The sequence below is a fragment of the Paraconexibacter sp. AEG42_29 genome (genome assembly GCF_040581415.1).
In the GTDB taxonomy this organism is placed as follows: Bacteria; Actinomycetota; Thermoleophilia; order Solirubrobacterales; family Solirubrobacteraceae; genus Paraconexibacter.
The window spans coordinates 4,984,305-5,099,647 of the sequence record NZ_CP114014.1; the positions used below are offsets into that span (position 1 = coordinate 4,984,305).

General features: G+C 73.3%; 95 protein-coding genes and 1 tRNA gene (2 of these 96 cut by a window edge). 53 read left to right on the forward strand and 43 right to left on the reverse strand.

Annotated elements, in window-relative coordinates:
- A protein-coding gene (locus DSM112329_RS23900; RefSeq protein ID WP_354699070.1) for a cyclic-phosphate processing receiver domain-containing protein crosses the window boundary here: on the forward strand, positions 1–27 show its 3' end. Its footprint begins 360 nt before the window's first position; the window shows 27 of its 387 coding nt (coding positions 361–387); its start codon lies beyond the left edge, outside the window; the stop codon is at positions 25–27.
- Positions 28–61: 34 nt separating this feature from the next.
- On the opposite strand, the gene DSM112329_RS23905 is transcribed toward DSM112329_RS23900, so the two are convergent.
- Entirely contained in the window at positions 62–1,177 is a 1,116-nt protein-coding gene (locus DSM112329_RS23905) for a DUF3293 domain-containing protein (RefSeq protein WP_354699071.1), read from the reverse strand.
- 117 nt (positions 1,178–1,294) lie between these two features.
- Between DSM112329_RS23905 and DSM112329_RS23910 the strand changes: the two genes are divergently transcribed.
- The 3 genes from DSM112329_RS23910 (at position 1,295) to DSM112329_RS23920 (ending at position 3,715) form a co-directional block, all read left to right on the forward strand.
- Positions 1,295–1,861 carry an HAD domain-containing protein gene (locus tag DSM112329_RS23910; RefSeq protein ID WP_354699072.1) on the forward strand — a complete coding sequence of 189 codons (567 nt, stop codon included), beginning with the start codon at positions 1,295–1,297 and terminating at the stop codon, positions 1,859–1,861.
- 82 nt (positions 1,862–1,943) lie between these two features.
- Entirely contained in the window at positions 1,944–2,483 is a 540-nt protein-coding gene (locus DSM112329_RS23915; protein WP_354699073.1) for a hypothetical protein, read from the forward strand.
- Positions 2,484–2,596: 113 nt separating this feature from the next.
- On the forward strand, positions 2,597–3,715 hold the full coding sequence (locus DSM112329_RS23920) for a hypothetical protein (RefSeq protein ID WP_354699074.1): 1,119 nt from the start codon (positions 2,597–2,599) through the stop codon (positions 3,713–3,715).
- Positions 3,716–3,859: 144 nt separating this feature from the next.
- Here the strand turns inward: DSM112329_RS23920 and DSM112329_RS23925 are convergent, their stop codons facing one another.
- On the reverse strand, positions 3,860–4,447 hold the full coding sequence (locus DSM112329_RS23925; protein WP_354699075.1) for a hypothetical protein: 588 nt from the start codon (positions 4,445–4,447) through the stop codon (positions 3,860–3,862).
- 112 nt (positions 4,448–4,559) lie between these two features.
- On the opposite strand from DSM112329_RS23925, the gene DSM112329_RS23930 reads away from it, so the two are divergent.
- From DSM112329_RS23930 to DSM112329_RS23965, 8 genes are all read left to right on the forward strand, one after another.
- The gene (locus tag DSM112329_RS23930) at positions 4,560–5,549 is read left to right on the forward strand and encodes a DUF6569 family protein (protein WP_354699076.1); all 990 of its coding nucleotides are present in this window, start codon (positions 4,560–4,562) and stop codon (positions 5,547–5,549) included.
- A gap of 126 nt (positions 5,550–5,675) precedes the next feature.
- Positions 5,676–6,749, forward strand: a complete 1,074-nt coding sequence (locus tag DSM112329_RS23935; protein WP_354699077.1) for a M20/M25/M40 family metallo-hydrolase — start codon at positions 5,676–5,678, stop codon at positions 6,747–6,749.
- 182 nt (positions 6,750–6,931) lie between these two features.
- The gene (locus DSM112329_RS23940) at positions 6,932–7,522 is read left to right on the forward strand and encodes a cyclic-phosphate processing receiver domain-containing protein (RefSeq protein ID WP_354699078.1); all 591 of its coding nucleotides are present in this window, start codon (positions 6,932–6,934) and stop codon (positions 7,520–7,522) included.
- On the forward strand, positions 7,468–8,022 hold the full coding sequence (locus DSM112329_RS23945; protein WP_354699079.1) for an HAD domain-containing protein: 555 nt from the start codon (positions 7,468–7,470) through the stop codon (positions 8,020–8,022). Before DSM112329_RS23940 ends, DSM112329_RS23945 begins: the two co-directional genes overlap by 55 nt.
- Before the next feature lie 65 nt (positions 8,023–8,087).
- Positions 8,088–8,627 (forward strand): hypothetical protein, encoded by a 540-nt coding sequence (locus tag DSM112329_RS23950; protein WP_354699080.1) that lies wholly within the window; start codon positions 8,088–8,090, stop codon positions 8,625–8,627.
- Between the two features lie 18 nt (positions 8,628–8,645).
- Complete coding sequence (locus DSM112329_RS23955; RefSeq protein ID WP_354699081.1) at positions 8,646–9,884, forward strand: VWA domain-containing protein; 1,239 nt, start codon at positions 8,646–8,648, stop codon at positions 9,882–9,884.
- Between the two features lie 3 nt (positions 9,885–9,887).
- Positions 9,888–10,430: a hypothetical protein gene (locus DSM112329_RS23960; protein ID WP_354699082.1), complete on the forward strand. Its 543-nt coding sequence runs from the start codon at positions 9,888–9,890 to the stop codon at positions 10,428–10,430.
- A 93-nt stretch (positions 10,431–10,523) separates the two neighbouring features.
- Positions 10,524–11,222 (forward strand): hypothetical protein, encoded by a 699-nt coding sequence (locus tag DSM112329_RS23965; RefSeq protein WP_354699083.1) that lies wholly within the window; start codon positions 10,524–10,526, stop codon positions 11,220–11,222.
- Between the two features lie 152 nt (positions 11,223–11,374).
- On the opposite strand, the gene DSM112329_RS23970 is transcribed toward DSM112329_RS23965, so the two are convergent.
- Positions 11,375–14,062 carry a hypothetical protein gene (locus DSM112329_RS23970; protein ID WP_354699084.1) on the reverse strand — a complete coding sequence of 896 codons (2,688 nt, stop codon included), beginning with the start codon at positions 14,060–14,062 and terminating at the stop codon, positions 11,375–11,377.
- Between the two features lie 400 nt (positions 14,063–14,462).
- Here DSM112329_RS23970 and DSM112329_RS23975 point away from each other — a divergent pair, with 400 nt between their 5' ends.
- Together DSM112329_RS23975 and DSM112329_RS23980 are read left to right on the forward strand one after the other, a co-directional pair.
- Positions 14,463–14,867, forward strand: a complete 405-nt coding sequence (locus DSM112329_RS23975; protein WP_354699085.1) for a nuclear transport factor 2 family protein — start codon at positions 14,463–14,465, stop codon at positions 14,865–14,867.
- 136 nt (positions 14,868–15,003) lie between these two features.
- Complete coding sequence (locus tag DSM112329_RS23980; protein ID WP_354699086.1) at positions 15,004–15,771, forward strand: SDR family oxidoreductase; 768 nt, start codon at positions 15,004–15,006, stop codon at positions 15,769–15,771.
- Positions 15,772–15,897: 126 nt separating this feature from the next.
- Here the strand turns inward: DSM112329_RS23980 and DSM112329_RS23985 are convergent.
- Positions 15,898–15,970 (reverse strand) — tRNA-Thr (locus DSM112329_RS23985).
- Positions 15,971–16,182: 212 nt separating this feature from the next.
- Here DSM112329_RS23985 and DSM112329_RS23990 point away from each other — a divergent pair.
- The 11 genes from DSM112329_RS23990 to DSM112329_RS24040 all read left to right on the forward strand — a co-directional run bounded on the left by DSM112329_RS23990 (position 16,183) and on the right by DSM112329_RS24040 (position 27,320).
- A complete protein-coding gene (locus DSM112329_RS23990) occupies positions 16,183–16,842 on the forward strand; it encodes an HAD-IA family hydrolase (RefSeq protein WP_354699087.1) in 660 nt (219 codons plus the stop codon).
- Between the two features lie 189 nt (positions 16,843–17,031).
- Positions 17,032–18,258 (forward strand): sedoheptulose 7-phosphate cyclase, encoded by a 1,227-nt coding sequence (locus DSM112329_RS23995; protein ID WP_354699088.1) that lies wholly within the window; start codon positions 17,032–17,034, stop codon positions 18,256–18,258.
- Between the two features lie 11 nt (positions 18,259–18,269).
- On the forward strand, positions 18,270–19,061 hold the full coding sequence (locus DSM112329_RS24000; protein ID WP_354699089.1) for a class I SAM-dependent methyltransferase: 792 nt from the start codon (positions 18,270–18,272) through the stop codon (positions 19,059–19,061).
- A gap of 3 nt (positions 19,062–19,064) precedes the next feature.
- Positions 19,065–20,366, forward strand: a complete 1,302-nt coding sequence (locus DSM112329_RS24005; protein ID WP_354699090.1) for an ATP-grasp enzyme — start codon at positions 19,065–19,067, stop codon at positions 20,364–20,366.
- 3 nt (positions 20,367–20,369) lie between these two features.
- Positions 20,370–21,389, forward strand: a complete 1,020-nt coding sequence (locus tag DSM112329_RS24010; RefSeq protein WP_354699091.1) for a D-alanine--D-alanine ligase — start codon at positions 20,370–20,372, stop codon at positions 21,387–21,389.
- A gap of 5 nt (positions 21,390–21,394) precedes the next feature.
- Positions 21,395–22,183 (forward strand): TauD/TfdA family dioxygenase, encoded by a 789-nt coding sequence (locus DSM112329_RS24015; RefSeq protein ID WP_354699092.1) that lies wholly within the window; start codon positions 21,395–21,397, stop codon positions 22,181–22,183.
- A gap of 10 nt (positions 22,184–22,193) precedes the next feature.
- Positions 22,194–22,520: a hypothetical protein gene (locus tag DSM112329_RS24020; protein ID WP_354699093.1), complete on the forward strand. Its 327-nt coding sequence runs from the start codon at positions 22,194–22,196 to the stop codon at positions 22,518–22,520.
- Between the two features lie 121 nt (positions 22,521–22,641).
- Complete coding sequence (locus DSM112329_RS24025) at positions 22,642–23,256, forward strand: GNAT family N-acetyltransferase (RefSeq protein ID WP_354699094.1); 615 nt, start codon at positions 22,642–22,644, stop codon at positions 23,254–23,256.
- A 153-nt stretch (positions 23,257–23,409) separates the two neighbouring features.
- Positions 23,410–24,573, forward strand: coding sequence for a crosslink repair DNA glycosylase YcaQ family protein (locus DSM112329_RS24030; RefSeq protein WP_354699095.1), 1,164 nt, complete (start codon positions 23,410–23,412; stop codon positions 24,571–24,573).
- 249 nt (positions 24,574–24,822) lie between these two features.
- Positions 24,823–25,878, forward strand: a complete 1,056-nt coding sequence (locus DSM112329_RS24035; RefSeq protein WP_354699096.1) for a HEAT repeat domain-containing protein — start codon at positions 24,823–24,825, stop codon at positions 25,876–25,878.
- Positions 25,878–27,320, forward strand: a complete 1,443-nt coding sequence (locus DSM112329_RS24040; RefSeq protein WP_354699097.1) for a glycosyltransferase family 2 protein — start codon at positions 25,878–25,880, stop codon at positions 27,318–27,320. Before DSM112329_RS24035 ends, DSM112329_RS24040 begins: the two co-directional genes overlap by 1 nt.
- On the opposite strand, the gene DSM112329_RS24045 is transcribed toward DSM112329_RS24040, so the two are convergent.
- Together DSM112329_RS24045 and DSM112329_RS24050 are read right to left on the reverse strand one after the other, a co-directional pair.
- Positions 27,299–27,655, reverse strand: coding sequence for an MmcQ/YjbR family DNA-binding protein (locus tag DSM112329_RS24045; RefSeq protein ID WP_354699098.1), 357 nt, complete (start codon positions 27,653–27,655; stop codon positions 27,299–27,301). The two genes, DSM112329_RS24040 and DSM112329_RS24045, sit on opposite strands and share 22 nt — an antisense overlap.
- On the reverse strand, positions 27,652–28,233 hold the full coding sequence (locus DSM112329_RS24050; RefSeq protein WP_354699099.1) for a TetR/AcrR family transcriptional regulator: 582 nt from the start codon (positions 28,231–28,233) through the stop codon (positions 27,652–27,654). The genes DSM112329_RS24045 and DSM112329_RS24050 overlap by 4 nt, the downstream gene beginning before the upstream one ends.
- 69 nt (positions 28,234–28,302) lie before the next feature.
- Between DSM112329_RS24050 and DSM112329_RS24055 the strand changes: the two genes are divergently transcribed.
- Entirely contained in the window at positions 28,303–28,728 is a 426-nt protein-coding gene (locus tag DSM112329_RS24055; protein ID WP_354699100.1) for an SRPBCC family protein, read from the forward strand.
- Here the strand turns inward: DSM112329_RS24055 and DSM112329_RS24060 are convergent.
- On the reverse strand, positions 28,679–30,913 hold the full coding sequence (locus DSM112329_RS24060) for a hypothetical protein (RefSeq protein ID WP_354699101.1): 2,235 nt from the start codon (positions 30,911–30,913) through the stop codon (positions 28,679–28,681). The two genes, DSM112329_RS24055 and DSM112329_RS24060, sit on opposite strands and share 50 nt — an antisense overlap.
- Before the next feature lie 98 nt (positions 30,914–31,011).
- Between DSM112329_RS24060 and DSM112329_RS24065 the strand changes: the two genes are divergently transcribed.
- Positions 31,012–33,204: an MMPL family transporter gene (locus DSM112329_RS24065; RefSeq protein WP_354699102.1), complete on the forward strand. Its 2,193-nt coding sequence runs from the start codon at positions 31,012–31,014 to the stop codon at positions 33,202–33,204.
- 355 nt (positions 33,205–33,559) lie between these two features.
- Here DSM112329_RS24065 and DSM112329_RS24070 read toward each other — a convergent pair whose 3' ends face one another.
- The 5 genes from DSM112329_RS24070 to DSM112329_RS24090 all read right to left on the reverse strand — a co-directional run bounded on the left by DSM112329_RS24070 (position 33,560) and on the right by DSM112329_RS24090 (position 41,010).
- Positions 33,560–34,600, reverse strand: a complete 1,041-nt coding sequence (locus DSM112329_RS24070; RefSeq protein WP_354699103.1) for a TIGR03857 family LLM class F420-dependent oxidoreductase — start codon at positions 34,598–34,600, stop codon at positions 33,560–33,562.
- A gap of 4 nt (positions 34,601–34,604) precedes the next feature.
- A complete protein-coding gene (locus DSM112329_RS24075) occupies positions 34,605–35,546 on the reverse strand; it encodes a hypothetical protein (protein ID WP_354699104.1) in 942 nt (313 codons plus the stop codon).
- Between the two features lies 1 nt (position 35,547).
- A complete protein-coding gene (locus DSM112329_RS24080; protein ID WP_354699105.1) occupies positions 35,548–37,866 on the reverse strand; it encodes a PEP-utilizing enzyme in 2,319 nt (772 codons plus the stop codon).
- A 156-nt stretch (positions 37,867–38,022) separates the two neighbouring features.
- On the reverse strand, positions 38,023–39,381 hold the full coding sequence (locus DSM112329_RS24085; RefSeq protein WP_354699106.1) for a helix-turn-helix domain-containing protein: 1,359 nt from the start codon (positions 39,379–39,381) through the stop codon (positions 38,023–38,025).
- Between the two features lie 135 nt (positions 39,382–39,516).
- Positions 39,517–41,010 carry an aldehyde dehydrogenase family protein gene (locus tag DSM112329_RS24090; protein WP_354699107.1) on the reverse strand — a complete coding sequence of 498 codons (1,494 nt, stop codon included), beginning with the start codon at positions 41,008–41,010 and terminating at the stop codon, positions 39,517–39,519.
- 161 nt (positions 41,011–41,171) lie between these two features.
- Between DSM112329_RS24090 and DSM112329_RS24095 the strand changes: the two genes are divergently transcribed.
- Entirely contained in the window at positions 41,172–42,689 is a 1,518-nt protein-coding gene (locus tag DSM112329_RS24095) for a GAF domain-containing protein (protein ID WP_354699108.1), read from the forward strand.
- A gap of 41 nt (positions 42,690–42,730) precedes the next feature.
- Here the strand turns inward: DSM112329_RS24095 and DSM112329_RS24100 are convergent, their stop codons facing one another.
- The 4 genes from DSM112329_RS24100 to DSM112329_RS24115 all read right to left on the reverse strand — a co-directional run bounded on the left by DSM112329_RS24100 (position 42,731) and on the right by DSM112329_RS24115 (position 46,514).
- Positions 42,731–43,288 carry a DUF1697 domain-containing protein gene (locus tag DSM112329_RS24100; RefSeq protein WP_354699109.1) on the reverse strand — a complete coding sequence of 186 codons (558 nt, stop codon included), beginning with the start codon at positions 43,286–43,288 and terminating at the stop codon, positions 42,731–42,733.
- On the reverse strand, positions 43,279–44,547 hold the full coding sequence (locus DSM112329_RS24105) for a lipase (protein WP_354699110.1): 1,269 nt from the start codon (positions 44,545–44,547) through the stop codon (positions 43,279–43,281). Before DSM112329_RS24105 ends, DSM112329_RS24100 begins: the two co-directional genes overlap by 10 nt.
- Positions 44,548–44,589: 42 nt before the next feature.
- On the reverse strand, positions 44,590–45,792 hold the full coding sequence (locus DSM112329_RS24110) for a hypothetical protein (RefSeq protein ID WP_354699111.1): 1,203 nt from the start codon (positions 45,790–45,792) through the stop codon (positions 44,590–44,592).
- An 89-nt stretch (positions 45,793–45,881) separates the two neighbouring features.
- Positions 45,882–46,514 (reverse strand): hypothetical protein, encoded by a 633-nt coding sequence (locus DSM112329_RS24115; protein ID WP_354699112.1) that lies wholly within the window; start codon positions 46,512–46,514, stop codon positions 45,882–45,884.
- Positions 46,515–46,626: 112 nt separating this feature from the next.
- On the opposite strand from DSM112329_RS24115, the gene DSM112329_RS24120 reads away from it, so the two are divergent.
- Both DSM112329_RS24120 and DSM112329_RS24125 read left to right on the forward strand, forming a co-directional pair.
- Positions 46,627–47,445: a hypothetical protein gene (locus DSM112329_RS24120; protein ID WP_354699113.1), complete on the forward strand. Its 819-nt coding sequence runs from the start codon at positions 46,627–46,629 to the stop codon at positions 47,443–47,445.
- 77 nt (positions 47,446–47,522) lie between these two features.
- Positions 47,523–48,707 carry an acyl-CoA dehydrogenase family protein gene (locus DSM112329_RS24125; protein ID WP_354699114.1) on the forward strand — a complete coding sequence of 395 codons (1,185 nt, stop codon included), beginning with the start codon at positions 47,523–47,525 and terminating at the stop codon, positions 48,705–48,707.
- A 20-nt stretch (positions 48,708–48,727) separates the two neighbouring features.
- Here DSM112329_RS24125 and DSM112329_RS24130 read toward each other — a convergent pair whose 3' ends face one another.
- From DSM112329_RS24130 to DSM112329_RS24140, 3 genes are read right to left on the reverse strand one after another with little or no spacing between them, the layout of a single operon-like run.
- Positions 48,728–50,302: a DHA2 family efflux MFS transporter permease subunit gene (locus DSM112329_RS24130; RefSeq protein WP_354699115.1), complete on the reverse strand. Its 1,575-nt coding sequence runs from the start codon at positions 50,300–50,302 to the stop codon at positions 48,728–48,730.
- A gap of 5 nt (positions 50,303–50,307) precedes the next feature.
- Positions 50,308–51,786, reverse strand: a complete 1,479-nt coding sequence (locus tag DSM112329_RS24135; protein WP_354699116.1) for an MFS transporter — start codon at positions 51,784–51,786, stop codon at positions 50,308–50,310.
- Positions 51,783–52,289 carry a MarR family transcriptional regulator gene (locus tag DSM112329_RS24140; RefSeq protein WP_354699117.1) on the reverse strand — a complete coding sequence of 169 codons (507 nt, stop codon included), beginning with the start codon at positions 52,287–52,289 and terminating at the stop codon, positions 51,783–51,785. Before DSM112329_RS24140 ends, DSM112329_RS24135 begins: the two co-directional genes overlap by 4 nt.
- A gap of 98 nt (positions 52,290–52,387) precedes the next feature.
- Between DSM112329_RS24140 and DSM112329_RS24145 the strand changes: the two genes are divergently transcribed.
- From DSM112329_RS24145 to DSM112329_RS24155, 3 genes are all read left to right on the forward strand, one after another.
- Entirely contained in the window at positions 52,388–52,780 is a 393-nt protein-coding gene (locus DSM112329_RS24145) for a hypothetical protein (RefSeq protein WP_354699118.1), read from the forward strand.
- The gene (locus DSM112329_RS24150) at positions 52,777–53,643 is read left to right on the forward strand and encodes a PHP domain-containing protein (RefSeq protein ID WP_354699119.1); all 867 of its coding nucleotides are present in this window, start codon (positions 52,777–52,779) and stop codon (positions 53,641–53,643) included. The genes DSM112329_RS24145 and DSM112329_RS24150 overlap by 4 nt, the downstream gene beginning before the upstream one ends.
- A gap of 68 nt (positions 53,644–53,711) precedes the next feature.
- On the forward strand, positions 53,712–54,536 hold the full coding sequence (locus DSM112329_RS24155; protein ID WP_354699120.1) for an undecaprenyl-diphosphate phosphatase: 825 nt from the start codon (positions 53,712–53,714) through the stop codon (positions 54,534–54,536).
- Here the strand turns inward: DSM112329_RS24155 and DSM112329_RS24160 are convergent, their stop codons facing one another.
- Positions 54,537–55,661 (reverse strand): hypothetical protein, encoded by a 1,125-nt coding sequence (locus DSM112329_RS24160; protein WP_354699121.1) that lies wholly within the window; start codon positions 55,659–55,661, stop codon positions 54,537–54,539.
- A 115-nt stretch (positions 55,662–55,776) separates the two neighbouring features.
- Between DSM112329_RS24160 and tmk the strand changes: the two genes are divergently transcribed.
- Positions 55,777–56,409, forward strand: coding sequence for a dTMP kinase (tmk, locus tag DSM112329_RS24165; protein WP_354699122.1), 633 nt, complete (start codon positions 55,777–55,779; stop codon positions 56,407–56,409).
- A gap of 126 nt (positions 56,410–56,535) precedes the next feature.
- A complete protein-coding gene (locus DSM112329_RS24170) occupies positions 56,536–66,243 on the forward strand; it encodes a hypothetical protein (RefSeq protein WP_354699123.1) in 9,708 nt (3,235 codons plus the stop codon).
- A gap of 57 nt (positions 66,244–66,300) precedes the next feature.
- Here DSM112329_RS24170 and DSM112329_RS24175 read toward each other — a convergent pair whose 3' ends face one another.
- Positions 66,301–68,715: an O-antigen ligase family protein gene (locus tag DSM112329_RS24175; protein ID WP_354699124.1), complete on the reverse strand. Its 2,415-nt coding sequence runs from the start codon at positions 68,713–68,715 to the stop codon at positions 66,301–66,303.
- 64 nt (positions 68,716–68,779) lie between these two features.
- Between DSM112329_RS24175 and DSM112329_RS24180 the strand changes: the two genes are divergently transcribed.
- The 3 genes from DSM112329_RS24180 to DSM112329_RS24190 all read left to right on the forward strand — a co-directional run bounded on the left by DSM112329_RS24180 (position 68,780) and on the right by DSM112329_RS24190 (position 74,029).
- Entirely contained in the window at positions 68,780–69,502 is a 723-nt protein-coding gene (locus DSM112329_RS24180; RefSeq protein ID WP_354699125.1) for a hypothetical protein, read from the forward strand.
- Positions 69,499–70,962 carry a DHA2 family efflux MFS transporter permease subunit gene (locus DSM112329_RS24185; RefSeq protein ID WP_354699126.1) on the forward strand — a complete coding sequence of 488 codons (1,464 nt, stop codon included), beginning with the start codon at positions 69,499–69,501 and terminating at the stop codon, positions 70,960–70,962. Before DSM112329_RS24180 ends, DSM112329_RS24185 begins: the two co-directional genes overlap by 4 nt.
- Before the next feature lie 187 nt (positions 70,963–71,149).
- Positions 71,150–74,029, forward strand: coding sequence for a vitamin B12-dependent ribonucleotide reductase (locus DSM112329_RS24190; protein ID WP_354699127.1), 2,880 nt, complete (start codon positions 71,150–71,152; stop codon positions 74,027–74,029).
- 174 nt (positions 74,030–74,203) lie between these two features.
- Here DSM112329_RS24190 and DSM112329_RS24195 read toward each other — a convergent pair whose 3' ends face one another.
- A complete protein-coding gene (locus DSM112329_RS24195; RefSeq protein ID WP_354699128.1) occupies positions 74,204–76,714 on the reverse strand; it encodes an EAL domain-containing protein in 2,511 nt (836 codons plus the stop codon).
- A 127-nt stretch (positions 76,715–76,841) separates the two neighbouring features.
- Between DSM112329_RS24195 and DSM112329_RS24200 the strand changes: the two genes are divergently transcribed.
- Both DSM112329_RS24200 and DSM112329_RS24205 read left to right on the forward strand, forming a co-directional pair.
- Positions 76,842–77,378: a hypothetical protein gene (locus DSM112329_RS24200; RefSeq protein WP_354699129.1), complete on the forward strand. Its 537-nt coding sequence runs from the start codon at positions 76,842–76,844 to the stop codon at positions 77,376–77,378.
- Positions 77,379–77,476: 98 nt separating this feature from the next.
- Complete coding sequence (locus DSM112329_RS24205) at positions 77,477–78,412, forward strand: class I SAM-dependent methyltransferase (protein ID WP_354699130.1); 936 nt, start codon at positions 77,477–77,479, stop codon at positions 78,410–78,412.
- Here the strand turns inward: DSM112329_RS24205 and DSM112329_RS24210 are convergent.
- On the reverse strand, positions 78,357–79,358 hold the full coding sequence (locus tag DSM112329_RS24210) for a hypothetical protein (RefSeq protein ID WP_354699131.1): 1,002 nt from the start codon (positions 79,356–79,358) through the stop codon (positions 78,357–78,359). The genes DSM112329_RS24205 and DSM112329_RS24210 overlap by 56 nt on opposite strands.
- Before the next feature lie 297 nt (positions 79,359–79,655).
- Here DSM112329_RS24210 and DSM112329_RS24215 point away from each other — a divergent pair, with 297 nt between their 5' ends.
- Positions 79,656–80,909 (forward strand): hypothetical protein, encoded by a 1,254-nt coding sequence (locus tag DSM112329_RS24215; protein ID WP_354699132.1) that lies wholly within the window; start codon positions 79,656–79,658, stop codon positions 80,907–80,909.
- Between the two features lie 69 nt (positions 80,910–80,978).
- Positions 80,979–82,376 carry a class II 3-deoxy-7-phosphoheptulonate synthase gene (locus DSM112329_RS24220; RefSeq protein WP_354699133.1) on the forward strand — a complete coding sequence of 466 codons (1,398 nt, stop codon included), beginning with the start codon at positions 80,979–80,981 and terminating at the stop codon, positions 82,374–82,376.
- 13 nt (positions 82,377–82,389) lie between these two features.
- On the opposite strand, the gene DSM112329_RS24225 is transcribed toward DSM112329_RS24220, so the two are convergent.
- From DSM112329_RS24225 to DSM112329_RS24270, 10 genes are all read right to left on the reverse strand, one after another.
- Entirely contained in the window at positions 82,390–83,472 is a 1,083-nt protein-coding gene (locus tag DSM112329_RS24225; protein ID WP_354699134.1) for an NADP-dependent oxidoreductase, read from the reverse strand.
- A 153-nt stretch (positions 83,473–83,625) separates the two neighbouring features.
- Entirely contained in the window at positions 83,626–84,363 is a 738-nt protein-coding gene (locus tag DSM112329_RS24230) for a hypothetical protein (protein WP_354699135.1), read from the reverse strand.
- On the reverse strand, positions 84,363–85,928 hold the full coding sequence (locus DSM112329_RS24235) for an AMP-binding protein (protein ID WP_354699136.1): 1,566 nt from the start codon (positions 85,926–85,928) through the stop codon (positions 84,363–84,365). Before DSM112329_RS24235 ends, DSM112329_RS24230 begins: the two co-directional genes overlap by 1 nt.
- A 23-nt stretch (positions 85,929–85,951) precedes the next feature.
- Positions 85,952–88,114: a hydantoinase B/oxoprolinase family protein gene (locus DSM112329_RS24240; protein ID WP_354699137.1), complete on the reverse strand. Its 2,163-nt coding sequence runs from the start codon at positions 88,112–88,114 to the stop codon at positions 85,952–85,954.
- Positions 88,111–90,240, reverse strand: a complete 2,130-nt coding sequence (locus DSM112329_RS24245; RefSeq protein WP_354699138.1) for a hydantoinase/oxoprolinase family protein — start codon at positions 90,238–90,240, stop codon at positions 88,111–88,113. Before DSM112329_RS24245 ends, DSM112329_RS24240 begins: the two co-directional genes overlap by 4 nt.
- Position 90,241: 1 nt before the next feature.
- Positions 90,242–90,613, reverse strand: a complete 372-nt coding sequence (locus DSM112329_RS24250; RefSeq protein ID WP_354699139.1) for an acetone carboxylase subunit gamma — start codon at positions 90,611–90,613, stop codon at positions 90,242–90,244.
- 1 nt (position 90,614) lies between these two features.
- Positions 90,615–92,465, reverse strand: coding sequence for a hydantoinase/oxoprolinase family protein (locus DSM112329_RS24255; protein ID WP_354699140.1), 1,851 nt, complete (start codon positions 92,463–92,465; stop codon positions 90,615–90,617).
- A 114-nt stretch (positions 92,466–92,579) separates the two neighbouring features.
- Positions 92,580–93,833: a helix-turn-helix domain-containing protein gene (locus tag DSM112329_RS24260; RefSeq protein ID WP_354699141.1), complete on the reverse strand. Its 1,254-nt coding sequence runs from the start codon at positions 93,831–93,833 to the stop codon at positions 92,580–92,582.
- Between the two features lie 59 nt (positions 93,834–93,892).
- Positions 93,893–94,294: a YccF domain-containing protein gene (locus tag DSM112329_RS24265; RefSeq protein WP_354699142.1), complete on the reverse strand. Its 402-nt coding sequence runs from the start codon at positions 94,292–94,294 to the stop codon at positions 93,893–93,895.
- Positions 94,295–94,339: 45 nt separating this feature from the next.
- Positions 94,340–95,503, reverse strand: a complete 1,164-nt coding sequence (locus DSM112329_RS24270) for an acyl-CoA dehydrogenase family protein (RefSeq protein WP_354702526.1) — start codon at positions 95,501–95,503, stop codon at positions 94,340–94,342.
- Positions 95,504–95,702: 199 nt separating this feature from the next.
- On the opposite strand from DSM112329_RS24270, the gene DSM112329_RS24275 reads away from it, so the two are divergent.
- The 3 genes from DSM112329_RS24275 (at position 95,703) to DSM112329_RS24285 (ending at position 98,741) form a co-directional block, all read left to right on the forward strand.
- The gene (locus DSM112329_RS24275; RefSeq protein WP_354699143.1) at positions 95,703–97,127 is read left to right on the forward strand and encodes an MFS transporter; all 1,425 of its coding nucleotides are present in this window, start codon (positions 95,703–95,705) and stop codon (positions 97,125–97,127) included.
- Entirely contained in the window at positions 97,127–97,594 is a 468-nt protein-coding gene (locus DSM112329_RS24280) for a MerR family transcriptional regulator (RefSeq protein WP_354699144.1), read from the forward strand. Before DSM112329_RS24275 ends, DSM112329_RS24280 begins: the two co-directional genes overlap by 1 nt.
- A gap of 88 nt (positions 97,595–97,682) precedes the next feature.
- Positions 97,683–98,741: an LLM class flavin-dependent oxidoreductase gene (locus DSM112329_RS24285; protein ID WP_354699145.1), complete on the forward strand. Its 1,059-nt coding sequence runs from the start codon at positions 97,683–97,685 to the stop codon at positions 98,739–98,741.
- A gap of 108 nt (positions 98,742–98,849) precedes the next feature.
- Here the strand turns inward: DSM112329_RS24285 and DSM112329_RS24290 are convergent, their stop codons facing one another.
- Positions 98,850–100,328, reverse strand: coding sequence for an amidase (locus DSM112329_RS24290; protein ID WP_354699146.1), 1,479 nt, complete (start codon positions 100,326–100,328; stop codon positions 98,850–98,852).
- 9 nt (positions 100,329–100,337) lie between these two features.
- Positions 100,338–101,582: a cytochrome P450 gene (locus tag DSM112329_RS24295; RefSeq protein WP_354699147.1), complete on the reverse strand. Its 1,245-nt coding sequence runs from the start codon at positions 101,580–101,582 to the stop codon at positions 100,338–100,340.
- Between the two features lie 69 nt (positions 101,583–101,651).
- On the opposite strand from DSM112329_RS24295, the gene DSM112329_RS24300 reads away from it, so the two are divergent.
- A complete protein-coding gene (locus DSM112329_RS24300; RefSeq protein ID WP_354699148.1) occupies positions 101,652–102,515 on the forward strand; it encodes a short-chain dehydrogenase/reductase in 864 nt (287 codons plus the stop codon).
- 99 nt (positions 102,516–102,614) lie between these two features.
- Here DSM112329_RS24300 and DSM112329_RS24305 read toward each other — a convergent pair whose 3' ends face one another.
- The 4 genes from DSM112329_RS24305 to DSM112329_RS24320 all read right to left on the reverse strand — a co-directional run bounded on the left by DSM112329_RS24305 (position 102,615) and on the right by DSM112329_RS24320 (position 105,444).
- Positions 102,615–102,824 (reverse strand): hypothetical protein, encoded by a 210-nt coding sequence (locus DSM112329_RS24305; protein ID WP_354699149.1) that lies wholly within the window; start codon positions 102,822–102,824, stop codon positions 102,615–102,617.
- Between the two features lie 11 nt (positions 102,825–102,835).
- Positions 102,836–103,324, reverse strand: a complete 489-nt coding sequence (locus DSM112329_RS24310; RefSeq protein WP_354699150.1) for an NUDIX domain-containing protein — start codon at positions 103,322–103,324, stop codon at positions 102,836–102,838.
- 100 nt (positions 103,325–103,424) lie between these two features.
- On the reverse strand, positions 103,425–103,892 hold the full coding sequence (locus DSM112329_RS24315; RefSeq protein ID WP_354699151.1) for a PIN domain-containing protein: 468 nt from the start codon (positions 103,890–103,892) through the stop codon (positions 103,425–103,427).
- A gap of 211 nt (positions 103,893–104,103) precedes the next feature.
- Positions 104,104–105,444, reverse strand: coding sequence for an NAD(P)/FAD-dependent oxidoreductase (locus tag DSM112329_RS24320; protein ID WP_354699152.1), 1,341 nt, complete (start codon positions 105,442–105,444; stop codon positions 104,104–104,106).
- A gap of 153 nt (positions 105,445–105,597) precedes the next feature.
- Between DSM112329_RS24320 and DSM112329_RS24325 the strand changes: the two genes are divergently transcribed.
- Positions 105,598–106,287 (forward strand): Crp/Fnr family transcriptional regulator, encoded by a 690-nt coding sequence (locus tag DSM112329_RS24325; RefSeq protein WP_354699153.1) that lies wholly within the window; start codon positions 105,598–105,600, stop codon positions 106,285–106,287.
- 4 nt (positions 106,288–106,291) lie between these two features.
- Here DSM112329_RS24325 and DSM112329_RS24330 read toward each other — a convergent pair whose 3' ends face one another.
- On the reverse strand, positions 106,292–106,951 hold the full coding sequence (locus DSM112329_RS24330; RefSeq protein ID WP_354699154.1) for a hypothetical protein: 660 nt from the start codon (positions 106,949–106,951) through the stop codon (positions 106,292–106,294).
- A gap of 205 nt (positions 106,952–107,156) precedes the next feature.
- Between DSM112329_RS24330 and DSM112329_RS24335 the strand changes: the two genes are divergently transcribed.
- From DSM112329_RS24335 to DSM112329_RS24355, 5 genes are all read left to right on the forward strand, one after another.
- Entirely contained in the window at positions 107,157–108,299 is a 1,143-nt protein-coding gene (locus tag DSM112329_RS24335) for a trypsin-like peptidase domain-containing protein (protein WP_354699155.1), read from the forward strand.
- Between the two features lie 275 nt (positions 108,300–108,574).
- Positions 108,575–109,801, forward strand: a complete 1,227-nt coding sequence (locus tag DSM112329_RS24340) for a glycosyltransferase (RefSeq protein ID WP_354699156.1) — start codon at positions 108,575–108,577, stop codon at positions 109,799–109,801.
- A 6-nt stretch (positions 109,802–109,807) separates the two neighbouring features.
- The gene (locus DSM112329_RS24345; protein ID WP_354699157.1) at positions 109,808–110,374 is read left to right on the forward strand and encodes a hypothetical protein; all 567 of its coding nucleotides are present in this window, start codon (positions 109,808–109,810) and stop codon (positions 110,372–110,374) included.
- Positions 110,375–110,443: 69 nt separating this feature from the next.
- Entirely contained in the window at positions 110,444–111,151 is a 708-nt protein-coding gene (locus DSM112329_RS24350) for a response regulator transcription factor (RefSeq protein WP_354699158.1), read from the forward strand.
- A complete protein-coding gene (locus DSM112329_RS24355; RefSeq protein ID WP_354699159.1) occupies positions 111,151–112,620 on the forward strand; it encodes a HAMP domain-containing sensor histidine kinase in 1,470 nt (489 codons plus the stop codon). Before DSM112329_RS24350 ends, DSM112329_RS24355 begins: the two co-directional genes overlap by 1 nt.
- A 122-nt stretch (positions 112,621–112,742) precedes the next feature.
- On the opposite strand, the gene DSM112329_RS24360 is transcribed toward DSM112329_RS24355, so the two are convergent.
- Positions 112,743–113,420: an enoyl-CoA hydratase-related protein gene (locus DSM112329_RS24360; protein WP_354699160.1), complete on the reverse strand. Its 678-nt coding sequence runs from the start codon at positions 113,418–113,420 to the stop codon at positions 112,743–112,745.
- 173 nt (positions 113,421–113,593) lie between these two features.
- Between DSM112329_RS24360 and DSM112329_RS24365 the strand changes: the two genes are divergently transcribed.
- Complete coding sequence (locus tag DSM112329_RS24365) at positions 113,594–113,866, forward strand: hypothetical protein (protein WP_354699161.1); 273 nt, start codon at positions 113,594–113,596, stop codon at positions 113,864–113,866.
- 106 nt (positions 113,867–113,972) lie between these two features.
- Here the strand turns inward: DSM112329_RS24365 and DSM112329_RS24370 are convergent, their stop codons facing one another.
- Positions 113,973–115,217, reverse strand: coding sequence for an alpha/beta hydrolase (locus tag DSM112329_RS24370; RefSeq protein WP_354699162.1), 1,245 nt, complete (start codon positions 115,215–115,217; stop codon positions 113,973–113,975).
- 12 nt (positions 115,218–115,229) lie between these two features.
- Positions 115,230–115,343: the end of a hypothetical protein gene (locus DSM112329_RS24375; RefSeq protein WP_354699163.1), read on the reverse strand. It continues 1,776 nt past the right edge of the window; 114 of the gene's 1,890 nt are visible here — the last part of the coding sequence; its start codon lies beyond the right edge, outside the window; the stop codon is at positions 115,230–115,232.

Here is a 115,343-nt window from a genome sequence, read left to right on the forward strand (position 1 = left end):
TTCCGCTTCGAACCGCGTCCGCAGTGACCGAAGCCGGTTCTCTCAGCAGAGCCCCGTGACGTCAGCCGCGCTTGAGCTTTTCGAGGAGCGCCGTCTCGAGCCGCTCGTCCTCGACGGCGAAGATCCCGTCGCGCGTCGCGAGCGCGTTGGAGATCACCTGACCCAGACGTTGATCGGGGTCGCGCTGCCACACCTGTTGAAGCAGCGCGATGACTCGCGGGATTCGGTCCGGATCGCGCGGGAGCCCCCACAGCGAGGGCGGGAGCAGGCGCACCTCCCGGGCGTCGGCCGCGAGCGCCAACAGCCACGGTGGCACGTCCCCGCCACCAAGCGCCGCTACCAGCGATGCGTGCGCGGCCTCGGCCTCGGGTCCCTTCAACATGGGGTCGGCGCGGAGGCAGTTCCAGGCGCTCGTCGCGGCCGCGTACCGCTCCCTCGTCGGCGCGAGGAACGCGAGGTCGACGACCACGTCATCACCCTGGAAGGCGACCACCTCAGCGTCGAGGATCTCGCAGCCGCACTCGTCGATGCGGAACACCGCGACCTGGCCAAAATCCCGGGCCAGGCCGAGCGCGTCGACGTCGTCGAGCGCACGGATCGCCACGCCGACCTCGGGCGTGTGGTCACCCTCGGTGGGCCGCCCGACAGCGGGGGTGAACGACCACCCGCGCCGTTCGACGGCGGCTCGCAGCTCGGCGTCCGCCGCGGCATTCTGCTCGGCAGACCACTCCACCCCGGCTGGGTTATGCGCCGTGATGACGTGAAGGGAACCACCCTGCAGCGCCGCCGCGGGGACCGGGGCGCCCGGCGTGAGCGCCGGAATCCCGTCGATGTCGATGGTCGTCCGCTGGTATGCGAGCCGCGCCGGCGGCGGGGCCGCCCGCCGCCAGATCGGACCACCTCCCGGGCGGTCGGGTGGAACGGCCTTGGGATTCGAAGGGGCAGTCGATGACCCGCGTCCTATTGTTGGACGACCGGGACGCGTCTGGATCGACTCGATCGGCCAGCACCGCGCCACTTCGCACCCGCTGCGCACTTCCCGGCTCAGGTCGTCGGGGACCGAGAGCAGGTGCGGCACGCGGTGACGCATCGCTGCGAGCACGGCGTCAACGCTGTCGAACACCTCCCAACCGGCGGGGTGTTCGTCGCTTTCGGAACCCAGCCAGTAGCGCCTCACGGGCAGAGCTTCGCAGCGCGCAGGGGTGGGAAGTCGGAACCGCACCGGCGAGCTGTCACGGGTTGACCGCGCTCCGCGGGCGTCAGACTCCGATCGGTAACGCCGACCCGCGTCCTCATGAGCCCCACACCCCCACTGGTCCACTTCCCCGACGGCACCGTCCGCCCGCTCATCGCCGGCGCCACATCGGTGACGACCCCACTCCCCGCTGGTGACCGACCGCTGCTGCTGCTCGACCTCGACGGAGTGGTGCTGCCGTTCGCCGCGCGCGCTGAAGATGTCGAGCACCGCCTGCGCGGTGAGCTCTCGGTCCGCTTCCGTCCAGACGTCCCCCAGCTGCTGCGCGAACTCGCCAGCGACTTCGACCTCGTGTGGGCGACGATGTGGGAGCACCGTGCGAACGCCGTCGTCGCCCCGCTCCTGGGACTGCCCGCGCTCCCGGTCATCAGCTTCGACGACCGCGTCACCGCCGGCCGCACGCTCAAGCTGCCGGCCGTGCAGCGGCAGGTCGGTGACCGTCCGCTGGCCTGGGTGGACGACAGCCTTGGTCCGGATGCGCACGCCTGGGCGGCGGCGCGCGCCGCCCCTACCCTCCTGCTGGACATCGATCCGTCCACCGGCTTGCACGTCGACCACGCGCGTCAGCTGCACGCGTTCGCGACAGCTGTGAGCGCGACTCGGTAGGCCGTTCGCGTCTACTGCGGGGGCCGCGAGAGGCGCCCGCACGCTTTGTCAGGTCCCCGGCCGTCCCCTCGACTCGAACGACATGCAGCCTGAGTTCCGCGTCACCATCCGCCGCGACGGCATCGTCCGTCTCGTGACCTGGCACGACGGCCTGGTCGTGTGGGGTCCGCAGGCCAACCGCCTCGGCGAGCGCTCGCGTGCCGGCGTCGCCATCGCGGACCTGACCGTCGAGCGCGACGACCTGTTCGAGGAGGACTGGCTCACCCCGGTCACCGAGCTGATCGTCGACCCGGTGACGGCGTGGCCTGATGCGGCCGATGCGGCGCTGTGCGAGTGGGCGGCGCTGATCGGCTACAGCCGCGTGTGGCTCCCCGGATCGGTCCGCGACCTCGCGGCGACGTCCGGCGGGCAGGTGACCACGGTGTGCACCGGCTGCCGGAGCCGGCAGTCCGACGGGCATCCCGAGTTCTGGTCGATGGTCCGTCGCCGCGGGTGCTTTCCGTCGGTGTGCTGCGTCTGCGGTTCCGACGTCCCGCAGTGGACGCGTGTGCCGTCTTCTGTCGCGGTCCCGCCCGCGCCGACCTACCACCCGTCGCGGTTCCCGGCGCACGACCGCGCCTGACCCGTCAGCGCACAGGGCCATCGAGTTGCAGGGCGCAGTCGAACTCCGCAACGATCGTTCACAGCCCGGCGCCTGCAGCCCGCGGCGCCGAATCCGAGGAGCGAGGTCCGACGATGACTGATGTGCGTACAGCTGTGCTCGGGGCGATGCGCCGCCCTCGGGACGAGACGCAGCTCACCCGAACGATTGCCGCGCTCACCGGGCTCGACGAGTCGGTCGGGCCGGCGCTCGTCCGGTCGCTCCTGGAGACCGCTGCCGACGGCGGGGGCCAGCGTGCCCGCACGGCTCTCCAGCACGCGCCGTCATCGGTGACCCTGGTGTCGGAGGGCAGCCTCGGCCAGGTACGGGGACGCTGGATCCGCAAGGGCGGTCGGCTCGACTGGTACTTCGAGGACGGCGAGTCGTTTCGGCTCGTCGTCGAGGTCAAGGTCGAGGCGCGTTCCGAGCGGGACCAACTCGAGCGTTACCTGGCGACGACGAGCTGGGACAAGTCCCACGGTGGGCTACTGCTCCTGTCCCGGCGAACCGCGGAGCTCCCTGGATCCGTGACCTCGAATCCACGCTGGCTGGGACAGATCCGCTGGGACCAGCTGCTCCCCCACCTTCGAGCCATCGAACCCACGCGGCCCGACGTGGCGGAGGAATGGCGGCGCCTCATCGACGTCGTGCGTGCGCCGGGCGACCTCGCCGATCCCCCGGTCAGCTGGCAGCTCGCGGGCCGGACGGCAGGTCGCCGGAACGCGCACATCCTGGAAGGCGTCAAGGACCGCGTCGTCTCGACGCTCGCCACCGGGCTGGCCGCGCGACACGAACTCCTCGGGACCTCAGACGGACTGGTCACCGCCAAGGAAGGGAAGGGCCTGCGCAGCGTCACCTCGTCCCGAGACGTCGCCACGATGACCCTCTTCATCCCAGCCAAGAACGGCGCCGCCGGCGTCGAGATCAAGCTGGCAGGAACCCGCGCGCCGCTCAAGCTCACGACGTCGGTCGCACCACCTCGGACCCGCGTGCCGGGGGTGCGGATCCCTAAGCACGACGAGTCCGCGCCACGGCTCGGTCCCACCTTCACCACCGCTGCTGACGGCTGGCTCGTGGCACTCGACAAGGTGGAGAAGGACGGTGACACCGAGCCGACCGACGCCGTCTGGCGGCAGCTGGAGGCGCGACTCCGAGCGATCGTGGAATCGGGGGCACTCGACTCCCGGATGCCACGGCGAGCGCGGCGGCGATGACAACCTCCTTCGCGGGAGCTACTCGACAGCTCATGCAGACGAGCCGCACCCAACCCACTCATGGCCATTGCCTGCGCACTGTCGCCACCGGGCCGGACCGTCGGCCTTGGCCGCTCGTCAGCCCCGACCGCTCGCCGCGAGTCGCTACTGCTCCAGCTCGGCGTGCGGTTCGACGCCGACGATGCCCGTCGCCGTGTAGGTGAAGTGCTCGAGGTTCAGCGGTGGTGCCGCCAGCATCGCGCGGAGGGTCAGCTGATCTAGGCGCACCGGACGGAGCGCGACGAGCCGGAAGGCGCGCACCTCCTGCCCGGACTCGGCTCTGGCGCGCGCCTTCTCGGTCTCTTTCGCAAGCCGTGCGCGGGTGAACTTGAGCAGGTCGTCGGCGAAGACCCGCGCTGCCTCGCTTGCGACCGCCGTCTCGTCGTAGGGCAGCAGCAGGTGAACGTCAGTCTGATCGACGCCCGCGAGGATGCCGCGCAACGGATGGATGTGTGGATAGGCGGGGTCGCCGGCGAAGCGCTTCCTGGCGAGGGTCGCCCTGAGCGCGGCGCCGATGGTCGCCTCGAAGTCGTTGGGCCACGGCGCCCGGGTGCTGCGTCGGCCAAGCCATGCCGCGAAGGTGCGCTGCCGCTCGGGCGTCATGAGCAGCTGCACCGCCTCCCTGTCGGGGATCAGGCTCTTCTCGAACTGCAGCCGGTGTGTCTGCAGGCGATCCCCCTCCAGGCCGATCAAGATCCCTCGAGCCCGTGTCGTCCGGTCGGCCGGCCCTCGCTGAGCCCGTGTCAGACCTCGCCGCCGGCCTTCGACTCCCTCGGCAATCAGCCCGCCCCCGAGGAGCCCCCGAATGCCCGCAGTCATCGCCCCGACCGACCTGAAGGTCGGCACCCCCCAGATCAGCGGACCGCTGACCGTCCACCCCCTCTTCCGCGGTGACGCGCCGGGGCTCGAGTACCGCTCGTTCGCCCAGGCCGCCGCCGAGGGGTTCGTGGTGCACGAGGTCGAGCACGGCGGGGCGGTCAACGACCTGGTCGTCACGAACCCGCTCGACGTCGCGGTCATGCTCTACGACGGCGAGGAGGTCATGGGGGCGCAGCAGAACCGCACGCTCGACACGACCGTCCTGGTTCCGGCGCACGCACAGCTCACGGTCCCCGTCAGCTGCGTCGAGCAGGGCCGGTGGGAGGGCGAGCGGAACGCGGAGGGGTTCGTCCCCGCGCCGCAGGCGGCGTACCCGTCGCTGCGCCGGATGAAGAGCGCGCAGGCGACCGCGGCCGCCGCGCGGGGCGGCCTGCGCCGGGCCGACCAGGGCGCCGTCTGGGCCGAGGTCGGCGCGATGGCCGAGCGGCGCGACGCGCCGACGGCGACCGGCGCGATGCACGACGTCTACGAGCACGACCGGGCGTCGCTCGCCGAGATCGCGAACGGCATCGAGCGCGCCGACGGACAGGTCGGGGCCGTGGCGGTGATCGGCGGCCGCGTCGCGGTCCTGGACTACGTCAGCCGCTCGGACGTCTGGGCCGCCCTGCACGGGCCGCTCGTCCAGGGCTACGCCCTCGACGCCCTCGACAACAACAGCCGCGGGGTGCCGCTGCACCCCGGCGAACTCGTCGACCAGGCCTGGGTGCAGGGCTGGGCGAGCACGATGTTCGGCATCCGGGACGTGCTGCTGCGCCCGACGGTCGGCCTCGGCCGGTCGATCGCCATCGACGCCTGCGGCACCGCGGCGACGGGCTGCGTGCACGACGGGGAGCTCGTGCAGATGACGGCGTTCCCCGGCTACGACGAGCCCGTCGCGGACGCCACGCGCATCCGCCGCCCCTCGCGCCGCCGGTGAGCACCGCCGTCTGCGGGTCCGGTCGCGCCCCGACCCGGAGCCGAGCGCGCCACGACGACGGGCCCCTCGACGGGCCCGTTCACCGCGCCCGACGGCACGGCGATCATGCTGACGGAGCCTAAGTTGATGGAGCCGCTGCACCTTCTCGTGGAGTCGCTCGTCGCCATCGACTCGGTGAACCCCTCGCTGGTGCCCGGTGGCGCCGGCGAGGCGGGCATCGCCGCGTTCGTGGCGCAGTGGCTGCGCGCGGCGGGACTCGAGGTCCGCGTGGACGAGGTCGCCCCCGGCCGCCCGAACGTCGTCGGCGTCCGCCGGGGAACGGGCGGCGGGCGGACCCTGCTGCTGCTCGCGCACACGGACACGGTCGGGGGTGCGCTGCAGATCCGCATCGCGGGCGGCCGGCTCCACGGCCGCGGCGCCTACGACATGAAGGCCGGCCTAGCCGCCGCGATGTCGGCCGCGGCGGGTCTCGACGGCCTCGCGGGGGACGTCGTCGTCGCTGCGGTCTGCGACGAGGAGGCCGGCGGATTGGGGACGCGCGCGCTGCTGCGCGGGGACCTGCCCTTCGACGCGGCTGTCGTTCCCGAGCCCACGGACGAGACTGTCGCCATTGCCCACAAGGGCTTCGCGGGCTTCGAGATCGAGACCCGCGGCGTGGCGGCGCACGGCTCGCGGCCGGACCTCGGCGTGGACGGCATCGCCGCGATGGGCCCGGTCCTTGTCGACCTCGCGGCCCTCGACGCGCGGCTGCGCGCGGGTCCCGCCCACCCGCTGCTGGGGACCGGCAGCGTCCACGCGTCCCTGATCGCGGGCGGCCAGGAGGCGTCGACCTACCCGGCGCGCTGCGTCCTGACGGGCGAGTGGCGGACCGTCCCCGGCGAGGACCCGACGGCCGCGCTCGAAGCACTCGCCGCGAGCCACCGCGCGGAGCTGCGGATGACCCACACCGGCCTCCCGTTCGCGGTCGACCCCGACGCGGACATCGTGACGACCGTCGTCCGCCACGCCCGTACGGGCCCGCCGGCCGGTGCCGCGTTCTGGGCCGACTCCGCGCTGCTCGCCGCGGCCGGCGTCCCGACCGTCCTCTACGGACCGGCCGGTGGCGGCGCCCACGCCGCCGACGAATGGGTCGACCTGGCGTCCGTCACCCGTGTCCGCGACACCCTTCAAGCCGTCGCCCGGGAGTTCTGCGGGTCATGAGATCTGCGAGTGTCAGATCGTGGCCGGCCACAGCGACCCCAAGGGCGTGGGGAGATACGACGCCGCTTCGCCGCGGCGCGTGAGGGCGGCGATGCCGCCACGATGCGCCGGTGATCAAGCGCGACCGTGGCTTCGGCGCACGTGACGTCGACGCTGATGGCCTTCGCCGCCGAGGTGGCGGGATGACTGACGAGCTCCGAGTCTGGCTCGACGACGACCCCGTCGACTTCTCTGCACCGGCCGGCTGGACCCACGCCATCACCGCGTGGGAAGCGATCGAGCTGCTCGACACCGGGACGGTCGTCGCGCTTCCGCTGGATCACGACCTCGGTGACGACGACCGCTGCGGCACCGGTAACGGGTCGTCAACTGGCTCGCGGAACAGCAGAACGTGCACGACCGCGTCTTGTGGCCGCGCGACGGCATCACGCTCCACACCGCCAACGCCCCCGGACGGGGGCGTGTGGCCGCCGGCATCAGGCACGAGGCCGGACGAACCGTCGGCGTCAAGTAGACGCGCACGCCAGGCGGCAAGCCGGTGTTCCGGTTCGCGGAGCACGCGGCGTGACCGTGGACGGTGTCGCAGGCACTTGGACCAGTGGCGTGACCATGCTCGACCACCGGCCCAGACCGTCCCAACAGCAACGGCGGGCACGGGCGACGGTCCCCTCTGGCGCGGACCTGTCAGCTCGAGGAGCCGACGGACGACGTCTACCTCATGTCTACGACTCCCCCGCTCGTCCACTTCCCCGACGGCACAGTCAGGCCGTTGATCGCCGGCCCGACCTCGCTGCCGGCGCCGCTCCCTGCCGGCGACCGTCCGCTGCTCCTGCTCGACCTCGACGGCGTGCTGCTGCCGTTCGCCGCGCGACCGGATGACATCGAGCACCGTCTGCGCGGTGAGCTGTCGCTGCGCTTCCGTCCGGACACTCCAAGGCTGCTTCGCGAGCTCGGCCGGGACTTCGACCTCGTCTGGGCGACGATGTGGGAGCACCGCGCGAACACCGTGGTCGCGCCGTTGCTCGGCCTGCCGCCGCTGCCGGTCATCAGCTTCGACGACCGCGTCCCGGCTCACCGCACGCTGAAGCTCCCGGCCGTCCGCCGACAGGTGGGCGACCGGGCGCTGGCGTGGATCGACGACAGCCTCGGCGCGGACGCGCACGCTTGGCCGTCCATCGTGCGGCGCCCACATTGCTGCTCGACATCGAGCCGACCGACGGCTTCCTCGAGAGTCACGCCGCGCAGCTCCAGGCGTTCGCCCGCTGCGTCGTGACGCACTCAGGGGCCGCTTGACGAGGGAGGTGTCAGGAGCGGGATGCAGCACACGACCTACCAGGCATGCAGCCCGAGTTCCGAGTCACCATCCGCCGCGACGGCATCGTGCGCCTCGTCCCCTGGCACGACAGCCTCGTCGTCTGGGGACCCGAAGCTACGCGACTCGGTGAGCGCTCGCGTGCCGGCGTCGCCATTGCGGACCTGACCGTCGAACGCGACGACCTGTTCGAGGAGGACTGGCTCGCGCCCGTCACCGAACTGATCGTCGACCCGGTGACGGCCTGGCCTGAGACCGCCGACGCCGCGCTCTGCGAGTGGGCGTCCTTGATCGGCTACGCCCGCGTGTGGCTTCCGGGCGAGGTCCGCGACCTGACGGCAACGTCGGGCGGGCAGGTCACCACAGTCTGCACCGGCTGCCGCAGCCGCCAGTCCGACGGCCATCCGGAGTTCTGGTCGATGGTCCGCCGGTGCGGGCGGTTCCCGTCGGTGTGCTGCGTCTGCGGCTGCGATGTCCCGCAGTGGACCCGCGTGCCCTCATCCGTCGCCGTCCCGCCGTCTCCCACCCCCCACCCGTCCCGCTTCCCGGCGCACGACCGCGCTTAGTCCAGAGGAGAACCCGCCATGCACCTGAACACCCATCTCGACGTCGACCTCGTCGCCATCGAAGCCGACGACGAGGTCACCGCGCTGATCGAGTTCACCGCGCCTGAGCTGAACAGCAAGGAGCCGCGTCCCGACGCGACGGTGCAGGTGGTCCTGGACCGCAGCGGCTCGATGCACGGCGAGCGCCTCGAGGCCGCACGCCTCGCGCTGATCGCCCTGGTCGACCGGCTCGCGCCGACGGACCGCTTCGGCCTCGTCGCGTTCGACGACACGGTCGAGGTCGTCGTCCCGGCCGGGCCGCTGACGAACAAGACTGCGGTCAAGGACGCCATCCGGTCGGTCCATTCGGGCGGGATGACGAACCTCTCTGCCGGCCTGCTGCGCGGGCTGCAGGAGGCGCGCCGCGTCGCCGGCCCCACGGGCGCGACGGTGCTCCTCGTGAGCGACGGCCACGCGAACGCGGGCATCGTCGACCACGACCAGCTGTCCGGCGTCGCCGCGTCCGCGCACACCCACGGCGTCACGACGTCGACCATCGGCATCGGGCTGGACTACGACGAGCGCCTACTCGCGTCGGTCGCCGGCGGCGGCCAGGGCGGGCACGCGTTCGCCGAGGACGGGGACGCCGCCGGCGCCGCCGTCGCGGGTGAGGTCGCCGGGCTGCTGTCCAAGACGGTGCAGGCCGCAAGTCTGATCATCCGGCCCGAGGCGTCCGTCGACTCGGTGACCATCTGGCACGACCTGCCGACCAACCCCATCGACGGCGGGATCATGGTCGAGCTCGGTGACCTGTGGGCCGGTGAGCACCGCAAGCTCGTCATCGGGCTGAAGGTGCCGGCGAAGGTCGCGCTCGGGCTCGCGCGCATCGCGGCCGTGGAGCTGCGCTACGTCGCGGTCCCGGAGCTGACCGAGCACACGCTCACGACCGAGCTGCACGTGAACGTCGTCCCCGGCGATCAGGCTGCGGGCCGGATCCCGAACCCGGTCGTCCAGCAGGAGCTGCTCTACCAGCAGACACAAGATGCCAAGCGCCGCGCGGCCGACGCGCTCGCCGACGGTGACGTCGCGGGGGCGCAGGCGACGCTCGACATCGCCGGCGCTGCCCTCGCGGCGGCACCCGCCTGCAGCGTCGAGCTCGACGACGAGGCGCAGATCCTGCGATCCCTTCGCGAGCAGACCGCTTTCGCTCCCGGGACGGCGGCCAAGACGATGTGGATGGAGCACTCGCGCAAGAACCGCAAGCGCGGACGGGACTGACGCATGATGGGCATCGACCTCGACCAGCGGCCGGCCACGTACTGGCCGGCCGACAGGGCGCCGTGGGACGGCGCGCCGACCGACGCGCAGCGTGCGGAGATGAAGGAGCTCGGCAAGCAGCACCCGGCGTTCATGGGCGGGGCGTACCTCCCGGCGGGCCCGGCCGGGTCCGTCGAGATCGCGCGCCTCGACGCCCGGACGACGACCGCCGACGTGATGAGCCTGCGCGCCGAGCGTGCCGGCGACCGGATCACGTTCGCGCTCACCGACGAGTACGAGATGACCTGGGACCTCCCGGTCGCGTCGGCGCCGGGCCCGCTCAGCCTGCGGGAGGTGCTGGAGCTGCTGGAGGGCGCGCAGCTCCGCGACGAGCCCGACTACCGCGGGGTGACCGTCGCCTGGCGGCAGCGCAACTTCATGGAGGGCGACGGCCGGGAGGACGCGCTCGAGCTCGTCGACTTCCTCACGATCAGCTCGGCGTTCTACCCCGCGATCGGCGCGGAGGACCGCCGGCGGGCGCTGGCCTGGGCCGAATCGATCCGGTAGGCCCCCTGACACGGCACCGGGCTGAACCCGCTTCGGACGGACGTTCGACTCACGAGCAGCACATCGATCACCGATGGAGCAACCATGGCAAGGATGGACTGGAACCGAGCAAGTGGCCGAGCGCTCGTGCAGACGCGCGGCGCGGACCGGGTCGATCCAGAGTTCGCCGACCTGCGCGATCACGAGCGGGGACGGCGAGAGAAAGACCGCGAGGTCGCCGCCGCTGCTGCCGCGCGTAGGGCGCGCGCCGCGAAGGTTCAGCGCCAGCTCGACAAGCTGTACTGGGACATCATGCACCTGCCTGACCAGGAGCGGCTCGACGGGGCAGAGTGGGTCCGGCGGCAAGTGAAGGCGCTGGTGCCGGCCGGTGCGGACTTCACGAAGGCGTGGAACAAGGGCTTCGCAAACGCGACACGATTGTCGGCCACTGCGTGGCGGGAATCAGCAGCTAAGCCACCCGGCCTCGGCGCCCGGAGAGACCCGAAACCGGCCGCACCGAGCCGTGCGAGCGTCGCCGCCGCTCCGCGGCGCAACACCGGCCGGCATCGGCCGGACGCCGCTCCGGCGATCATCGAACTCGTCGCCGCGTTTTCGAGGGAGCTGACCGCGGTGACCGTCGCGCGCGTGCTCGTTGGGATGGACGACGACGCCGTGCCGCACAAGCTGCGCACTTCGCAGTGGTGGGGTGCTTCGCGGCCGCGGTCGAAGTCAGCCCTACTTGGTGATATCACCGACCTCGTCCGGGCGGGTGAGCTCGTGCAGGCTCCGGGGCGCAAGCTGACAGTGAAGTAGCCGCGAGAGTTCCTGCGGGCGCCGCACGCCCTTTCTACGCCCCCGACCACTCGGCCGGAAACCACCGTCGGGACTCGAGGAGCGGCCGCGAGGACGCCGACCGCGACCAGCGCGTCGACCCGTCGAGCACAGTGTCGCGCAGCGTCCCGGACCTACGAGGGCTTCTTCGTCGCCGCCTTCTTCTTCGCGACGACCTTCTTCGTCACCGCCGGCTTGACCCGCGCACCGGCCGTGGCGCCGGTGCCCCGTCGGCCCGTCGCGCTCACGCCGCGGATCGTCGCCACGGCGCGCACGCCGGACCGAGCGCCCGGGATGATCAGGCTGCGCTTGCTCTTCCCCGGGAGGTAGAGCAGCTTGCGCCCGTCGGAGAGCGCGATGCGGACCTCATAAGAGGACGCGCGGAGCGCAGGGCCCCAGGCGACGACGAACGACTTGCCGCGCACGAGGACGCGCGCCCCTCGCGGCTTCACCGGACGCCGCGGCGCGGGGGCCGTGTACGACGCGATCACGACGGCGGACCGCGCCACCCCGTCCTGCTGGACGACCGCGACGATGTCGCGGCGCCCGGGCCGGCCGTCCGGGACCGCGAACTTCACGATGCCGCGCGGGCTGGTCTTCGTCGCGAGGCGACGGCGGGTGTCACGGCCTTGCTCGTAGAACACGACCGAGCGACCCTTGACCGCCTGGTAGGTGTACTTGAACGCGCGCCGGTACCCGCGGCCCGTGATGGTGGCCCGGACCCTGGGCGCGAGCAGCGGCTTGGCCGAGCGGAACGCGGTCGCCGGCGACGAGCCGGGCTTGAGGGCGAGCCGGTAGACCCCGGCCGCCGGCTTCGAGACCGCGATGTAGGTCGTCTTGTCGGCCGCGTTCTGGAACAGCAGCACGCGGCCGTCGTCGACCGCTCCCTCCGGCTCGTCCGGCGTCACCGCGATGTCCTTGCCGGACGGGTCCGTCAGGACGACCTTCGGCGGCGCCTCATTCGAGACGACGGAGAAGACCGCGGCGGACTGGCCCCTTCCGACGCCGACCGACTGGAACGTCGGCCCCCCGGCCTGGCGGGCCGAGCGCGAGTTGCGGGCGACGGTCCAGTCGCCCATGTCGCAGCTGCTTCCGAAGATCTTGTACTTGCCGTTCCAGCCGTACCCGAAGCCGACGTCGGGCAGCAGCGTCCCGCGGCGGCAGACGGAGACCCCTTTGGAGGAGACCACGGCCTCGCCGCCGTAGTTCAGCGGGCCGAGCTTGACGGCGCCCTCGCCCGCGAAGTTGAACGCCTTCTGACCGTCGATCCACCCGGCGACGGAGCCTTCGTAGCCGACCCCGAACCGCACCTGATCCATCTTGGCCGAGTAGTCGAAGCGGCCGTCGGTCTGGAACCGCGCCTTCGCCGAGGACATGGGGATGTCCACGACCTTCGACGCGCCGGTGACGGTGTAGGCGTCCGGGGTGGTGTTCTCGTACTTGAAGTCACCGTCCAGGGACACCGCCGCCTTCTTGAGGATCGTGGGACCGGCGGTGAGGGTCATGCCGCCGCCCAGCGAGAACGGCGAGGCCTGGATCGAGAAGCGGATCTTCTGGAGGAAGATGCCGTACCCGAGGTGCTTGTTGATGTTCGAGACCTCGCCGCCGGCCTTGAAGTAGCTGTCCCCGATGCCGAACCCGAGGAAGGCGCTGAAGGTCGGGGCGGTCGGCGACGGGAGCACGAGCGTCCCCGACCCGTCGAAGTGCTTGGCGCCGTCGACGCGGTTGTACGCGAGCGTCAGGTCCTTGATCTCGAGCCGGCCGATCTTGGCACTGCCGACCGCCACCTTGACGTTGTTGACCTTGACGCCGTTCTCGCTCGCCACGAACTTCGTCTCGCCGGTGACCCCGCCGAGCGTCTCGGGCAGCTGGACGGTCAGCCCGACCGTGACGGCCTTCCCCGGCCGGTCGATGGTGAACGACGCCAGGCCGGTCAGCGGCAGGCCGCGAAGCTTGGTGCCCGGCTCGACCCCGAAGGTGAAGGTGTTGTCGAGCTTCCATGTGAACTCGCGCTTGAGGAGCGTGAAGCGCCCGGCCTTCACCAGCACCGTGCCCTTCGTGCTGAGCGTCAGCGCGACGGGGTCGAGGCGCACCTCGGAGGCCGTCACGTCGAGGCCCCCTACGCGGACGGTCCCGGTCGCGACGAAGGCGTTGCCGTCCTTGGCGAAGCAGCCGCCGACCGCCTTCAGGCCGGCGACCGTGACCTCGGAGACGCCCGTGCAGGTGGAGAGGCGCGCCGGTGCGTCGACCGGGATCTCCGGGTCGTCCTCGTCGGGCGGCGCGAACGGGGGCGGTGCCGTCGGCGTGGTCGGGGTGGTCGGCGTCGTGGGAGTGGTCGGCGTCGTCGGGGTGGTCGGCGTGGTCGGCGTGGTGGGGGTGGTCGTCGGTGGCGGCGGAGGCGGCAGCTGGCCGTTGCAGTTCGCCTGGTTGTCGGACGGGCACAGGCGCATCGACGTCACGCGCTCGTCGAAGTTGTCGAGCTCCCACGTGGGCGAGTTCGGCGGCGTGCAGTAGATCGTCGACGAGGCGCCGCCGTAGTTCACCGCGTTGAACAGCCGGACGCAGCGGTTCGGCCCAAGGACGAGCGACGAGACCTTCTTGTCCATGTTGACGTTCTGGCCGGTGAGGCTGTCGCGGAACTGGCCGAAGTCCGGGCGGTCGCCCTCGCTTCCGTCGTAGCCCACGATGACCGACTTACCGCCGCACTTGTGGTCCACCCAGAGCTGGATCTTGGCGTTGGGGTTCGCCGCCCCGCAGGCGGCCTGCGCGCTGGCAGCCCCCATGCCGCCGACGGCGAGGGTGGTGCCCGTGAGAGCGGTCAACAGCGTCAGACGGTGGAGCAACGACACTTGGCCTCCCAGCCACGACTTCGGTCGCATGCGGACCTGCCCTTCGTGCCCGGTGACGAAACGCGACGGGCTGGCGTGGTTGCCGCGGATCTGGCGCCGTAGCCAAGAGCGCCAAAAGTCCCGCATATGCGGTGCTTTCGTGATGGCGGACGAGCCGAGTCGAGCCGCTGCCCCTCCATTGCCTCCTGGTGATGCATGCAGCCGTGCCGGGCGGACCACCCGGTGCTCGACCAACCCTCGGCGTCGACGCTGCCGTCCATCGGGCCTTCCTCCGCGATGTCGCGACGGGCGCCCAGCGTTGCCGCCTGACCCATCCGGGGGAATGACCGCCGCAGCGGCCCAAGCGGCTGCCCCGTGGACGGACGATGAGCGCATGCCCACGCTCGACGCATTCATACAGGCCCTCCACGACCGCGACCCCGGTGCGCTCGCTGCCGTCCTCGCCGACGACATCCAGTTGCACAGCCCGTTGCTGGACGACCCGATCGTCGGACGCGAGCAGGTGGTCGCCGTGCTCGACCTGCTGTTCGAGAAGCTCGACACGCTGGAGTACGGCGCCGAGCTCGACGGCGGGGAGGTTCGCGGCGTCCGGCTCAGCGCATCGGTCAACGGCGTGTCGATGGAAGGCGTCGAGCTCGTGCACTTCGACGCTGACGGTCGCGTCGACGAGGTTCGCGTCCAGCTGCGCCCGCTCAGCGGTCTGATCGCGCTCCAGAACGTCGTAGCCCCGGCGATAGGAGCACCGGTCCTGCAGCTCACCCCCATATCCGCGACGTGAGCGTGAGTGCCGGCCACCGAGCGCCCTGGCGTGCTCGCGGCGCTTGAGCCGCAGATCTCGGAGAGGCCAAACCGCAGCTGGCTCCGCGGAGCGTCCGCCGTGTTCCCGATCCCATGTCATCAATCGAGGAGTCCCCATGCCCGCCTTCACCAACCACGTTGCCATCGTCACCGGATCCGCGAAAGGCATCGGCCTGGGCGTCGCACGCCATCTCGCCGCACAGGGGGCCCGGGTGGTCGTCTCCGACATCGACGCAGCCGCTGCGGAAGCTGCCGCCGCCTCCCTGGAGAATGCCGTGAGCATCGCCTGCGACGTGCGCGACGAGGAGCAGGTCAAGCACCTCGTCAACACCACGGTCGACCGCCTGGGTCGCCTCGACCTCATGGTGGCCAACGCGGGAGTCGGGGTCGTGGGCCCCATGCTCGAGACGGACCTCGCGGCTTGGCGCACGGTCACGTCGGTCAACCTCGACGGCACGTTCCTGTCCATGCGACACGCCGCGCCGGCGATCATCGCTTCCGGTGGCGGCAGCATCGTGACCATCGCCTCGGTGACCGGAACCACCGGCATGCCGCTCATCGGCCCGTACGCGGCCACCAAGGCCGCGATCATCAACCTCTCCAAGACGATGGCCACCGAACTGCGTGAGCACGGCGTGCGCGTCAACTCAGTGCTGCCGGGCTTCCTGGCCACCGACCTCGTGATGGACGTCGCCGAAGTGTTCGAGGGCTATCTCGGTCTCGAGGCGGGTCAGTTCAGCTCGTTCGTCGAGCAGACCCAGGGTGGCTTCGTCACGGTCGACGAAGTGGCCCGCACCGTGGCCTACCTGGCTGACCCGGCACAGGTGTCAATGACGGGGGCGACCGTCACCCTGGATGGTGGCCTCAGCGCCAAGCTGATGTGAGGGCCGCCTGCGTCGACCGCCGTCGTCGTCGTCAGCTGGGGGCGGACACTTCCGTGCCCGACCGACTTCGGCGAGCCAAACATGCCTCAGAAACGCAAGAACGCTTATTCGGTGGGCGTTCCTGAGAGCCGACGAGCGGATTCGAACCGCTGACCCCTTCATTACGAGTGAAGTGCTCTACCAGCTGAGCTACGTCGGCACGAGGCACCGCGCATCGTATCGAGCCTCGCGCGGTGGCGGCACGTGGGTGGGCTGCGGGCGATTCCGCGGAATCGCCCGGCAGCGTCGCCGACCGGGTTGCGGGCGAACACCGCGCCACCCCGGGAAAGCCGCGGCGGCGCCCGGTCCGTAGAGGTGGGACCGCCGGCGGCCTAGCGTCGGCCGCTTCCGTCCTACGCCCGAAAGGCCCCCATGTCCACTCTTCTCTTCGGCTCGATCGGCACTCTCGCCGACACGTCCGAGCTCCAGCGCCAGGCGTTCAACGACGCGTTCAAGACGCACGACCTACCGTGGCAGTGGGATCGCGAGGAGTACCAGACTCTGCTGGCAAGCAGCGGCGGGGCAGATCGGATCAGCGAGTACGCGAAGTCCACCGGCACCGACGGCGTCGACGCCACGGCGGTCCACCAGACGAAGTCCGAGCGCTTCCGCGAGCTGCTCGCCGAGGCCCCGCCCGCCCTCCGCGACGGCGTCGCCGACACCATCAAGGCCGGCCGCACCGGCGGCCACAAGCTCGCCCTCGTCACGACGACCTCGCCCGAGAACGTCGACGCGATCCTGACGGCCCTCGCGCCGGCGGTGAGTAGGGACGACTTCGACCTCATCGTCGACACCACCCAGGTCGACCAGCCCAAGCCCGACCCAGCCGCGTACCGCTTCGCGCTCGAGCAGCTGAACAGCGACGCCGCGGACGCCGTCGCCATCGAGGACAACGTCGGCGGCGTGCAGGCCGCGCGCGCCGCGGACCTGCGGTGCTTCGGCTTCCCCGGCTCGAACAACGCCGCGCACGACTTCAGCGCGGCGACCAAGACCGTCGAGCGCCTGGACCTCGACGAGCTCACCGCCGCCTGAGGCGAGCCGCCGGCCGCGGCACACGCCCGCGACACCGCACGCGCGCCAGGCCCGGCCGGCAGCGCGTGCGGACGCGCACAGCTCGTGGTCATCGCGGCTCCCGGCGGCGTACCCGGGGCCATGAGCAGCGTCCGACCGGCGACCCCGCCGCGAACGGCCGCGACACACCGCGAGAACCCAGGAGCACCAGTGAGCGAGATCCAGGCCACCTTCACCGCGACGGAGTCGGCGTTCCACGTCGAGGGCTACGAGCGCATCGACTTCAGCCTCCTCTACGTCGACGGCGCCTTCGCGCCCGAGAACGAGGAGATCGCGACGAGCTACCGGCCCTTCGGCCGCTGCCTGATGGTGGTCGACGAGACGGTCCTGCGCCTCTACGGCGAGCAGATCAACGCGTATTTCAAGCACCACGAGATCGAGCTCTCGGTCGTCCCGGTGCAGATCGCCGAGACCGAGAAGGCGCTCACCACGCTCGAGCGGATCGTCGACGCGTTCGACGAGTTCGGCCTCGTCCGCAAGGAGCCCGTCCTCGTTGTCGGCGGCGGCCTGACCACCGACGTCGCGGGCTTCGCATGCGCGAGCTACCGCCGCGGCACGAACTACATCCGCATCCCGACCACGCTCATCGGGCTGGTCGACGCGAGCGTCGCCATCAAGGTCGCCGTCAACCACGGCCACATGAAGAACCGCCTCGGCGCCTACCACGCTTCGCAGAAGGTCATCCTCGACTTCTCCTTCCTGCGCACCCTGCCGACCGACCAGGTCCGCAACGGGATGGCCGAGCTCATCAAGATCGCCGTCGTCGCCGGCGAGGGGATCTTCGACGCGCTGGAGGAGCACGGCGAGGACCTGCTGCACACGCGCTTCGGCCACCTCGACGGGACGCCCGAGCTGCGCGACGTCGCCCACCGCGTGACGTACGACGCGATCGACACGATGCTGCGCCTCGAAGTCCCGAACCTGCACGAGCTCGACCTCGACCGCGCGATCGCGTACGGCCACACCTGGAGCCCGACGCTCGAGCTCGCGCCCGAGACCCCGATGCTGCACGGCCACAGCGTCACGATCGACATGGCCCTCTCCGCGACGCTCGCCGCCCGGCGCGGCTACATCACGGACTCGGACCGCGACCGCATCCTGGGCCTGATGAGCCGCCTCGGCCTCGCGATCGACAGCCCCTACCTCACGCCGGAGCTGCTGCGCAAGGCGACCGAGTCGATCGTCCAGACCCGGGACGGCCTGCTGCGCGCCGCCGTCCCGCGCCCGATCGGCACCTGCCACTACGTCAACGACCTGCCGGCCGAGGAGCTCGACGCGACGCTCGAGCAGCACCGCGAGCTGTCCGGCGGCTACCCGCGCGAGGGCGCCGGCGAGGACATGTTCATCAACGCCGCCACGCCGGAGCCGGTCCACTGACGGTGACCGCGGTGCCGCGCCCGGTGACGCCGGTCGGCCTCCTCGCGCAGGCGCTGGACGAGGCGCAGGCGGCGGCCAAGGCGGGGACGGACGACAGCACGGCCGTCGCGGCCGTGCTGCAGCACGCCCATGCCCTCGCCGCCGGCCTGGACCCCTACGTCGCCGCCTGCACGACCCCGGAGTCGCCTGCGCTCAAACGCCTCGCCGAGCGCACGCAGGCCTACGACTGGCCCAGCCACGACGGCGCGCCGCTCGAGCAGGAGATGCTCTCGGGCCACGTCGAGGGCCAGCTGCTGAAGCTGCTCGTCCGCCTGACGCGCGCAACGCGCGTGCTGGAGATCGGGATGTTCACCGGCTACTCGGCGCTCGCGATGGCCGAAGCCCTGCCGGCGGACGGCGTCCTGATCGCCTGCGAGGTCGACGCGGCGGTCGCGCGCCTGGCGCAGGAGTGCTTCGACGACTCGCCGGGCGGGGAGCGGATCGACGTCCGCGTCGGTCCCGCAGCGGCGACCCTCGACACCCTGGCCGACGACGAGCAGCAGTTCGACTTCGTCTTCCTGGACGCCGACAAGCCGGGCTACACGGACTACTTCCGCGCGCTGCTGGACCGCGACCTGCTCGCCCCCGGCGGACTGCTCTGCGCGGACAACACCCTGATGCAGGGGGAGCCGTACCTCGGCGCCGAGCCGACCGCCAACGGCGCCGCGATCGCCGCGTTCAACGACGTGGTCGCGCGGGACGAGCGTGTCGAGCAGGTCCTGCTGCCACTCCGCGACGGCCTCACCCTCATCCGCCGCCTCTGACCGTTGCGCAAGACCGTCGCCACCCTCGCGCTGCTGACGCTCGCGCTCCCGCTGAACCTCGCCGCCACGCTTGCGGCCCTGCTGCGCTCGCTCCTCACCAACACGCCCGACCCGGCCCGAGCAACCGACGCGAAGACCGTCCTCATCAGCGGCGGCAAGATGACGAAGGCGCTGCAGCTCGCACGCTCCTTCCACGCTGCCGGCCACCGCGTCGTCCTCGTCGAGACGCACAAGTACCGCTTCACCGGCCACCGCTTCTCGCGCGCAGTCGACCGCTTCCGCGTCGTCCCCTCCCCCGGCACCACCGGCTACGCGGAAGCACTAGTGCGCATCGTCGGGGAGGAGGGCGTCGACGTCTACGTCCCCGTCTGCAGCCCCGCCGCGAGCCTGCACGACGCCGACGCCAAAGCCGCAATCGAGGCCGCCGGCTGCGAGGTCCTGCACGTCGGCCCGGACGCCGTCCGCACGCTCGACGACAAGCACGCGTTCGCCGCCAGCGCGGCGGCCCTCGGCCTGCCCGTCCCCGACACGCACCGCATCACCGACCCGCAGCAGGTCGTCGACTTCGACTTCAGCGGCCGCGAGCACAGCTACATCCTCAAGAGCATCGCCTACGACCCGGTCCGCCGGCTGGACCTCACCGAGCTGCCGCGGCCGACCGCGCAGGAGACCGCCGCCTTCGCGCGCAGCCTCCCCATCTCCGAGGACAACCCGTGGATCCTGCAGGCGTTCATCCGCGGCCAGGAGTTCTGCACCCACGCGACGGTCCGCGACGGCGAGCTCCGCGTCCACTGCTGCTGCGAGTCGTCCGCCTTCCAGCTGAACTACGCCATGGTCGACAAGCCCGCGATCGAGGACTGGGTGCGCCGCTTCGTCGCCGGCCTGAACCTCACCGGCCAGGTGTCCCTCGACTTCATCGAGGCGCCGGACGGCCGCCTGTACGCCATCGAGTGCAACCCGCGTACGCACTCGGCCATCACGATGTTCTACGACCACCCGGGACTCGCCGCGGCCTACCTGGACGACGACGGCGCCGCGGTCCGCCCGCTCGCGACCAGCCGCCCCACATACTGGCTCTACTACGAGCTCTGGCGGCTGCTGCGCCACCCGCGGACGGCACCCACGCGTCTTCGGACCATCGCGCGCGGCAAGGACGCGATCTTCGACCCGCGCGATCCGCTGCCGTTCCTGCTGGTGCACCACCTCCAGATCCCGCGGCTGCTGGCCGGCAACCTGCGCCGCCGCAAGGACTGGATCCGCGTGGACTTCAACATCGGCAAGCTCGTCGAGGCGGCGGGGGACTGACCGGTGCCGCTGCGCGTCCTGCACCTGGTCGGCTCGCCCGTCGACGCCTTCCACGCGGACCTCTCGCGCCTGTACGCCGCCGACTGCCTGACGGCGATCGCGGACCCCGCGCGGTACGCGACGCACATCGCGTACGTCGCGCCCGACGGGCGCTGGCGCTTCCCGGAGAGCCTGGACGCCCAGGCCCTCGCCGACGCCCCGTCACTCCCGCTCGCAGCGGCGATCGAGCGGCTACGGCAGCTGCGGCTCGACGTGATGGTCCCGCAGATGTTCTGCCGGCCGGGGATGACGGACTACCGCGCGCTGTTCGACCTGATCGGCGTCCCGTACCTGGGCAACCCCCCGGCCGCGATGGCGCTGACGGCGACCAAGGCCCGCGCGAAGGCCGTGGTCGCCGCGGCCGGGGTCAGCGTCCCGGCCGGCGAGCTGCTCCGCGAGGGGGACGTCCCGACGCTGACCCCGCCGGTCGTCGTCAAGCCCGCGAGCGCGGACAACTCCGCGGGCGTCACGCTCGTCACCGACCCCGACGACTACGCGGCCGCGCTCGGCGACGCGTTCGCCCACGACGACGAGGTCCTCGTCGAGGCCTACGTCCCGCCCGGCCGCGAGGTGCGCTGCGCCGTCCTGGAGCGAGGCGGTGAGCTGGTCCCGCTGCCGCTCGAGGAGTACCGCGTGAGCGACATCCGCAGGCCCGCGGACAAGCTCGCGCGCGGGGACGACGGCGACCTGCGGCTCGTCGCCAAGGACACGCCGGACGCGTGGATCGTCGATCCGGACGACCCGGTGACCGAGCGTGTGCAGGCAGCCGCCATACGCTGCCACGTCGCCCTCGGCTGCCGGCACTACGGCCTGTTCGACTTCCGCATCGACGCTGCCGGCGAGCCATGGTTCCTGGAGGCCGGCCTCTACTGCTCGTTCGCCCGCAAGAGCGTCATCAGCGTCATGGCGCAGGCCGCCGGGATCGCGGTCGACGAGCTGTTCCAGATGGTCCTGGACGAATGCCTACAGCCCCAGAGGAGGTGAGGTCGATGGAGCACGTGACCCACGACCCGCTCGGCGTCACCGTCGACGACCTGAGGACCGGCGACCTGGACGCGGACGGCGTCGCGCGGCTGCGGGCGCTGCTGGCCGAGCACGGCGTCCTCGTCCTGCGCCGGCAGCATCTGGACGACGCGGCGTTCGTGGCGTTCCTGCGCGCCTTCGGCCCGCTGACCTTCACCACCGGCGAGGCCGCCGCGGACGGCTTCCCGGACCTGAACGTCGTCAGCAACGTCGGCCGCACGACCCCACCCCGCAGCACCTGGCACGTGGACACGAGCTACGTCGCGCGCCCGCCCGCGTACACCGCGCTGCGTGCGGTCCTGCTCCCGGCGCACGGCGGCGAGACGCTCTTCACGAGCCAGTACCGCGCGGCCGACTCGCTCCCGGCCGACCTGCGCGCGCTCGTCGACGGGCGCACGATCCGGCACGTCGTCACGGGCGTGCAGCTCGGGGAAGGGGACGAGTCCGCCGCCGAGCACCCGATCCTGCGTCCCCACCCGCTGACCGGCCAGCCCGCGCTCTACCTCACGACGCCGGCTCGCTGCGCTGCGGTCAGCGGCCTGCCCCAGGACGAGGCGGACGCGCTGGTCGCGTCGCTGTTCGCGCACTCCACGCGCGAGGACAACGTCTTCCGCCACGCGTGGGCGCCGGGCGACGTCGTCATGTGGGACAACGCGTGCGTGCTGCACCGGGCCGACCACTCGGGTGTGGTCGGCGACCGCGTGATGCACCGCGGCATGGTCGCGGACCACGTGCCGACGGGCGCGGTTTCGTAAGACTGGCGGGATGCGCGACTTCGCACGGCGACTCAACGGCGCGGCCAAGACGACGCTCATCGTCGGGGTCATCGGGTTCTTCATCCACATGACGTTCCGCTCGAGCTCGTCGACCAACGGCGTCGAGACGAGCTGCAGCTACTTCGACGCCGGCCAGTTCCTGGTGGCGCTCATCGGCGTGATCGCGGCGGGGGCGGCGCTGTCGGCGCGCAGCAACGTCCACGAGTCCCGCCGCGGGGCGCTCAAGGCGGCGGCGCTGCTCGGCTTCGCGCTCGCGGCGGCGCACGCGGCGTGGGGGATCACCGGCGCGGTCGGGATCACCGGTCCCTGCTCGTAGCCTCCTGACGCGGCGGCGTCCGGGTGGGGCGATTCCGCGGTATCGCGCAGGCGCTCCGCCGTCCGCGTGACGCCTCTGCGCCTTCGCCAGGGAACACCCGCGGGGTGCGTAGGCTTCGTGCATGCACGAAGGAGCGGACGCGGGGAAGCGGACGGACGACGAGGTCCGGATGGCCACAGTCTCCGACCGGGACACCATTGCCGCGACGCTGATCGACGCGTTCGCCGAGGACCCCGTCCTCAGCTGGGTGATGCCCGATCGTGCGCGCCGGATGCGGTACGGCCGGCAGTTCTTCACGCAGCTCGGACGGCGGCTGATCCCGGACGGGCTGACGTTCACGGTCGACGGGGGTGCCGCGGTGTGGGCATCGCCGGGGCACTGGCGCGAGTCGCCCGCGGACGTCGTCCGGCTCGGCCTGGCCTGCCTGCCGGGGCTGTGGCCGCGCCCGCTGAGCACGACGCTCGGGCTGGCCGGGGTCGAGGCCGCGCATCCCAAGGAACGGCACCTGTACCTGGCCACGGTCGGCGTCCGCCGCGACAGGCAGGGGCAGGGCCTCGGGACGCGGCTGATGGCGCCCGGCCTGGAGCAGGCCGACGCGCGCGGGCTGCCCTGCTACCTCGAGTCCTCGAACCCGCTGAACGTCCCGCTGTACGAGCGGCATGGCTTCCGCGTCACGGCCGAGCATCAGCTGCCGGGCGGTCCGCCGATCTGGCTCATGTGGCGGCCGGCGAGCTGAGCCCTCGGTCAGGGTCGTCCGCGGCGGCAGCCGGCCGCTCGATGTGCCACCACGTGCGCCGGCGGTACGTGGTGGCACATCGACCGCCGGGGATGCCACGCCGTGCCTCCGTCCCGGAAGCCCCGGCAGGCCAGGTCGCTAGCCTCGGCCGTCGTGGATGTCGACGCAGCACAGGTCCTCGCCTTCCGCCTCGCCGCGCACGGCCTGACCCACGGCCGCGGGGACGACCCGGATCCCCTGGCGCCGCTCGCAGGCTGGGGCGTCCAGGACTCACCCCCGGGCGCCGCGACCGGCGCCCTCCTCACCCGTGCGCACGCGAAGCACCCGCTCGCCGTCGACGCCCTGACCGACGCGATCGCAGACCGCTCGGTCGTCGCCCTCTACAACGCGCGCACCGCCACCGCCGTCGTCGGGGCCGCCGACGTGGCCGCCTTCGCGACGGCGCTGCGCCCGACCGACGACGACACCGAGCTGAAGGCGCTGGTCGGGTCGACCCTGCCGGAGTCGTCCGGCGACCACGCGGGCCCCGTGGCGACGGCGGTGGACGCGATCAGCGACGTGCTCGACGGGACGACGCTCAGTCGTGACGACCTGCACGAGGCGCTGCGCGGCCGGCTCCCGAAGGCGCTGCTCCCGTGGTGCGCCGGCTGCAAGAGCCACCACGCCCGGCGCGGGCTGCTCGTGATGGCCGCGCTGAACGGCCGGCTGTGCCTGGAGGGACGGGCGGGCCGTCAGCCGCGCTTCGCCCGCACCGACCAGACGGTCGCCTGGAGGCCGCCGGCGGACGAGGACGACGCGCGCGCCGAGCTGGTCCGCCGCTACCTGCGCCTGTACGGCCCGTCGACGCGGCAGGACTTTGCGGCGTGGGCCGGCGTCGGCACCGCTCAGGGCAAGCGACTGTGGACGCTGGTGGACGACGAGTCCCGCGACGACGTCACGGTGTCGGGCGTCGCCCGCGGCGGCGGCCGCCGCATCCTCGAGGCCGACACGCGGCGCCTGGCGCAGCCGCGGGACGCAAGCGGCGTCCACCTCCTCACGCCCGGCGACCCGCTCCTGCTGGCGCGCGACCGCGACGTCCTGCTGGACGACCGCGACGCGGCCAAGCGGGTCTGGAAGGCGATCGGCGGCGCCGGCCTGGTGCTCGTCGACGGCCGCGTCGCCGCGCTCTGGCGCGGGCGCAAGCAGGGCAGGCGACTGGACGTCACCGTGGACCCGCTGCCGCGCGCCGGACGGCTGCCGCTGACCAAGCTCGCTGCCGTCGCGGACGCCCTCGCCCCGCACCGCGGCTGCGACGGCGCCGCCGTCACCGTCAGCTGACGCCGCAGCGCAGGTCCTCGCAGGTCTCGGAACCGCCCTGTTCGGACCAGGACGCGGTCGACGGCCGGGGTGGCAGTACGCCGTCGCGGGAGGCGGGACCTGGCACTGCCGCCCCGACCGGGGGGACAGGCGCCGGCAGGGCCACATCGCGGAGAGCGGCATCTCGCACCGCCGCGCTGAGCAGCTCGTGCTCCACTCGGCAGCGCCGTGGCCGATGACGTCGGGGGTGGAGCGGCACGACGACACCCGATGACCGTCTCACCCTGGTGGTCGGCGATCTTCACCGTTCCGCTGGTCGGGCTGCTGGTCGCCGTCGTCGTCCGCAAGGCGCTGCGCGACCGCGCCGAGCCCCGCCGGGCCCGCCGGCGCGCGATGCTGGACGACGCGCTGCGTCGTCACGACGTGACGCCCCTGGCTCGTGCGGCGACGGGCGGGCTGTGGCAGCAGGCCGACGTGCTGGCAGCGCTCGAGCACGGCGCCCCGGCTGACGTCGCTGCCGTCCATACGGCCCTCGCCGAGACCTCCGCCGGCGCCCACGTCGAGGTGTTCCTCCGCGCCGAGCTGCGCTCGCGGAGCCCGAGCCGCCGCGGCCGCGCCGTCCTGCTCGCCGGGACCCTCCGGCTGCGCGCGCTGCAGCACGGCGTCGCGCGCCTTCACGCGGACCCGCACCCGGACGTCCGCCTGGCCGCCTGCACCGCCCTGGAGCGCTACGCCACGTCGGACTCGGCGCGACACCTGGTCACCGCGCTGGCCGCGGGCCGCATCGGGCCTTCGCGCATCGTCGAGCGCCTCGCCCACCCGTGGGCCGTCGGGCCCCTGCTGGCGCTGCTGCCGACGATCGCCGACGGTCGCGTCCGCGCGCAGCTGCACCGCGCCCTGGGCCTCGCCGGCGACCCGCTCGCGCTCCCCGCGCTGCGCCTGGCCGCTCTCGGCGGAACGGACGAGGAGCGCATCTGCGCCGTCCGTGCCCTCGGCCAACTCGGCGACCCGGCCGCGCAGGCCGAGGTCCTCACCTCCCTCACCGACCCGGTCTGGGAGGTGCGCGCGCAGGCCGCGACGGCCGCGCCGGCCGTCGCCGGGGCGGCGGCGGTCGGCACCCTCCGCGTCGCCATGGGCGATCACGCCTGGTGGGTGCGGGCCAACGCAGCGGACGCCCTCGCCCGCCTTGGACCGGTCGGGCGAGCCGCGCTCCAGGCGGTGGCGAGCGGCCCGGACCGCTACGCCGCCGAACGCGCCCAGGAGGCGCTGTGGACCACGCAGGCCGCGGACGCGTCGCCCCCTGCCCGGCGCGACGAGGCGGCCTGATGCACACCACGCTCCAGGTGGCAGACGTCCTGCTGCTCGTGTACTTCGTGGTGCTCGACCTGGTCTACGGCAGCATGGCCGTCATCGGCTGGACCGCCGTCAACGGCTACGTGAAGCGCCGGCCGCTGCGCGACTACAGCCGCGTCGCACGCTCGAGCCTGAGCCCTGCCATCACAATCCTCGTCCCCGCCCACGGCGAGGAGCTGACCATCGCGGGATCGGTCCGCGGACTGCTCCTGTCGCACTACCCGGCGCTGGAGATCGTCGTCGTCAACGACGGCTCGACCGACGGGACGCTCGCCGCGCTGCAGGCAGAGTTCCACCTGCATCCGATCAAGCGGGTCCCGAGCGCCGCCGTGGAGTGCGCGCCGATCCGCGGTCTCTACGCGAGCGCGAGCACCCCGAATTTGACCGTGATCGACAAGGAGAACGGCGGCAAGGCGGACGCGCTGAACGCCGGGCTGCGGTACTGCCGCACGCCGCTGTTCTGCACGATCGACGCCGACACGATCCTCGACGCGAACGCGCTCTCCCGGATCGTGTGGGAGTTCGAGGTCAACCCGGACACGGTCGCGGCCGGCGGCATCGTCCGCGTGCTGAACGGCTCGACGGTGTGCGGCGGCCAGGTGCAGGACGTCGTCACCTCGCGCAACTACCTGGCCAACCTCCAGATCCTGGAGTACCTGAGGGCGTTCCTCGGCGGCCGCATCGCCTGGTCGCGCCTGGGGATGCTGCTGATCATCTCGGGGGCCTTCGGGCTGTTCGATCGCCGCGCGGTCGTGGAGGCCGGCGGCTACGACACCGGCACCGTCGGTGAGGACGCGGAGCTGGTCCTGCGCCTGCACCGCCACCGGCGCGAGCAGGGCCGCGACTGCCACATCGTCTTCTTCCCCGACCCGATCTGCTGGACGGAGGCGCCGACGACGCTGCGGGTCCTGCGCCGCCAGCGCGACCGCTGGCAGCGCGGCCTGCTCGAGATGCTGTGGAAGCACCGCGGCATGATCCTGCGGCCGCGGTACGGCGCGGTGGGGACGGTCGCGATGCCGTACTTCATCGTCTTCGAGGCGTTCGGCCCGTTGATCGAGGTCAGCGGCTACGTGCTCTTCGGTGTCTCTGTCGGGGTCGGCGCGGTCAGCTGGTCGACCGCGCTCTTCTTCCTGATGCTGGCCGTCGCGTTCGGCTTCGCCCTGTCCTACATGACGCTGCTGATCGAGGAGCGCGCGTTCCAGCGTTACCCGAGCTGGCGCTGCTTGGGCCGGCTGATCCTGACCTCGCTGCTGGAGAACCTCGGCTACCGGCAGTGGCTCGCGCTGGTGCGCACCCGGGCGTGGTGGACGCAGCTGCGCGGCGGTGCCGGGTGGGGGGAGATGCAGCGCCGCGGCCTCACGGCCGAGACGCTCCCGCGCGGCCCCGCGCCCGATCAGCCCGCCGCCTCCGGCTGACCGCGTCCCCGCCGGCGCTTCGGACGGACCAGGTCGTGGCTGTCCTCCAGCAGCCCGCGGACCAACTCGTCCTCCGCGTCGCCCCCGAACGTCACCGTCACCCAGTGCTTCTTGTTCAGGTGGTAGGCCAGCCCAACCGAGTCATAGGACCCGCGCAGCTGCTCGCCGAGGACGGGGTCGATCTTCAGGCTCACGCCCAACGGCTCCGCCTCCAGCCGACTGATGGCGAAGATCTTGCCGCCGACCTTGAAGACGGATGTCTCGGGCCCGAACGGGAACTCCTCCCCCGCCTCCAGCAGCGACAGGCAGAACTCGCGAAGCTCGTCGGCGGTCATGCCAGGCGTGATTCCCCGGAGTAGCGGGCGATGAAGCGCTTCATCGCCGCGTCGACGCCACGGCGGTCGCCGGTCGCGAGCAGATCGAGGAGGAGCCCGCGGGTGACCGCGAGGCCGAGCCGCGCCTCCGCCCGGGCCTGCGCCCGCGTCAGGCCGAGCTGCATCAGCTGCTTGGCCGCCGGCTCGATCCACGCGGTGACGACGCCGTCGAGAAACGGCTCGGCCCCGGGGTCGCCCCGGAGCGCACGCGCGTAGAGCTCGTAGAAGAGGCGCTCGTGCGGCCACAGCGCCGGGTCGGCGAGCCGTCGCCAGAACTCCCACATGGTCTTCACGGGGTCGGCGTTCGGCTCGGCCTGCAGCGCCGCGAGCGCGTCGCGCTGCTGCTGTTCCACGTGCCGGCTGATCGCGACGAGGACCCCGTCCCGCGACCCGAAGTGGTAGCTGAGCATGCGGTGGCTCGAGCCCACGGCAGCCGCCAGCCCGCGCAGGCTCGTGTCGGCCAGGCCGTGTGCCGCCAGGTGCTCGACCAGGTCGCCCAGCAGCCGCTCGCGCGGGGAGAGGTCCGGAGAGGACGACATCGTCGCCGGCACTGTACCGGTCGGTACATGTACCATGTGGAACACCCAACCAGAGGAGCGGCAGCGCCGATGCAGGAGATCGACATCACCAAGACCACCGACGCCGCGCCGGAGGCCGTCTGGGCACTACTGGCCGACAGCGCGGCCTGGCCGTCGTGGACACCGGTCGACTCGCACAGCGAGGAACATCCCGGCGGCGCGGACGGCACCGGGGAGGTCCGCATCTTCAAGACCGGGCGTTACACCGTCCGGGAGGAGATCGTCGAGAAGCAGGCACCCGAGCGTCTGTCCTACGTCCTGCTGTCAGGCCTTCCGCTGAAGAACTATCGCGCGGAGATCGACGTGCGGCCGGCTCCCGGCGGGGGCAGCGAGATCCGCTGGCACACGGTGTTCGCGCCGAAGGTGCCGGGGACCGGCGGGATCTTCCGACGCTCCCTGCAGAAGATCACCGGGCAGTTCGTCGACGGGCTGGCGACCCGCGCCGCCCAGGGGTAGTCGCAGGCCCGGCCGCCGCACCGATCGCCAGCTCGCGCCGGAACGGCTCCCAGCCGGCCTTGCGCCGCTCGTGGGTCGGGACGGCGGACCAGTCCTCCCAGTCGTAGCCGGCGGTGCGAAGCGGCGGCTCGGCCCCCGCCTGCACGCTGACGGAGAGACGTCCGGTGCGGCGCGTGACGAGCGTGCCGTCCGGCTTGCCGCGCAGGACGGCGTGGCTGGACGGGTCGCCGTAGCCCAGCAGGCTCCACGGCAGCCGCAGCTCGAGGACCCGGCCGTGGCCGACGACGAGCCGGCGGCTGTCGAAATCCGGGTCGGACGGGTCACCCGTCCCCCAGCCCAGCGTTGAGCGGTCGACGAACTCGGCGGGGCGGCGACCGTGACCCGGCACCGTCAGCGGCCGGTTCAGGATCTGGCGCGGCCGGTTCCAGGCGCCGCTTCCGGTCCGCATCGCCGCCGCGTCGAACGCGACGTAGTCATGCGTGATGCCGTAAAGCCACGGCAGCGGGTCGAGCCATGCGGCCTGCAGCAGCGTGGCCCGGTCGCCGGGCCCGACGGTCACCGCATGGTCGGCCAGCGGGTCGGCGCCGCCGGTGCCCGGCAGGCCGCGGTTGCCCTTGCCCGAGATTCCGAGGCCGATCCGGACCGGCGCGTCCTTCCAGGCGTCCTCGTCTCGCAGCCGGATCCGCAGCCACAGGTACTCGGCGTCGTGGGCGGCGCGGACCTCGGCGACCGGCCCGCGCGACTCGGCGATCGACTGGCTGGTGGATGCCGTCCAGTCCGCATCGTCGCCGTCCAGGATCCTGGACGGCTCGAGCCCCGGCTCGACGGCGACCAGGCCGAAGTGCTCCTCGTTCGTCAGCGCGTTGCGCCACAGGGCCCGCCGCTCGGCGGGCTGTTCGAGGTCCAGCGTGTTCCAGGTGAACTTGAACCACTCGTCCGCCCACTCGAACAGGATCCCGCCGGCGTACCGCTCCTCGCGGATGCGCCGCAGCAGCATCGCGTCCTGGCGTCCGGCCTCCTGCTCGGACAGCCCGCCCTGGTCACGACCGAGCGGGCCGCGGTGGGCCGAGCCGAGGCTGCTCGGGACGCCGAACTCCGTGATCATCATCGGCGTGCCGCGATGATGCGCGCGCAGCCGGCGCAGGTAGCCCGCGTAGGGATCGTCGGTGCCGTCCGCTGCCTTGTCACCGCGGTGCTCGTACCGCAGGAAGTCCGGGTAGTACGGGTACGCGTGATAGCTCGCGAACGTCCCGCCGGGCCAGCGCCGGGTCGCGCGGATGTGCATCGCGTCGACCGACACCCGGTCCTCCTTGGCCAGCGGTTCGGACGGGTGGCGTAGGGGGTCGGTGGTGAGCCAGTTCGTGAAGGTCAGCGGACGGCTCCAGCCGCGGCGCGCCTCCAGTCGCGCGACGTGGTCCATCCCGGCCGCGACGAAGCTCTCCATCGGCGTCGCGTCCCGGGTGGCGCGCACGAACCGCCCGCGGAAGGGGCGTCGTCCCGCGTGCCTGCGGTTCGTCCCGGCGACGGCGGCCGGGTCCCATTCGACGCCCAGCGACCAGCCCATGACCCAGCGGCTGATGTCCGCCCGGTAGCGCCCGGAGGCGTGGCCGCGGCGGCGCGGCAGGTCCGCGTCGCCATGCACGACGTCGACGGCGTCCCGCAGCTCCCGCTTCCAGGCCGGCAGGACGGCGAACGCGTCCTGCCCGGCGACGAACTCGTCCTCCGGGATCCACACGCCGTGGAGCAGGTAGATCGGCGCGGCGGCGTGGCGCCGGTCGTAGTCGGCGATCGCCTCGTAGAACCGCGGCGGCAGGATCGTGTAGACGCGGAGCACCCGCACCCCGAGCTCCCCCATGCCCGCGAGCCAGCGGTCGTAGTCCGCGCGGGAAGGCGCGAGCTGCCCCGGGAACGTCCCGGGCAGCGTGGCGCCGAGGTTCACGCCGCCCCAGAAGCGCGCGGCGAACCCCCCGTCGACCGCCAGGGCGATGTCCTCGCCCTGGACCCGCGCGGGAAGCTTCAGGCCGCGGACGAGCTGCGGCGTCCCGGCGTAGCTCGGTCCTGCCGGCAGCGGCGCAGCGCGCCGGGGCCCTGACGGGTCGGCGCTGCCGCAGCCGGTGACGCAGAGGACCAGCGCCACGGCGAGGAGGCGCGAGCAGCGCGAGATGGTCTTGACGGGCGCTGTCACGGGGTCGGCCTTCCCCGAACTGATCGACCGGGGACGAGCCGGCTGAAGGAGACCGTCTACCAGACACACTGTTCAGCCACGGGATAGGGTCCCGCTTCATGGCGCGGGAGAAGAGGGACGGCAACCCGTCGGCGTTGTATCGCTGGGCGCTGTGGAGCGCCGCGCGCCGGCGGTGGGTGATCGTCGGGTGGCTGCTGCTGGTGATCGCGCTCGGGGCGTTCGTCCCGCGGTTCCTCGACGTGGTGCAGAGCGTCACCTACGGCATCCCGGGCTCGGAGTCGGCGCAGACCCAGGAGGCGTTCGGCGAGCACGCCGGCTTCGAGGAGCGGGACCTGCTCGTCGTGTCCGTCCGCGAGGGCCGCGCCGACCAGGCCCGCGACGCCCTGACGAAGATCGGCGGGGTGGTCGCGACCGAGGACGGCGTCGCCGGGGTCTCCCCGGACGTGGGCACCGGATCCAGCACGGGCGGCATCTCGGCGGACGGGAGGACCGCGTTCACCACGGTGCTGCTCGCGACCGGCGTCGAGGACCGGCAGAAGCTCGTCGAGCACCTGCAGGAGGTGATCGAGCGCGAGGCGCCGCCGGGGGTGAGCGCGGCGCTGACCGGCACCTCGCCCGTCCTGGCGGACATGATCCACGTCGAGGAGACCGACCTGGCGAAGGGCGAGATGCTCGGCATCCCGGTCGCGATCATCGTCCTCTTCTTCGCGTGCGGCTCGCTGGTGTCCGCGTTCATCCCGGTGATCATCGCGACGCTCGGCCTGGTCGCCTGCATCGGCATCCTGGGCCTGACGAGCTACTTCACCGACTGGGGCGCGTTCATCGAGTCGGTGGTGGCGATGCTCGGGCTCGGCCTGGGGATCGACTACACGCTGCTGATCGTCAAGCGCTTCCGCGAGGAACGCGGGCGACCCGGCGTCACCCCCGAGGTCGCCATGGCGCGGACCGTGGACACCGCCGGCCGCACTGTCGCCTTCTCCGGCCTGACCGTCATGGTCAGCCTGCCGTCGTTCTTCCTGCTGCGCGAGCCGCTGTTCTCGCAGATGGCGATCGCCGGGATGATCGTCGTCGCGCTCATGATCGTGCTGGCGATCGGGCTGGTGCCGTCGGTCCTGCTCGGGCTGGGCGACAAGCTGGACAAGGTCCCGTCCCGCGCGACGCGGCGCCGTGCGGCGACTACGGCCGCGGGGACGCCGGCCGCGCCCGAGACCTCCCGCTGGGGGACGTGGGCCCGCAGCGTCATGGGTCGGCCGTGGGCGTTCCTCGTGCTCGCGCTCGTGGTCCTGGGCGCCGCCGCGTCGCCCTCGCTGAGCGCCAAGCTCGGCGTCGACTACGGCGTGCGCGCGCTCCAGGACGAGCCGTCCGGCCGTGCCCTCACGCAGCTGCAGAACGCGTTCCCCGACGCGACGCTCGCGCCGGTCGACGTGGCAATCACGGGCGGGACCGCGGCGAGCCGCACCGACGCGGCGCTGAAGGCGCGCGCCCTGCTGCTGGGCGACCCGCGGATCGACGTCGTCGACACGGTCGCCGTCCCGGACGGCGAGGCGAGCCTGCTTGTCGCCGCGGCGAACCTCGCGGTGGACGACGCCCGGTCCCCGGCGCTGGTCGACGACCTGCGCGAGCGGCTCGGCGCGGTCGGCACCGGCGGTACGCAGGTCCGCGTCGGCGGGACCGCGGCCGAGGCCCGCGACTACTCGCAGCGCATGAGCGACTCCGCGCCGAAGGTCATCGCCTGCACGCTGCTGCTGTCGTTCCTGCTGCTGGTGTGGGTGTTCCGCAGCCTCGTCATCCCGCTGAAGGCGCTGCTCTGCAACCTGCTCAGCGTCGGCGCCGCCTACGGCCTGCTGGTGCTGGTGTTCCAGGAGGGCCACGGCGAGGCGCTGCTGGGCTTCGACTCCCCCGGCTACCTGCAGTCGTGGCTGCCGCTGACGCTGTTCGTCTTCATCTTCGGGCTGTCGATGGACTACGAGGTCTTCCTCGTCACGCGCATGCGCGAGGAGTGGCTCGCGACCGGGGACAACGTCACCGCGGTCGCGCACGGCCTGGACCGGACGGGCAGCGTCGTCAGCTCGGCGGCGACGATCATGGTCGCCGTGTTCGCGGCGTTCATGGTCACCGCGACGGTGCCGGAGATCAAGCAGTTCGCGTTCGGCCTGGGCGCCGCGGTGCTGATCGACGCGACGATCGTCCGCGGCATGCTCGTCCCGGCGGCGATGCGCCTGGCGGGCCGCTGGAACTGGTGGCTGCCGGCGCGGCTGGACCGCCTGCTGCCGGGAACGCCCTCGCACTGAGATCGGCTGCCTCCCGGCGCCGCACCCCATCGGTCTGACGTCCAATTTTGGCCGTCAGGACGACCAGAATTGGTCGTCAGACGGATGGGGCCGGCGCGAGCGCAGCCGGAGGCCCGCGAAGCGCGGCGGGGAGGCAGCTGCCGGGGCCGCCGCCACCGCACATCGATGCAGTGGCGGCGTCCCCCCTCCCCGGCAGTCGTGCGCACTCAGCGCACGGCAGCAGCGTGTCGCAGTTCCGCCGCAGCGACATCGGGGAGGTACCCCTGGACTTTGGCCGACGGCCGCGCGGGCGGCGGTCTACCGCGACACGGCGTCATCAGGACATTCGCCACCGCCTGGGTGGCGGAACCCTGGTTCAGCTCGTGGTGAAGGCCTGCACCAGCGACTGCACCTGCGCCGGCGCCGAGCCGTGCAGGACCACCCGGTCCGCCCCCGCGTCCAGCAGCCGCTGCGCCATCGCCGCGCACTCCGCCGCCGAGCCGATCGCCGCCCCGTCTCGCAGCCACTCGTCCGGGTAGATGTCGCGGATCTGCAGCAGCTCGTCGGTCGTGAATGCGGTCACGTCCGCCATCCGGCCGTCCAGCAGGGGATGCGTGCGGAGCCGGTCCAGCACCGCGAGGTCCCAGCCGTTGGCGTCGACGATCAGCTCGCCGTAGCCCGGCCACTGCATGTAGGTCGTCATGCGCCGGACGACCTTCTGCAGGACGACCTCCTCCGGCACCTCGCAGGCGGTGACGAGCATCGCCCACACCCGCACCGAGGCGGGATCGCGCCCCGCCTCCTCCGCCGCGCGCCGCACCCGCTCGACGCTGCGGCGCGTGCCCTCGGGCGTCCAGTGCGAGTGCATGAGCAGGTCGTCGTAGACGCGGCCGGCGAGCGCCTGCGTCTTCGGCCCCAGCGCGCCCAGCGCCAGACGCGGCTGGTGCGGGAGCTCGACGCCCAGGGACAGCGTGCCCGGAAAGCGACCGAGCGGCCCGTCGTGGTCGACGACCGACTCGCCCGTCCAGAGGCGGCGGAGCACCGACGCCACGTCCTCGAGCATCGCCATCCCGGGACGCGGCATGCCCCACGTGTCCCAGTTGTGGTTCACGCCGCGGCCGATGCCGAGCGTGAAGCCGCCCTCCGCGAGGTGGGCCATCGTGCCGCCGTACGCGGCGAGGTCCATCGGGTGGCGCGTGTGCGGGAACGTCAGGCCGGCGACGACCTCCATGTCGGGACCGGCCAGCGCCGCGGCGTACCCGCACAGCGCTGCGCTCTCCTTGACGTTCAGCCGCTCGGACAGCAGCACCGCGCCCAGGCCGAGCGCCGCCCCGTCGGACACCTCGGCCCGCAGCGGCGCCGCGCTCTCGACGTGCCCGGGCAGCGCGTAGAACGCCAACTGGGACGCGTCGGCCATCGCGCTACACCGCCTCGGGATCGAGGTAGTCGTCGATGTAGGACTGCGGCCAGCCGAGCTCGACGTGGACCACGGCCTTCTGGCCGTCGAGCGTCCCCGACATCGCCGCCTCGTTCAGGTACAGGTGCCGGATCGGCATCTGCCACATCGCGGCCCGCTGCGCCTCCAGCGTGACCACGCCGCCGTCGGCGTCGGTCAGGACGGCAGTGACGGTCTCGTGCAGCATGCGGTCGTCCAGCTGCGCCTTCGCCTGCACGTCGACCAGCGGGGTGACGACACCGCCCCGGTTGATGTAGCCGTTGATCTGGTTGTCCCCGAGCGCGTACGACGTCCAGGCGTGGATCGAGAGGTCGTCGCCGGCGGCGGCGTTGATCCACTTCCAGTGCTGCAGCGCGCGCCAGTCGCGGGTGCCCCACGAGTGGTCGCGGTGGCCGTGCCCGTCGATGACGACCTCGCGGTCGCCCAGCTTCAGGCGCCCGGTGACGCGGCAGGACTGCTCGTAGCGGTCGGTCGCCGCCCACGCCGCGCACCCGTCCTCGTTCTCGTGCCAGCTGAACGGGAAGTGCAGGCCGGTGAACGTCGCCTCGTATTCGACGTTCTCGGAGGCGAACGCGAGCTGCGCGGTCTGCAGCGGGGCGGGCTGGCGGATGCGCAGCCCGCCGATCGTGCAGTCGTCGAAGTCGTCGCCTTCGAGGTCGACGTCGTCGATCGCCTCGAGGACGAGCGGCTTGCCGCCGTTGTCCCCGGCGACCGCGACGAAGCGACCGAACTTCCCGGTTGCCGCCGTCTTCCACGCGTAGGCGAAGACCAGCAGGCCCTCGTCCGGGAGCGGCGCGGTCCAGAGCAGGCTCTCGCGGCCGAACGGCGCGCCCGAGAGGTCGTGCATCAGGTCGTCCGCGGCGGTGAACCACGGGGCCTTTGTCGAGGCGGAGGCCGAGCCAGACATCTCAGTAGCTCCCTTCCTGCTCGCGGGTGATGCCCTGGGTGACCAGCAGGTCCTCGTGCAGCTCCATCCAGATCGTGTGGACCGAGTCCTTCGACGGGCTGAGGACCATGTCGTGGTCGCCCCCGACGGCCGCCTCGCACGCAGCGGTCAGCCGTTCCCCATAGGGCGCGAACCGCGGCAGGACGTCCGCCGTGCGCCGGATCGCCGGCTTGATGCGGTCGACGAGGTCCTCCAGCTGGCCCAGCAGCTCGAAGCGCGCGTCCGCGTCCGCCGACTGCCAGGCGGAGCAAAGCCCCTTGAACGGCCCGTTCGCCGCGAGGAACCGCTCGTACGCGGCGTCCAGGGCACCGTCCGCGAGGCCCGCCCGCTCGTCGGCCAGCAGCGCGGCGTGGCCGGCGGTCCCGGCCTCGGTGAGCAGGTAGCCGCCGGGGGTGGACGCGACCAGGTCCGCGGCCTCCAGGGCCGCCGTGTCCCCCGGCAGCTCGGTCGCGACCCCGCGCAGCGCCAGCACGTGCAGCGCCGGGAAGTGCGCCGCGTCCGGCTTCGGGGCGGCAGCGGGAAGCGGCGGGAAGCCCGCGCCGGTGAGGAACAGGCGTGGGATCATCTCCGCCGCGCGCCCGTCGCCGACCAGGTCGTAGTAGGCCTGCGAGGTCACGGGGTCCAGCTCGAAGAAGTCGAACTCCGCCACGATGCGGTCCCACAGCCCGGCGCCGCGCGCGAACGGCAGCAGGAAGTCGGCGTAGTAGACCTTCAGCCCGGCCATGATCTTCTCGCGCCGGGACATCGCGGCGATGTGCGGGTACAGGCGCCCGGACCCCGCGTCGCAGCGCTGCTGGATCGTGCGCAGCTCCGCGTCGTCCAGCAGGCGGATGTCCCCGATCGGCGTGTCCCACGTATCCCGCGCGTAGACCGCGGCACCGGTCAGGTACTTGAGGTAGTTGGCCGGCTCGGTGAACAGCGTGCCGATGTCGACCAGCTGCAGCTCCAGTGGCGCGTCCGGCTTGAAGAACATCGCCTGCGTGACGGCGAACGGCAGCTCGTCGCCGGCGACGTGGCCCCACTGGTACACGTCGTTGTCGGTGAGGAAGTGGTCGCGGACGATCATGAAGCCACCGTCCGCGGTCGGGTACGGCCCGCTGTCCGACAGCCCCGAACGGTTGTCGAAGTGCAGCAGGAACCCGAGCATCTCGGTGCTCGCGCTGAACAGCTGGAAGAGGCGGCGCTGATCCGGGTCGGACAGGTCCGTCTTCTCGTCCTGGAAGCGCGTCAGCCACTCGTCGCCCAGCAGCGGCGCGCGGTACTCGCGCATCGAGGTGAACATCGGCCCGTCGCCCCAGGCGCCCTTGTACAGGCGGCGCTGGAACTCGTACGCGGTGCGCAGGTCCTCCGGACGGTCGGCGGTGGCGCCGAGCTCCAGGGCGACCCCGCGGCCGAACGCGACGCCGAAGCCGAGCGCCCAGGCGTGGAGCAGGTTGGCCTTCGTGCCGATCTCCCGCCGGGCCGCGGCGCCCAAGTCGACGACGCCGTCCGCCCCGATCTCGCCTGAGATGAAGCGCAGGATCTCCGGGTAGCGCTGCCAGATCTGGACGAACGAGATCGACTCGTACTCCTGCCGGGGGATCAGGCCGGACTCGCCCTCGGTCGCGCGGGCGGCGAGGCAGTCCCACATGTTCCAGCCGGCGTACTTCGAGAGGTCGTCGACCTCGGCGTCGGTCATGGCGCGCTGCACCGACGCGTCCGTCAGGTCCAGGACGTCGGTCGTGATCCGGGCGGCGCGGAACTCCTTGTCCCCCGCGGAGCCGTGGGGCACCTCGCCGCCGAACTTCTCCAGCAGGAGCTGGATCTGCGCCATCGTCTCCGCGTCCATCGCGGGGGCGGCCGTCGGCGCGTCGGCGCCGGCCTCAGGGGCGCCCGGCTCGATCAGGACGTGCCCCTGCGGCGCGGACGACACGTCCAGGCGGATGCGCGCGCCGTCGGCCGGGATGATCTCCCCACGGGCGCTGCGCATGCCGCGCTCGAAGGTGACGCCCATGATGCACGGGATGCCGTACTCGCGGGACAGGATCCCGAGGTGGGACGACGGCGCGCCCTGCAGCGTCAGGACGCCCTTGACGCCCGCGGTGAGCGCCGGCGTGAGGAACGTCGTCGTCCCTCCGCGGACCAGGACGATCGTGTCCTTCACCGCGCCTGAGCGGACGAAGTCCATCACCGCCTGCGGCGAATCGAGCCACTGCAGCGGACCCTCGATCGGTTCGTCGACGGTGAAGACGGTCTGCCCGGTGCCGACCGGGACGAAGTCGGTGGAGTCGATCGTGCTCATGCTCCGATGCTGCCCAGGATCCGCGCGCCGTTGCTACCGCGGGGGCGGCCAAAGTCGCGGAGGCGCGTGTGTCGTCGGAGGGTGCGGCCAGTGGTCCTCGGGCCCAACGCCCCCGACCGATTATCCAGAGGGGACAGGACCCATGAGCCGCAGGGGCTAAGAGCCGTGCAGCGTGAGGTGGATCCGCAGCGCCGCATCGAGCTCGGCGGTGTCGCCCGCGAGCCGCCGGCCGAGTAGCTGCTCGACCCGCGTGAGCCGATAGGCGACGGTCTTCTGGTGCACGTGCAGCATCGCCGCCGTCCGCTTCTTGCTGCCGCCCGACGCCAGGTACGCGCGCAGCGTCTCCCGCAGGCGCGCGGTCGCGTCGTCGTCCTGGCTCAGGACCCCGAGGCGCCCGGCCGCCAGCCGCTCGGCGCGGGCCCGGTCGTGGCACAGCAGGCCGGCGAGCTCGACCTCCTCGTGGCGGACGACCCCGGCGCGGGGCTGCCGCGCCAGGCGCGCGATGCGCTCGGCGTCCAGCGCCTGCTCGTGCGAGCGGCGGAACCCGTCCCGCCCCCGGCCCGGCTGCCCGAGGGCGGCGACGATGCCGTCGGTGGCGCAGGCGGCGAGCGCGTCGCGGACGGCGGCGGGCGGCGCGTCCGGCCACCACCCGACCCACGCCCACCACGCGCCGTCGCCGGCCGGTCGGGTAAGCACGCGCGGCGCCGCGGGCGCGGCGGGCCCGGCCGCGGCGCGACCGTTCACGGCTGCGTGCGCCGCGGCAGCCGTCGTGGCCGCCGCGACGAGCGCGTCGAGGGCGGCACGGGCGTCGGCCTCGGCGGTGATGGGGCGCAGGACGATCGCGGTGTGGTGGCCGGCGATGTCGTAGCCCAGGCGCACGCGCGCGGCTTCCAGGTCGACCGCCTCGTCGCCCAGCAGCGCGTCGATCAGTTCGCTGCGGGAGGCGCCGGCGCCGGCCCCCTCCGGCCCGGTCAGCCGCGCCTCGGCGAACTCGCGGCGGTACTCGTCGACGAGCCGCTCGCAGCTGCGGTCGATGAACGCGAAGAAGTGCGTGGAGGACGTACGCAGAACCGCGTGCAGCAGCTCGGGGTCGGCGACGTTCGCGACCGCGTGATCGGACCACAGCTGCCACAGGCGCTCGTGCCCGACCCGGTAGGCGTGCAGGACCATCGTCGCGTCCCCGCCCGCGGCGACCGCCTGGCGCAGCAGCTTCTGCGTCCCCAGGGGCGGCTCGATCGCGCTGGGCGGGACGCCGAACGCGAGCGTCGCCAGCATGGCGCCGATGTTCTGATCGGTCGACTCGCGCGTGACGGCGACGCCGTCGGCCGCCGCGTCGGGCGCCAGGTCGGGGATGACCTCCAGCACGCGCTCGGTGACCGCGGCGGCGACCAGGTCGGAGTGCGGCAGCAGCTCCAGGGCCAGGCGCTGCGTCTCGGCCGTCGCGCGGGCGTCGGCGGCAGGGTCCGGCTTCGGCCCGCCGACTCCGGCCAGCCGGTGCTCCTCGTGTACGGCCACCGCCCGACGCTACGCCCATACGCGGTGTCCGGTCAACTGCGAAGGTGCGACGGAGCGGCCTGCACGCCACTCCGTCGCCCTTCGGTGACAGGTTCCGGGGCGCAGGGCCGCCGAACCTGCCAGCGATGCCATCCGCTACAGCTGGACGACCACCGACTTGGTCTCCTGGTAGGCCGAGAGCACTTCCTCGCCCATCTCGCGTCCCCAGCCACTCTGCTTGTAGCCGCCGAAGGGCAGCGCCGCGTCGTAGATGTGGTACGTGTTGATGTGCACGGTGCCCGCCTTGATGCGCGCCGCGAGCTTGTGCGCCTTGGAGAGGTCCTTGGTCCAGATGCCGGCTGCCAGGCCGTACACCGAGTCGTTGGCCTTGGCCGCGAGATCGTCGACGTCGGCGAACGGCATCGCCGCCACGACCGGGCCGAAGATCTCCTCCTGGATGATGCGCTGGTCGTTCGTCGCGTCGACGAAGACCGTCGGCTGCACGAAGTAGCCGGGACCGTCGATCGCGGCACCGCCGGTGGTCGCACGGGCACCCTGCTCCGGGCCGACCTTCAGGTAGTTCGTCACGCGGTCGAACTGCTCGGAGGAGACGAGCGGGCCCATCTCCGTGTCGGGGTCCAGGCCGTGGCCGACCTTGATCGCCTCGGCGGCGCGGGACACGCCCTCGACCACCTCGTCGAACAGGTTCTGATGGATGTAGAGGCGGGACGCGGCCGTGCAGACCTCGCCCTGGTTGAAGAAGATCCCCTGCGCGGAGCCGGCGATCGCGGCGGCCACGTCGGCGTCGTCCAGGACGATGTTCGGCGACTTGCCGCCGAGCTCGAGCGACACGCGCTTGAGGTTCGTCCGGCCGGCGGCCTGGGCGATCAGCTTGCCGACCTCGGTCGAGCCCGTGAACGCGACCTTGTCGACGTCCGGGTGCTCGGCCAGCGCGGCACCGGCGTCGCCGTAGCCGGTGATGACGTTCAGGACGCCCGGCGGGATGCCCGCCTCGAGGGCCAGCTCACCGAGGCGGATCGCCGACAGCGGCGTCTGCTCGGCGGGCTTCAGGACGATCGTGCAGCCGGTCGCCAGGGCGGGGCCGACCTTCCACGCGGCCATCAGCAGCGGGAAGTTCCACGGGATGATCTGCGCGACGACGCCGACCGGCTCCTTCACCGTGTAGGCGTGGAACTCGCCGCCGGGGATGTAGGGCAACGACGGGCGGACGGTGGAGCCCTTGAGCTTCGTGGCCCAGCCGGCCATGTACCAGAAGAGGTCGGCGGCGAGGGGGACGTCGGCTGCGGCGGCGACGGTCTTCGCCTTGCCGTTGTCGAGCGAGTCGATCTCGGCGAGCTCGTCGAGGTTCTCCGCGATCAGGTCGCCGAGCTTGTGGATGACGCGGCCGCGCTCGGACGGGGTCATCGTCTTCCACGGGCCGTCGAGGGCGCGGCGCGCGGCCTTGACGGCGCGGTCGACGTCCTCGGCCTTGCCGTGGGCAGCGGTGGTGAGGACCTGGCCGGTGCCGGGGTCGATCGTCTCGAAGGTGCCGCCGTCGGCGGCGTCGACCATCTCGCCGTCGATGAGGAGCTGGCGGGGCTGGGAGGTGTAGCGGCTGGTCTGCTCTGAGGTGGGGACGGCGATGGCCATGCGGGGTCTCCTCGTTCGTGGGGTCGGTCGGCCCGGTTTCGGGACATGGGCGACCGTGGGGGTGGTGACGCTGCCATCAGGGTGCACGCGGGGCGGTTGCAACCAGGTTGCATTCCTTACCTGGGGGCAACATTGCGGACTACAGTTGGAGGCCGGACCTGATGACGACGCTCCAGCCTGCGAATCCGTGGCTTGCTGTCCAGCCGGTTGGTGACCGACTGGCCCAGGCGCGCGCGCTGCGGCGCATCCACGAGGAGTTCCACGCCGGGGCCGACGTGGGCGGCCGTGTGCGCGCTGTCGTCGCCCAGTCGTGGGCGCGGTCGGGGGACGCGGGCCTGGACCCCGTCCGCCACCTGCCGTCGATCCTCATGGACGACCGCGAGATCGAGGAGCGCTGGTCGCGCCACCCGCTGTACCCGGTCCTGCCGATGCTCCGCGACCTGCTCAGCAGCGCGACGAGCCAGTCCGGGCACATGCTCGTCATCTCCGACGCGCGCGGCGTGCTGATGTGGATCGAGGGCCACCACAAGGTCATCGAGGCCACGCACGACATGCACCTGGTCTGCGGCGCCGACTGGAGCGAGACCGGCGCCGGGACGAACGCGATGGGGACGGCGATCGCAGTCGACCACCCCGTCCAGATCTTCAGCGCCGAGCACTTCAACCGCATCGTCCACCCGTGGCAGTGCTCGGGCGCGCCGATCCACGATCCGGCGACCGGGGAGATCCTGGGCGTCGTCGACCTGACCGGACACCTGCGCACCGCGCACCCGCACACGCTCTCCCTGGTGACGGCCGCCGCCGGCATGGCCGAGGCGTACCTGCGCCACGACCAGGCCCGCAAGGACGAGCAGCTGCGCGACGCGTTCCTCGAGCGCGTCGCCGGATCCACGCAGGCGACGGCGCTGGTTCGGCCGTCCGGCCACGTGATGATGGCGCTGCCGCACGGCTGGCTGCCGACCCGGATCGACGCGATCACCGACGGCGGGGAGGTCACGCTGCCGCGCCGCACGGGCGTCGCGGACGCCGAGCCGCTGCCCGGCCTGGACGGCTACGTGCTGTGGCGGCGGGCGACGGGCCGCGCCTCGGCCGCCCGCGTCCCGGCGGCCCGCCTGGAGGTCATGGGCCGGCGCCCGCGCCTGGTCCTGCCGCGCGGCCCGGTCGAGCTGTCCGGCCGCCACGCGGAGATCCTCGCGGTCCTGCTGCTGGCCGGCCGCGGCCTGACCTCCGAGGAGCTGACGCTCGAGGTCTACGGCGAGGAGGGCAAGCCGGTGACGCTGCGCGCGGAGATGAGCCGCCTGCGCCGCACGCTCGGCGCGACGCTGTCCACCCGTCCCTACGCCTTCGCCATCCCGGCGGGGAGCGACCTGCAGGAGGCCGAGCAGCTGCTGGACCGCGGCTGCCTGACCGAGGCACTCGCGCTGACCCAGGACGGCGTCCTGCCCGGGTCGCAGGCGCCGCGCATCGTCGAGGCGCGCGAGCGCCTGGAGCACGGGCTGCGCACCGCGATCCTGCGCGACGGCGACCCGGACCTGCTGCAGGCGTGGTGCCGCAGCGCACCGGGTCAGGAGGACGAGCCGGCGGCGCGGGCGCTGCTGGCGCTGCTGCCGGCGGGGGACGCGCGGCTGCCGGCGGCGCAGGCGCACCTCGCGCGCCTCGAGCGCACCTTCGGCCCGTAGTTCTGGCGCCGAGTCCCGGATGTCATCACCCGGTCTGATGCTTATCGGCTCTCGGCACCGCCGGTGAGCTTCAGCAGCTTCTGGACGGTGTTCCAGTTGCGGACGGTGACGACCGTCCCGAGCTTGGCCCGGCTCAGCTCCTTGGCCATCGGGCTGCGGGCCTGGCCATCCGGGTACCAGAGGTGCAGCTCGCGCCCGGCGGCGACGATGCGCTCGGGGCCGAAGTCGATCGCAGTCACCGCCGCGAGGGCATCCGCGTCCGGCCTGCCGTCCAGGAAGGCGACCACCCGGCGGGACCCGTCGTGCGCCGCTCCGTCGAACGGGTCCTGCGCTGCGACGGCGGCGAGCTCTTCGGCCGTCCGGACGACGACAGCGACATCGAAGCCGAAGCGCTCTGCGATCAGCCGCTCGGCGTCGCGGGCGACTGCCTCAGGCGTCTGACCCTCAAGAGCGCTCAGGACGACGTTGCCGCTCCGCAGCAGCGTCGCGGCGTCGGCGTACCCTGCGCCCGCGAGCAGCGACCGCAGCTCGGGCATGGGCACACTGGTGGACGTGCTGACGTTGATCCCGCGCAGCAGGAGGACGAGCGTCAGCGGCACGGCCGGTACGTCCGGGTCTCGGTGAGGAGCCTGCCTCCGGCGCGGCTGCGGCCGGTGATCTTCAGCGTCACCCGCGCCGGGCCACGGCCGCGCAGGTCGACGCGCGCCGACTGCCGGCCCCGGACCCCGGTCACGCCCAGCGACCGCCCGTTCAGGCGCACGCGCACGGCGAAGCGGAAGCGCTTGGGAACGTGCACCACGAACCGCCGCTTGGAGACGCACGCGGCAGCGGCCGGCGCGCAGGACCCCGTCACGTAGCAGGCGAGGGGCGGCTCGGCGGCGAGCTGCTTCGGCTCGAAGGAGCTGAAGGACTGCAGCGCCATGACCGCCGAGACCGGCCCGGTCACCGGGTTGATGCCCGGGTGCAGCGCCTGCGCGCAGGTCGTGACCGGCACGCGCGAGGGGGCTGCCGGGCCGTCGTTGTTCAGCGCGTCGACGGCCAGCGCGTAGGCGACCGGGTCGACCAGCCCGACCAGGAGGTGCTCGTAGACCGCGGCCGGGCAGACGTCCTGCGTGGCGACGTTCGTGATCCGGCCGTCCCCCGTCCGCAGCGACGAGCTGCCCGTCAGCGCGTCCTGGTTGGGCTGGACGGTCTCGTCCGTCCGCGTGTAGACGTTCGTGTAGGAGATGCCCGCGAACGTCTCCTGCCGCGAGTTCAGCGCCTTCATGAAGCTGGACTCGTCGGACTGCTGCCAGCCCGCCGCCGAGCAGCCTCCCTGGCACCGGGCCATGACCGTGCCGTGGTTCGACGGCGCGAAGCCGATGACGTCGTCGACCATCGCGCGGGTGTCGGGCCAGAACCGCAGCGCCCAGCGCGGGACCATGCCGCCCTGGCTGTGACCGATGATCGCGATGCGGCGCCCCGCGCGCCGGTGCATCGTGCGGATGGCGTGGACGACGTACTCGCCGGCGACCTGGACGTCGGAGGTCGCGTTGTCGGGCAGGTCGATCGTGCACCACGCGATGCCCAGCTTGTCCAGCGCGGGCTGGTAGGTCCACGACCAGTTGTCCTTCGCCGTCGCGCCGGTGCCCTGGACGAGCAGGACGGGCGCACGGCCGGCACCGTCGAGGCCGGGTGAGCACTGCAGCCGGCTGTCGAGCTGCGCCGCCGGGACGCTCAGCGCCGGACCGGGCCGGTCGACGGGGGCGAAGACGGGTTCGGCCGCGCCCGCCGTCGCGACGGGACCGGTGACCGCCCCCGCCGCTCCGACGGCCAGGCCGACGAGCGCGGAACGACAACGGACTGAAAGCCGGAACATCGGGCGAGTGTACGGGCGCCGCGGGACCCGCGCGCCTGCTGGCTACTCGTAGACGATGAGGTCGGGACGGGGCGTCATGGCCATGACGCTCCCGGGCTTCATCAGCCCGGTGTCCTCCTCGTAGAACAGCTTGAAGCCGTGGCGGTAGCCCGGCTTGCCCGCGGCGAGCGACGTGTACTTGGCGACCTTCGCCGCACGCCCGCCGACGCCGTCGACGTTGAAGACCGTGGCCAGTCCCGGCCGCTTGATGAGCAGCCCGGGGTCGCGGACCATGCCCTCCGTGAACTGGTGCACCACGAACAGCTTCTCGGGCAGCTTGTACTGCCGGACGATGGCGGCCAGGTCGGCGCTGGTCGCATTGACCTCCTGCGCGCTGACCGACCCGATGACCTGCCCGGGCAGCTGACCGGGCTCGACGCGCCACTCGGGGTCGATCGCGAGGCCGACGTCCGGCTCCTTCAGCCACGGACGCAGGCGGTTCAGCTCGCGCGGGAAGTCGACGAGGCCCGGCTGCACGTCGAGCAGCAGCAGCGCGCCGGCCTTGCGCGCGAGGCGCAGGTAGCGGTCGATGGTCTCCGCGTCCGCGCGGATCACGTGGTCGCCCTTGGCCCCGGGCGAGGCCGTCGCGATCGAGGTGATCAGCTCGAGCGCCGGCAGGACGGGGCGGGTCTTGCGGGCGTACGGCTTCGCCTGCCGCTTCAGTTTGGCGAGCATCGACGACGACGTGCCGACGCCGAGCGCCCCGAGGCCGTCGTCCCGGGGGTTGCCGGCGAACGCGACCACGCGGCGGTCCGGGAACAGGCGGCGCCCGCCGCCGGGCAGCTGCGGCAGGGTCTCGGCCGCCGCACCCGCTTTCGCGGTCTTCGCGCTGGTCTGCTTGTCGTCCCCCAGGCCGGCGACCCAGACGACCACCGCGACGAGCCCGGCCACGCCGAGGCCGGCCTGCAGGCGACGGCGCTGGACCGCGGACGAGGCGGGCGCTGCGGCGGCGGCAGCGCGGCGACGGCGCGGCGGACGCGGGGCGGACGCTCCGGGCGCGGCGTCCGTGCGGGCCGGCGCGTCGGGGCGGTCAGGCGGAGTGGCCGCTGCGGCGGCCGGAGCCGGCGCCGGATTCGGCGCCTCCGGATCGTCGCCGAAGAGCTCGGTGTAGACGGGCGGCGCCGGGGTGCCCCGGCGCTGGGCACGCCGCTGCGCACGTTCCGCCGCTTCGGCGCGGCGTTGTGCGGGGGTGCGCTGCTGATCCACGGCCCGATCCTTGCCCAGGGGTGCAATCTTTCATGCGCGGGCCCGCGGGGCAAATGGACGCCCGTTCCGGCGTCCCCCGCGCCGGCCGATCAGTCCTGCTTGGGCGCGCGACGGAAGACGATGATCCGCAGATCGGTGATGGCCGAGCCGCCGAGCCGCATGGCCGTCTGGACGCCCTCGGCGCCCAGGTCGCCTGCGTCGAGGCCCTTGCGCAGCGCGTCGTGCTCCGCCCGGTTCTCATCGGCGACCTTCGTGTCCAGGAAGATCAGGTGGCGGGGGCGCTTCAGCTCGGTCGCCATGCGCAGCACGGGCTCGCGCTCCTCGGCGGCGAGCGAGTCCAGGGCGACGACCGTGGTGTCGCCGGCGGTCAGCCGGCGCTTGATGGCCGCGGTCAGCAGCTCCTCGCTTTTCTCCTCGACCAGCTCGTCCGCGACGCGGCCCTCCAGCAGCGCCCGCACCTTGTCCCGCGAGAGGACCGAGTTCTTGTCCTCGATCAGCCGGGTCACGAAGCGGTCGCGCTCGATGACCGACGCGCTGACCACCATCAGGAGGCTGCCCGGCGTGTAGCGCATGTGATCCGTCGGGGGCAGCACGCGACAGCGGACGGTGAGGTCGGCGGGACGCGGCGGGGCGCCGTCACGGCGGGGCCTGTCCGAGGACCACCCACCCCGCTCGTCGTCGGAGATCTTGACGCTGCGACTGGAGGATGGAGGGGTCGACATGCCTCCATCCTGACGTACTTGGCTCAATTAACCCTCAACCGGCGCACAAACGGGGGTGGGTGGGTCATCATCGAGGGCTGACCGCTGACCGCCGCCGCCCAGGAGTCACCGCATGTCCCGCCGCCTGATCGCCTCCCTGTCCCTCGTCGTCTGCGCCCTGCTGGCAGCGACCACGATCGCCATCGCGTCGTCCGGGGGCTCATCGTCCTCCTCGTCCACGGCCGCCGCCGCGGCGCCTGGGCCGGCCGCGGCCCCCGTCACCAGCTTCGCGGGCAAGGGCAAGGGGGCGCACGGCGGCCGCGGGTTCGGCCACGGCGGCGCCATGTTCGGGATGTTCCGCGGCATGCTGCTCAAGAGCGGCGCCGAGCGCCTGGGCGTCACGCCGGACAAGCTGAAGGCGGCCGTGACGGCCGTCGCCGAGGCGCAGTTCGCCAAAAAGACCGCCGAGGCGAAGCTGACCGCCGCCGAGCTCGCCGCCCTGAAGAGCTGCCATCGCGGGTTCGCTGCGCGCCGCGGCGCGCCGGGCAAGCAGGGCAAGGCGACGTGCGATCGCGCCGCCGTGAAGTCCGCGTTCGACAAGCTGAAGGCGCTCCCGAAGCCCGACCTCGCCGCGCTGAAGACCGAGCTGTCCGACGCCCTCGGCAAGGAGCTCGGCATCACCGGCGCGAAGGTGCTGGAGGCCGCTCGCGCCGAGCTGTCCGCCCGGCTGGACCAGGGCGTGAAGATGGGCTTCGTGACGGCGGGCGGCAAGGCCAAGGCGCTTGCGTGCTTCGACGGACCGGCGACCTGCGACGTGAAGGCGCTCAAGCGCGAGGTCTTCAAGGGCCATCGCTTCGGCGGTCACGGCAAGCAGGGGTTCCGCGGCCGCGGCCACGGCGGCCGTCGCTTCAAGTCGGCCCCCGCGACGTCCCGCTCCGGGCGCCAGGCCTGAGCACAGCGCCCGTTATGGGCGTGTAGGACCCCGTTTCGGGGTGTCGCGCCGGCCCGGACTCGACTACCGTCAAGTGCATGAGCACCATCACGCCCGGGCCCGTCCACCGTCGCGCCCTCTACGAGGATGACCACGAGGACTTCCGCGAGTCCTTCCGCCGCTTCCTGGCCAACGAGGTCGTCCCCCACTTCGAGCAGTGGGAGAAGGACGGCATCGTCCCCCGCGAGGTCTTCGCCGCCGCCGGCGCGAACGGGTTCCTGGGCATGCAGGTGCCCGAGGAGTACGGCGGCGCGGGCGTCGGTGACGACTTCCGCTTCAACGCGATCATCGGCGAGGAGTGCTGCGCCGCCGGGGTCGGCGGGTTCGGCGTCGGCATCACGCTCCACAACGACGTCTGCCTGCCGTACTTCCTGGAGTACTGCAACGAGGAGCAGAAGCAGCGCTGGCTGCCCGGCATCTGCGACGGCACGCTGATCACCGCGGTCGCGATGACCGAGCCCGGGACCGGTTCGGACCTCGCCGGCATCCGCACCAAGGCGATCAAGCAGGACGACGGCTCCTACGTGATGGACGGCGCCAAGACGTTCATCACGAACGGCATCAACGGCGACCTCATCATCACCGCCGCCAAGACCGACCCCAAGGAGCGCCACCGCGGCCTGTCGATCTTCATCGTCGAGCGCGACACCCCGGGCTTCGAGCGCGGCCGCAACCTGGAGAAGGTCGGCATGCACTCCCAGGACACGGCCGAGCTGTTCTTCGACGGCGCCCGCGTCCCGGCCGAGAACCTGCTCGGCGACGAGGGCTCCGGCTTCAAGTACCTGGTGTCCAACCTCGCGCAGGAGCGGATGTCGATCGCGCTGCTGGGCGTCGGCGTCGCCGAGGCCGCGCTGCAGGAGACCATCACCTACGTCAAGGAGCGCCAGGCGTTCGGGCAGCCGATCTCCGGCAACCAGGTCGTCCGGCACATGCTGGCCGACTGCCGCGCGGAGATCGACTGCGTCCAGGCGTTCGTCGACCAGTGCCTGACCGAGCTCGGCGAGCGGACCCTGACCCCCGAGCGCGCCGCGTCCTGCAAGCTGCTCGCGACCGAGCTGCAGGGCCGCGTGACCGACAAGTGCGTCCAGCTGCACGGCGGCTACGGCTACATGACCGAGTACGCGGTCGGCCGCATGTACGCGGACGCGCGCGTGACGCGGATCTACGGCGGGGCCAACGAGATCATGAAGGAGATCATCGCCAAGGGCCTCGGGGTCGGCTGACCCCGAGTCCCGCCGGCGTGTCAGGCGGCGGCCGCGACGCCCGACGGGTCCGCATTCGCCCGTCGCGCCTCGTCGGCGGCCGTCGCGGACGCCTGCCGACGGGCGCGTCCCTCCACCCTGGCCAGGATCAGCGCCGGGACGAAGGCCGCGAGCGTCAGGGCCAGCGCCCACCAGTAGGTGTGGGCGAAGGCGGACGCCAGCGGGTCCGCCACCCGCTCGCGTGCCGCGTCGCTCAGCGGCGCGCCGGAGAAGCCGTCGCCGCCCGTGACCCCGGCGCCGCCGTTCGCCGCCGCAAGCTCGGACGTGATCCGGTTCTGCAGCAGGACGGTCAGGAGCGCGGCGCCGAGGGACCCGCCCACCCGCTGCAGGACGTTCAGCTGCGGCGTGGCGCGCGGGACCTGCGAGCGCTCGAGCGTCGCGTAGGCCGCGGCCATCGACGGCATCATCGTCGCGCCCAGCCCGAGTCCGCGCAGGAACAGCCCGCCGCCGAGCAGCCAGTACGACGTGTCCGGCCCGACGAAGCAGAACACCACGGTCCCCGCGCTGAGGATCGTCAGGCCGCCGAGGACGACCGGGCCCGCACCGATGCGGTCGGTCAGCCGTCCGCCGACGTTCATCGCCAGCGCGGCGCCCAGACCCTGCGGGACCAGCAGCAGCCCCGCCACCAGCGCCGACTCGCCACGGGCCAGCTGGTAGTAGAGCGGCAGCAGCAGCATCGACCCGAAGAGCGCGGTGCCGACGAGGAACGTCGTCGCCGCCGCGGCGCTGAAGCCCGGGCTGCGGAACAGCCGCACGTCGACCAGCGGATGGGCGGTGCTCCACGCGCGCACCACGAACGTCACGATCGCGACGAGCCCGGCCAGCACGGGCAGCCAGGCGGTGACGGCGCCGAAGAACGTGCGCTCGGTCCCGTACTCCGCCAGGCCGAAGACGAGCAGCGCGACGCCGGGCGACAGCAGCACCAGACCGCGCCAGTCCAGCGGCGGCGGCCCGCCGTCCGTCCCCGCCGCTCCCACGTTCCCGACCGCCCGCTCGCGCGGCAGCAGGCGCGCGGCGAGGACCAGGCCGACCGCACCCACCGGCAGGTTCACGAGGAAGATCCAGCGCCAGGAGATGCTGTCCAGGATCAGGCCGCCCAGGACCGGGCCGAGGATCGGCGCGAGCAGCATCGGCACACCCACGACGCTCATCACGCGGCCCATCCGCTGCGGGCCGGCGGCCTGCGCCAGGGTGATCATCCCGACCGGCATGATCATCCCGCCGGCCGCGCCCTGCAGGACGCGGAACGCGATCAGCGACTCGACGTTCCACGCCAGGCCGCAGAGGCCGCTCGTCACCACGAACGCGCTGACGACGGTCAGCCAGACGCGGCGCGGGCCGAAGCGCTCGGCCGCCCAGCCGGTGAGCGGGATGACCGACGCGAGCGCGAGCAGGTAGCCGGTCGAGACCCACTGGATCGTCGACAGCGGGGCGTCGAGGTCGACCCGCAGCGTCTCCAGCGCGACGTTGACGATCGTGGTGTCGAGGATCGACATGATCGCCCCGACGATCACGACGATCGCGATCCGCTGCACGTCCTTCGGCAGGTCCCGCACGGCGGTCAGGCCCCGCCGGCGACCACGCGGGCCGGCGGCGGCGCACCCTGCGCGACCGCCGGGCGACGCGCGACCGCGCCGTCCCCCGAGCCGCCGCCCGGACGCGGGATCAGCCCCGTCACGGCGAGCGCGACGAACGCCGCGCCGGCGGTCAGCGCGAACGCGGACGTGTAGCCGCTCTCGGCCGGGTAGGCGCCGCCCATGATCGACTCGGACGCGAGCATCGCCGCGGAGATCTGCGCGCCGACCGCGCCGCCGATCGACCGCATGATCGTGTTGACGCCCGTCGCTACGCCCGTCGACTCCGGCGGGACGGCGGACACGACGAGGTTGCCCATCGCCGCGAACGACAGGCCGATGCCGACGCCGATCAGGATGCCGACCAGCGCGATCACGATCAGCGAGCCGTGGAACAGCGCCAGCAGCGCGTAGGCCAGGCCGGCCACGCCGGCGCCGACGGCCAACGGCAGGCGGGAGCCGAAGCGCGTCCCGAGCCAGCCGCTCATCGGCCCGGCGAACAGCATCACGACCGCGCTGGGCACCAGCAGCAGGCCGGCGGCGGTCGTCCCCAGCCCGAAGCCGTAGCCGCTGGCCTTGTCGGTCTGCGCGATCTCCGGGATCAGGATGTACGAGCCGAACATCGCGAAGCCGACGGCGACCGCCGCGAGGTTCGGGGACCAGACCGCGCGCTCGCGCATCAGGTCGATGTCGATGACCGGATCGGCGACGCGGCGCTCGTAGGCGATGAACGCGACCGTCAGCACGGCGCTGGCGGCGAACAGGCCCAGGACCCCGCCGGACGTCCAGCCCCAGGAGTTGCCCTGCGAGACGCCGAGCAGGAGTGCGGACAGCAGCAGGGAGAGCAGCACGCCTCCGCCCCAGTCGATGCTCGCCTTCACGCGGACCGGGGACTCGGGGACGTAGCGCCAGGTGGCGACCGCCGCCATCGTCGTGACGACGAGCGAGGCCCAGAAGATCGACGAGACCGAGACGTGGTCGACGAGGACACCGGCCATCACCAGGCCGACGCCGCCGCCGATGCCGAACGTCGAGGAGATCAGGCCGATCGAGGACGGGACCTTCGCGGGCGGGAACTCGTCGCGGATGATGCCGAAGGCGAGCGGGAAGATCGCGCCGCCGGCGCCCTGGACGGCGCGGCCGGCGATCAGGACCTCGATCGAGGTGCCGAGCGCGCAGATCAGCGAGCCGAGGCCGAAGACGCCGAGCGCGTAGAGCAGGATGCGCTCCTTGCCGTACATGTCGCCGAGGCGGCCGAGCAGCGGGGTCGTGACGCTCGACGTCAGCAGGAACGCGGTCAGGAGCCAGGTGACGGTCTCCTGGCCGGCCCCGTAGTCGTCCTGGATCTGGGAGAGCGCCGGGATGATCATCGTCTGCGCGAGGGCGTAGGCCATCGCGCCCATGGCGAGGATCGCGAGCGTGCGGTTCGGCGCGGCGCGCTCGACGGTGGGTGCTTCGTGGTTCATGGCTGGAGTTCCTCGATCGCGGCGGCAAGGCGGGTGAGCAGCCGGGCGGCGCCGCGCCGCTCGGTGGGGGTCAGTTGGGCGTAGACGGCAGCGCGGGCGGCCTGCACGCGCTCGTGCTTGGCGACCATCAGCTCGCGGCCGTGGGACGTCAGGGCGATCAGGACGATGCGGCGGTCGCGGTCGTGCGGGGCGCGGGTGACGATCCCCCGGCGGGACAGCCCGTCGAGCATGCGGGTCGCCGTGGGGGCGCTGACTCCGGCCGCCTCGGCGAGGTCGCCGACGCAGTGTCCGCCGCGCGCCGCGTCGTCCTGGTTGTCGTGGTCGTGGTCGTGGTCGTCCAGCAGCGGCTCCAGGAGCAGGTACTGCGGCTTGCTGAGCTCCGGGACGGTGGGGGCGCGATTGAAGCGGCCGCTGACGCGGCGCTGGGCGCGGCCGAACTCCTCCAGCGCGGCGGAGAAGGCGATGAGGTCGGAGTCGGGTGGTGCCTGTGCCTGGGACGACATGTTGAGCAGGCTAACAATTAGCGTGATAAGTGCGTTCTTATGTCGCGGTTGCGCAGATGGATGTGGATCCGGCTGGCGGCGCGGGTACGCTCGACACGATGGACGCCCACCTCAAGGCTCTCGCCGACATCTCGATGGCACTGTCGGCTGCGGAGGAGTTCCTCGACGAGTCCGCCCACCTGAACGCGCGCGACCAGCTCGATGCGGCCTCGGAGGGCCTCACGGCGCTGCGCGACCAGTGGCCGCAGATGAGCGCGGCCGAGCGCACGGTCGTGGGCCGCACGGCGGCTCCGCTGCGTGACCGCCTGGACGCCGGCCGGGCGCGGCTGCCCAAGCTGACCGCGCTGACCGAGGTCGCGCCGGAGCCCGGCGAGGGCGACGACGACGACGGCGGGCCCGTCCCGGGTGACGACGGCTCGGGGGGTGAGGTCCGGGCGTTCCGCCTCGTGGCCGCCCCCGACCGCGAGCCCGAGCCGCCCGCTGCCGCATGATCCCCTTCGATCTGCAGTCCCACTCGACCGTCAGCGACGGTGAGCTCGCTCCGCGCGACCTGGTCGCCGCGGCCGCGGCCGCCGGCGTGGAGCGTCTCGCCCTGACGGATCACGATGCGGTCGACGGCATCGACGACGCCATGGCCGCCGGCCTGCACCACGGCGTCGCCGTCGTCCCGGCGCTCGAGCTCAGCGTCCTCGACGAGCGTCGCGGCGACCTGCACCTCTGCGGCTACCTGATCGACCACCGCCACGCGGAGCTGACGCAGACCCTGCTCGCCTGCCGGGCCGACCGCGCGTCGCGCGCCGATCAGATGGCCGACGCGCTCGAGGCGTGCGGCCTGCACGTGGACCGCTCACCGCTGCACGCGCGCGGCCGGGCCGGGGCCGCGGTCGGCCGTCCGCACCTGGCGGCAGCCGTCCTGGCGCATCCGGCGAACGCCGCGCGACTGGAGGCCGAGGGCCTGTTCGACACCGGCGCCGTCCTGGAGGCGTACCTGATCCCGGGCCGCCCCGCCTTCGTGCACCGGCCGGCACCGACCATGGCCGAGGGCATCGCGCTGATCCACGAGACGGGCGGGCTGGCGGTCTGGGCGCACCCGTACTGGGACCTGGACACGGACGAGGAGGTCCGTGGCTCGATCGACCGGTTCGCCGCGATGGGGCTCGACGGGGTCGAGGCGTTCTACACGACCCACACCGAGGCCCAGACGCGGGTCGCGGTCGCGCAGTGCGAGGCGCGCGGGCTCCTGACCACCGGCTCGGCGGACTTCCACGGTCCCCACCACCCGCGGTTCCACACGTTCGGCGCGTTCTCGACGTACGACCTGGAGCCGAACCTGGGGCCGATCGCCGACGCCTGAGCGGCGCGGTGGACGTTGTGGCGGCCGGGTGGCGCAGGCAAGGCGTTCACTAACCTCCGCCGCGCACAATGGACCCCTTCCAAGCAATCCTCCTCGGGATCGTCCAGGGACTCACCGAGTTCCTGCCGATCTCCTCGACCGGCCACCTGCGCATCATCCCCGCCTTCTTCGGCTGGGAGGACCCGGGCGCGGCGTTCACCGCCGTCACCCAGCTCGGCACGGTGCTGGCGATCCTCATCTACTTCCGCCAGGACCTCTGGCGGATCGTGACGGCGACCTCGAAGTCGGTGCGCGGGGAGCGCTGGCGGTCGGCCGACCTGGACGCCAAGATCGGCTGGTACATCATCATCGGCACGATCCCGATCGGGATCTGCGGCCTCGCGTTCCGCAGCGTGATCGAGGACGGCGCCCGCTCGCTGTACGTCATCGGCATCGCCCTGATCGTCTTCTCCTTCGTGATCCTCCGGGCCGAGGCGGCGGGCAAGCAGGAGCGCAAGATCGAGGACATCACCGCCCGCGACGGCCTGATGATCGGCGTCTTCCAGGCGATCGCGCTCATCCCGGGCGTGAGCCGGTCGGGCGCGACGATCTCCGGCGGCCTGCTGCTGGGCTTCAACCGCGCCGACGCCGCGCGCTACTCGTTCCTCCTCAGCATCCCGGCGGTCGTCCTGTCCGGGCTGCTGCAGCTGAAGGATATCGGCGACGACTCCGGCGCGAACGCGGGCGTGGCGCCGACCGTCATCGCGACGGTCCTGGCGTTCGCGGTCGGCTACGCGACGATCGAGTTCATGCTGCGGTTCGTCACGCGCCACTCGATCGGCGTCTTCTGCGGCTACCGCGTGGCGATGGGCGCGCTGGTGCTGCTGCTGGTGGGGACGGGCGTCATCGCCTGATCACCGGGTGGCGACGGCCCGTTCCAGGCGGAAGGCCAAGGCCTCCACCGCGAGGTCCTCGGTCGCATTCACTTCGCGCAGGGCGAAGCGCGTCTCGTCGACGAGGTCGACCCCGGCCCGCAGGCCGTGGGCGTTGGCGAATCCCGCCGCGTCCTGCGCGACGGCGTCCGCCCGGTCGCTGTGGTGGACCAGCTCGGGGGCGCCGTCGACGGTGACGGCGACGTCGCGCAGCCACAGGCCGACCAGGCCCAGGGCCTGGTCCAGCGCCTGGATCCGCGCCCGCCGCTGGGCGCGCTTGCCGGTGTCGGTCGCCTCGCGCTTGGCCCGCGCCTGCTCCTTGACCGGCAGGAACGGCAGGTCGGCGGCGAGGCGGTCCTCGACGGCCTTCAGCGCGCCCTCGCCGTGGGCGCCGGCCCGCTCGAGCAGCGCGGTCCACGGGCGGCCGGCCAGGTCCTGCGCGATGCAGGCGCGAGCGAGTCGCTCGGCGCCGGCGCGCAGGGCGGGCCCTTCCCCCAGCGCCAGCATCAGCGCGCGCTCGCCGTCCCCCAGCGCAAGGCGCGCGCACGCCTCGGCCTGGTCCGGCGGGACGCGGGAGGCGAGGCGATCCGCGAGCTTCTGAACGGTCGGCGCCTCGAAGCGGACGGCCTGGCAGCGGCTGCGGATCGTCGGCAGGACCTCGCCGATGCGGTCCGTCAGCAGGATCAGGTGGGCGAAGGACGGCGGCTCCTCGAGCGTCTTGAGCATCCGGTTCGCGGCCGCGTCGTTCATGGTGTGCGCGCCCTCGATGACGAAGACGCGGCGGCGCGACTCGAACGGGGTGTGGGTGGACGCAGCGACGACGGCCTCGTCGATGTCCGCCTTCACCAGGACGTTGGCGCCGCTCGGGACGACCCAGGTGAGGTCCGGATGGACGCCCTCGATCGCGCGCCGCGCGGCGTTCGCGGCGTCCTGCGCGCCGTCCGCCAGTAGCGCGGCGGCGAACTGGCGGGCGGCGTCCCGCTTGCCCGCCCCGGCCGGGCCGTGGAAGAGGTACGCGTGCGACGGGTTGCCCGCCGGCGGGACGGCGGCGTCGAGGACGGCGCGGGCGTGGGGGTGGTCCTCGGTGGCGGGCAGGAGCGCGGGCACGGTCCGCGAGGGTAGTGGAGCGCGGCGCCGGATCGGCCGCGGCGCCGGTCACCGGCGCGGGCGGCGAGGCTGTGCGGTCCCCGGGGGCATCCGTCCCGTGTGGCAGGCTGCCGCGGTGACGCGCGGACGGCTCATCACCATCGAAGGCCTCGACGGCGCCGGCAAGAGCACGCTCGCGACGGGCCTGCTGGCCGCGCTGCGGGACGCCGGGGTCGACGCGGAGCTCCTGCGGGAGCCGGGCGGCGTCGTCCTCTCCGAGCGCATCCGCACGCTGGTGAAGGACCCGTCGCTCACGGTCTGCGCGCCGGCGGAGGCGCTCTTGTACGCCGCGGCCCGGGCGCAGCTGGTCAGCGAGCGGCTCGTCCCCCTGCTGGAGGCGGGCCGCTGGGTGCTGCTCGACCGCTTCGTCGACTCCTCCCTGGCCTACCAGGGCGCGGGCCGGGGCATGGGGATCCCGGCGGTCGCGGCGATCAACGCCCTGGCGACCGGAGGCCTGGAGGCCGACCGCACGCTGCTGCTGCGCCTGGATCCCGCGGTCGGCCGGGCGCGGCAGGCGGAGCGCGGCGAGGCCCCGGATCGCCTGGAGCAGGAGGCGGGCGGCTTCTTCGATCTGATCGCCGCTGCCTACGACGAGCTCGCGGCAGCCGCACCGGCGCGCTTCCGGGTCCTCGACGCGACCGGCACGCCGGAGGCGGTCCTGGCCGCTGCTGTCACGGCCGTGACCGATCTGCTCCCGGCGGCGTCCTGATCCGCTGCGGGCAGTGGCGATGCGCTCGTGCTGCGCGGCTCCGAGCCGCGGCTGAGCGCCCGCGGGTCGCCGTAAGATGCAGGCGCTGCACGCCAGGATGACCTCTTCCACGCGCAACACGAGCCGGTGAGCTCCCGCCAGCCCACCTTCGCGGTCGAGCTCTTCGAGCGCGTCGACGCGTCCCCCGGCACGGTCCTGCTGCGCCTGCAGGGCACGTGGCGGGCCCCGCAGCGCGAGCGCCTGCCGTCCCCCGTCCTGCTGCTGGACGACGGACGCCGGACGAAGCGACTGCCACCCCTCCCCGGTCCCGACGACGCGTCCCCGCTGGCCACCCCGGAGGGCACGACGTGGCGCGCGGCGTTCCGCGTCTCGGCCGACCTGCTGGGGCCGCGCGTGGCGTTCGCGCTCGACGGCGGCGACGAGGTCCTGGTCGACCTGCCGCCGCCGGAGCGTCGTGCCGCGCCCGTGCGGGGAGCGCCGGCGGCGGAGCCGGGGGCCGGTCCGGAGGCCGCGGACGTCGTCGTCGCGGGCGACGGCCCGGCGGTCGTGGAGCTGCGCCGGGCAATGGCTGCCGAGCGCCGCCGGCGGCAGGAGGCCGAGAAGGTCGCGGTCGAGCGCCGGGACGCGCTGCGCCGGCTGGAGGCGCGGCTGGCCGAGGAACGTCGTGCGCGGGCCGAGGCGGAGGCGCGCGTGGACGCGGAGCGTCGGGCGCGCGCCGACCTGGAGACCCAGGCCCAGGAGCAGGCGAGCGAGCGCGAGCAGGCGGGCGGTTACCTCGCGTCACTCGAGGCGCACGTCGCCGAGCTCATGAAGGACCAGCGGACCGCGGTGGACACGGCGCAGCGTGCCGCCAAGGAGACCGACGCCGCGCGGGCGGAGCTGGCCCAGGCCCACGCGCTCGAGCGGGACCTGAAGTCGGCCCTGCGTCAGGCGCGGATCGACCGCGAGAACGCGGTGGTCGCCACCCGGGAGGAGCTCGGGGCGAAGCTGTCGAGCTTCCGCGAGCAGGCGCGAGCGGAGGCGCAGGGACTCGTCGAGCGGGCCGCCGCGGAAGTCGACGCGGCGCGCTCCGCTGCAGCCGCCGAGGCCGACGCGGCCGCGCGGGCCGAGCTCACCGGCGCCGTGCAGGCCGCGGACGAGGCACGCGCGGTGGCGGAGGTCGCCGCGGCACGTGCCCGCGAGGACGCTGCCGCGGCGCGGGCTGCGGCCGACACCGCGCAGTCCGGGGCGCAGGAGAGCGCGCGCGCCGCCGAGGCCGCGGCGCTCGAGCAGGCAGCGGCCGAGGCGGCGGCGCAGGACGCCGCTGCCCGCAGCGCGGCCGCCGTCGCCGGCGCCGAGCAGGACCGCGAGCGCGCCGCCGCCGAGCTCGCCGCCGCACAGGCACAGGCACAAGCCGCCGAGCAGGCCGCACGGGATGCCGCCGCGCAGGCCGAGGCACGAGCCGCGTCTGCCGAAGCTGACCGCGTGCAGGCTCAGGCCGCTGCCGAGGACGCCCTGGCGGAGGCCCGGCAGGCGTCGGCGCGCGCCGCCGCTGCGGAGGCCGGCGCCGCTGCTGCGGTGGCCGCAGCGGAGGAGGCGCTGGCCCAGGGCGAAGCCGAGCGCGACGCTGCCCGTGCCGAGGCCGAAGGGGACCGCGCTGAAGCGGCGCAGGCCGCTGCTCGCGTCGCCGACGCCGAGGCCCGCGCCGCTGCTGCGGCAGCGGACGCCGCGGCGGCCCGCGACGCTGCCGAGGCGGCGCAGGCGCGAAGCACCGAGCTCGAGGGCGACGCGCTGACCGCGCTGGCCGCGCAGGCGGCGGCCGAGGACGAGGCGACCCGGACGCAGGCCGGGCTCGCGGTCGCGGTCGAGGCGCGCGAGACGGCCATGGCGGCCGCCACTGCCGCGGGCGCCGAGGCCGAGCAGGCGGTCACGGCGGCGCGGGCCGAGGCCGAGCGGGCGGTCGCCGCGGCGCAGGCTGAGGCGGAGGAGTCGGTCGCGGCGGCGCGGGTGGAATCCGAGCAGGCGGTCGCGGCGGCGCAGGCTCACGCCGAGGAGTCCATCGCGGCGGCGCGGGCCGAGGCCCAGACGCTCGCCGACTCGGTGCAGGACCGCGCGGCCGCCGCGGTCGACGAAGCCGAGCAGCGCCGAGCGGCTGCCGAAGCCGCGGCCGCTGCTGCGGTGGACGAGGCCGAGCAGAAGGGAGCCGCGGCGCAGTCCGCCGTCGACGCCGCGGTCGCTGAAGCGGAGCGTCGCGTCGCGGCCGCCGACGCTGCCGCTCGACAGGCCGCCGAGGCCGCCAAGGCGAGCGCCGAGAAGGCCGCTGCCGCCGAGGAGGAGGCCGCGACGGCGGCCCGCCGGGCGACGGCCGCCGAGGCGTGGGCCGATAAGAGCGACCGCACCGCGTCTGAGCGCGTGACGGGCGCCGAGCAGACGGCACGAGCGGCAATCGAGGCGGCGGACGCGCGCGTGCTCCGCGCGCAGGAGGACGCGCGCCGTGCGGTGGCCGACGCCGAGGCGCGGGCCGCCGAAATCGGCGAGGCGGCCGCGCGCGCGGAGCGCGATGCGCAGGCGGCGGTTGCCGCCGCAGAGGCTGCGGCCGGCGCGGCACAGGCCGATCTGACCGCCGCGGTCGAAGCGGCGCAGCGCGAGGCCGCGGCCGCGGTCGAGGCAGCGATCAGTGACTCGGCGGCCGCCATCGAGGCGGCGCGGGCCGGCTCAAGGGAAACCGTCGAGGCGGCGCGGGCGGAGGCCGCGGCAGCAGTCGCCGCGGCCCAGCGCGATGCGGCAGCCGCCGTCGACGCTGCGCACACCGAGGCCGCGGCCGCGACGGCAGCCGCCCAGCGCGACGCGGAGGCTGCGATCGCGGCGGCGCAGGCCGAGGCGTCGGAGGCACGCCGCGACGCCGAGGGCGCGTCCCTCACCATCCGCGCCGAGGCCGAGACAGCGATCGACGACGCTCGCGCGGAGGGCGCAGCAGCGGTCGACGCGTCCCGCGCTCAGGCGGCGGAGGCGCTGAACGCCGCACAGGCGGAGGCGGAGGCGGCAGTGGCCGCGGCGCGGAAGGAGGCGGACGACGCTGTCGCGGCGGTGCGGGCCGAGGCCGACGCCGCCACGGCCGCAGCGGTCGCCGCCGCCCGGGCTGAAGCCACCGCGGCCCGCGAGGTGGCTCGGGAGCGCGCCGACCGGGAGCTCGCCGACGCCCGGGCCGCCCTCGCGTCTGCACGCGACGAGGCTGCCGCGTCCGCCGAGGCCGTCGCCGCGGCCCGGACGGAGGCCGAGGGGACCGTCGCCGCAGCCCGAGCAGTCGCAGAGGCGCAGATCGCGACCGCACGTGCCGAGGCGGACGACCGCACCTCGGCCGTCGAGGCCGAGGCCCAGGCGAAGCTCGAGTCCGTCGAGGCCGCCGCCGAGGCCACGGTCCGTGCCGCCCGCGAACAGGGCGCCGAGGCGATCGACGCTGCGCGAGCAGACGCGCTCGCAGCGCGCAGCGAAGCCGACGCCGCGCAGCAGGCGGCAGCGTCGGCCATCGCCGCCGCGGAGCGTCAGCAGGCCGAGCACGAGGCCGAGCGGCGTGAGATCGCCGCGACCGTCGACCGCGCCCGGGAGGAGACCGAGGCGGCGCGGGCCGAGCTGGCCGCCGCCGAGCGCGAGGCCGCAGCTGCCGTCGATGCCGCGCAGGCAGCAGCGGACGCGGCGCGAGCTGAGGCCGCCGCCACGGCGGAGGTCGTCGAGGCCGACGCCGCCGCCTCGGTCCGCGCGGCCCTCAGCGTCGCCGCGAACAAGGTCCAGGAGGCGCGCCGCGAGGCGACCGCCGCCGTCGACGCCGCCCACGCGGATGCGGCTGCAGCAGTCGACCGTGCTCGCGCCGAGGCCGCCGGCGCCGCAGAGGCAGAGATCGAGGCAGCACGGGCGGCCGAGCGGGAGCAGGCCCAGTCCCAGCTGGACGCCGCCCTGACGGCGGAGCGCGAGCAGTCCCGGGTCAAGCTGGACACCGCGTTGAGCGCCGAGCGTGAGCAGGGCCAGGTCACGCTGGACGCCGCCCGCGCTGACGCCGACGCCGCTGTCCAGGCGGCCGAGGCCGCAGCCGCCGCCGCGAGCCAGGACCTCCAACAGGTGCAGGCGCAGGCGGCGGCCGCCCTGGAGCAGGCACGGGCGGAGAGCGCTCAGGAGCTGGCGGATGCCGCGGCCGCCGTCGAAGCAGCGCGCGCCGAGCAGGCACGCGCCGCCTCCGCCCACGAACAGCTGCGGGTCGAGCACGCCCAGGCGCAAGCGCAGACCGCTGCCGCACTCGTGGCGGCGCAGGCCGAGCACGACGAAGTCCAGGCACAGGCCGCCGCCGCACTGGAAGAGGCACGGGCCGAACACGCCCGGGCCCAGGCACAGGCCGCCGCCGCGCTGGACGAGGCACGGGCCGAGGCGGCCGCGCTCGCCGACCGCGCCCGCACCGAAGCCACCGCGGTCGAGTCGGCAGAGGCCGACGCCGCCGCAGCCCGCGCCGAGCTCGACGCCGCCCGCGCCGACGCGGCACGCGCGGCGGACGAGGCGCAGGCCGCGGTCGAGCGGGCACGGGCCGACGCCGCCACGGCAGTCGCGAGTGCGCAGGCGGAGGCGAGCGCGGCGGTCGACAGCGCGCGTGCCGAAGCGAACGCCGCGGTCGCCGGCGCCCAGGCCGAGGCCACCGCGGCTGTCGACGCCGCGAACGCCCGGACCGCATCGGTCCGGGCGGACCTTGACGCCGCCCTCGCCGACGCTGACGCGATCGCGGCGCAGGCCCGGACGGACGCCGACGCCGCCATCGAGGCGATCCGCACCGAGGCGCTCCAACAGGCCGAGCGAGCCCGCACGGACGCCGATGCTGCCATCCAAGCGGTCCGCGGCGAGGCGCGCGAACAGGCCGACCAGGCTCGCGACGCGGCCGACGCCGCCGCCGAAGCCGCCCGCACCGAGGCGCTCCAACAGGCCGAGCAGGCTCGCGTGGAAGCAGACGCGGCCATCGAGGCCGCCCGCGCCGAGGCACTCCGGCAAGCCGATCAGGCTCGCGAAGAAGCGGATGCGGCCATCGAGGCCGCCCGCGCCGAGGCACGCCGGCAGGCCGACCAGGCCCGCGCGGAGGCCGACGCCGCCGTCGAGACGGCGCAAGCTGAGAGCGCAGCCGTGCGCGCGGAGCTCGACCTGGCCCGTGACGAGGCGGCACGTTCCGCCGAGGCAGCGACGACCGCGGCCGCCGCGGCCGCCCAGCAGGCCCAGGACGACGCGGCCGCGATGGACGCCGGCCGTGAGGAGCTCGCACGGGTCCGTGCCGAAGCGGACGCGGCCATCGAGGCCGCCCGCACCGAGGCGGCCCGTGCGGTCGAGGCGGTCCACGCCGACGCAGCTACGGCCGCCGCCGCAGCGCGGGCGGCCGCCGATGAGGCGCTCGCGTCCGCGCGCAGCGAGGCCGAGGCCGAGCTCGGCGCCGCCCGCGCCGACGCGGTGCAGCGGATCGAGGCCGCCGATGCCGCCATTCGGGCCGAAGCGGCCCGGCGTCTCGACGCCGTCGAAGCCACGATTCGGGCCGACGCAGCCCAGCGCATCGACGCCGCCGAAACGGCCGCCGAAGCCGCGGTCGCTGCCGCCCGGTCGGAGGCTGCCGCCGCTGTTGCGCAGGCCGTCGCCGACGCGGAAGCAGCCGCTGCCGCAGCAGCGGCAGAGTCCGAGCAGGTCCGGTCCGAGGCGACGGCCGCACTCGAAGCGGCGCGGACCGATGCCGCCGAGGCGCAGCGCAGCGCGGCTGACGCGGCCGAGCGAGCGCAGGCCGAGGCCGCCACGGCGCTCGCGGCGGCCCGCAGCGAGGCAGAGGCCGCGGTGGAGGCCGTGCGCGCCGCAGCAGCGACCGAGCTCGACGAAGCCCGGCAGGAAGCGGCCGCTGCAGTCGCCGCCGCCGAGGAGGACGCGTCCACGCGTGTCGCCGCCGCCGAGGCCGTCGCGGCCGACCTCACCGCGCGTCTCGCCGCGACCGAGGACGACACGTCCACGCGCCTCGCCGCCGCTGAAGCCGACGCCGCCGGCCGCATCGCGGACGCCGAGGCCCGCGCGAGTGCCGCGGCGGACGCGGCCCGCGCCGCCGCCGACACCGCTGTCAGCGAGGCGCGCGCCGAGGCGCAGGACGCGCTCGTCCTGGCCGAGCAGGCCCAGCAGCACGCCGCCGTCGCCGAGGCCAGGGCGGACGCCGAGGCGGACCGCGCCGAGCAGGCCGAGGCGCAGGCCGCCGCCGCAGCCGCTGTGGCGACCGCCGCCCAGGAGGACCGCTCCGCGACGGAGGCCCGCGCGCTGACCGCGGTGGCCGCGGCCGAGGAACGGGTCGGTACCGCGGAGGCACTGGCCGCCGAGGCCCAGGCGCAGGCGGCAAAGGCCACCGACCAGGTCGCTGCCGGCGTCGCCGAGGCCGAGATGCTCCTCGAGGCGCTCGCCGCGGCCGAGCGCGGCGCCGCGGAGGCAGCGACGGCGGCTGCGGCCGAGCTCAACACGGTGCGGACGGCCGCGCGTGCCGCAGCCGACCAGGCGATCGCGGACCGCGAGGCGGCCGTCGCCGGCGTCCGCGAGCGGGCCCAGCGGGCCCTGTCCGAACGCGACGCCGCGGTGGCTGACGCCAAGCGCGAGGCCGAGTTCGCCGCCGAGCATGCCCGCGACCGCGCCCTCGCCGAAGCGAAGGCCGAACGCGACGAGCTCGTCGCCGCGCACCAGCGGCAGACCAGCCAGCGCCTCGCCGACAAGGACGCGGCCCTCGCCGCGGCGCACGCCGAGCACCTCGACGCAGCCGACTCGGCGATTGCAGCACTCGCTGCCGTTGCTGCGGAGCGCGACGCCGACCGTGCCGCGGCGGCGGACGCCGCCGCGGAAGCCGCCGCCGCCCTCGCCCGGGAGCAGCAAGCCACCGCTGAGGCCGCCGCCGCGCGGGACGCGGTCGCCGAGCAGCTCGCTGCGGCCGAGCTGCGCATCGAGCAGACCGTGGGCGCGCTCGCCGCCGCGCAGCAGTCCGCCGCCCGCGAGGCCGACGCGCGAGCGGTCGTCACCGGCGAGCGGGACGAGGCCGTCGCCACCGTGCAGGACCTGCAGGAGCGGGTCGGTGCGCTGCGGTCGCAGGTTCGCGGGCTCGAGGGCAGCGTCCAGCTGTCGAGCGGCGAAGCCGCCGCTCGCGCCGAGCTCGAGGAGCGCCTTGCGGCGGAGGGACGCCGGCGGCTCGAGCTCGAGCGCGAGGCCGCCGAGCTCCCGACGCTCCGTGCGGCGCTCCAGGAGCACGCGGGTGTCCGCCGCGCCGCCGAGGCCCGCACCGACGAGCTGGCAGCGGCACTCGCGGAGGCGCGCACCGCCCTGGCCGAGGCGGTCGGGCGCGCGGACGCGCTCGAGAACGACACGTCCGCGGCGGTCGACCAGCACCGCGCGGCGAGCGACGACGCCGAGGCGCAGATCGCCGCCCTCACCGCCGAGCTGGCCGCGGCCCGCGCGGCGGCCGAGGTCGCCGCCGCCACGGAGGCATCCCGGTCCGACGAGCTCGCCGCGCTGAGCGCCGAGCTTGCTGCGGCACGCGAAGCCGCGCAGCAGGAGGCGTCGGGGCACACCGACGCCGCCGAGCAGCGCGCGATCGCGCTCGCGGCCGCCGACGAGCGCGCCACCGAGCTGGACGCCGTGCGCGCGGAGCTCGCCGCGACGCAGGAAGAGCTCGCTGCCGCCCGGCGCGAGGCGGAGGACGCCGGCGGCCGTCATGACGACGAGGCCGCCGCGCGAACGACCGCCGAGCAGCAGGCGGCGGAGCTCGCGGAGGAGCACGCCACCACCGCCGCTCTCCTGGCCGACGCCCGCGAGGACCAGCGCGTGCTCGAGGACCAGCTCCGGGTCCTCGCCGAGGACCGCGACGCCGCGGCGGCCCGCGGCGTCGAGCTGGAGGCCGAGCTCGCCGCCCTCCGCGGCGCGGTCGAGACGTCCACGTCGGGGCGCGACGATCTCGACGCACGGGTGGCCGAGCTGCGGACCGAGCTCGACGCGACGACCGAGGCTCGCGCTGCGGCCGAGGCCGCGCTGGCCGACGAGCACGAGCAGCGGACCCAGGTCGAGGCCGCGCTGACCGTTGCGCAGGAGCAGCGGACCCGGGCCGAGGCTGCCGCCGCCGAGCACGAGCGACTGCGCACCGAGGCGGAGATCGACCACGACCTCGCCATCGACGATGCCGAACGGGCCGAACAGCAGGCCGAGCGCCTGGAAGCCGCTCGCGCCGCCGCGGTGGCCGACGCCGAGGAGGCACGCGAGCGGCTCGCGGCGGCCGAGTCCGCTGCCGAGGCCGCCGCCGCGACAGCCGCCGCCGCGGAAGCGCGCGCGGTCGCGGCCGAGGCGAGCACGCTCGAGCTCGCGGCCCGTGCCGAGGACGCCGAGGGCCGCGCCGCCGACGCCCTGCGGGCCCTCGCCGCCCACGAGGCATCGGGCCGGCAGCACAGCGCCCTCGCCCAAGACGCCCATGCAGCACGCGCTGCGGCCGAGACCGAGTCGCAGGACGCCGGCGCGGCCCGCGCAGCCGCCGAGGACGAGGCGCGCGAGGCCGACAGCGCAAGGACCGCCGCTGAGGCGGACGCGCGCACTGCCGACGCGGCGCGCGTCGCCGCCGAAGCCGAGACCGAGCAAGCCGAAGCCGCACGCCTCGCCGCCGAAACCGAGACCGAGCAAGCCGAAGCCGCACGCCTCGCCGCCGAAGCCGAGACCCAGCAAGCCGAAGCCGCACGCCTCGCCGCCGAAGCCGACGCCGAGCAGGCCGCAGAGGCACGCCTTGCCGCCGAGGCCGAGACCGAGCAGGCCGAGGCAGCGCGCCGCGCGGCGGAGGCCGAGACCGAGCAGGCCGAAGCAGCGCGCCGCGTCGCGGAGGCGGAGCTGCGCGAGGCCGACGCCGCGCGAGCCGCTGCGGAAGCCGACGCCCGTGAGGCGGACGCCGCCCGCGCGGCCGCCGAGGCCCGCGCCCGGGAGCTGACGACGGCCAGGGCCGCCGCGGACGCCCACGCCCGGGAGGCGGACGCGGCGCGGGTCGCAGCCGAGGCGGAGGCGCGCGAGGCCGACGCCGCCCGCGCCGCCGCCGAGGAGCAGGCGCTGCAGCTAGACGCGGCGGCGACGGCGGCCGAGGCGGCGCTGGCCGAGGCGCAGGCGCGCGCCCGCGCCGCGGAGTCGGTGGGTGCCCGCGCGCAGGACGACGCGGCCGTCGAGTCCGAGGCGGCCGCTCGCGCCGCCACCGAAGCTGCAGCCGCCGAGGCCCGCGCGCACGCCGCCGAGGTCGCGCTCAGCACGGCCCGAGCGAGCGCCAGCGGCGACCTCGACGCCCTCGCGGAGGTGCAGGCCGCCGCGGCCGCCGAGGCCGCCGCCGCAGAGGCGCGCGCCGCCGACGCGGAAGCCGCCCTGGCCGAGGCACTCGCGCGGAGTCAGGACCAGGTCCACGCGGCGGAGGCGGCGCTCACGGAGGCCCGGGCGCACGCGGCCGATCAGTCCCGGGCAGCGGAGGCCGCGCACGCGCGCGCCGACGACGAGGCCGCCCACGCCGCCGAGGCCTGGGCCCACGCCGAGCACCACCGCGAGGAGGCCGAGGCCTACCGGCGCGCCGCGGCCGAGGGGCTCGACCCGGACGACGTCCAGCTCGCCCCGGCGCCGGTCCGGCTGACCAAGCGCACTGCGGCGCTCGACGGCCCGCGATCGCGGAGCGCGACGGTCCCCCAGCCGGCCCCGGGCCGCGCCGTCGCCGGCCGGGCCCTCACCGAACGCCTGATCGGCGTGGCCCTGCTGCTGATGGCGATCACCGCCGGTGTCGCGCTCGTGCTCGGCCTCGTGAAGATCGCCACGGCCTGAGCTGCCCCGGCGACACGACGGGCCCGCGACACCCGCAGGGCGCTGCCCGCCGGCGGTCTAGGGAGTCGTCGGCGCGGCCGGGGCCGTCGTTCCCGGCGTCGCCTCGCCAGGCGTCGTCGTCCCCGGGGTCGTCGTCCCCGGAGTCACCCCCGGAGTCACCCCCGGAGTCGTCGTCCCCGGCGGCGGGGAACCCGTCACGCTGCCCGGCGGCGTGGACCCCGGGTCGGTGCCCGGGGCCCCGGCGATGGGGGACGCGGGGTCCGGGGTGACCGTCCCCGTCGCGGCCGCGGGCGCCGGCGTCGCCGCCGACCCGGCCGCGGCCGGGAGCGGCGTGCCCGTCGCCGTCGCGCTCTCACCCGGAGGCGTCGCGAAGGAGATTGCGCGCGCCGCGAGCGTGCGCAGGAAGGGGTTGTGCGGGTCGAGCTCGAGCGCGCGCGCGGTCGCGTCGATGAAGCCCTGCCGGTCGGCCAGTGGCAGGGCAAGGGCCGCGAGCGCGTTCCAGGCCCGCGAGCTGTCGGGCTGCCGGCCGACCGCCTCGAGCAGGTCCTCGCGCGCCTCGAGGTCGCGGCCGCGGCGCTGCGCGATCGTCGCGGACACGAGCAGCGGCTCGATGCTGACGGGATCCAGACGCGCGGCCAGGTCGGCCTTCGCCGCCGCGCTGCGCAGCTGGTCGTCGGTCACGGCGTCCTGCCCGATGGCCGCCTGGGCAGCGTCGGACTTGCTCGCCGACCACGCCGGCAGGATGGCGGACGTGGCGTAGGCGAACAGCGCGATCGTCACCGCGACCACCCCGGCGACGGTCGCCGGCCGCAGCCGCCCCTCCCGCTCGGGGTCGACGAACACGACCACCCGCGGCGGCCCCGGCGCGGCGGCGGCCCCCAGCCCCGGACCGGGACCGGGCCCGGGACCGGACCCCGGCGCATCACCCGACCGCGTCACCCCCGCGACCGCCCCGAGCAGCAGCAGCGCCGGCAGCGTCACGCCCGGGATGTCCCAGTCCCACTCGAACAGCCCGTGGACGACCCACGCGATCGCCGCCGCCAGCAGCGCGACGCCGAGCTCGCGCTCGCGGCCGTCCGGCAGTGCACGGACCCGTGCCACCGCTGCGAAGAAGAGCGCGCCCAGCCCGCCGTACGCCAGCAGCAGCCCGATCAGCCCGGTCTCGGCCAGGAACTGCAGCGGCACCGAGTGTGGCTGCGACACCGCGATCGTGTTCGGGCGGTAGAAGAGGTGCGTCGTGCGGAACGACCCGGCGCCGTAGCCCCCGAGCGGCTTGTCGGACCACGCCCCCAGCGCCTCGTTCCACCAGATCCAGCGGTTGCCGGACGTCGTGGTGGTCAGCCGCGACGGGTCGGTCTGCTTGTCCGCGGTCGGGATGGTGAAGTCGCGGACCACCTGGTGCACGTTCCCGGGTAGGCCGCGCGTGCCCGCCGTCGCCCCCAGGACGCCGAGCAGGACGACCGCGGACAGGGCGACCACGATCAGCCGTCCCACCGTGGCGGTCCGTGCGGCCGGCCACCGCAGCCGGTCCTCGTGCCGCAGCAGCGCCGCGACCACCGCGATCACGATGACCGCGACGAGCGCCGTCAGCGCGAGCAGCTGGCGCCCGTCGTGGATCCGGGTCCCGAGCGGGATGCCGCTGGTCGACAGGCCGTCCTTCGTCAGCGCGAGCGCGAGCGGACCGGCGGCGGCCAGCGCGGCGACGACCGCCGCGACGAGCGTCGCCAGCCGATCGCGTCCCAGCACCGCGAGCACGACGAGCGACACGGCCACGGCCACGATCGCCCCGCGGGAGTAGGTCATCCCGATGTCGATGATCAGGACGTAGATCGCCAGGACCGCCCCGATGCGCGCCGCACGGCCGCGGGTGACGTCACCCGCGATCCGCAGCGCGACCGGGATGCCCATCGCGAGCAGCAGCCCGAGCGCGTTCCAGTAGTCCAGCGGGGACTGCAGCCGGCTCAGGGTCCCAGCCTGGTTGAAGTCGACCCCCAGCAGGTTGACGCCCGGGATCGTCTTGATGCCGAGGCCGTAGAGCGCGACGACCACGACCAGCCCCAGGAAGCCGACAGCGAGCCGCTCGAGCGCGCGCGGCAGGTTCGCAGCGACGACGAACCCGAGCCCGGCCATCAGCGCGTACGCGACCGCGCGGTTGACCTCGGTCCACGTGCTGCTCGGGGCGACCGACCACAGCATCGTCAGCGCGCTCCAGACCGCGAAGGCCAGCAGGAGCAGCAGCCCGACGCGGGCCGAGCGCAGCCCGTCCGCCCGCAGTGCCGTCCGCCCCCCGACAGCCAGCGCGCCGACCGTCGGCAGCGCCAGCACGGCGAGCGCGAGCTGGACGCGGGTCTCGCTGGGCGTGTCGGTCGCGCCGTGCGCGAAGACGGCGTACGTCGTCGTGATCAGCAGCGCTACGAGCAGGCCGAAGGGCGCTCGCGATGCGGTGAGCCCGGCCGGCCGGTGGGGGCCCACGGACGTTGGCAGGGAACCGGAGTGAGCCATCGAACTGGGGGCGACGCTAGCATTGACCGGGCTGATGCGCCCCCACCGCAGCCTGTCCCTCGCCGTTCTCTGCACGCTCCTGGTCGCCCTCGGCGTCCCGGCGGGCGCGCAGGCGGCAAGCGTATTCGAGCAGGTGTCGACGAACCTGATCAACAAGGGCGCGATCGAGCCGTGCAAGTTCACCTCGGCGGAGCTCACCAAGGCGAAGAACTCGGTGCCGCCGAACCTCGAGCAGTACGCACCGGACTTCAAGGACGCGGTCGACGCCGCGCTGAAGCAGCGCGCACAGGGCGTCTGCGACAAGAAGGCCGCCGGCACCAAGAAGAACACGGACACCGGCGCGGCCGTCGCGCCGACGACGGGTGGCGGCACGACCGGCGCGGCGCCCGCCGGCAACACCCCGGCGCAGGGCACTGCGGCGCCCACGACGAGCACCGCCGCCCCGACGACCCAGGCCGCCGTGACGCCCACGCCGCAGCCGGCGCCGTCCGTCACCCCCGCCCCTGTCGTCGCCGACGGCGCGATCCTCGCCGCCGCCCGCAACACCAGCTCCGACAGCGACCTGCCCGCGCCGTTCGTCGCGCTCGCCCTGCTTGCCGCCCTCGCGGCCCTTGCCGCCCTCGCCGTCTTCTCCACCCGCTGGCTCGCCTTCGAGCCGCGCTGGGTCGTGCGCTCGCGCCACGCCACCGCGGAGGCCGGGTGGCGGACGTCCGCCGCCTGGGCCGAGTTCCGCGACTGGCTGCGCCTCGGCCGGTGACCTCACGCCCGGGGCGGGTCGGCCCGGGCTACCTCATCCTGGCGGTCGTCACCGCCGCACAGATTTTGTCGACGGCGACGTCGCTCGTCGTTGCGGTGGCGGTCCCGCCGATCGGACGCGACCTGGGCGCGCACGGCACCGAGCTGCAGTGGGTGATCGACGCGTTCGTCCTGGTGCTCGCGTCGCTGCTGATCGCGGGCGGCGCCGCGGGCGACCGGTTCGGCCGCAAGGACGCGTTCCTCGCCGGCCTCGGCTGCTTCGCGCTCGGGTCCCTGGCCTGTGCGGTCGCGCCGTCGATCGAGTGGCTGCTGGCCGGCCGGGTGGTGCAGGCGCTCGGACCTGTCCTCGTCCTCCCCGCCTCGCTGGCGATCGTGTCCGAGACGTTCCCGGACCCGCGCGCACGCGCCCAGGCCATCGGCCTCTGGGGCGCCGGCTCGGGGATCGGCCTTGCGTCCGGGCCGACGTTCGGCGGCGCGATCGTGGACGCGGTCGGCTGGCGCGGGGTCTTCGCCGTCAACGTGCCGATCCTCGCCGTGCTCGCGGTGGTGGGGTGGCGGACGATCCCCCGCACACGGCCCGCCCCGCCCGAGCACCCGTTCGATGCGCGCGGCGCGGCGCTGCTGACGGCGGGGCTGGCGGGACTGACGTTCGTGATCATCGAGGGCCGCCAGGCGGGCTGGACCTCCGCGGGGATCCTGATCGCCGGGACGGTGGCCGTGGGGGCCCTCGCGGCCTTCGCGGTGGTCGAGCGCCGCCACGTCGCGCCGATGGTCGACCCCGCCGTGCTGCGCAGCCGGGCGTTCGTCGTCGCGAACCTCAGCGGCGCCACGGTCTTCTTCGCGTTCACCGGCATCGTCGTGTTCATGGCGTCGTTCCTGCAGCAGGTGCAGGGCGAGGGGCCGGGGACGACGGGACTGCACCTGCTGCCGTTCGGTGCTGCCGTCGCACTGTGCGCCCCGGTCGCGGGGCGGCTGACCGGCCGGCTCGGGCCGCGCACGCCGATCCTGATCGGCCTGGGGCTCGCCTGCGCGGCGACCGTCGTGCTGCGCCTGAGGCTGGACGTCGACCTCGCCCGCGGCAGCCTCTGGTGGACGTTCGCGCTGCTCGGCGCGGGGGTCGGCCTCGCCCTGCCGCCGATGACGGTCACGGCGATCACCACGGTCGACCGCGCGCGGACGGGGATGGCGTCGGCGGTCCACAACGCGAGCCGGCAGCTCGGGCAGGCGCTCGGCGTCGCGGTCATCGGGGCGATCGTCCTGGCCCAGGCGGGCACCGCGGGCGACGGCGGCCGGCGCCTCACCGGCGCCGACGCCGCGGCGTGGACCAGCGGCCTGCACACGGCGCTGGCGGTCTGCGCCGCGCTGCTCGCAGCAGCGCTCGTGGGCGCGGCCGCGGTCCTTCCCCGCGGCCTGGCGGCGGCGCCTCCCGGTGCCCCTGCGAACGTCGCCCCGACCGGCTGAGACGCCGCCGCGGGCCCTATCCTGGATGGCACCGATCTGACGTCGCGGAAATGGGTTTCTGCCCACGTTGCGGGAACTCTGCGCCGGTCCGTCCGACCCATGACGGACACTCCTTCGTTACCGCCAGATCATCAATTTTGCCGCCGCAAATAGCGACTTTTGCGGCGTGAGAGGAGTCAGAGGGCCCGTGGAAAGCGCATCACACGCCGCACCCAGCACCACCGTTTCGACAGGGACCGCCCTGTCGATCACCCGGAAGTACACCACACCGGGGGTCCACCCCTTCGAGACCGTGGACTGGGAGCTGCGCGACGCGCGCATCGGCTTCGGCGGGAAGGTGTCCTTCGAGCAGAAGGACGTCGAGTTCCCCAAGTCCTGGTCCCAGAACGCGACGAACATCGTCTCGCAGAAGTACTTCCGCGGGTCGCTCGACTCGCCCTCGCGCGAGCGCTCGGTCAAGCAGATGATCGGCCGCGTCTCCGGCACGATCGCCGACTGGGGCCGCCAGCGCGGGTACTTCGCCAGCGCCGAGGACGGCGACGCCTTCGAGGCCGAGCTCACCTACATCCTGCTGCACCAGATGGCCGCGTTCAATTCGCCGGTCTGGTTCAACGTCGGCTTCGAGGAGAGCCCGCAGTGCTCGGCCTGCTTCATCCTGTCGGTCGACGACACCATGGACTCGATCCTGGACTGGAACACGCGCGAGGGCAAGATCTTCCGCGGCGGTTCTGGTGCCGGCATCAACCTGTCGAACATCCGCGGGTCGATGGAGCCGCTCTCCAAGGGCGGCACCGCGTCCGGGCCCGTGTCGTTCATGCGCGGCGCCGACTCCTGGGCCGGCACGATCAAGTCCGGCGGCAAGACCCGCCGCGCGGCGAAGATGGTCGTCCTGGACATCGACCACCCGGACGTGCGCGAGTTCATCTGGTGCAAGGCCAAGGAGGAGGACAAGGCCGCGGCCCTGCGCGACGCAGGCTTCGACATGTCCATCGACGGCGACGGTTTCACGTCGATCCAGTACCAGAACGCCAACAACTCGGTCCGCGTGACGGACGAGTTCATGCGCGCGGTCCGCGACGACGCGCCGTGGTACTTCAAGGCCCGCAAGACCGGCGAGCCGGTCGGCGACCCGGTCCCCGCGCGGCAGCTGCTGCAGGAGATGGCGGAGGCCGGCTGGCGCTGCGCCGACCCGGGCATCCAGTACGACACGATCATCAACCAGTGGCACACGTCGCCGAACTCGGGGCGGATCAACGCGTCCAACCCGTGCTCGGAGTACATGCACGTCGACGACTCGGCCTGCAACCTCGCGTCGCTGAACCTCATGAAGTTCCGCAAGGCGGACGGGTCGTTCGACGTCGCCCAGTTCGAGCACTGCGTGGACATCGTCTTCCTCGCGCAGGAGATCATCGTCGGCCCGTCGTCGTACCCGACGGAGGAGATCGGCGTCAACGCCCGCGCCTTCCGCCAGCTCGGCCTCGGCTACGCGAACCTCGGCGCCTACCTGATGTCGAACGGCATGCCGTACGACTCGGACCTCGGTCGCGGGACGGCTGCTGCGATCACCGCGCTGATGACGGGTCGTGCGTACCTGCAGTCGGCGAAGGTCGCTGCCGCGATCGGCCCGTACGAGCGCTACGCGGAGAACCGCGACCCGCACAACGCCGTGATGCGCATGCACCGCGACGCCGCGTACTCGGTCAACGACGAGTTCTCGACGGACGCGCCGCTGCTGGCCGCCGCCCGCACCGTGTGGGACGAGGCCGTCACCGCCGGTGAGCTGTACGGCTACCGCAACGCGCAGGCGACGGTCCTTGCGCCGACCGGCACGATCTCCTTCCTCATGGACTGCGACACGACCGGCGTGGAGCCGGACTTCTCGCTCGTCAAGTTCAAGGAGCTCGTCGGCGGCGGGCAGATGACGATCGTCAACGGCACGGTGCCGCTGGCGCTGCAGACCCTCGGCTACACGCCCGAGCAGGTCTCGCAGGTCGTCGCCCACATCGACGAGCACAACACGATCGTCGGCGCCCCGGGCCTGCTGCCGGAGCACCTCTCGGTGTTCGACGTCGCCGTCGGCACCCAGGCGATCAGCCACATGGGCCACATCAACATGATGGGCGCCGTGCAGCCGTTCATCTCGGGCGCGATCTCGAAGACGGTCAACATGCCGCACGAGGCGACCGTCGAGGACATCGCGGACGCCTACATCAAGGCGTGGGAGGGCGGCATCAAGGCGCTCGCCATCTACCGCGACGGCTCCAAGACCGCCCAGGCGCTGCGCACCGACGCGGAGCAGGGCAAGTCCGCCGAGGAGATCGCGGAGGCCGTCGAGGGCCTGTACACGCAGGAGCAGGTCGACGAGCTCGTCGCCGAGGCGACGGTCAGGGCGACGCTCGCCGAGGCCGGCGCGAAGGCGACCCGCAAGCGCATGCCGCGCGAGCGCCAGTCGATCACGCACAAGTTCTCGATCGGCGGCCACGAGGGCTACATCACCGCCGGCATGTACGACGACGGCTCGGTCGGGGAGATCTTCCTGACCGACGTCGGCAAGGAGGGCTCGACCCTCCGCGGCATGATGAACTCGTTCGCGACCGCCGTCTCGATCGCGCTGCAGTACGGGGTGCCGCTCGACACGCTGGTGAGCAAGTTCGCCTACATGCGCTTCGAGCCGGAAGGGATCACCCAGAACCCGGAGATCCCGTTCGCGAAGTCGATGCCGGACTACATCATGCGCTGGCTCGCGTCCCGCTTCCTCGACGCCGACGCGCAGGAGGACCTGGGCATCATGACCCCGGCCGTCCGCGCCCGGAAGGTCGCGGAGGACGTCTCGCTGTCGGTGACCTCGTCGGACACCAACGGCCCGGCGGCCGCGACGCCGGCCGTGTCGGTCCCGACCCCCGCGGTCGCGCCCACGACGGCGCTGACCGAGCTGCCCCCGGTCGTCCCGGTCCGCATGGTCGGCCTCGACCTGGGCCCGGCGTGCGGTCAGTGCGGCGGCATGATGCAGCGGACGGGCTCGTGCTACACGTGCTCCAGCTGCGGCAACAACACCGGCTGCGGCTGATTGATGGAGTAGGCCTGGCGGCCACACGAAAGCGATGTGAGCGACAGCCTCCCGTTCGGGAGGCTGTCGTGTTTCCGGGGCGGCGCGGCTCTCATCCGGCGACCGCCCGACCAGCGATCCCTCGCCCGGGCGCCGTTCTGGCGCCACCGTCTGCGCCGCCATGGTCGTGCTCGATCAGGTCCGCCGCAGCCCCGGCAGGCTCGGGTGACCGACCGCCGGATGTAGCCGGCCGGAGAGGTGCGGGAGGCGGTCGGCGAGCGCCGCCGGGCGGCCGAGGTGGTATCCCTGCGCCGCGTCCACGCCGAACGCGGTGAGCATCGCAACCGTCGCGTCGTCCCCGACGAACTCGGCGACGGTGCGGGCGTTCAGGCCGCGCGTGATGTCGACCACGGCACGCACGACGAGCTGGTCGCTGGGCGTGGTGCACAGGTGGCGGATGAACTCGCCGTCGATCTTCAGGTAGTCGAAGTCGAGGTGCTTGAGGTAGTAGAAGGACGCGAAGCCGGCCCCGAAGTCGTCCAGCGCGATCTGGCAGCCGAGCGTGCGCAGGTCGCGGGCCAGGGCACGGGCACGCTCGATGTTGGTGATCGCCGCGGTCTCGGTGATCTCGATGATCAGGCGCCCGGGGGTGATCGTGTACTGCTCCAGGAGGCCGGCGACGAACGCGCTGAGGCTCGGGTCGGTGATCGTCTTGCCGGAGACGTTGACCGAGAGTGCGAGGTCGACGCCGGCGGCGTGGCTGTCGGCGAGCAGGCCGACCGCCTGCGTGATGACCCATTGGTCGATGCGCGTCATGAGGCCGAAGCGCTCGGCGTTGTAGAGGAACGTGCCCGGCGGGATCAGGTCACCGTGCCCGTCCGGGAGGCGCAGGAGCAGCTCGAACGTCGGTGGCGTCGGCGCTGAGAGCGAGACGATCGGCTGGGCGTGCAGGACGAACGTGCTCTCGTCGACGGCCGTGGACAGACGCTGGTTCCAGTTCTCGCGGACGGTGATCTGCGCCTGGCGGTTCGCGGTGCGCTCGTACACGCAGTACCGATCCTTGCCGGCGTCCTTCGCGTCGTACATCGCGATGTCGGCCTCGACCACGAGCTCGTCTGCGGTCAGGTCGTCGTCGGCAGCGAACAGCGTGATGCCGATCGAGACCGACACGTGCGCGTGGCGGTCGTGGCTGACGACGACGCCCTCGCGGCGGATGCTGGACAGCAGCTTCTCCGCGACGCGGACGGCGTCCGCTTCGTCGCTGCGGGTCAGGATCAGCGCGAACTCGTCCCCGCCGACGCGGGCGAGGACATCGGTGCTCCGGACGGCGGCGGCGAACATGCTGCCCACCCGGGCGATCAGGTCGTCGCCCACCGCGTGCCCGAGGGAGTCGTTGACGAACTTGAAACCGTCGAGGTCGAGGAAGAGCACCGCACCCGGCTCCCCGTAGCGCGCGGCCTCGGCGATGCAGCGGTCGAGCTCCTCGGTGAACCGCCTGCGGTTGTAGAGGCCGGTCAGAGCGTCGTGGTCGGCGAGGTGCTGGAGCTGCCCTTCGAACGCCTTGCGCTGGGAGAGATCCATGGCGTTGACGATGATCATCCGCGGCTCGCCCTCGTGCGGCGGGACGACGGCCGCGCTGATCTGCACCCAGACGACGTGGCCGTCGCGATGCATCAGGCGGCACTCCACCTCCGCTTTGTCGCTCGTCTCCCGGTCGAGCTCCTTCACGCGCTCGGTAAGCAGCCGCTGGTCCTCGGGGTGGACCAGCACGAGCAGCGAGACACCCGCGAGCTGCGCCACGGGCTGGCCGACCAGCGCCGCCATCGCCTCGTTGGCGGAGGCGATGCGCAGTCCCCCGCTGAGGAGCGCGTCGCTCGACAACAGGCACACACCGATCGGCGCCGCCTCGAAGGCGGTGCGAAAACGCTGCTCGGCGTGGTGCAGCGCCGCCTCCATCGCCGTCTGCTGCGTGACGTCCTGGATCGTGCCGGCGACCGCGACGACCGCACCGGAGTCGTCGATCACGGGCCGTGCCCGCAGCTGCAGATGCGCCTGGCTGCCGTCGGTCCGGGTCAGTCGGTAGCGCGCCTCACCGGCGACCGCGCCGTCCCGGGCGCGGCCCACGACCGCCTGGACCGCCGCGACGTCGTCCGGATGGATCGCCGCCCACCGAGCGCTCGGGTCCTCGTCCGGAGCGAGCTCGAAGATCCGCCGGAACTCGTCCGACGTGTGCCATTCGCCCGTCGCCTCGTCACGGCGCCACGAGCCCATCTGCCCGATGGCCTGGGCCTCGTTCAGCGCCTCGTGCTCGGCGGCGATCGCCGCCTCGACGCGTGCCTGGGACATGTCGCGGAACATCGCCGGCGTCTGCAGCAGCCGGCCGAACGACGAGCGCAGGCTGAGGTACGTGATGCCGACCCCCGCACCGACGATGTCCCAGATCGCCATCTGCCAGCTGAACGCCTGGCGCATCGCCTCCCCGTGGGCGTCCGCCGCGACGAGCGGCATCAACAGGTGGGCGGCGTGCGCGCCATGATGCACCCCGCACGTGAGAAAGATCAGCGCGGTGGCGACGCCGAGCGCGTTGGTGCGGACCTGCCGGGTGCGCACGAGGCCGCCGGTGATCACCCACACGATCGCGAAGTAGCAGCCCGCGATGACCGTGTTCGCTGCGGCCGCCACCGGCCAGACCTCGATGGCGGACACGCGGATCATCCGTGCGACGCGCAGCGGGGATCGGGCGAGCTGTCCACGTCCAGGGTATATCGGCAGCCAGTGTCCACACTTGAGCGCGCCGCTCAAGGTCGGGCGCGCAGGTGCCGACAGACAGGGGATGGGCCCAGCGCTCGGCACGCTCGACGACCCACCGCCGCTCGATCCCCAGCTCGTCCTGCGGTACGTCACCGCAGCCGTCGCGGTCACGGCCGGCCTCTGGCACCTTGCCGGCGCGGCCTCGTTGCCCGCGGAGGCCAGCGCGACGATCGCGGGTGGCGTGGCCCTCGGCGCCGGCCAGCTGGCCTGGGCGGCATGGCTGTGCGCTCGCCCCTCGCGTCGCTGCCTGGCGATCGGCGCCACCGCCGGGGTCGTGCTGCTGGCGGCGGCCGGCGCGCTGATCGTCCGGACCGGCACCGGCGGGGCCACTCCCGGCGTCGTGACCGGGCTGACCGTGCAGGTCGTGCTGCTCCTCCTCGCCTCCGTCGGCCTGCAACGCCGGCCCGCAGCCGCGACGCTCCGCGCAGCGGCACGTGGCGGGGCCGTCGTGAGTGCGGTCACGCTCAGCGTCGTCGCTGCCGGGGGCTTCCACGCCCATCCGGCCGGCGCGGCCGACCAGCGCAGCACGAACCCGTCCTTCCTCTGTCACCTGGTGTGAGCGCGGGTCGCGTGTACCCGGGTCATCGGTGACACGCTCTGCGCGCCGGGTTCGGGCCGCTGACCCGAACGCGCGCTAGCGTCGACCACCTGTCCCACGTGCCATCAGCCCCGTCCTCGCCGGATGGCGACGACACCGCCGCTCGCAGCCTCGCCCACTGGAGCGAAGCCGGCCGGACGGAGATGGAGTCCTTCTACGCGTTCGCCGCGCTCGACTACACGCTGCTCGCGCGGGTCCTCGACTGGGACGCGCTCCTCGGCGACGTGCTCGCGCGCCGCCCCAACCGGGCGCAGCCACTGCGGCTCCTCGATGTCGCGTGCGGCTCGGGCAAGTTCCCGGCCGCGCTGCTGGCCGCCGACGCCCTCACCGCCGTCGCCGCCGCCGGGGTCCAGTACGACCTGCTCGACCCGAGCGCCTTCTCGATCGCCGAGGCGGCTGCGGTCCTGCGGCCGCCGCTGTCGGCCGCCGCCCGCTACGAGACGACGCTCGAGGACCTCGATCCGGGCGCCGGGCCGTGGGACGTCGTCTGGGCCACGCACGCGCTGTACGCCCTGCCCCCGGACCACCTCGACGCGGCCGCCGAGCGGTTCGTCGCCGCGATCGCCCCCGGCGGCTGCGGCTTCATGGCCCAGGGCGCGTACGCCGGCCACTACCTCGCGGTCTATCGGGCTTTCCTGGACGGGGTCCGCGGCGGGGCGGGCACGCCGTACCTCTCCGGCGAGGACGTCGCGGCTGCCCTCGCCCGGGCCGCCGAGCCGCGCGGGCTCACGTGCAGCACCCACCACCTGCGCTACGAGCACCGCGTGCCCGTCGCCGCCGAAGCGCTGCTCGAGGGCTACCTGCAGCGCTGCCTGTTCGACGACGCCCTCGGCCTCGCGGGGCTGCGCGAGGCGCCGGTGCTGGGCGACTACCTCGCCGGCTGCCGCGACGACGGCGCCGCGGCGTACCGCTTCCCGCAGGACGTCGTCTGCTTCGCCCTCACCCCGGCCGGGGCAGCGCCCGCCTGGTCGGCGCCGCAGACGCGCCCGACCTGAGGGACCGCCGCCGGTACGCCGTCGACACCACGATCACCAGGCACACCGTCGCCGCCGCCACGTCGGCCGCAAGCTCCTGCGCGGCGCCGACGGAGTCGTCGTACGGCTCGCTCCAGAAGGGCACCACGACGCCGACCAGCACCGAGCCAGCGATGAGCGCGACGGTGTGGTCGGCGGTCCAGCGCCGGCTGCGCGACCACGTGCCGAGGACCACGACCGCGAGGAGCAGGACGAAGACCCCGAAGACGAGGGCGGCCGCGTTCTCGCCGGGCAGGTAGAGCAGGTACGCCCCGAACCCGAGCCCCGCGACCACCAGGGGGCCCGGGACACGGACGTCGGTCGCGGGCCGCGGCCGCCACCGCAGAGCGGCGACCACGAGGACCGCGACCGCCGCCGCGGCCGCCGCCATCTGGACCGGTTCGGCCTGGAAGCCGTGACCCACCTCGTCCTTGACCCCGAAGTGGTTGATGACCGTGGCCAGCACGTACACGCCGGCGACCCACGATCGGCTGCGCCGGGTGAGCCACGGCTCGGAGCCCCGTCGCGACCAGCACTCGGCGACCGCGATCGGTGCGACGATGCTCGCGACGACGTGGCCGGCGACGAACGCCAGCAGGTAGTAGAGGCTGATGTCCAGGCCGTCGACGTGGACCGGGTGCTGGAAGTCGTAGCGGTCGTACGCCGGGTTGAACAGCGACTGGTCGACGAGGCCGGCCTGCAGGACGCCGAACGCGGCGCCGAGCAGCACGATCGTCGGCCAGCCCCGACCGGTCCGGCGCGCGACCTCGCGGATCAGCAGCGCCGCGCCGCCGTACAGGGGACCGACGAACAGCAGGATCACCGGGATGTCGGTGAGCGGGTACCCGCCCCACGACATCTCGGCGAACCACGGGGCCAGCACCAGGACGGCGAGCACCGGCGGCCATTTCGTCTTCTCGATCGGCATGCCGCCGACGCTAGGTGCGCGGCCCTGGCTGCGGCATCGGCCAGAGGTCTAGGCGGCGGCGACCGAAGTCTCGGCTGCCGCGTACCCCGAAGGAGCCACACCTTGCTGCGTCGTACTGCCCCTTGGCAGCCTTGCGCAGCAAGCATCGGCGGTCCGGGTGGCGCGGGCCGGACGAGCGCCGGTGCGTGGGCGGACGATCGGACGGATGTGCGATTGCTTGTCGGCGTTCGACGAGTACCGTGCGCCGCGGTAGGTCGCGTTCCGTCCTTCTTTCCCCTTCCCGTCAGGTTCCCCAGCATGATCCCCGCCCGGGCCGCCCGTGCCCTGCTCCCCGTCGCCGCCCTCGCCGCACTCGCTGCCGGCCCGGCCACCGCGGTCGCGGCCAAGAAGCCCGTCCCGCCCCGTCAGCCGGCCCAGAAGGCCCAGGTCCGGCTCGCGCCGCTCGCGGTGAGCGCGCTGTCGTTCATCGGCTCGAACCTCGCCTCCGGCGTCATCTCCAAGGTCGGCGGCGACGCCTTCGGCGCGGTGCTGTCCCAGGTCGGGTTCGCCGATCCGGCAGCGCAGCAACTGGCCGAGCTGAAGGCCGTCGGCGTCAAGCTTGACCGCATCGAGGCCTCGGTCGACAAGCTGCACGACGAGGTGCTGCGGACGTCCGTCTCGCTCCACAACGCCCGGCTGAACGCGGTCCGGCACTCGGCCAGCGAGCTTGTGGGCCGTGTCATGCACGCCGTCGACCTGCTCCAGGACCTGGCGAACGGCAAGTACACCGACCCCACGCTGCGCGCCGAGAAGCGGCAGGAGCTGCTGAACCTCATCGAGACGAAGCTCAAGGACGAGCAGAACTTCCTGAACCACGTCATCTACAGCCCGCAGGGCAACGACGACATCGTCCACATGGCCTACCGCGCCGAGCGCGTCGGGAACCGCTTCTTCACGTCGGACGACGGCCGCGCCGCCGGCCGCATCTTCGACTACTACCAGACGGCCAACTCCCTGCTGCTCATGCTGCGCGTCGAGTACGAGTACTCGAGCGTGAAGGCGGACTCGACGGACGGCTACAAGGCCGAGAAGCGTGCCGCGGTCAAGTCGCTCATCGACAAGCAGTACACCGCGCGCGCACCGGGCTACGCGAAGCTGCCGTTCCTGCTCGGCGGCGACTACGAGATCGTCGACACGAAGACCGGCATCGTCTGGGAGGCGCCGCGGCCCGGGATCTACCTCTCCGACCAGATCCAGGACTTCCTGAACGTCGGCCACCACATCCCGTCGCTCGCCGAGACGCGCAAGCTCGTGAGCGGAAGGACGACCGGACAGACCCCGACGGCCTACCTGCGCGCCCAGGGCTGGACGCTGCCGACGCACTGCGACCGCGACAACCAGGACTACCGGCAGAACTCCTACCCGGCGACCGAGACGGTCTACTGGACCACAGACCGCTCGGGCACCCGGCGCTATGCCTGGGCCATGCACGACGACGGCGCAGGCCTGCTGGCCCGGGCGTGCGTCATGTTCGTCCGCCAGCCGCGGGCGGACCACCGCTACTACTACTGACGGACCGGCCACGACCCGCGGGCGGCCACGGAGCCGCCCGCGGGCCGTTCGCCCTACGCTGTGGGTCCGATGAACTGGACCGTCGACATTCCCGCAGACGACCTTCCGTCGCTGCCCCCGCTCCCCGCCGACCTGCGGACGGCGCTCGACGAGGCGCTCGCCCGCCCGGCCGTGCAGCAGCCGAGCTGGCCCGACCCCGAGTACGTGGTCAAGGTGAGGTCGCTGCTGGAGGCCGTCCCGCCGATCACCGTCCCGGCCGAGGTCGACCGCCTGCAGACGCGCCTCGGCGCGGTCGCCCGCGGCGAGGCCTTCCTGCTCCAGGGCGGCGACTGCGCGGAGACGTTCCTCGACAACACCGAGGAGCACCTGCGCGGGACGATCCGCACGCTGCTGCAGATGGCCGTCGTCCTCACCTACGGCGCGGCCACGCCCGTCGTCAAGGTCGGCCGCATCGCCGGCCAGTACGCCAAGCCGCGCAGCTCGGACGTCGACGCACTGGGCCTGCCGTCCTACCGCGGCGACATGGTCAACGCGTTCGAGGCGGACCCCGTGGCCCGCGTGCCCGATCCGGGCCGCCTGCTGCGCGCCTACGCCAACGCCGCCGCGGCGATGAACCTGACGCGCGCCATCACCGGCGCCGGCCTCGCCGACCTGCACCACGTCCACGAGTGGAACATGGACTTCGTCTCGCAGTCCAACGCCGGCGAGCGCTACGAGCAGGTCGCCCAGGAGATCGACCGCGGCCTGCGCTTCATGTCCGCCTGCGGCGTCGACGACAGCTCGCTGCGGACCGTCGAGATGTACTGCAGCCACGAGATGCTCGTCCTCGACTACGAGCGCGCGATGCTGCGGCTCGATGGCGGCCGGATCTACGACCTGTCCGCCCACCAGCTGTGGATCGGCGACCGCACCCGTCAGCTCGACGGCGCCCACGTCGCGCTCGGCGCCCTGATCGCGAACCCGGTCGGCGTCAAGATCGGCCCGAAGACCACGCCGGAGGACGCCGTCGCCCTCGTCGAGCGCCTGGACCCGGACCGCATCGACGGCCGCGTCACGCTCGTCGCCCGCATGGGCAACGACCGCGTGCGCGAGCAGCTGCCCGCCATCGTGAACGCCGTGCGCGAGACCGGCCACCTGCCGGTCTGGCAGTGCGACCCGATGCACGGCAACACCGAGGAGTCGCCCAGCGGCTACAAGACGCGCGACTTCGAGCGGGTCGTCGACGAGGTGAAGGGCTTCTTCGAGGTCCACCACGAGCTCGGGACTCACCCCGGCGGCATCCACGTCGAGCACACTGGCGAGGACGTCACCGAGTGCGTCGGCGGCGCGCAGAACATCCTGCACGACCAGCTGAGCGCCCGCTACGAGACGGCGTGCGATCCGCGCCTGAACACGCAGCAGTCGCTCGAGCTGTCGTTCCTCGTGGCCGAGATGCTGCGCGGCGCGCCCGTCGCCCGGACCTCGTAGCCCCAGCCGGGGCCTACGCCGTCGCGGCGGCGGCCTCCGTCGTAGGGACGGGCAGCTCGGCGTCCGCGACGCGGAGCAGCAGCTTGCCCTGGTTCGTGCCGTCGAACAGGCGGTTCAGGCAGTCGCGGGCGTGCTCGATCCCGTCGACGATCGTCTCGTCCGTGTGCAGCCGGCCCTCCGCGAGCAGACCGGCGAGCGCGCCGATCGCCTCCGGGAAGCGGTCGGCGTGGTCCAGGACGACGAAGCCCTTCATCGACGCGCGGCGCATGATCAGCTGGCCGATCGAGAGCTGACCGCCCCAGGCGTTGTCGCCGCTGGAGGCCTCGTACTGGCTGATCATCCCGCACACCACGACGCGCGCCCCGAGGTTCAGGCGGTTCATGACGTGGTCCATGATCTCCCCGCCGACGTTCTCGAAGTCGACGTCGACCCCGTCCGGGACGGCGGCGTCCAGCTGCTCCCGCCAGTCCGCGTCCTTGTAGTTCACGCAGGCGTCGAAGCCGAGCGTCCCCGTGACGTGCGCGCACTTCTCGTCCGTGCCCGCCAGGCCGACAACGCGGCAGCCGCGCGCCTTCGCGATCTGGCCCGCGATCGACCCGACGGCCCCGGCCGCAGCCGACACGACCACCGTCTCCCCCGGCTGCGGCCGGCCGATGTCCTCCAGGCCGAGGTACGCGGTGATGCCCGTGTGCCCGAGCGCGCCGAGGAACATCGACAGCGGTGCGGGCAGCGGCTCCGGCAGCACCGAGTACGGCATCTCGTCCGTCGCGTCGTCGATCACGGCGTAGGCCTGGTAGCCGGTGAGCCCGGTGACGATCGCCCCCACCGCGAAGTCGTCGCGCTCGGACGCGACCACCTGCCCGATGCCGATCCCTCGCATGACGGCATCGATCGCGACCGGCGCGATGTAGGAGCGCATCTCGCTCATCCAGATGCGGTTGGTCGGGTCGACGCTCAGGTACAGCGTCCGCACGAGTGCTTGCCCGGGGCCGATCGTGGGGACGGGCTCCTCGACGTACTCGAGGTCGGCCTCGGTGACGCGGCCGACGGGCCGGCGACGCAGGCGGAAGCAGCGGTTCAGCTCGGTGGAGGACATGGCGCCGACGCTACGCCGCCCTCACGCCGCGGCGCCTGTCATCCGTGTACAACGGCGGCGCCGGCGGTGGGCGCCCGTGACCAACGACGTCCCGCCGGGTCTCCGTGAGACGCAGTGCACGTCATAGGTGTTCTGCGTCTCACGCAGACGTCGTCACAGGTCTCGGGCCGCGCGCAGCAGCTGCACGTCGACCGTGCCGGGCACCTCGGCGAGGACCACCCCGTGCGCGCCGGCGGCGGCCCGCGCGGCCTCCAGTGCGGTGGTCAGCGTCGCGACACTCCCGGCCCATGCATCCCCCGACAGCAGCGCCGGCGTCGTCGCGATCGCGACTTGGGCGTGGGCGGCACTACGGGTCAGCGGGCCGAGCGCTGCGCTGTCGCCGGCGGCGCCCCCCGGCAGCAGGATCATCGCCGCCCCGGCCTGCGCGTAGGCGGCGATCAGCCCCGTCAGCGTGTCGGCGACCAGGTCCGCCAGCTCCTCGCCGTCCGCCTCCGCGTCAAACCCGTGGGGGACGAGCAGCGGACCCAGCCGCCCGGCGATCGACCCCGGCGAGCTCAGCGACGCCGCCACCCGTCCGCCGAGGCCCGGCAGCGCGGCGAGCGTCGCGACCAGCTGCACCGCGGCCGCACACGGAGCCAGGTCGCCTAACGGCGGCGCGTCCAGCAAGCGGTCGACCCAGTCCCCGTCGCCGTCCCCCACGGCCGCGGCGAGCGCACCCGCCTCGAGCGCCGGATCCACGTGGGCGACCACCAGGTCCGGCTCGGCCAGCGCGATGGCGTCGCGCAGCACGTAGGCCCACGCGACCGGGTCCGCCAGGGCGCCGGCCACCGTCCGCCCGGACCGCGCCGCTGCCACGTCCTGCAGCGCCAGCGCCAGGCGGACCGCGGCCATCAGACCGACCGGCCCCCCGCGGCCGGCCAGTACTCCTCGCGCAGCGTCCGCTTCAGGACCTTGCCGACCGGGCTGCGCGGCAGCTCGCGGAAGATCACGGCCTTCGGCGTCTTGACCACGCCCAGCCGCTCGCGGCACGCGGCGATCACGGCCGCGGCGTCGACCGACGCGCCCTCGCGCAGCTCGACCACCGCGGTGACCGCCTCGCCCCAGCGCTCGTCCGGCAGCCCGATCACCGCACAGTCCTTGACGCCGTCCACGGTGTGGATGGTCTGCTCGATCTCGCTCGGCCAGACGTTGAAGCCGCCGGTGATGATCATGTCCCGCAGCCGGTCGATGATGTAGACGAACCCGTCCTGGTCCATCCGGCCCACGTCGCTCGTCCCGTGCCAGCCGCCGGGCCGCCGGGTGCTCGCCGTCTGCTCCGGGTCCTCGTGGTAGCCGTCCATCACGAGCGCGCCGCGGACGCAGATCTCGCCTTCCTCGCCCGGCCCCAGGACGTTCCCCTCGGGGTCCAGGATCGCGACCTTGGCCACCAGCGACGGCCGCCCGGCGCTGAACAGCCGCGCGGCCTTGCCGTCGTCCGCCACCGCCTCCGCGTGGTCACGCGGCGTCATGACCGTGGCGATCATCGGGGCCTCCGCCTGGCCGAACGTCTGCGTCATCACCGGCCCGAAGACGTCCATCGCCTCGCGCAGCTTGTCGACCGCCATCGGCGCGGCCGCGTAGATGAAGTACCGCAGCGACGAGTAGTCGTGGTCGCGCACGCCCGGGTCGGCCAGCAGCGCGTAGATGGCGGTCGGCGGCAGGAACAGGCGGGTGACCCGGTGGCGCTCGATCGAAGCGAGCACCGCCGCGGGGACGACGCCGTCGTGGACGATCACCGTTCCGCCCTGCGCGAACACCGGGAAGCAGATCGGCCCGGCGGCGTGGGTCATCGGGGCGGCCATCAGCATCACCGGCGGCTCGTCCTCCGGCAGGTGCGCGGCGAACGCCAGGTTCATCGTCTCCATCATCCGGTGGCGCATCCGCACCGCCTTGGAGCGCCCGGTGGTGCCGCCCGTCCCGAACAGCAGCGCGAGGCTGTCGGGCGCGTCGGCCGGCTCGGGGACGCGGACGCCGTCGGCCGCCATCCAGTCGCCCAGGACGGGGTCGCCGTCGCGGCCGCCGGCCCGCGTCGCGACGACCACCCGGGGCGCCGCCGGCAGCCCGTCGAGGACGTCCGTCGCCAAGTCCAGCAGCGACGGGTCGTAGAAGAGCGCGTCGCAGCCGGTCAGCGTGAGCATCGCGACGAGGTCCTTCGGCATCGCGCGCGTGTTCAGCGGGACCCAGACCGCGTTCAGCCGCAGCGCGCCGAGGATGCAGCAGAACGCGTGCGGCGCGTTCGGGGACAGGACGCCGACCCGCGCCTGCGTCCCGACCCCGGCCGCGTCCAGCGCGCCGGCGATCCGGTGCGCGAGCGCATCCGTCTCGCGGTAGGTGAGCGTCAGGCTGCCGTCCTGCATCTGCAGGCACGGCGCGTCGGGTGCCAGGCGCGCACCGCGGTCGAAGGCGTCGATGAGCATGGCTCAGTCTTCCCGAAACGCGACTACAGCTGCTCGTCCCAGTCCCAGGAGCCCAGGAACGGGACGGCGACCGGCGGCTCGTCGCGGCGCCACCGGGCGACGAACTCGTCGTACGGCAGCGACCGCGAGCGGCGGGCGGCGCGCTCGGCGTCCCGTGCGGCGGCGGTGGCATCGACGTCCACCTTCAGCCGCGCCTCGTCGTAGACCACGTGGTAGATCCGCGTCGCCGTCCCGTGGGAGATCCGCGACTCGCGCAGATCCCGCATGACGTCGGCCGGGTCGCGCTCGAGCGGGTCGCCGTACCCGCCGCCGCCACCGACCTGCAGCATCCAGAGGTCGCCCTCGTGGACGATGTCCGCCGTCGAGGAGGCGCGGAACGTCTCCCACGTCCCGGGCAGGCCGCCATCACGATGGAGCGCGTCGGCGGTGTACGGCACCTCGGCCCCGCGCGTGCGCAGCGCCTCCTTCAGGTCGTCCGGGGACGACGCGACGTACTTCGTCAGCGGCGACGACGGCCCGCCGTAGCCCCCGAAGAGCCCCGGGATCGTCGGGAACTTCGACCCCGTCGCGAGCGACCCGAGCGCGAACTCCGGCACGCCCCAGATCATGTAGATGCACTCGACCGACGAGCCGCCGCGGTGGCGGCCGTAGCCGTGGTTGTCGACCGTCAGCGACCGTCCGAGCGCAAGGATCGGCAACTCCGTCTCGCGGTCCTCCATCTCCCCGTAGTCGGCCATCGAGGCGAAGAACGGGGCGCACGAGTGCTCGCCGTCGCGGTCCGCGTGAGCCCCGCCGCCCATCGAGTTGATGTCGATCATGAGGTTCGCGACGGGCATGCCCCACTGGTTCAGGCCGCCGTAGAACATGGCCTGCGTCATGCCGTACCAGGGGGCGATGATCTCGATGTCGCCGGGCTTGTTGAACGCGAGCTTGCTCATGCACTGGTGCATCAGCGTCTGGAAGAAGCATGCTGCGACCATCGACAGCGCGTTCGGGCAGTCGGCGCCGGACTTGGCGATCGACCCGGCCTCGAACTCGAACTCGATCGCCGCGACATAGCCCGCGTTGCGCGGCAGGTCCGACCAGAAGAAGTTCATGAGGTTGTTCGAGAACAGCGCCCGGGCGAAGGTCGGGTCCATGTTCAGCGCGCGGTCCGGGATCGCGGGCCCGGTGCCGACGGTCCGGCAGATGACCTTGTCCCCGCGCTTCTCGAGCTGGACGGCCATCTTCAGCATCCGGTCCTCGAGCAGGGTCGTGTCGCAGAAGCCGACCGCGCGGAAGATGCCGTCGGGCATCTCGGCGAACCGCCGCTTGACCTCGTCCCGGGTGCGCTCGAGCGCCAGCCGCATCGTGGCCACGACCAGGTCCCCGGAGCGGTCCTTGACCACCTCCAACACGCGCTCCTCGATCCGCATGCACGCGGCGAGCTTCGCCCGCATGTCGATCAGCTGCATCAGCGGATCGCGGACGTTGTTCTGCATCAGGTTCACGATGTCGCGGCGGAACGTGTAGTTCTCGGCGACCTTCACCGGGCTGATCTTCAGGCCCTCGTCGTAGACGCTCAGCGCGCTCGGCGAGAGGCCGCCGGGCTCGGTCGCGCCGTTCTCCCCCTCGTGGATCGTGGCCCCCGCCCAGGCGACCAGGACACCGTCGATGAAGATCGGGATGAACAGCGACTGGTCGGCGTTGTGGACCCCGCCGTAGCGCGCATCGTTGTGGTAGAAGACGTCGCCCGGACGGACCCCGACCGTAGGCTCCGTGATCCAGTCCTTCACGATGTGCTTCACCGGGGCGGACGCGCAGGCGGCGAACACGACGACGCCACTGGACGAGGCGAGCGCCAGATCGCCGGCGGCCGAGTACAGCCCGCAGGTCAGGTCGCCCCACTTCGCCCCCGGCGCGGCGCCCGTCTGCTCGAGCATCTCCTTGGCGCTCTCGAGGATGACCTCGAGCCGGTTCTGCGCGACGGTCAGCTCGACCTCGTCCAGGTCGCCGGCCAGTGCGCGCTCCTCGTCGGCGCTGCGCGGCGACAGCGCGTTGGAGTCGACGATCGCCGCCGACGGCCCGTACATGACGGGCTTGTCGTTCATGAGGTCGGCGAAGAACGCGCCGGCTGCGGCTTGCCGCTCGGCGTCGGTCTGGACAGCCGCGGCGTCCGGCGACGTCAGGGTCTGGGGCGGGTTCATTTCACGTCCTCCTTCGTCAGCATGAGGAATCCGACCGCGTCCAGCTCGGCGTCCCAGCCCGGCTGCACGACGACGGTGGTGTCGCGACCTTCGAGGATCGCGGGGCCGGACAGGCGGTGCCCGGGGCCGAGCCGGTCGTAGTCGTAGACCGGTGTCGGCTCGTAGCCCGAGCTGCGCTCCCACCAGCAGTCACGCGTGGCCTTGACGCAGTCCTCGACGGCGACCGTCGCCGCCGGCAGCGCCTGGGGCTCCCACCGCTCGCGGGGGACGGACGCCCGCAACCTCACCGTCTCGATCGACGCGCCCACCTCCTCCGTCACGGCGAACTCGCCGAAGCGGTCGGCGTACTCGGTGAAATAGGCCTGCAGGATGTCGGCGAGGTCGGCCTCGGACTCGATCCGCAGGCACGGCGAGGAGATCGTCGTGACGTACAGCTGACCGCCCGAGCGCATGTCGAGCTCGAGCACGTAGCGGATCTCCTCCGGCGTGTGGCCCTCGTCCGCGAAGTCCGCGGCCGCCTCGGCCATGAACCCGTCGACGATGTCGTTGACCACCGAGTAGTCCTCGAGCTTCGTCTTGAACAGCGGGTTAAGCAGGACGACGTGCTCGGACCGCTCGTAGATGTGAAGCAGATCCAGGCCGGCCGCGCCGGACGCGCTGAAGACCGGCGAGTTCGGCGGGACGACCACCCGCGGGATCTGCAGCACCTCCGCGTACCCGCAGGCGTGCAGCGGCCCGCCACCCCCGAACGAGAAGACCGTGAAGTCGCGCGGGTCGTAGCCCTTGAGCACGATCTCCTTGAAGATCGCGTCGCCCATGTTGTTGTCGACGACGGTGCGGATCGCCCGCGCTGCCCGCGCGGTGTCCAGGCCCATCGGCCTCCCGACGCGCCGGTCGATCGCGCGCTGCGCCCGCTTGACGTCGAGGGTCAGCTCGCCGCCGTGGTACCAGTCGGGGTTCAGGTAGCCGAGGACGAGGTTCGCGTCGGTGACGGTGGGCTCGGTCCCGCCCTGGCCGTAGCACGCAGGCCCGGGCGTCGAGCCCGCCGAGCGCGGCCCGACCGCCACGCCGCGCATGACGTCGTGGGTCGCGATCGACCCGCCGCCCGCCCCCACGGCCTTGATGTCCATCATCGGCATCTGCACGAGCCAGCGATCGATGACCGGGTTGAACTCGTAGAAGCGGACCGACCCCTCGACCACGACGCCGATGTCGAACGACGTCCCGCCCATGTCGGTGGTGACGACCTTGCCGAGGTCGAACCGCTCGGCCATGTGACGGGAGCCGAAGAGGCCCGCCACCGGCCCGGCGTGGATCGTCTGCAGCGGCGTGGTCCGCGCCAGCGAGCCCATGCCGCCGCTGTTGTGGACCAGCAGCAGCGGGCCGGCGTAACCGCGGTCACGCAGCTCGTTGCGCAGGTCGCTCATGCGGTCCGCGGTAAACCGATGCAGGTACGCGTCCAGGATCGACGTCATCGACCGCACGTACTCCCCGGCCCGCCCGGAGACCTCGTGCGCGAGGATGATCGGGAAGCGCCCGAGGTACGTGTCCGGGTACTCCTCCTCGATCACGTCGCGGATCAGCTGCTCGTGCGCGGGGTTCTTGAACGACCACATGAGGCTCACGACGAAGCCGCGCACGCCCTTGTCGACCAGCTCGCCGACGGCCTCGCGAACCTCGTCGCGGTCGAGCGGCATGACGACCTTCCCGGCGTGGTCCATCCGCTCGCGCAGGCCGACGATGTGGTCGCGCGGGATCAGCGGCTCGGGCCGGCGGGCCTTGGCGAGGTTGCGGTTCTCGGTGTGGGACAGGCCCTCGCCGTAGGACCGGCAGCGGCCGATCGGGACGACGTCCTCGAAACCGCGCGTGGTCAGCAGGCCAAGGCGCGGACCGGTGCGCTCGATCAGCGCGTTCGTCCCGAGCGTCGTCGCGTAGCGGATCGCCTCGGTCCGCTGCAGCACCTCGTCGGTGGTGATGCCGAACCCGGTGGCGAGGTCGTCCACCGCCGTCATGAACCCCTGCGAGAGGTCGTGGTGGGTCGTGAGCGCCTTCGCGGTCGTGACGCGGGTGCCGTCCGTGGCGAAGCAGTCGGTGAACGTGCCACCGATGTCGACGTTGATCTCCATGTCAGTTCTCCTCGTCCGCGGCGGCAGAGCGGGCCGCCAGCTGCCGCGCCTTGAGCGCGTCGATGTCGAGCTCGATGTCGTTCGAGATCGGGTGGCCCGGCGGCAGGTACTCGACCTCGACCTGGGTCCCGCAGCCGGGGCAGCAGCACTCGACGATGCGGCACCACTCCGGGTCCGGCGCGTAGCTGTAGGCCGCGTCGATCTTCGCGTCGTAGATCTCCCGCGGGTCGCGGTCGTACAGCAGCAGGCCGCGCTTGTAGGCGTCGCGGGCCGGGCCGATCTCGTGGTCGCAGCGCCGGCAGCGCCAGGTCTCGGTCTGCAGATCGATCTCCAGGTACTCGGTGATGATCTCGCGCTCGTAGGTGGTGCTCATGTCACTGGCCTCCGTCGTCGGTGTGCGTGAGGCGCCCGATGCCGAGCGCGTCGATGCGGTACGTCCAGCCGGGCGGGACGACGTGCGTCGTGTCGTCCGCCTCCAGGACCGCGGGGCCGGCCAGCTGCGCGCCCGGGCGCAGCTCGGCCGCGCGGTGCACGTCGGTCTCCAGGGTCCCGACCCCCGGCCACGTCACCGTCCGCGTGCGGTCCGGGTCCGGCGTGTGGTCCGTCGTCTCCACGGGCTCGAGCTGCGGGTGCGAGAGCACGGCGACCGCGGTGACCTGCGTGCGGTCGACGCCGTGCCGCTGCACTGCCGCGACGCTCAGCGTCACCTGGTCGGCGCCGAAGCCCTCGCCGCGCATGTCGCGCAGCGCCTGCGTGCGCAGAGCGTCGTCGACACCGTCCCCCGGCGCCGCGTCGTATACGTGGCGCACGTCAGCCGAGGACGCGCCGAACGCGCTGAACACGGCGGCGAACGGGACGGTCAGCACCTCCCGGATCCCGAGCCGCGCGGCGACGTCGCAGGCGTGCGTCGGCCCGCCGCCGCCGTAGGCCAGCATGCTCGTCCGGGCGGGGTCCAGGCCGGCCGCCTGCAGCTCCGAACCGATGCGCGCCGCCATGTTGTCGTGCAGTCGCGCGCGGATGGACGCAGCCACCGCGACGGCGTCCGTGCCGAGCGTCTGCATCGCCCGTGTCGCCGCGTCCGCGTCGAGGGCCATGCGGCCGCCCAGGAACCGGTCCGGGGCGATCAGCCCGAGGACCACGTCCGCATCCGTCACCGTCGGCGCCGTCCCGCCGCGGGCGAAGCAGGCCGGGCCGGGGTTCGCCCCGGCCGACTGCGGCCCGACCTCGATCGTCCCGTCGTCCAGGGTGTGGGCGATCGACCCGCCCCCGCTGCCCAGCACGTGGATGTCCGGCATCGCGAAGGAGACGTCGACGTCGACGACGCGGCCGTGCTCCAGGAACGGCGCCCGGCCGCCGGAGAGGAACCCCACGTCGAGCGACGTCCCCCCGACGTCGAACGTCACGAGGTCGTCGATCGCACAGACCCGGGCGATCTCCTCCGCGCCCAGCAGCCCGGCCGTCGGGCCGGAGTTGTAGGTCCGGCCGGCGACCGTCTTGGCGACGCGCGCGCAGCCGCCGTCGTTGTGGACGATCAGCAGCGGGCGCGTGTAGCCGTTCTCGCGCAGCCAGTCCTCGGCGCGGTACAGGTACCGCGCCACGTCGTCATGGACGTACGCGTTGAAGAGCGCGGTGGCGGTGCGGCGGACGTCGTCCGGGTCGGACGCGACGTCGTGGCTGAGGGTCAGCGGGACCGTGTCCAGGCACTGGCGCGGGTAGTGGCCGCGGAACGAGGCCAGCACGCGGCGCTCGACCGCCGCACCGTCGGCGGCCGTCCCGATCGAGCAGACCAGGCCGCGGGCGCTGCGCCCCAGCAGCGCCTTCGATGCGTCGACCACTTCGGCGTCCCCCGTCCCGTTGGACGCGGCGCCGACGGCCGCCACCATCCCGGGCGCGCCGAACCGCTCGACGAGGCGCGCGCCGGGGCCGCCCTCGCCGTAGACCGCCAGCTCGTCGCCGGACACGATCAGGCCGATCTTCGGACCGGTCCGCTGGATGACCGCGTTCGTGCCGACGGTCGTCGCGTAGCGCACGCACGCGGCCTCCGACAGCAGGTCGTCGACGCTGATCCCGATCACCTCCGCGGCCCGCTCGAGCACCTGCGCGAAGCACAGCGCCAGGTCGTGCGGCGTCGTGAGCACCTTGACGGTGTGCACCTCGCCGCGGTGGACCACGAAGGCGTCGGTGAACGTCCCGCCCGTGTCGATGTCGATCGTCGTCTCCGGCATGGCCGCGACGGTACGCCGGGCTCAGACGCGGGAACTCGTCACCCGTGTCCAGTCCCCTCGCGGATGTCTGTACACGGATGACAACCCGTGAGCACCGGCGCCGAGACGGGGTCGTCAGGGCTCGATCGCGCGCAGCAGCCGCAGCGCCGCCTCGACCTCGAAGCGCCGCTCGGACAACGGGTGGCCCAGCAGCCGCTCGGCGTGCTTGGCCCGGTAGTGCACGGTGTTCTGGTGAATGCCCAGGCGCTTGGCGGTCGCCGTCCGCTGGCCGCTCTCCAGCAGCACCGCGACGGTCGCCCGGATGCGCCGGGTCGCGTCGTCGCCCGCCGCGAGCGCCCCCAGCTCGTGCGCCACGAACCGCTGGGCGCGCTCGAGGTCCGCCGCCATCAGCGAGCTCACGACGACCTTGTCGTAGTGGACCGCCCGGCCGTGGTGGCGGCCGCCGACGCGGAGCAGCTCCTTGACGTGCAGCGCCTCCTCGTGCGAGGTCACGAACCCCCGCCGGCCCTCGCCGCGCAGCCCGCACGCGGCGACCACGGAACGCGGCAGCCGGTGCGCCCCGAGCGCGGCCGCGATCTCGGTGTCCGGCGACGCAGACGCGAGGCTGCACCACACCCAAAGCGTGGTGCGGCCGTCCGGGACGAGCAGCAGCCGGCGCGGCGACAGCGGCGCGACGATCTGCCGGGCCTGCTCCTCCAGGCGCGCGACGACGTCCTCGGCGTCGTCCCCCGCCACGGCCGAAAGGACCAGCGCCAGGTGGCTCTCCCGGACGTCGTAGCCGAGGCGCGCCGCGACCACATCGAGGTCCAGCGGCTCGCCGGACAGCACCTGCACCACGGTCTCGTGACGGAGTGCCGCGGCGGTCCGCGCCCACTGCTCGCGCTGCTTGGCGTACTCCTCGGTGACCTCCTCGCTGACCGCGTCGACGTAGTCGAAGACGAACTGCATCGAGTGGTCGACCGCCTCGATGAACAGCTCCCGGTCCTCGACCCGCGCCGCGATCTCGCGCTTCCACAGGGTCCAGAACCACATCGTCCCGAGCCGGTACGCGCGCAGCAGCGTCGCGAGCGGCGTGCCCCGGTGCACCATGGTCTCCGCGTAGCGGATGGCGCCCGGGGGCGCCGTCGTCTCGCCCACCGGCCGCCCGTCTCCGAGCATGTCGAAGATCCGCTCGAGGTTGTCGTGGGCGCTCTGCTGCAGCCCCTCCGCAAGCTCCTCGTCGACGTCGAGCTCGGGCATCGAGGCCTGGACGTAGGCGACGCACTCGTCGACGAGGGTGTCGAGCGAGGGACGTAGCTCGATCGCCGTCCGGCGCCGAAAGCCGTCGTGCCAGTCCTCAGCCTGCGGGACCGCCGTGCTGGGTGTCATGGCGCGACACTACCCGCGCCGATCACGCGCGTCCGGCGCAGCCAGCGCCGCGCGCCCGCTCAGATGCGCGAGCCGAACGCCTGCGAGCCGTCGACGTTCACGATGTCGCGGCCCAGCGGGAGCAGCGACACCGGGATCAGCTTGAAGCTCGCCAGCCCGAGCGGGATCCCGATAATCGTCACGCACAGGATCACGCCGGTGATGAGGTGGCCGAGGGCCAGCCACCAGCCGCAGAGCACGAACCAGATCACGTTGCCGATCCCCGCGCCCAGGCCCGCATCCGGCCGCACCACCACCGTCTTGCCGAACGGGAACAGCGCGAACGCCGCGATCCGCAGGGATGCGATCCCGAACGGGATCGTGATGATCAGGATGAAGCAGATCAGCGCGGCGAAGGCATAGCCGAGGGCCATCCAGAAGCCGGCGAAGACGAACCAGATGATGTTCAGGACGAGGCGCACGCCTACAGTGTGACCGTCCCGCGGCCCGCCCGTGCCGCAGCCGCTTCAGCGCTTGACGTCGCCCAGCCCCATCGCGCGCCCGATGATCTCCTTCATGATCTCGGTCGTCCCCCCGTAGATCCGCAGGATGCGGGCGTCGGCGTAGTCGCGCGCGATCGGGTACTCGGTCATGTAGCCGTAGCCACCGTGCAGCTGCAGGCAGCTGTCGACCACTCGGCCCAGGGCCTCCGAGCACCAGTACTTTGCCATCGCCGCCTCGTCCGGGGTCAGCGTCCCCGCGTTCAGCGCGAGCAGGCAACGGTCGACGAACGCCTGCGCGACCTCGACCTCGGTCCGGCAGCCCGCGAGCACGAAGCGCGAGTTCTGGAACGTGCCGACGGGACGGCCGAACGCCTTGCGGTCGAGCGTGTACTCGACGGTCCGCTCGAGCGCCCCACGTGCGGACGCGATCGCGCCGACGGCGATCGACATCCGCTCCTGCGCGAGGTTGCGCCCCATCAGCTTGAAGCCCTCGCCCTCGCCGCCGAGGAGGTTGGCGACCGGGACGCGCGCGTCGGTGAAGAACAGCTCGGCGGTGTCCTGCGCGTGCTGCCCCAGCTTCTCGAGGTTGCGCCCGCGCGTGAACCCGGGCGTGTCGTTCTCGACCGCGAGCAGCGAGATGTCGGCGTACGTGCCGGTGGTCCCGGTCCGGACCGCCGTGATGATCAGGTCCGCGTTCACGCCGTTGGTGATGAACGTCTTGGAGCCGTTGACGATGAAGTGCTCGCCGTCCCGCTTGGCCGACGTGGTGATCGCGGCCAGGTCCGAGCCGGTCTGCGGCTCGGTCATCGCGATGCCCAGGAGCAGGTCGCCGGAGACGATGCCCGGCAGCCAGCGCTCGCGCTGCTCCTCGGTGCCGAGCTCGACGAAGTACGGCAGGGCGACGTCGTTCTGCATCGTGAAGCAGAGCGAGAACGCGGCCAGCCCGCGGCGGCACGCCTCCTCGTTCAGGACGCTGTTGAAGAGGAAGTCCTCCGTCCCGGCGCCGCCGTACTCCTCGGGCACGGCCATCCCGTAGAACCCGAGCTCCCCGACACGCTTCAGCACCTCGCGCGGGACATGGCCGTCGCGTTCCCACTCGTCGTAGTTGGGGACGATCTCCGCGTCGAGGAAGCGGCCGAAGCTCTCGCGCAGGGCATCGTGATCAGGCTCGAAGATCGGGCGCGGCATCGTGGGGACGGGCATGCCGTCAACGCTACGCGCGCGACCGCGCGCCCGTCCTACCCCGAGCGGAGAACCCGGACGGCCCATCGGGGGACGCCGCACGCATTTGCTAGCGTAAGCTGACGTGAACGTAAGAAAGAGATTCGGCGTGGATGCGGACCATGCGAACTACAAGTGGTGGGCCCTCTCGTGTACGAGCCTCGGGATGCTGCTCGCCACCCTGAACTCGGGCACGCTGGTCATCGCGCTGCCGGAGCTCGAGCGCGCGCTCGGGGTCGACCTTCTCACGCTCGTCTGGGTGATCCTCGCCTTCATGATCGCGTCGACGGTCCTCGTGCTCTTCTTCGGGCGGCTGTCCGACGTCTTCGGCCGCAAGCGCGCGTTCGTCGGCGGCTTCGCCGTCTTCACGGTCGCGTCGCTCGGCGCCGGCTTCGCGACCGGCGGGACCGACCTGCTGCTGTGGCGCGTCCTGCAGGGCGTGGGCGGCGCGATGCTGTTCGCCAACGCGACGGCGCTCGTGACCGACGCCTTCCCCCGCGAGGAGCTCGGCATCGCGATGGGGACCAACGTCATGATCGCGGGTGTCGGCCTCGTCCTGGGTCCGGTCCTGGGCGGCGCGCTGGTCGAGATCTCCTGGCACTGGGTCTTCTGGTTCAACGTCCCGATCGGTCTCTTCGGCACCTACTGGGCGGCGACCGTCCTGCAGGAGCTGGTCCCGCCCGAGCAAGAGCGCCGCTTCGACTGGCTCGGGACGCTGCTGTTCGTCGTCGGCCTCACCGGCCTGACGTACGGCATGTCGCGCGGCGGCATCGTCAGTTGGACCGATGCGCACACCGTCGTGTCCCTGCTCGCGGCCGCCGTCCTGCTGCCCGCGTTCATCCTGGTCGAGCGCCGGGTCGCCGAGCCGATGCTCGACCTCTCCCTGTTCGAGGACCGCGGCTTCAACGCCGCCACCGGCGCTGCGTTCCTCTCCGGCCTCTCGCGCTTCTCGCTGACCTTCGTCTTCGTCCTCTACTTCCAGGGCGCCCTGGGCGACGACCCGATCCTCGCCGGCGTCAAGCTCGCGCCGCTTGCCGCCGGCATGCTCATCAGCTCGCCGATCGCCGGCCGCTACGCCGACCGTCACGGCGCACGGTCGCTCTCGGCGATCGGGCTGATCGTCTCGGCGGCGGGCATGGCCGGGATGGCGACGCTCCAGGTCGGGACGCCGTACTGGCTGACCGCGACCTGGCTGCTGATCGCGGGCATCGGGTCCGGCATGTTCAACTCGCCGAACACCGCGGCGATGATGGGCGCCGTCCCCGCCCACCGCCGCGGCATCGCCGGCGGGACGCGGATGATGCTCCAGAACACCGGGTCGGTCCTGTCGATCGCGCTGCTGCTGGCGATCGTGACGAACGGCATCCCGACCGAGACGCTGCTGTCGATCTTCTCGGGCGTGACGACCGGGCTGTCCGCCGACGCGCTGGACCCGTTCATCCACAACCTGCACATCGCGATGTGGGTGCTGACCGCGACCTCGCTGGCCGGCGCCGCCGTTGCGCTGATGCGGCGGAAGACGGCCCCCGGGGGCACGGGCGCCGGCACCGCCCCCGCGGTGCCCACCCCGTCCGCGCGGGTCCCGGCCTGATGGACGAGCAGCGCGACATGCGCATCGGCGAGCTGGCCCGGCTCACCGGGACGACGGTGCGCACGATCCGTTACTACGAGGAGATCGGGCTGCTCCCCGGACCGGACGAGCGCGCGTCCGGCTCGCACCGGACCTACAGCCCGCAAGACGCCGAGCGGCTGCAGACCGTCCTGCGGCTGAAGGACCTGCTCGGCGTCTCGCTCGAGGAGCTGCGGGAGCTGATCGCCGCCGAGGACGCCAGGACCGTGCTGCGCGAGGAGTTCCGCGCCGAGCACACGGCGCCCCGCCGCCGGGCGGAGATCCTGCGAGCGGCCCTCGGCAACGTCGAGCGCCAGCGTGCGCTGGTCCGCGGGCGCCAGGCCCAGCTGGCCGAGCTCGACGCCGAGCTGGCCGAGCGGGAGGCCCTGGTCCTCACGCGCCTCGACGAGGTGGGCGCGCGGCGCGAGGCCCAACCCCGTCGGCGCTGACCGCGGACCTCGGACCCCGGGACTCCGGGACTCCGGGACTCCGGATCACGTAGTTGCGCACGCAATCACATGCGGTATCGTGCGTGTCATGGAGCTCGGGACGTACACCTTCGCCGACGTCGTGCCCCAAGGAGACGAGGCGCTGCCCGAGGCCTCGCGCCGGCGCATGCAGCAGCTGCTGGAAGAGGCGGAGGCGGCCGACCGCCACGGCCTCGACGTCTTCGGGCTCGGCGAGCACCACCGCGCCGACTACGTCGTCTCCACCCCCGCGGTCGCGCTGGCGGCGGTCGCGGCCCGCACGGAGCGGATCCGGCTCACGAGCGCGGTCACCGTCCTCAGCTCGGACGACCCGGTCCGTGTCTTCCAGGAGTTCGCGACCCTCGACCTGATCTCCGGCGGCCGCGCCGAGATCATGGCCGGCCGCGGGTCGTTCACCGAGTCCTTCCCCCTCTTCGGCCACGACCTGCAGGACTACGACGAGCTCTTCGACGAGAAGCTGCGGCTGCTCGCGGCGCTGCGCGAGGACGGGCCCGTCACGTGGTCGGGCCGCTTCCGCGCACCGCTCGGCGGCCAGACGGTCTACCCCCGGCCGCTGCAGGACCGGCTGCCGCTGTGGGTCGCGGTCGGCGGGAACCCGGGCTCGGTCGTCCGGGCCGCGCAGATGGGCCTGCCGCTGGCGATCGCGATCATCGGCGGTGAGCCCGTCCGGTTCGCGAACCTCGCCCACGGCTTCCGCAAGATCGCCGCCCAGTCCGGGCACGACGCCGGCGCCCTCGGCGTGTCGGTCAACGCCCACGGGCTGGTGGCGGACGACGACGCGACGGCCGCCCGCACCTTCCTCGGCCCGTACCGCACGATGATCGACCGCATCGGCCGCGAGCGCGGCTGGCCGCCCCTGACCCGGGCGCAGTACGAGGCGGCGCTGTCCCCCGAGGGCCACCTGCTGGTCGGCAGCCCGGAGACGGTCGCGCGCAAGATCGTCCACCACCACGAGCACTTCGGTCACAGCCGCTTCCTGATGCAGTCCTCGCTCGGCTCGATGGACCACGACGCCGTCCTGCGGTCGATCGAGCTGCTGGGTACCGAGGTCGCCCCGCGCGTCCAGGCCGCCGTCGCGGACCGCGGCGCCGTTCCCGCCTCCGCCTGACCCCTCGCCGGCGCCACGCCCACCGCCCCACGGGCCGAGTTTGCGATCAGCGACACCCGGGTCGACGCCCATCGCACCTCGGCCCGACTGGGCCGCTCGTCGGGTCGTTCAGAGGACGGGGCGGCGGTCCTTCCACGGGCGCGCCTGTTCCAGCTGCGCGCCCAGCGCCAGCAGCAGGCCCTCGGACCCCGGCCGTCCCACCAGCTGCACACCCAGCGGCATCCCGGCCCCCGTCCAGAAGAGCGGCACCGACACCGCCGGCCGGCCGGTGATGTTGGCCAGCTGCGTGTAGGGCACCCAGCCGAGGTTGTCCTGCACGATCGAGTCGACGACACCCAGGTGGGGCAGCACGCGTGTGGTGCGGGTCTTCAGCAGCGCGGCCGCACCCAGCCGCAGCGGGGCGGGGACGTCCAGCGCCCCGACCCGCAGCGGCGGCCGCGCCAGCGTCGGCGTCAGCAGCAGGTCGTATCCCGTGTGGAAGGTCGCGAGCGCGCGGGTGTAGTCGTGCCGCCGCTCGATCGCCGCCAGGTGGTCCACACCGCTGACCGCCCGCCCGAGCGCGGCCATCAGCAGCGTGTCCTGCTCGAAGCCCTCGGGCCCGCAGCCCGAGACCTCGCGCACCTGCTCGACCCCGCGCGCGGCCGACACGAACCAGGTGGTCAGGAAGTCGCGCGCCGCGGCCAGTTCGTCGACCGGCGCGGGGACGGCCTCCACCTCGTGGCCCAGGGACTCGAGCAGCCGCGCGGCGTCCTCGGCGGCGGCGATCGCGTCGGCGTGCGGCGTCGGGTTGACGGCAGACGCGACCGCAAGGCCGATCCGCAGGCGTCCCGGCTCGGCCTGCGAGGCCTCCAGGAACGTCACGTCCGGCATCCCGGGCAGGTAGGGGGCGACGGGATCGGCGCCCGCCAGCACGTCGAGCATCGCGGCGCTGTCGCGCACCGAGCGGGAGATGACGCCCTCGACCGCCGCCCCCTGCATCCCCTCGCTGCTCCCCGGACCTGAGGGGACGAGGCCCCGGCCGGGCTTCAGGCCGAACAGCCCGCAGCACGCGGCGGGGATCCGGATCGACCCGCCCCCGTCGCTGGCCCCGCCCACCGGGACGATCCCGGCCGCGACCGCGGACGCCGTCCCGCCCGACGAGCCGCCCGGCGTGCGGCGCAGGTCCCACGGGTTGCGCGTAGGGCCGAAGAGCTCCGGCTCGGTCACCGCGGTCGCGCCGAACTCGGGGGTGTTGGTCTTGCCGAAGATCACGAGCCCCGCGTCGAGCCAGCGCTGGACGACCGTCGCGTGCTCGGGCACGGGCAGCTGTGAGAGCCCGCGGCAGCCCCAGGAGGTCGGCAGGCCCGCGTAGTCCTGCGACAGGTCCTTGATGAGGAACGGGACGCCGGCGAAGGGGCCGGACAGCGGCTCGCCGACGCGCGCGGCGGCCTCGTCCGGCATGTCGCGGATGATCGCGTTCAGGCGGGGGTTGACGGCGGCGGCGCGGCCCTGCGCGGCGCCGAGCAGCTCGCCGGCGCTGACGTCCCCGGCCGCGACGAGCTCGGCGAGCCCGACCGCGTCATGCGCTGCGTAGTCGCTGTAGTCCACGGGACAGTTCTACCCGTCCAGCCGCACGGGCAGCGCCTTCAGCTGGTTCGCGAACGGGGACTCGACGTGGCGCGCCGGGCCGTCGATCGCCATCCGCGGGTAGCGCGCGAGCGTCCGCTCGAACAGCAGCCGCAGCTCGAGCCGGGCCAGCGCGGTCCCGAGGCAGAAGTGCCGGCCGCCCGCGCCGAACGCCTGGTGATCGGGGTTGCGGGTGACGTCGAAGCGATCCGGATCCGCGTAGACCGCGTCGTCCCGCCCGGAGGAGACGTACCAGAGCACGACCTTGTCGCCCTTGCGGATCGTCTGCCCGCCGAGCTCGGTGTCGCGCGTCGCGGTCCGGCGGAAGTGCGCGAACGCGGGGAACATTCGCAGCGACTCCTCGACGACCGCGGGGACGAGCGACGGGTCCGCCAGCACCTGGTCGCGCTGGGTCTCGTCCTCCATCAGCGCGCGCATGCCGCTGCAGAACGTCGCCTTCGTCGAGTCGTTCCCGGCCGCCATCAGCAGGAAGAAGCCCATGACGATCTCGTGCTCCTCGAGGCGCTGCCCGTCGACCTCGGCGTGCACGAGGACGCTCGTCAGGTCGTCGGTCGGGCGCTCGCGGCGCTCGGCGATCAGCAGGCGGCAGCGCTCGAAGATCTCCGGGATGTCGCGCTCCATGACGGTCGCGACGCCCTCGGGGTTCAGGTCGGGATCACCGGCGCCGAGGATCGTGTTCATCAGCCGTGCCCAGAGCACGTCGTCCTGCGGCGGGATCCCCATGAAGCGGCCGATGACGCGGGCCACGACCGGCTGCGCGAGGTCCTCCACGAGGTCGCACCGCTCGCGGCCAGCGAGTCCCTCGAGGACGTCATCGACGATCGCGCTGATCATCGGCTCGTGATCGGCGATCCGCTTCGGCGTGAAGCCGCGCTGGAAGAGCGCCTTGAGCCGGTCGTGCTTGGGCGGGTCCATCCCGATGAACATCGCGCGCACGAGGTCCAGCGGCATGATCGCCTCGCTGACCGCCGTGATGCCGCCGGTCTCCGAGGAGTACGTCTGCCAGTCGCGGCTGACGGTGTGGATGTCCTGCTGCGTGGTGACCGACCAGAACCCCGCCTCGGTCGGGTACTCCGGGATGTCCGGGCTGAAGTGGACGGGGCACTGGCCGCGCAGGCGCGCGAACGTCGCCAGCGGCGGCCCTTCGGTCCACAGCCCCTCGTCGATGACGCGCAGGTTCTCGAGGGGGACGGCGCCCGTGTCGGTCGTGGCCATGGGGCGACCCTATCCCGCCGACTGGCTGCCTGGCCAGTCCGAGCGGCGCGGGTATGCGAGAGTCGCGGCATGGCGCTCTATGACCTGAACGGCAAGGTGGCACTCGTGACGGGCGGTGCCCGCGGCATCGGCTTCGCAACTGCGCGCGGGCTGATCGAGCGGGGCGCGACCGTGGTCGTCGTCGACCTCGATCAGGGCGCCTGCGACGCGGCCGCCGCGCAGCTGCACGACACGCGCGCAGCCGGCATCGCGGCCGACGTCACCGACCGCGCGGCGATGCAGCGGGCGGTGGCGACGACCGTCGAGCGGTTCGGCGGCCTGGACGTCGTCGTCGCCAACGCGGGCATCGCGTCGCGCGGCGCGACCTTCCGCGCGATGTCGACCGAGAGCTTCGATCGCGTCATCGACGTGAACCTGTTCGGCGTCGTGCGGACGGTCGAGGCGGCGCTGCCGCAGATCGTCGCGCGGCAGGGGCACGTCGTCGTGGTGGCGTCGGTGTACGCGTTCGCGAACGGCATGGGCGCGACGCCGTACGCGATGGCGAAGGCCGGTGTCGAGCAGTTCGGCCGGGCACTGCGTGTCGAGCTGACGCCGTTCGGCGCGAGCGCGAGCGTCGCCTACTTCGGCTTCATCGACACCGAGATGGTGCACCAGGCGCTCGACGGCGACCCGCTGTCCGACGCGTTGATGGACGTCGTCCCCAAGCCGCTGCGCAAGCGGCTGCAGCCGCAGGCCGCCGGGGACGCGATCGTCGCCGGCATCCAGAAGCGCGCGCCGCGCATCATCCGGCCGCGCCGCTGGACGATCTACTCGGTGCTGCGCGGGGTGCTCAACCCGCTGGCGGACCGCTACACGGAGCGCGACGCCGCGACGGCCGCGCTGATCCGCGGCTTCGACGAGCGCGCGGGGGAAGAGCAGCCGACGACGGCGTGACGGGGGTCTGCGCGACAGGCGGCCCCGGATGAATGCGCTTCCCCCCGAACCCCGCTCCGGGAAAAAGCGCGTTCATCCGCGCCGAGACCGGGTTGTGCGTCACTCCTTGCCGGCCGCGCGCAGCGCCGCGGCCAGGCGCTCGGCGGTGGCGTCGGCGTTGCGCTCGAGCTCGCGCATCCGCACCGGGCTCGTCTCCCGCATGCCGTACGCCTTGGCCCGGTAGAGCGCGAGCCGGTCGCGCGCGAACCGCGCGTCGGCGCGCAAGTGCTGGATCTCGGGGGACTCGCCTGCCGGCGGGACGGCGGTCATGGCGACCGACACTACTCCGCGGCGGCAGGCTCGCCGAGCTCGCGCACGAGCCGGTCGACGAACGCCGCCTGTGCCCGCACGAGCTTGCCCTTCGCGGTGTCCGCGTCGAACCACTCGGCGCGGTCGATCTCGGGGAACTCCTGCATCTTGCCGGACCGCGGCGGCCACTCGACCGTGAACGTCTGACTGCGGATCGATCCGGGGTCGAAGTCGCTCTCGATCGCCCACGCGGTGACGCGCTTGCCCGAGCCCTGTACAACGTCCCCGAGCGGCAGCGGGGTGCCCGTCGGCGGCGGCGACCCCGTCTCCTCGGTGAACTCCCGGCGGGCGGCGTCGAACGGCTCCTCGGGTGGCTCGTACTGGCCCTTGATGATCGACCAGGCGCCCTCGTCCTTGCGCGCCCAGAACGGGCCGCCCATGTGCGCGATCAGCACCTCGAGCGCGTCGCCCGAGCGCCGGAAGAGCAGCAGGCCGGCGCTGGTGATCCCGCGGTTGGACACGCCCGCATGCTCTCACCTCTGGGGTCGCTTGTCGTCCGGTGGGTCAGGCTGCCCGCCGGCCGCACCGGCCCCACTGGCCGTCGCTCCGACCCCGGGACAGTCAGCGCGCCTGCCGCCGGCGGCGGGGCGCCGGCGGTAGGTCGGCGGCGAGCGCCGCGATCCGCGGCTGCAGATCGTCCGCCCAGGTCCACTGCTCGAGGTCGGGGAGGATCGTGGCCGCGGCGGCCCGCAGGTCGCGGTCGGCCGTCACGAGCGGGACCCGCGCTGCCCACGCGGCGGCGGCGATCAGCGCGTCGTCGAGGTCGACGCCACGGCAGCGCTCGAGCACCATCACCGCAGGGTCGGACTCCGGGACGGGAGGCACGACCAGCACGCGGACGCGCCTGAGCCGCGCGCGGTGGTACTCGTCCGGCGTCCGGGCGACCTGCTCGACGCTGACCGTGTCGGCGAGCAGTTGAAGGCGCCCGGCCGACGTGAGCCGGTCGACATCCTGCAGCAGGTCGTCGGCCGCGGCGATGGCGTCGAAGATCATCGAGTCGATGAGCACGCGCAGCGGCTCGGAGACCATGCTGGAAGTGTGACGTACCGGCGCCTGACTCCCGGGTTCGCCGGGGCTGCGCGGGGGCGTCGGGACCGAGCAGCGCACCCCCCAGCGCCGAACGTCGATTTCCCCACGCCCACACGCGGGGAAACGGACGCTCGACCCCGCCCCCGCCCCTCTCCGGCGCCGAACGTCGATTCCCCCACACCCACACGCGGGGAAACGGACGCTCGATCTTCTACCCCGGCACCGGCACGCGGTCCAGCACCGCGTCCGGCCCGCCGAGCGTCGACAACACGCCGGTCTTCGTCCCCGCGAGCGACTGCACCATCTGGCCCCGCACCCACGGGACCCGGGCCGCAGGACCCATCAGCGCATCGCGCGCAACGCCGACGCCAGGGAGGTCCGACTGGAAGACGGGCGTCAGCAGCCGGCTGGTCAGGGCGTAGAAGCGCAGGTGCCGCCGCCGCCGCGCCGAGTACGCGGCCAGGGCCCCGGCCAGCGCGCCCGGCCCGCGGCCGGCGTCGGCCAGGCAGCGGGTCAGCACCCACGCGTCGATCAGCGCGAGGTTCGCGCCCTGGCCCAGCTGCGGGCTCATCGCGTGGCCCGCGTCGCCGAGCACCACGAGGCCGTCACCCGCGTGCCACCGGCGCAGCACCACGTCGTGGTACGCGGCGAACAGCAGCTGCGCGGGGTCGGTCAGCTGCTCAAGGATCGCCGCGACCCGCGGCGCCAGCGTGAGCACGTCGGCTTTCCACGCGTCCAGCCCCGCGGCACGGACGGCGGCCACCGTGTCGCCGTGGAGCGACCAGAAGAGCGAGACGCACGGGACGTCCGCGCCGCCGCCGGGCAGCCGCACCCGCCCCGAGGGGAGGGTGCCGACCATCTCCGTTGTCCCCCGGTAGGTCTGCGCCAGCACGCCGCCGAACCGCTCCTTGGGGTCCGGCACGATCGCCCACAGCGCTCCCCACGGGTACGGGCGCGCCCGCCGGACGAGACCGGTCGCCGCCCGCAGCGCGGACCGCGCGCCGTCCGCGCAGACGACCAGGTCGAACGGCCCGAGGTCTCCGTGGTCCCGTGTGTGCAGCACTCGCCCCCGCCCCGCGCCCGCCCGCGGTCCGGTCGTGGCACCCGCACCGCCAACCGCACCCGCACCCACACCGACACCCGCACCCGCACCGACAGCCGAGACACCGTTCACATCGACCCCGGTCCGGACCTCGACCCCGTCCCGTCCCAGCGCGTCCCACAACGCCGAGAACAGGATCCCGCGGTGGACACCGAGCCCGAACGCCCCGCTTCGCCAGTCGTCGTAGTGCAGGTCCATCACCGTGCGGCCCGCGGCGGTCGTCCCCTGCAGGCGCGCCACGCGCGCGGCACGCGCCGCCACCTCGCCGTCGAGCCCGAGCTCGCTCAGGACCGCCATCCCCGTCGGCTGCAGCAGGATCCCTGCGCCGACCGGTCCCGGATCCGGGACCCGCTCCAGCAGCACCACCGAGTGGCCCGCCCGGTGCAGGGACAGCGCCGCCGCGGTCCCTGCCGTCCCGCCGCCGACCACGGCCACCCTCAGCGCATCCACCGCGCGAATGATGGCGCATGCGAGTCGACCAGGGACTGCGTCATGGATCACATCCCGCTCGGGATTTGGGCCGAAGCGGCTTACAGTAAGGCGATTGCGGGCGGGGGCCCTGCAGCTGGACCGCTACGCAACGACGTCACGGGGGACCCGAAGATGCGAGTACGACCAGAGGAGTTCCTGCTCTCCCGCCTGAGCCGCGAGGACGCCGACGCCGTGCGCGCCGCCGGCGAGGAGAAGCCCTTCGCCGCCGGCGCCGAGCTCATCACCCCCGGTGTCAGCCGCCGTGAGCTGGTCGTCATCGAGCACGGGTTCGTCAAGGTCGCCCGCCGTCACGGCGAGCGCGAGGTCGTCCTGTCCGTGCACGGTCCGGGCGAGCTCATGGGGGAGATCGCGCTGCTCGACCGGCGTGACCACGCCGCGTCGGTGACCGCGCTCACGGCCGGCTCGGCGCTCCACCTGATGGCGCCCGCCTTCTGGGGCCTGCTCAGCGAGCTCCCGCACCTGAACCGGTCGATCATCGGCACGGTGACCACCCGCCTGCGGGACGCCGGCAACCAGCGTGGCGAGCAGCTCGCCGCCACCGCGATCGTCCGCGTCGCCGGCCGCATCATGTGGCTCGCGGAGCGGTTCGGCGTCGCGACGGAGGACGCCGTCCGCATCGACATCCCGCTGACCCAGGCCGAGCTGTCGAGCTGGGCCGGGGTCTCGCGGGAGACGGGCGTCCGCGCGCTGCGTCAGCTGCGTGACGCCGGCTGGATCCGCCTGGAGCGCAGGCGGATCCTCGTCACCGACACGGCGGCGGTGCACCGCTTCGTCGCGGCCGACGTCGCCGCACCGATCTGACGGACTACGGCGCCTTGGGCGCTGCCGGGGGCGTGGGGGGCGTGGGGGCACCGGCCGGCGGGGTCGGCGCGCCCGCGGGAGGCGGACCGGGACGACCGTGCGGACCGCCGAAGTGGCCTGGGCCCTTCGGGCGGAAGCTGTCGTCGACGGCGAACACCTCGGTACCGTCGGACGACGCGCTGACGTGCACCCGGTCGCCGGCCTTCAGGTCGGCGAGCTTCGCGGTCTTGCCGTTGCGCGTGATCGTCGCGGCCGCCGGGACCGTCACCGTGACGTCCTTGTACGGGACGGCCTTCGTGCCCTCGGTGATGACCAGGTCCTGACCCGAGACCGACCTCACGACGCCGCTGTCGCGGGTCACCGTGATGTACGCCTTGCCGGCCTCGTCGAGGACGACGGCCTCCTCATGCACCGGCGGGCCACCGCGCATGAAGCCCGGGCCGCCACGGCCGCCGGGCCCGCGGCCGAAGCCCGGTCCCCCGCCGCGCGGGCCGAACGCACCCGCGGTGCCGCTCTGCTTCGCCGTGCCGCCCTTGGCGGCACCGCTCTTCGTCGTGCTGCTCTTGCTCGTGGCCGCCGTGCTCCCGGCGATACCGGCGCCGGCGCCGGCCAGCGCGCAGACCGTCGCAACGGCACCGACGCGGATCCATCCTCGTGACTCCAAGACCATCGACCTCCTGTGGGTTCTGTTCTGTGCCCGACGGCGCCCGGACAGCCTGGGCGCGCAGCGGGGACCTACCGACGACACGAGTATCGGGACCGCACCTCCAGATCGCCTGAGAGCTGGCTGAGAATCGCGGCCGACGTTCACAGCGTTCCCCCAGCGAACGCCAAGGCCGCCTTCATCGCGCCGGAGCACGGTATGGGGCATGTCCACCCGCACCCTCCTCCTCCCCCTCGGCCTCGCGGCGGTGATCGGCGGCGCCGGTGGCGCCGCGGCGACGATCGGCCTCGACTCGCCGGCGCCCACCACCACCACGACGGTCACCCAGGCCGCGACGCCCGTCGCCGACACGGCCGACACCACCCCGGTCGCGAACACCTCGGCCGTCCCGCTGACCGCGACGCAGGTCTACCAGCGCAGCAAGGACGCGGTCGCGTTCATCACGGCGACGGTGACGCAGCAGTCCAGCAGCCCGTTCGGCCCGCAGGAGCAGTCGGGGTCGGCGACCGGCACCGGCTTCGTCATCTCGAAGGACGGACTGATCGTCACCAACGCCCACGTCATCGACGGCGCCAGCGCGATTCGCGTAAAGGTCGGCGACCGCGAGTCGGCCGTCGCCCGCGTGGTCGGGGTCGACACCTCCACGGACATCGCGCTCATCAAGGTCGACACCGCGGGCGCGTCGCTACCGACGCTGCAGCTCGGTGACTCGTCCGCTGTGCAGGTCGGCGACGGGACGTTCGCCATCGGCAACCCGTACGGCCTGGACCGCACGCTGACGACCGGCGTCGTGTCCGCGCTGCACCGCTCGATCAACGCCCCGGACGGCTACGCGATCTCCGACGTGCTGCAGACGGACGCGGCGCTGAACCCCGGCAACTCGGGCGGCCCGCTGCTCGACACCGCCGGCAAGGTGATCGGCGTCAACTCCCAGATCGAGTCGTCCGGTTCGTCGCAGACGGGCGCGACCGGCGGCAACACCGGCGTTGGGTTCGCGGTCCCGTCGAACACCGTCAAGCGCGTCGTGCAGCAGCTCGAGGCGACCGGCAAGGCGACACACCCGTACCTCGGCGTCTCGACCGAGGACACGACGTCCGGCGTCAGCGGCGCACGGGTCGGGGCGGTCAGCGCCGACGGCCCCGCGGGCAGCGCCGGGGTCCAGGAGGGCGACGTCATCACGCAGCTAGCGGGGACGACCGTCCGCGACGCCGAGTCGCTGACCTCGGTCCTGGAGGGCCACCGCCCCGGCGAGGAGGTCACCGCGAACGTCCTGCGGGACGGCCAGACGCGGACGGTGAAGATCACCCTCGGCACGCGCCCCGAGCGCGCGGTCTCCAGCGCCGGCTGACGCCGACCCGACACCTGCAAGCCCCTCGCGACCGCCTGGTCCCCGACGACCAGGCGGTCGCCGCCGCGTCCGCACCCACCACGGATTCGCTGACCCCGGGTTCCGCAACCCCGGCAGTGGCCAATGTACGGACGACGCCCACACCGAACGCTGACCCCGGGTTCCGCACCCCCCGCGGTGGTCAAAGTCCGGACGACGACGACCACGCGAGCGCTCTCAGCCAGCTCTCAGTCCGCCCCCACGGCCCTCTCGCAGGCCGAGCGCAATGTGACGGCATGCCCTCCGCCGTCCCCTTCGACGCCCTGCTCCCCGCCCCGCCCCAGGCGCTGACCGCGGCCCCCCAGGTCGACGTCGTCATTCCCGTCCACAACGAGGAGGTCGCGCTCGGCCCGTGCGTCCGGCGCCTCCACGGCTACCTCTCCGGGGACGACTTCCCCTTCAGCTGGCGGGTCGTCGTCGCGGACAACGCCAGCACCGACGCCACACGGGCCGTCGCCCGCGACCTCGCCGCCACGCTGCCGCAGGTCCAGCTGACCTCCCTCCCCGCCAAAGGCCGCGGCCGCGCCCTCCGCGCCGCCTGGTCGGCCAGTGACGCGCAGGTCGTCTGCTACATGGACGTCGACCTCTCGACCGACCTGCGAGGGCTGCTGCCGCTCGTCGCCCCGCTGCTCTCCGGCCACTCGGACCTCGCGATCGGCAGCCGCCTCGCCGGCAGCGCCCGCGTCATCCGAGGCCCCAAGCGCGAGCTCATCTCCCGCACCTACAACCGCATCCTGCGCCTCACGCTCCGGACGCACTTCAGCGACGCGCAGTGCGGCTTCAAGGCCGGCCGCACCAGCGTCATCAAGCGCCTGCTGCCCCAGGTCCAGAACGAGGAGTGGTTCTTCGACACCGAGCTGCTGGTCCTCGCCGAGCGCCAGGACCTGCGCATCCACGAGGTCCCCGTCGACTGGATCGACGACCCCGACTCGCGGGTGGACATCGTCGCCACCGCCCTCGAGGACCTGCGGGGGATCGCTCGTCTGCTGGCCGGGACGCGGATCGCGACGTTCGCCGCCATCGGCACCGCGTGCACCGTCGCCTACGCCGTGCTGTTCCTCCTGCTGCGCGGCCTGCTGCCGCCCGCGGCCGCCTCGGCGGTGGCGCTGGCCGTCACGGCGGTCGCCAACACCGCCGCCAACCGGCGGCTGACGTTCGGCGTCCGCGGTCGCGCCGGGGCGCTGCGACATCACGCCCTGGGCGCGGTCGTCTACCTGCTGACCGTCGCACTCACATCGGGCGCCCTCGCCGTCCTGACCGCCGTCGACCCGCGGCCCTCGCGCCTGATCGAGGTCGCGGTCGCGATCGGCGCGAGCGCATGCGCCACCGTCACGCGCTTCGTCGCGATGCGCTGGTGGATCTTCGCGCCCGCCGCCGAGCCGCAGTCGCAGCCCCAGCCGCAGCCCCGGGCCGCGCACGCCGGCGCGCCGCCCACCCTCCTGTCCACCACCGAGAACGGCTGATCGCCGATGTCCCTGACCGCCCCCTTCCGCCCCCGGCATCGTCACGGCACCGCCGCGACGGCGCACCCCATCCCGCTCGCGAAACCGTCCCGTCAGGCACCCCCGGCCGATGCGGCGAAGCCGGCCCGCGCCCACCGCTCGACCCATTCGGCGGACACCCCGCGCCGCTCCGGCACCGGCCGTCGCCGCCACCCCGCACCCACCGGTTCGCCCGTCCTGCTCGTCGGCGCCGGCGCCCACGCCGCCGCCCTGACCCCCGTCCTGCGCGCCCTGCCCGAGGCTGCCGATGTCGTCGTCGTCCTGCGCATGGCCTCCCGGGAGGACCGCACCCACGGCGCCGAGCTGGCCGAGCTGACCCTCCGCCGCGGCGGCCGCCTGATCGAGCTCAGCGGTGCGCGTTCCGCGGTCGCCCTCGACGCCGGCCGGCTGCGCGCGCTCGTCGCGGACATCGCGCACCGCGAGGTCCACGTCGCCGGCCCGGCCGCGTTCGCCGACGCGGTCCTCGCCGGCGTGCGCGAGACCGCGACCCCCGACGCGGCCCGCGCGACCCACACCCGACCCGCCGCGGCCTGACCCGCCGAACCCGGTCCGCGCACAGCAGGCTCTCAGGAAGTCCCCAGCTTCCGGGACGATGATGTACCCATGAGCAGCCAGCCGAACGTCGACGCCGTGCGCATCCTCGTGGTCGACGACGAGCCCAACATCGTCGACGTCATCAGCATGGCCCTGCGCTTCCAGGGCTTTGACGTGGCGACGGCCGGCACCGGCGCGGACGCCATCAGCCAGGTCGCGAGCTTCAAGCCGCACCTGATGGTCCTGGACATCATGCTGCCGGACATGGAGGGCTTCGACGTGGCGACCAAGCTCGGCGCCCAGCGCGCCGGCGTCCCCATCATCTTCCTCACCGCCCGGGACGCGACCGAGGACAAGATCCGGGGCCTGACGACCGGCGGCGACGACTACGTCACCAAGCCGTTCAGCCTCGAGGAGCTCATCGCCCGCGTCCGCACGATCCTGCGCCGGGTCGGCCACGCCGAGGACGGTTCCAGCGTCCTGACGTTCGACGACCTGCACCTCGACGAGGACACCCGCGAGGTCACCCGCGGCGGCTCACCCATCGAGCTGACCGGGACCGAGTACCGGCTGCTGCGGTACCTCCTCCTGAACCCCCGCCGCGTCCTGACCCGCGCCCAGCTGCTGGACCACGTCTGGGAGTACGACTTCGGCGGCGACGCCCGCGTGCTCGAGACGTACGTCAGCTACCTGCGCAAGAAGCTCGACCCGCACGGACCGCCGCTGATCCACACCGTGCGCGGCGTCGGCTACGCGCTCAGGGCCGCGAAGACCTGATGTCCCTGCGCACCCGGCTGATCGCCGGTCTGCTCGCGATCGCCGCGATCGGCCTGCTGGTCGCCGGGGCCGCGACGTACGCGGGCCAGCGGTCGTTCCTCATCGAGCGCGTCGACCGCCAGTCCGATGCGACGCTCAACTACATCGACAACCAGCGGGGGGACGGACGCGGCCGCCCCGGCTACGGCTTCCGCCCGGGCTACCCCGGCGGCCCCCCGCCGCGCGGCCCCGGGGGCGGCCCGGACGATCTCGTCAACCCGGCCGCGGGCACCTACGGCGTCCGGATCGATTCAGACGGGACGGTCGGCGCCGGCGTGGCGTACTTCCTCAATGGCCAGGAGGCGCCGTCCCCGCCGAAGCTCCCGGACAGCCTGAAGCCCGGCAAGGCCGTCAACGTCGACTCGCAGGACGGCTCGCTGCGCTACCGCCTGTTCGCCCGCGACACCCGTGACGCCCCCGGCGGGGCGCTCACGATCGCCGCCATCCCGCTGACCGAGGTCGACTCGACGCTCGACCGCCTGCTCGTCATCGAGGCCATCGTCATCGCGGCCGTCCTGGCGGCGCTGGCCGTCGCGTCGTTCCTGGTCGTCCGACTCGGGCTGCGACCGCTCGACCGCATCGGCCAGACGGCGGACGCCATCGCCGGCGGCGACCTCTCCCGCCGCGTCACGCCCGCGACGTCGAAGACCGAGGTCGGGCGCCTCGGCCTGGCCCTCAACGCGATGCTCGCCCGGCTCGAGCATGCGTTTACCCGCCAGCGCGCGAGCGAGGACCGGCTGCGCAGCTTCCTCGCGGACGCCTCGCACGAGCTCCGCACGCCGCTCTCCTCGATTCGCGGCTACGCCGAGCTGTTCCGCATCGGCGCCGCGAGCAGTCCCGAGGACATCAAGAAGGCGATGACCCGCATCGAGCAGGAGGCCGCGCGGATGGGCGTCCTGGTCGAGGACCTGCTGACGCTGGCGCGCCTGGACGAGCTGCCGGACGTCCAGCCGGAGCCGGTCGACCTCGCGGCCCTCGCCCGCGACGCCATCGACGACGCCCGCGCGACCGCCCCCGACCGCCCGATCACGCTGACCGTGTCCGGGGACAGCGTCGTCAGCGGCGACCCCCACCAGCTGCGCCAGGTCTACGGCAACCTGCTCCGCAACGCCCTCGTCCACACCGGGCCGACCGTCGCGATCCACGTCAGCGTCGACGATGCCGGTGAGGACGTCGTCATCGCCGTCCGGGACCACGGGCAGGGTCTGCCTGCCGGCGCCGAGCCGGACGAGTTGTTCGACCGCTTCTGGCGCGCGGACCCGGGCCGTGGCCGCGGCAAGGGCGGGGCCGGCCTCGGCCTGGCGATCGTGGCGGGGATCACCGCCGCCCACGGCGGCCAGGTCGCGGCGGCGAACGAGGTGGACGGTGGCGCGCGCTTCACGGTCCGCCTCCCGCACCACGCAGACGTGCCGGCCCGAACGTCCGTCTAACCCCGCCATACGAGGAAGAACCGACGTTCGGCGCCAGCAGGCCCGCCCCCCGGTCGGTCGAACGTCGGTTTTGCCCGCCACAGGACGGGACAACCGACGTTCGGCCCATCCCCGGCCGCGAGCTACGGCACCTGCAACCCGCCCGCGGGGTCCAGCAGCACCGCCGCCACGTCCGCGTACATCGTCTGCTTGATCGCGGCGAACGTCGCCGGCAGCTTGCCGGCCTGGGCAGCTGCGCGCGCGACGGCCTCCGTCACCACCGACTCCAGCGGCACCGCCGCGTCGACGATCTGCGCGGACACCGCTGCAGCCGCGTCGTAGCGCCGCCCGGTGAGCATCGCCTCGTGCGCGGTGTGCTTGGACCAGCGCGCCTGCAGCAGCGCCGCCATGCCCGGGGTGAAGGGGATGTTGATGTCGACCTCGGGGACGCAGAAGAAGCCCCGGTCCTCGCGCATCACGCGGGCGTCGTGCGCCACCGCGAGCATGGCGCCCGCCGCGAAGCAGTGCCCCTGGATCGCCGCGACGGTCGGGACGTCGAGCAGCAGGAACCGGGCCAGCAGCGCCTGGACCTCGCCGATGAACGCCGGCAGCTCATCGACGTTCGCGCCCATCCACTCCAGGTCGAGCCCGTTGGACCAGATCTTGCCGCCCGCGGTCGTCACGAGCGCCCGCGGACCGTCCGCGGCCTGCACCTCGTCGAGCGCGGCGTTCACCCCGCCCACCCAGGTCGGGTTGAAGCGGTTCTCGTCGTCCCCAAGGTGGAGCCGGAAGACGTCGTCCTGGCGTGTCAGCGTCGGCATGCGCGAAATTGTACGCATGCGTTCATCTGACTATGGGAACAGGGCCTGTGACGGACCGCCTCCGGCGCCGTAGAACCACCGAATCGCACCGCCGCAGCACCCCGCATCGGTCCTTAGACAACCTTGAGGCGCTGCACAGCTTCCACACAACAACGAGCGAAAGGATGCTCCCCATGACCACCATCACCCCCACCCCCATCCACCACACCGTCACCGACGACCGGCTGCTCGACGCGGCCCGGAGCCGGCGCCAACTCACGGACACCGCGCTCAGCGCCACCGACGCCGAGTCCGTCACCGAGCTCTACGAGGACCACATCGACCGCGAGCTGTGGCACGCCGTCGTCCGTCACGCCGACGGCTCCAGGATGCACGTCCGCCTCGACCGTCGTCTGGGCACCGTCGTCGTCCACGACGCCCGCCTCGGCACCACGCAGGCGGCGTGACGTAGGTCAGGCGGCCCGGGCCTCAGCCTTCCCTCAAGGCACAGCCCGCGCCGCGACCTACCCAGGTAGGGCCGCCGGTCCCCTGATCCGCCCTCAGGCGGGTTCCTCAGGCGGGGACCGGCGGCACCGCCGCCAGCCAGTCACGCAGCTGCGCGTACACCCTCGGGTGGTTCAGCAGCGCGAAGTGCGACAGCCCGCCGACGTGCACGGTGTCCTCCATCGTGAAGGCGATCCTCCGCCGCCGCCCGGCCCCGGTCGCGCTCGAGTGATAGACGAGCAGGTCGCCCAGCAGTCTTCCCAGCGGCCCGTCGTGCCGCTGCGCCAGCGTCGCCGAGATCGTGCAGTGGCGCACGTCCTCCAGCAGCGGGACGTCGCCGCACGGGTCGTCGAAATGGTCCGGCTCGTGCCCATTCCAGTCCTCTTCGGTGATTGCTCCGAAGCGCAGATCGCGAATTCCCGCGCTGCGGACGTTCAGGACTGCCGCGACGGGCAGCGCTTCGGGCACCCGCCGCATGAGGCGCGTCGCCTGGTTGACCGTCTGCTCCAGCGGCGCGCCCAGGTGCGGCGTCCCGAGCATCACCACGTGCGTCACGAGTCCCCGCCACGCGCGGCCTGACCCATGCGCGCGATGGCACGCGCTGCGGATCACGAGCCCGCCCATCGAGTGCCCGATGAGCACGAGCTCGCGGACCTCGCACGGCCAGTTCGCGATCAGCGTGTCCAGCAGCTCGTCCAGGTCCCGGCCGTTGTCGGAGATCCGGCGGCCGGTGTTGTAGCGCAGGACGACTGGCGTCAGGCCAAGGTCGTCGCGCAGACGCTCGGCGTAGGTGGGCAGCGGCGGCAGGCCGTCGGGCTGCGCCGTCCCGAGCGACCACGACGCGTCGGTCTCGCAGAGCCCGTGCAGCAGGACGACCACGCGCCCGGTCGCGTCGGGGTACGCGTCAGCCAGATCCACCGCGCCCAGTCCGATGTCCTGACCCGCCAGGCGCGCGCGCATCGGCAGCGCCAGCGCGCTGCCCCGCGCGACCAGCCGGTCCCCCAGGATGCCGTTCAGCGCGCCGACCGCGAGCAGCGCACGCGGATGATCGGTGACCGAGGGGCCGTCGTCCGGCCGCGTCGCCGCGACGGCCTGCCCGGCAAGCCGGCTGCCGACGCCGCCACCTACCCGGACCCCGGAGTAGACGGCCCCCGCGATCGCATCATGGGCGGCGCGGACCGGCGCCGCGGACGGGCCAAGCCCACCGAAGACCCGTCCCGCGATTGCCCGGTGCAGCTCCTGCGCCCGGGCCACCGCGCCGCCGATTCCGTCGGCGGCCAGGGCACCGAGGGCGTCCGCTTCGTCGCTGCGCACGCTCGACGCCGCTCAGACCGCGCCGGCGGGGACGGACGGGACGGACGGCGGGGCGGTGTCGCGATCGGCCTCCCGCCGGCGCGAGTCCACCAGCGGCGCGCCCAGCCGCGAGATCCGCACGAGCCC

Coding starts and splice junctions, on each gene's coding strand:
- DSM112329_RS24340 (WP_354699156.1), top strand. CDS start 108,575: ATGCCCTCCGCCGTCCCCTTCGACGCCCTGCTCCCCGCCCCGCCCCAG.
- DSM112329_RS24155 (WP_354699120.1), top strand. CDS start 53,712: ATGGACCCCTTCCAAGCAATCCTCCTCGGGATCGTCCAGGGACTCACC.
- DSM112329_RS23965 (WP_354699083.1), top strand. CDS start 10,524: ATGGACTGGAACCGAGCAAGTGGCCGAGCGCTCGTGCAGACGCGCGGC.
- DSM112329_RS24040 (WP_354699097.1), top strand. CDS start 25,878: ATGCACACCACGCTCCAGGTGGCAGACGTCCTGCTGCTCGTGTACTTC.
- DSM112329_RS24280 (WP_354699144.1), top strand. CDS start 97,127: ATGGACGAGCAGCGCGACATGCGCATCGGCGAGCTGGCCCGGCTCACC.
- DSM112329_RS24120 (WP_354699113.1), top strand. CDS start 46,627: ATGTCCCGCCGCCTGATCGCCTCCCTGTCCCTCGTCGTCTGCGCCCTG.
- DSM112329_RS23940 (WP_354699078.1), top strand. CDS start 6,932: ATGACTGACGAGCTCCGAGTCTGGCTCGACGACGACCCCGTCGACTTC.
- DSM112329_RS24270 (WP_354702526.1), bottom strand. CDS start 95,503: ATGCCGCGCCCGATCTTCGAGCCTGATCACGATGCCCTGCGCGAGAGC.
- DSM112329_RS24055 (WP_354699100.1), top strand. CDS start 28,303: ATGCAGGAGATCGACATCACCAAGACCACCGACGCCGCGCCGGAGGCC.
- DSM112329_RS24315 (WP_354699151.1), bottom strand. CDS start 103,892: ATGGTCTCCGAGCCGCTGCGCGTGCTCATCGACTCGATGATCTTCGAC.
- DSM112329_RS24200 (WP_354699129.1), top strand. CDS start 76,842: ATGGGCCCAGCGCTCGGCACGCTCGACGACCCACCGCCGCTCGATCCC.
- DSM112329_RS24050 (WP_354699099.1), bottom strand. CDS start 28,233: ATGTCGTCCTCTCCGGACCTCTCCCCGCGCGAGCGGCTGCTGGGCGAC.
- DSM112329_RS24080 (WP_354699105.1), bottom strand. CDS start 37,866: ATGAGCACGATCGACTCCACCGACTTCGTCCCGGTCGGCACCGGGCAG.
- DSM112329_RS24140 (WP_354699117.1), bottom strand. CDS start 52,289: ATGTCGTCCCAGGCACAGGCACCACCCGACTCCGACCTCATCGCCTTC.
- DSM112329_RS24150 (WP_354699119.1), top strand. CDS start 52,777: ATGATCCCCTTCGATCTGCAGTCCCACTCGACCGTCAGCGACGGTGAG.
- DSM112329_RS23980 (WP_354699086.1), top strand. CDS start 15,004: ATGCCCGCCTTCACCAACCACGTTGCCATCGTCACCGGATCCGCGAAA.
- DSM112329_RS23975 (WP_354699085.1), top strand. CDS start 14,463: ATGCCCACGCTCGACGCATTCATACAGGCCCTCCACGACCGCGACCCC.
- DSM112329_RS23935 (WP_354699077.1), top strand. CDS start 5,676: ATGGAGCCGCTGCACCTTCTCGTGGAGTCGCTCGTCGCCATCGACTCG.
- DSM112329_RS24230 (WP_354699135.1), bottom strand. CDS start 84,363: ATGGCCGCGGTCCGCCTGGCGCTGGCGCTGCAGGACGTGGCAGCGGCG.
- DSM112329_RS24045 (WP_354699098.1), bottom strand. CDS start 27,655: ATGACCGCCGACGAGCTTCGCGAGTTCTGCCTGTCGCTGCTGGAGGCG.
- DSM112329_RS24275 (WP_354699143.1), top strand. CDS start 95,703: ATGCTGCTCGCCACCCTGAACTCGGGCACGCTGGTCATCGCGCTGCCG.
- DSM112329_RS24025 (WP_354699094.1), top strand. CDS start 22,642: ATGCACGAAGGAGCGGACGCGGGGAAGCGGACGGACGACGAGGTCCGG.
- DSM112329_RS24145 (WP_354699118.1), top strand. CDS start 52,388: ATGGACGCCCACCTCAAGGCTCTCGCCGACATCTCGATGGCACTGTCG.
- DSM112329_RS24335 (WP_354699155.1), top strand. CDS start 107,157: ATGTCCACCCGCACCCTCCTCCTCCCCCTCGGCCTCGCGGCGGTGATC.
- DSM112329_RS24220 (WP_354699133.1), top strand. CDS start 80,979: ATGAACTGGACCGTCGACATTCCCGCAGACGACCTTCCGTCGCTGCCC.
- DSM112329_RS24345 (WP_354699157.1), top strand. CDS start 109,808: ATGTCCCTGACCGCCCCCTTCCGCCCCCGGCATCGTCACGGCACCGCC.
- DSM112329_RS23910 (WP_354699072.1), top strand. CDS start 1,295: ATGAGCCCCACACCCCCACTGGTCCACTTCCCCGACGGCACCGTCCGC.
- DSM112329_RS24245 (WP_354699138.1), bottom strand. CDS start 90,240: ATGGAGATCAACGTCGACATCGGTGGCACGTTCACCGACTGCTTCGCC.
- DSM112329_RS23955 (WP_354699081.1), top strand. CDS start 8,646: ATGCACCTGAACACCCATCTCGACGTCGACCTCGTCGCCATCGAAGCC.
- DSM112329_RS24355 (WP_354699159.1), top strand. CDS start 111,151: ATGTCCCTGCGCACCCGGCTGATCGCCGGTCTGCTCGCGATCGCCGCG.
- DSM112329_RS24250 (WP_354699139.1), bottom strand. CDS start 90,613: ATGAGCACCACCTACGAGCGCGAGATCATCACCGAGTACCTGGAGATC.
- DSM112329_RS23920 (WP_354699074.1), top strand. CDS start 2,597: ATGACTGATGTGCGTACAGCTGTGCTCGGGGCGATGCGCCGCCCTCGG.
- DSM112329_RS24090 (WP_354699107.1), bottom strand. CDS start 41,010: ATGGCCATCGCCGTCCCCACCTCAGAGCAGACCAGCCGCTACACCTCC.
- DSM112329_RS24115 (WP_354699112.1), bottom strand. CDS start 46,514: ATGTCGACCCCTCCATCCTCCAGTCGCAGCGTCAAGATCTCCGACGAC.
- DSM112329_RS24305 (WP_354699149.1), bottom strand. CDS start 102,824: ATGACCGCCGTCCCGCCGGCAGGCGAGTCCCCCGAGATCCAGCACTTG.
- DSM112329_RS24295 (WP_354699147.1), bottom strand. CDS start 101,582: ATGGCCACGACCGACACGGGCGCCGTCCCCCTCGAGAACCTGCGCGTC.
- DSM112329_RS24065 (WP_354699102.1), top strand. CDS start 31,012: ATGGCGCGGGAGAAGAGGGACGGCAACCCGTCGGCGTTGTATCGCTGG.
- DSM112329_RS23990 (WP_354699087.1), top strand. CDS start 16,183: ATGTCCACTCTTCTCTTCGGCTCGATCGGCACTCTCGCCGACACGTCC.
- DSM112329_RS24255 (WP_354699140.1), bottom strand. CDS start 92,465: ATGCCGGAGACGACGATCGACATCGACACGGGCGGGACGTTCACCGAC.
- DSM112329_RS24075 (WP_354699104.1), bottom strand. CDS start 35,546: ATGTCTGGCTCGGCCTCCGCCTCGACAAAGGCCCCGTGGTTCACCGCC.
- DSM112329_RS24260 (WP_354699141.1), bottom strand. CDS start 93,833: ATGACACCCAGCACGGCGGTCCCGCAGGCTGAGGACTGGCACGACGGC.
- DSM112329_RS24365 (WP_354699161.1), top strand. CDS start 113,594: ATGACCACCATCACCCCCACCCCCATCCACCACACCGTCACCGACGAC.
- DSM112329_RS24070 (WP_354699103.1), bottom strand. CDS start 34,600: ATGGCCGACGCGTCCCAGTTGGCGTTCTACGCGCTGCCCGGGCACGTC.
- DSM112329_RS24135 (WP_354699116.1), bottom strand. CDS start 51,786: ATGAACCACGAAGCACCCACCGTCGAGCGCGCCGCGCCGAACCGCACG.
- DSM112329_RS24095 (WP_354699108.1), top strand. CDS start 41,172: ATGACGACGCTCCAGCCTGCGAATCCGTGGCTTGCTGTCCAGCCGGTT.
- DSM112329_RS23930 (WP_354699076.1), top strand. CDS start 4,560: ATGCCCGCAGTCATCGCCCCGACCGACCTGAAGGTCGGCACCCCCCAG.
- DSM112329_RS24020 (WP_354699093.1), top strand. CDS start 22,194: ATGCGCGACTTCGCACGGCGACTCAACGGCGCGGCCAAGACGACGCTC.
- DSM112329_RS24240 (WP_354699137.1), bottom strand. CDS start 88,114: ATGAACCCGCCCCAGACCCTGACGTCGCCGGACGCCGCGGCTGTCCAG.
- DSM112329_RS23960 (WP_354699082.1), top strand. CDS start 9,888: ATGATGGGCATCGACCTCGACCAGCGGCCGGCCACGTACTGGCCGGCC.
- DSM112329_RS24180 (WP_354699125.1), top strand. CDS start 68,780: ATGCGCCCCCACCGCAGCCTGTCCCTCGCCGTTCTCTGCACGCTCCTG.
- DSM112329_RS24350 (WP_354699158.1), top strand. CDS start 110,444: ATGAGCAGCCAGCCGAACGTCGACGCCGTGCGCATCCTCGTGGTCGAC.
- DSM112329_RS24105 (WP_354699110.1), bottom strand. CDS start 44,547: ATGTTCCGGCTTTCAGTCCGTTGTCGTTCCGCGCTCGTCGGCCTGGCC.
- DSM112329_RS24215 (WP_354699132.1), top strand. CDS start 79,656: ATGATCCCCGCCCGGGCCGCCCGTGCCCTGCTCCCCGTCGCCGCCCTC.
- DSM112329_RS24225 (WP_354699134.1), bottom strand. CDS start 83,472: ATGTCCTCCACCGAGCTGAACCGCTGCTTCCGCCTGCGTCGCCGGCCC.
- DSM112329_RS23950 (WP_354699080.1), top strand. CDS start 8,088: ATGCAGCCCGAGTTCCGAGTCACCATCCGCCGCGACGGCATCGTGCGC.
- DSM112329_RS24360 (WP_354699160.1), bottom strand. CDS start 113,420: ATGCCGACGCTGACACGCCAGGACGACGTCTTCCGGCTCCACCTTGGG.
- DSM112329_RS24235 (WP_354699136.1), bottom strand. CDS start 85,928: ATGCTCATCGACGCCTTCGACCGCGGTGCGCGCCTGGCACCCGACGCG.
- DSM112329_RS24125 (WP_354699114.1), top strand. CDS start 47,523: ATGAGCACCATCACGCCCGGGCCCGTCCACCGTCGCGCCCTCTACGAG.
- DSM112329_RS23945 (WP_354699079.1), top strand. CDS start 7,468: ATGTCTACGACTCCCCCGCTCGTCCACTTCCCCGACGGCACAGTCAGG.
- DSM112329_RS24035 (WP_354699096.1), top strand. CDS start 24,823: ATGACCGTCTCACCCTGGTGGTCGGCGATCTTCACCGTTCCGCTGGTC.
- DSM112329_RS24015 (WP_354699092.1), top strand. CDS start 21,395: ATGGAGCACGTGACCCACGACCCGCTCGGCGTCACCGTCGACGACCTG.
- DSM112329_RS24325 (WP_354699153.1), top strand. CDS start 105,598: ATGCGAGTACGACCAGAGGAGTTCCTGCTCTCCCGCCTGAGCCGCGAG.
- DSM112329_RS23915 (WP_354699073.1), top strand. CDS start 1,944: ATGCAGCCTGAGTTCCGCGTCACCATCCGCCGCGACGGCATCGTCCGT.
- DSM112329_RS24300 (WP_354699148.1), top strand. CDS start 101,652: ATGGCGCTCTATGACCTGAACGGCAAGGTGGCACTCGTGACGGGCGGT.
- DSM112329_RS24210 (WP_354699131.1), bottom strand. CDS start 79,358: ATGCCGATCGAGAAGACGAAATGGCCGCCGGTGCTCGCCGTCCTGGTG.
- DSM112329_RS24285 (WP_354699145.1), top strand. CDS start 97,683: ATGGAGCTCGGGACGTACACCTTCGCCGACGTCGTGCCCCAAGGAGAC.